The following is a 114954-nucleotide window of genomic DNA, read 5'->3' on the forward strand; positions in this document are numbered from 1 at the left end:
GGAACTGCAACTGCCGGGCAACGATCGCCCCGCGCCGATCGCGCCGCGTGAGTGGCATCTGCAGGACTCGCTGGACTACCAGTGGACCATGAACATGGCGGTGCTGGACTACGCCGCCCGCAACCGCGAGCGCCTGCTCTTCAATATCTGGAAGATGGGCGACAACAGCATCAAGCGCGGCAACACCGACAGCTGGACGATCACCCCGACCCGCGTCGAGGAACTGGCCGCCGCCGGCAAGGACAAGCCGGGCCCGGGTCGCGACGCGGTCGACCCCACCCTGTTCAAGACCGTGCTGCAGACGCCCGAGGAACGCGATCCGCGCGGCTATATCATTCCGGCCGACCAGGCCGACATGCCGACCGTGACGGCGTTCCTCAACGCCCTGATCAAGACCGGTGTCGACGTGGACAAGGCGACCAAGTCCTTCACCGTCGGCGGCAAGACCTATCCGGCCGGCTCCTATGTGGTGAAGGCCGCCCAGGCCTATCGCCCGCACATCATGGACATGTTCGAGCCGCAGGATCACCCGCACGATCTCGAATATCCGGGTGGTCCGCCCAAGGCGCCCTATGACGTCACCGGCTACACCCTGGCCTATCAGATGGGCATCAAGTTCGACCGCGTGCTCGAAGGCTTCGACGCCCCGACAACCCGCGTCCCGGACCTGATCACCACCGCGCCGGGCGCGATCAAGGGCTCAGGCAAGGCCGGCTGGCTGATCAGCCACGAGACCAACGCCAGCTTCACCCTGACCAACCGCCTGCTGAAGGCCGGCGCCCAGGTGCAGTGGCTGAAGGACGGCGCCAAGGCCGGCAAGACCAGCTTCGGCGCCGGCGCGATCTGGGTCCCAGCCTCGCCCGCCGCCGCGACGGTGATCGCCCAGGGCGTCAATGACCTGGGGATCGACGCCTATGCCGTCGGCGCTAAACCCTCTGGCTCCGCCCTGCCGCTGAAGCCGATCCGCGTCGGCCTGGTCGACGTCTATGGCGGCTCGATGCCGTCGGGCTGGAACCGCTGGATGTTCGAGAAGTTCGAGGCGCCCTTCACAGTCGTCTATCCGCAACGTCTCGACGCCGGCGACCTGAACAAGGACTTCGACGTCCTGGTGTTCGCCGACGGCGTGGTGCCGGCGCCGGCCGACGGTCCGTTCAAGGCCGGCCGCGGCTTCCCGCAGCCCAAGCCCGACGAGATCCCGGCCGAATACCGCGCCTGGCTGGGCCGCGTGACCGACGATAAGACGATCCCTCAGATCGCCGCCTTCGCCAAGGCCGGCGGCACGGTGGTCGCGATCGGCGCCTCCACCCGCCTGGCCACCGCCTTGGGCGCGCCGGTCGAGGTGGCCACCGCCAAGGTCGAGAACGGCCAGCTGAAGGCCCTGTCGAACCGCGAGCTCTACATCCCCGGCTCGGTGCTGCGGGCCAAGGTCGATCCGCGCCAGCCCCTGGCCTATGGCGCGGCGAGCGATGTCGACGTCTTCTTCGACCGCAGCCCGACCTTCACCCTGAAGTCGGACGCAACGGGCATCTCGCGCGTCGCCTGGTTCGACGCCGACAAGCCGCTGCGCAGCGGTTGGGCCGTGGGTCAGGAGCGACTGAAGGGCTCGACGGCGATCCTCGACGTCGACGTGGGCAAGGGCAAGGTGTTCGCCTTCGGCCCCGAGATCACCCAGCGCGCCCAGTCGTACGGGACCTTCAAGTTCCTGTTCAACGGCCTGCTCTACGGCCCGGCCATCGCGGCGACGCGGTAGTCTTCTTCTCCAGGGGTGGCGGGCTAGATGCCCGCCCCCAGATCCAGGAACGCTGCTCCCGTCAGGCCCCGAGCCGGACGCGGGGCGGCGGTCTCGACCTCGGCGAAGCGCGCGACCAGCCGGTCGATCTGCACGACGATCTCGGGCGTGGCGGTGATCTCCCACCACGCCGGCCGGGTCACCGGCCCCAAGCCAAACAGCCACGACGACGTCTGGCCATCCGCCTGGATCAGGGCGCAGTCCTGGGTTTCGAGACCCAGCCCCAGGGCGTCCGGCTGGGCCAGGCCCTTGGCCTTCAGCTCCTCGATCAACGGCAGCGCCAGGCGCTTCAGGTCGCTGGCCGGTCCGGTGCAGTTGATCACCCGCGCGGCCTTGAACATCCGACGACCGCCGCCGCGCAGGGCCAGGGTCGCGGTGACCCCCTCGCCGTCCAGCGCGTAGCCTGCGAGGCGCGCGCCCTGGATCTCCAGCTGTCCGGAGCCGGTCAGCCTGCCCAGAGCCTGAGCGATGCGTGGCGCCGTGCGGTGGCGATGGATGTCCCAGCGGGCCCGCAGGTGGCGCAGGAATTGACCGCGCTGGCGTTGAGTCCAATGGCTCCAGATCACGGCGACCGCCGGCCGCGCGGCGTCGAACACCCGCTGCCACGGCACGCCCTGAGCCCTGGCGGCGGCGACCTCGGCGCGAACCCTCCGGCTCAGCGCCACGGGCGAGGCGCCCAGCATGTCGCTCAGGAACGGCGACCACGCGCCGCCGGCCTGATGGCTCAGCGGAACCAGGCCACGGCGCGAAACCGCCAGCATCGGCCCCACATGGCCCTCATCGGCCAGGCGCAGAGCGACGTCGACCATGGTCAGCCCTGTGCCGACCAGCAGCACCGGCGCCTCCGGGTCCAGCTCGGCGAAGGCGTCCGGCGCCCATGGGTCGGGCGTGAACAGGGCTGTGTCGTAGAACCAGCCGTCCGGGCCGCCCGGCGGCTGAGGCGGCAGGTTGCCGATCGCCACCACCACGGCGGCGGCCAAAATCGTGCGGCCGTCCTCCAGCCGCACCCCGCGCTTGACGCCGGTCATCACCGAGGACGCCCGCCCGCGCACCGCGACGAAGCCGGGCCCGTCGGACACCGTCCGCGCCTCGTCCAGCCGCTCCTGCAGATAGGCCCCGAACACCGCGCGCGGCAGGAACGCGGCCGACAGGTCGCCGCCGCTCTCGACCAGCGCCTCGGCGGTCAGCTCGGGCCGCGCCGCCAGCCAGTCGATGAACGACGGCGTCAGCCCCAGCTCCATGCGGCTGGCCGGCACGTTGAGCAAATGACGCGGCGTGCAGGCGCCATAGGCCAGGCCCCGTCCCAGACGTCGCCCCGACTCGACCACCACCACCCGCAGGTCCGGCCTGGCGCGACTCAGCTTGAGCCCGAAGAGCGAGCCGCTGAGTCCTCCGCCGATGACGACGATCGTCGAGTCTGGGTCGTTCACTGGGCCTCGCAGGGACAAGAACCGGTCAGAACTCGCCAACCGCGACCACAAGTCGCGGGTTGGAAATTCGCCAGCAATATTAGCGCCATCTTCGGAACACCGTCGTCGCCGAAATCCATTCTTACGTCTCGACTTCGTGACGTGACCATGGCGGCCATGTCATAACTTCCAGGCGATGAGACACGACGTTCAGAGTTCCCAAACCGCCGTCGTCCTTCTGGTCGAGGACGACAAGGATCTTCGACGCGAAATGGCTGGCTACCTTGAGTCTCAAGGCTATGTCGTGCGCCAGGCGGCTAATGCTGTCGAGGCGCGAGAGCACATGGAGGCTCAGCCCGTCGACGTCGCCGTCTTGGACGTCAATCTGCCCGGCGAGGATGGTCTTTCCCTGTGCCGCCGCCTGGCCGGCGACGGCGGCCCCGCCATCCTGATGCTCAGCGCTCTGGGCGATCCCGTCGACCGCATCCTGGGCCTGGAACTCGGCGCCGACGACTATGTGGTCAAGCCGATCCCGCCGCGTGAATTGCTGGCCCGGGTTAAGGCTCTGCTGCGCCGCCGCGATTCCGCCGCGCGGGGGGCCAAGCGCTCGGCCTACGCCTTCGCCGGCTTCCGCCTGGATCTCGCCGCCCGCCAGCTGACCGCGCCCAACGGGATGCTGCTGTTGCTGACCCGGGGCGAGCTGTCGATCCTGTCGGCCCTGCTTGAGAACGCCCAGTCGGTGGTGCCGCGCGAGGACCTGTTGCGCATCATCAAGGGCGAGGAGCCCGAGGTGGTCGGGCGTGGCGTCGACCTGCACATCAGCCGGCTGCGCCGCAAGATCGAGGCCCAGACCGACCAGGAAATCATCAAGACCTACCGGGGCGTCGGCTACGTCCTGGACGCCAAGGTGGTGGTGCAATGAGGCTGTCCCTTCCCCGCCTGCGCTGGAGCCCGCCGATCGCGGTGCAGATCGTCGCTTTGCTGCTGGGCGGGATCGTGGTGGCGCAGGTCGTGACCCTGGTCCTGACCCTGCTGATGCCGCCCGCGCCGCCCCCGCAGCACAGCCTGGCCGACATCGCCGCCGGTCTGCGCGGCGCGCCCGTGCAGACCGAGGGCGCCAAGCCGCTGCTGCGCGCCGCCGACGACCAGCCGCCCAGCCTGCAGAGTCCCGGCTGGTTCGTGCCCGAGAGCGCCCACGCCGACCTGGCGCGGATGATGAACGTCGACCCGGACGAGGTGCGGCTGCTGTTCTACGCCCCCCTGCCCTTCGCCGGACCGCCGACCCGGCAGCTGACCACCTCGGCCGACCGGCCCGATCCGCCGGCCTTCGAGATCGGCGTACTGAACGCCCTACGCTCGACCATCGCCTCCAAGGCTTCGGCCCAGGCTCCGCCGATGGCGCCGACCGCGCCGATGCCCGGCGGCGGCTTTCCGGCGCGGCCCGCTGGCGTCGGCGGCTACAGCGCCTCGTCGTCCTCCAGCTCCAGCGCTGGGTTCCCCAATAGCGCAGGCGGGGTGATCGTTTCGCCGTCGGGCGCGCGCCAGGGCGGCATGGTCATCACCCGTCCGGCCGGCGGCGCGAGCGACCGCCCGCCCGTCTGGGCCTCACGCTTCCCGTCTGCGTCCGGCCAGACGCAAGGCAGCAGCCAGCGGCCGGCCTTGATCTCTGGCGTGGGCGACACGGGCCTGGTCTCGCGCCCATCGATCACCATGCCCCTGCCCGGCCTCAACCGACCCGCCGGCTCCATGTCGGCCGCGCCCGGCGGCGACGCCATGACCGGTGGCGGCCGGATGCTGGGTCCGATCGGCCCCATGCGCTCGCCCAATGGCGGCCTGATCGGCGGGAGCGACGCCCTGAACCACCGCTACACCTTCCGGGTCAGCGAGGTGATCAGCCCCACCTCGACCGGCGCCCAGCCGCCGCAGATCGAGCGCCCCGTGACCCGCGAGGTCCGCACCGACACCATCGCCGCCCCCGCGCCGATCAGCGCCAAGACGACGGTTCCGCACGAGCCGATCTCGCGCGCGTCGGTCGTCGCCGCCGCGTCCGCCGCCAAGGCCGCCATCCCCAAGGCCGATCCTGGCCGTCCGATCGCCAAGCCCACCTCGCGCGGCCTCTTCGGTCTGGCGCCCGCCCCCTATATCGAGGGCGACTTCATCGCCGCCTATCGCGTCGCGCCCGATCGCTGGGTGACCTTGCGCACCCAGCCGGAGGCCTTCCCCAACAGCTGGCAGAAGCGGCTGATCCTGTGGTTCGCCATCTCGTTCGCCATCGTCGCACCGCTGGGCTGGATCTTCGCCCGCCGCCTGGCCGCGCCGCTGGGCGACTTCGCTCGCGCCGCCGAGCGCCTGGGTCGCGAACCCACCGCCGAGGTGGTGGCCCTGGAAGGTCCGGCCGAGGTGGGCCAGGCCGCCCGCGCCTTCAACCAGATGCAGGCCCGCCTTCGCCGCTATGTCGAGGACCGCACCGGCATGATCGGCGCGATCAGCCACGACCTGCGCACGCCCCTGGCTCGCCTGCGTTTCCGCATCGAGCGCGCCTCGCCGACCCTGCGCAAGGAGATGGCCCGCGACCTCGACCAGATGGAGGCGATGATCACCTCGGTGCTGACCTTCATGCGCGACAACGCCGAGCCGGGCGAACGCCGCCGCGTCGACCTGCGTTCGATCGTCGAATGCGCCGTGGACGACGCCGAGGTGGTGGGCGCGGCCGTCAGCCTGGAGCCCGGCGGTCCGGCCGAGGTCGAGGTCGACGTGCTCAGCGTCCAGCGCGTGTTCGCCAACCTGATCGACAACGCCATCAAGTACGGTGACCAGGCCCAGGTGCGCCTGTTCCCCGAGCGCAACGAGATCGTCGCCGAGATCACCGACAGGGGTCCAGGCCTGGCCGACACCGACCTGGATCGCGTGTTCCTGCCCTTCTACCGCAGCGCCGAGGCCCGCAACTCCACCCGCCAGGGCGTGGGCCTGGGCCTGTCCACCTCGCGCTCAACGATCCGGGCGCATGGCGGCGACATCCGCCTGCGCCGAGCCGAGCACGGCCTGGTGGCCGAGGTGCGGTTGCCGATGGCGCGGGTGGCGTCGTAGGAACCCTCACCTAACGCACATCAACTTGTCATCCCGGCCGCAGCGAAGCGGAGAGCCGGGACCTAGGGCCACCGCAGTGCGCCGCCCCCTGGGTCCCGGACAGCCTCTGCGAGGCTTCCGGGATGACAAGAATTATGTCGCTAACACCACTGGGAAGTCCCGCAGGTCCAACGGGCTTGCCTTCTAAACCAGCGCTTCCTTCGTCGTCCGCTTGAACTGGGCCGGACGCTCGAAGGGGCCGGCCGGGCAGTGCTGGGCCAGGAAGTCGCCGTGGCTGGGCAGGCTCGCCACCTGGGCTTTCAGAATCGGCGCGGACTGGTCCAAAGTCTGCGAGATCACCGGATAGGGCACGGTGTCGACGAGTTGCTGGTAGCGCTTGGGACGCACGCCCATGCCCTCGGCGACGGACTGCCAGCTGGGCGCGCGGAACATATCGTCGACGCCATCGCGTAAGGTCCCGTGAGCCTCGAACAGCTCGACCCGTTCGCGGAGGCTCTCGGGCGGAATGACCTTCTGGTAGTCGCGCCAGAACGCCGTGTCGTCACGCTGGGTCTTGTAATAGTGCAGCACGATGAAGTCGCGGATCTCCTCGTAGTCCGCGGCCATGCGACGATTGTATTCGGCCGCCAGGGCGGTGTCGAAATCCTTGTCCGGGAAGAACCGCAACAGGAAGTCCATGCCGCGATAGATCAGGTGCAGGGCGGTGGATTCCAGCGGCTCGATGAAACCGCCGGCCAGGCCGATGGCCACGCAGTTCTTATTGAACAGCTGCTTGCGCATGCCGGTGCGGAACGGGATCACCCACGGATCGACCAGCACCTCGCCCTCGACCTGGCTCAGCAGGGTGGCGGTGGCCTCGTCGTCGCTGACGTACTTGCTGCAGAACACGTAGCCGTTGCCGGCCCGGTGCTGCAGCGGGATGCGCCAGCGCCAACCGTAGTCCTGGGCCTGGGCCAGGGTGTAGGGATGAGGGTCCTTGACGTTCAGGGTCTGGGTGGCGACGGCGCGGTCGTTCAGCAGCACGTCGGACCAGTCCAGGAACTCGGTGCCCAGGGTCTTGCCGTTCAGGATCGAGCGGAAGCCCGAGCAGTCGATGAAGAGCTCGCCCTCGACCTGTCGGCCGTCCTTCAGGATCACCTTCTCGATGAAGCCGTCCGGGCGCGTGGCCACGTCGGTGACGATGCCCTCGATGCGTTTGACGCCGCGCTCCTCGGCGAAGTTTCGGAGATAGGCCGCCACCATCTTGGCGTCGATGTGCAGCGCGTAGCTGGCCCCGGCCATCAGGGTCTTCTGGGCCTTGAACGGCGGAATGAACTTCCACTGGTCCGCCATCACGCTGGCCGGGGCGAAGTCCTGCAAGCCGGATGGATGGCCATTGGCCTTGGCGCGCAGCCAGCACTGGTAGAACTCGTGCCGGCCGATCGGTCCGCCGATCTGGCCGAAGGGGTGGTAATAGACCTCGTCCTTCTTGCGCCAGTTCTCGAAGCGGATGGCCAGCTTGAAGCTGGCTTGGGTCTTCTGGATGAACTCCTGCTCGTCGATGCCCAGGCTGTGGATCAGCTGCAGGAACGGCGGGATAGTCGACTCGCCCACGCCGATGGTGCCGATCTCCTCGGACTCGATCAGCTCCACCTCGACGCCGGTCTTGTGGAAGTAGTGGCTGGCCATGGCCGCGCAGATCCAGCCCGCGCTGCCGCCGCCGACGATCACGACCTTGCGGATGCCGTTCTGATTGGTGCCCGTCGTCATTCTAATCCCGGCCTCCCCGGCCTTCTTCTCGTTACTGTTATTGCGCCGCCATCGGGGCGGGCTTGGCGTATTCGTCGAGGAAGGCGCCGTGGGTGGGAGCCGCGTCGACCGCCGCCTTCACCGCCTTGCGCATCTCGGCCAAACCCCGTTGCAGCGAGGCGACGTCCAGGCCGTCGAGGCTGGGATCCCAGGTCTTGGGCAGGATGTCGAAGCCCGTATAGATCGCCAGCCAGCTGGCCGGCTGGAACATCTCCCAGCGATAGCGGATGAAGTGCCCGCGCTCGCGAAAAAGCTCGATCTTGTGCCGCAGCGTGTCGGGGACGACCACGTCCTGGCAGGCCTTCCAGAACGGCGTGTCGCCCCTCTGGTTGGCGTTATAGTGCAGGATGATGAAGTCGCGCACTCGCTCCATCTCCAGCCGCGACATGTCGTTGAACTCGTCCCGCACCGCCGGATTGAACGAGCGGTCCGGGAACAGCTGCTTCAGCTTCTCGATGCCGGTCTCGATCAGGGCGATGCTGGTGCTCTCCAGCGGTTCCAGGAAGCCCGAGGCCAGGCCCAGGGCGACGCAGTTCTTGTTCCAGGCCTTCAAGCGGCGGCCCGGCATGAAGCGGATTTGGCGGGGCTCGTGCAGCAACGGATCGGGCACGGCGGCCTTCAACTCGGCCAGAGCGTCCTCGTCGCTGATGTAGTGCGAGGAATAGACATAGCCGTTGCCGTAGCGGTGCTGCAGCGGGATCCGCCAGCGCCACCCAGAGGTCTGGGCGGTGACGTCGGTATAGGGCGGCGGCTCGCCCTCCCCTTCGCTCTGCACCGCATAGGCGCGGTCGCATAGCAGCCACTGGCCCCAGTCCTCGTAGCCGGTCTGCAGCGCTTCCTCGATCAGCAGCCCCCGGAAGCCCGAGCAGTCGATGAAGAGCTCGCCCTCGACCGTGGAGCCGTTGTCGAGATCGACCGACGCGATGAAGCCGTCCTCGGGACGCAGATTGACCCTGGTGATGCGGGCGTCGATGCGGGTGACGCCGGCAGCCTCGGCCACTTGGCGCATCAGCTTGGCGAACAGACTAGCGTCGAAGTGCAGGGCCCAGTCGAACACCGACATGCTGGACGGCGGATTGCGCGACGGCAGCATGAACTTGCCGCCCTTGGCCAGGGACGCGCCCAGCGAGTATTCGCCGATCTCGGCGGTCTCGCCGAGGGCCTTAAGCCGCAGCCAGTAGTTATGGAAGGGCACGCCCTTCAGGTCCTGGCCGAACAGGCCGAAGGGGTGGATGAACGACGAGCCGGGCTTCATCCAGTCGTTGAAGCGGATGCCCAGCTTGCAGGTGGCCTGGGTGGCGCGCATCACGTCCAGGTCGGTCAGGCCGAGGTTCTGGTAGAAGCCGCGAATGGTGGGGATGGTCGCCTCGCCCACGCCGATCGTGCCGATCTCGGAGCTTTCGATCAGGGTGATCTTCAGGGGCGAGCCCTGGAAATGGCGCTGGAGACTGGCCGCGGCCATCCAGCCGGCCGTGCCGCCGCCCACGATGACGACGTTGCGAATACGCCCGTCCAATGCGGTGTCCTGCGCAGCTTGCTCCAACGTCGCCCTCCCAAAGCGCGTTCAGATCGTCCGGCCGATCTTGAGGCTAGCGCCTGGACGTCGGCTCGGACAGCGTTCGCCTCCCAAAAAGAAGCCGCCGTGACGGGGGGATGTCACGGCGGCCGCAGGAGGTGAGCCTAGATGCCTACCAGCGGGCGCGAACGCCGATGGTGTAGCGAGGTTCGAATTCGTTCTGGCGGATGTACTGGGTCTTACCCGCCGCGAACTTGGCGTAGTAATCCTCGATTTCGCCGGTCACGTTCGAACCGTTGGCATAGAGGGTGATGTTGTCGCGAACGTTGTAGCTGACGTTCACGTCCACATAGCCCGTGCTGTCTTGGTAGATCGGGATGTTGCTGCTCATCACTTCGGCCAGGCGGTCGGTGCGATAGTTGTAGGCGACGCGCGCCTGCAGCTTGTCGTCCTGGTACCAGCCGATCAGGTTGAACTGGTGCTTGGAGTTGTCCTGGAAGGTCAGCTTCTTGCCATCCAGACCCGTCCGCGACTCCTTGGAGGGCGAGTAGGTGTAGTTGGTGTCGACGCCGAAGTTCGAGAAGAAGCCCGCGTCCGTGAAGATGTCGCTGACCGCCAGCTTGGCGCCCAGTTCCAGACCCTTGACCTCGCCGCCGTCGCCCTGGACGGGCTGGGTGACGTTGACCGTGCGACGGATCACCCCGTCCTGGTCGGGGAAGCGGCCCGTGGTGGTGCCGCCGGTCACGAAGCTGTCGATCTTCAGCTTGAAGGCCGAGATGTTCAGCATCGAGGCGCGACCGAAATAGTACTCGATGGCGCCGTCGAAGTTCTGCGAGCGCCACGGATCCAGGTTGGGGTTGCCGTCGGCGTTGGCGCTGGTGACGCAACGCACGTTCGGCAGGGCCGCGCCGCAGTCGGCGGTGTTGATCTTCAGACCACCGCCATAGCTGCCCAGGTCGAGGGGCTGCATCGTCTTGGAGTAGGCGAAGCGGAACTTCAGGTGGTCGTCGAAGTCGTAGGAGACGTTCAGCGACGGCAGCCAGTCGGTGTACTTGCGCTTGGTGACATTGTCGCCGGCGTCGGCGTTGGTGTCGCCGTAGTTGCGGGTGTCGCCGGTCAGGTTCTGCTTCACCGTCAGCGTGGTCTCGATCACGCGTAGGCCGGCGTTACCCGACAGACCGCCGATCTCGAAGTTGGCGGCGCCGAACGCGCTCTGCTCGCGCAGGCTGACGTCGTAGGTCTGGCCGGGAACCTGGACGCGGATAGCGCCGCCGAACACCTTCTTGTGGAAGGCTTCGGCGTCGTCGAAGTCGCGCGGGTCGATGGCCCAGAAGCCCGGGATGCCGCTGGTGACGCCGCCCAGGTCGTCGACCCAGACCACGTGGTTGTAGGTGTCCAGGCGCGTCGGGGCGTTGACCGTGTAGCCCTGGAACACCTGCAGGCCGGTGACGGGATCGGGCACGAACTCGCCCGCCTGACACTGGTTCTGGTTCATGACGACGTCGATGGCCTTCCACTGGGCCTCGCAGCCGCCGGCCGGAACGGGCGTGCCGTTGGCCTGAACCGCGCCGGGGGTGCCGCCGTAGAAGCCCGAGAACAGGTGGAACTGCTCGACCTCGACCGAACGCTCGCTCTGGCGAACGCCGGCGTCGACCTTGGTGATGAAGCCCAGGAACTTGTCGTCGAACTTGTAGTGACCGTCGGCCCGGAACACGTTCATGTCCGAATTGACTTCGTTGTTGCCCTCCGACGAGAAGGCGCCGATGGCGTAGCTGCCGATGTTGGCCATGTAGTCCTTGAGGGACTTGCCGGCGCCCAGACCACCCGCCAGGGGGGTGTCGAAGCCCGACCACACCGGGTGATCGCCGCTGATGTTGTAGTGCAGTTGCGGGTTGGCGCCGTAGCCTTGCGGGTTCGGATCCAGGTAGCAGCCGCCGGCGCTGCCCACGACGGCGTTCGTGCGGCGCGAGGCCGGGAACTTGTCGCAGATGGCCTTGGGATAGAAGGTGCCGCGGGTGCGGTCGGCGGCGTCGCGGAACAGGTTGAAGCGGCCGTCGGCGTAACGCCAGTTGCTCAGATCGCCCTGGGCCTGGCCGTTCATGCTCAGACGATCGCCGTCCGCGCGGATGGCGCGGGCTTCGAAGGTGAACGGACCGTCGTTGTCGTAGTTCAGTTCGAGATTGTAGTTCTTGGTCTTGGACTTGGTCGTGCGGTTGACGGTGAAGGAGTTCACCCACCACGCGTTGATGTCGTACTCGTCGACCGCCAGCCAGTTGCCGATGCCCACAGGCGTCGACACGGTCGGTTTGTTCCAGGTGCCGAAGGCGCCGCCGTCCCAGCGGTTGGAGATGTTGATGCCGACGGCGCGGTTGTGCTCTTCCAGCTCCGCGTAGAAGCCTTCGGCGATCAGGGTGAAGCCTTCGCCCAGGTCGGCCTCGAAGGCGACGTTGACGCCCAGGCGGTCACGCTCGACCACGCGGTTGAAGCTCTCGTAGCCGTGCGGCGAGATATAGCTGGTGGCGAAACCGCCGCCCCAGTCGTTATTGCCCGAGAGGCCGACGGTGCCGGAGTAGTTGTTGCCGAGGTTGGACTTGCTCTTGGCGGCAGACACCATCAGGCCGACGCGGTCATTGCGCCAGTTGAGGACGCCGTTGACCAGGTAGTCGTCCTTCTTGGTCCGCTCGCCCCGCTGGGCTTCCGCGCCGCCGGCGAAGGTCAGGCCTTCGGGCAGCTGGAACGGCCGGCGGGTGCGCAGGTCGATGGTGCCCGAGATGCCCGACAGGGCGTTCTTGGGATCGGTCGACTTGTAGACCAGCACTTGGTTCATCAGCTGCGAGGGCACGTCCAGCAGGTCCGGCTGGGCGCTGCCCATGTTGCCGGCGCTGAGATACTGCTCGCCGTTCAGCAGGGTGATCACCTGCTTGAGGCCGCGAATGTTGACGGTCTTGCCTTCGCCCGCGTCGCGCTGGATCTGGATGCCTGAGATGCGCTGCAGGGAGTCGGCGATGGTGACGTCCGGCAGCTTGCCGATGTCTTCCGCCGAGATGGCGTCGACGATCGACGCTTCGCGGCGTTTGACGTCCACCGATTTGATCTGAGATCCGCGAACCCCGGTGACGACGACTTCTTCTACGGTGTCGGCCGCGGCGTCCTGCGCGAAGGCGCTGGTGGTCAGAGCCACCTGTGAGGCGCCGGCCAGCAAGGCCACCGCCAGGCCGCGCGTAAGCACGGTCTTCCTACGTTGATTGGTCAAATTCCTCGCTCCCCAACTAGACGTTTTTATTGATCTTTCGCCCCGTCCCTGGGCGCGCCATCTACGCGACGCGTTCCAAAACCGATTGGGCGCCGTAAAGCCCGGAAGACCGCTGTGTCCGCGATGTCCGTTTAGACGACGACCCCCAACGCCCGGGCTGACGATTCCGGCCCAACGCCGTTATCGGTTGGCGCCAACATCATCAAATGTCCCACTCAAGTCAACAAGAATGTCAACGTTGTCATTCTTGCCCCACAAGGCCTCACGTGCCTTGAGGTTGCGGGCCGAAAGATCCCTCACCCGCCCACAAGGCCGGCTCAAAAGCCGGAAAAACCGCTTCTATCGTGCATTTTTCCGAGTTTTCAGCACCAAGGCCCCGAAATCGCGCGCAGCGACATGGATTTCCGTAGATTTCAAAGGCCCGCAGAGCCCGCGTGTTCACCCCCGCAAATCTGACCCCAAACTCCTGGAAAAGGGTCGAATGTTACCGGTAAATGTCCACGAAATGTCTTGATAAATGACTTTATTTGACCCGTTTTTGTCCATGCACATGACAAGCCAGACATCGTGAGCTATGGCTTGCGTCACGCGTCGCCTTGCCCCCGCCACCTTCACCGTGGTGAATCCCAAGGGACGAACGCGGACGGGGTATGGGAACGGATGGCGACGATCCACGATGTGGCCGAGCGGGCGGATGTCTCGCCCAAGACGGTCTCTCGCGTGCTCAACGATCATGAGAGCGTCAGCGCCAAGACGCGCGACCGCGTGCGCGCGGCCATGCAGGATCTCGGCTACCAGCCCAGCGCCGTGGCCCGCAGCCTGCGGTCCCAGGCGTCGTCTTCGGTCGGCGTGCTGATGGGCGATCCCAGCGGCGGCTATCACACCAAGATCCACCACGCCCTGCTGCTGGCCTGCGTCGAGACCGGCCGCCACCTGACGGTCGACCTGTTCGACGGCCCCGTGGCCGGCTGGCAGGACCGCATCCGCGCCTTCGTCACCGACGGCGGCATCCGCGAGATGGTGCTGCTGCCCCCCGAATGCGACTTCGGCCCGCTGAAGGCCCTGATGCGCGAGCTGGAAGTGCGCTGCGTGCTGATGTCGCCGACCAGCCCGGACCCCTTCTTCCCGGCCATCGCCATGGACGATCGCGCCGCCGCCCGCGAGGTGGTCGAGCACCTGTTTTCCCTGGGCCACACCCGCATCGGCCACATCTCGGGCCACCCGGATCACGCCGCCAGCACCCATCGCCGCAACGGCTTCTTCGAGGCCTATGCCGCACGGGGTCTTCCGCGTCCGGCCCCGGAGCTGATCGCCGACGGCGAGTTCACCTTCAAGACCGGGGTCGAGGCCGCCAAGGCGCTGCTCGACATTGACGATCCGCCCACCGCGATCTTCGCCGCCAATGACGACATGGCCGCCGCCACCTGCATGGAGGCCCAGCGCCGAGGCCTGCGCATTCCGGACGACATCTCGGTGGTGGGCTTCGACGACGCCCCGATCGCCGCGGTGATCTGGCCGACCATGACCACCATCCGCCAGCCCTTCGAACAGATGGCTCTGCGGGCCCTGCAGACCTTCAGCGCCTGGAACGCCAACGACGCCGCCGGCAAGGCCGCCGCGCCGTTCCTGGCCCAGCACAGCCTGGTGGCGCGCGAGTCGACCGGTCCCGCCCGCGCGGGACCGCCGCCCAGACGAAAGACCTGATCCGCTTCGCCCCGAGCCGATAACGGCCGGTGGCTCACACAACGATACGGAGGAAACATGAACCGGCAGACATTGCAGGGCCTGGCCCTGGCGCTGATGATCGGCGCGTCCGCGACCGCGCTGAACGCCCAGGCGGCCCCCAAGGCCCCCGCCTCTAAAGCCAAGGCGGCCCAGCCCTGGCTGAACCCCAAGCTCGATCCCGACACCCGCGCCGACCTGGTGGTCAAGGCCATGACCCAGGACGAGAAGCTGACCCTGGTGTTCGGCTACTTCGGCGCCGACATGAAGCCCAAGTACGAGCGCATCGAAGGCTCCCTCCCCGGCTCGGCCGGTTACGTGAAGGGCATCCCGCGCCTGGGCATCCCGGCCCAGTGGGAGACCGACGCCGGCGTCGGCGTGGCCACCCAAGGCAGCGCCAAGCAGATGCGTGAGCGCACCGCCCTGCCCTCGGGCTTGGCCACCACCGCCACCTGGAACCCCGAGCTGGCCTTCAAGGGCGGCGCGATGATCGGTTCGGAGGCCCGCAACTCGGGCTTCAACGTCATGCTGGCCGGCGGCGTCAACCTGACCCGCGAGCCGCGCAACGGCCGTAACTTCGAGTATGGCGGCGAGGATCCGCTGCTGGCCGGCGCCATGGTCGGGGCCCAGATCAAGGGCATCCAGTCCAACCACATCGTCTCGACCATCAAGCACTATGCTCTGAACAACCAGGAGACCGGCCGCTTCGTCGTCAGCTCCAACATCGGCGACGCCGAGGCCCGCACCTCCGACCTGCTGGCCTTCCAGATCGCCATCGAGAAGTCCGACCCCCACTCGGTGATGTGCTCGTACAACCGGGTTAACAGCGTCTATGCCTGCGAGAACGACTGGCTCCTCAACACCGTCCTGAAGAAGGACTGGGGCTACAAGGGCTATGTGATGAGCGACTGGGGCGCGGTGCACTCCGGCTCCAAGGCGGTCAATGCGGGCCTGGACCAGCAGTCGGCCGGCCACGCCTTCGACAAGCAGGACTTCCTGGGCGACGTGCTGAAGGCCGATCTGGCCAGCGGCGCCGTCAGCGGCGCGCGTCTCGACGACATGGCCAAGCGCATCACCCGCGCCCTGTTCGCCAGCGGCGTGGTCGAGCGCCCGGTTAAGATCGCCCCGATCGACCTGGCCGCCAACGGCAAGGTCAGCCAGGCCGACGCCGAGGAGGCGATGGTGCTGCTGAAGAACGAGGGCGGTCTCCTGCCCTTGGCCAAGTCCGCCAAGACCATAGCGGTGATCGGCGCCCACGCCGACGTCGGCGTGCTGTCGGGCGGCGGCTCCTCGCAGGTCTACCCGGCCGGCGGCCGCGCGGTGCAGGGCCTGCTGCCCGCCACCTGGCCCGGCCCAGTGATCTACTATCCGTCCTCGCCGCTGAAGGCGCTGCAGAAGCGCTTCCCCGGCGCCAAGATCAGCTTTGTCGACGGGACCGACCCGGCCGCCGCCGCCAAGCTGGCCGCCGCCAGCGACATGGCCATCGTCTTCGCCGACCAGTGGACCACCGAGTCCGAGGACGTCTGGACCCTGAACCTGCCCAAGGACCAGGACGCCACCATCGCCGCCGTCGCCAAGGCCAACGCCAAGACGATCGTGGTCCTCGAGACCGGCGGCCCGGTGGCGATGCCGTGGCTGAGCGACGTCCGCGCCGTCTTGGCCGCCTGGTACCCCGGCACCAGCGGCGGCGAGGCCATCGCCCGCGTGCTGACCGGCGAGGTCGACGCCAGCGGCCGTCTGCCCGTCACCTTCCCGCAGAACGAGGGCCAGCTGCCGCGTCCCAAACTGGACGGCGACCCCAAGAAGCCCGACGAGAAGTTCGACGTCGACTACACGATCGAAGGCGCCGCCGTCGGCTACAAGTGGTACGACGCCAAGAAGCTGGAGCCGCTGTTCCCGTTCGGCCACGGCCTGTCCTACACCCGGTTCGAATATTCGGGCCTGAAGGCCGCCGAGACCAACGGCGTCCTGACCGTGAGCTTCTCGGTCAAGAACACCGGCGCCCGCGCCGGCAAGGACGTGCCGCAGGTCTATATCGCGCCCAAGTCCGGCGGCTGGGAGGCGCCCCAGCGGCTGGGCGGCTTCAAGAAGGTCTCGCTCGCCCCCGGCGCCAGCACGACCGTCTCGGTCACCGTCGATCCGCGCCTGCTGTCGACCTGGGACGGCAAGGCCCACGGCTGGTCGATCGCGGCCGGCGACTACGCCGTGTCAGTGGGCGCCTCGTCGCGCTCGCAATCCCTGACCCAGACGGTGTCGCTGCGAGCCAAGGCCCTGCCGGTCTCGCCGATCGCCAGGTAATCCGTTTACCGCGCACTGCGGCGTGGCTGGGGAAAACCCAGCCACGCCGTCTTTTTGCGTGCTCCGCCCCAGACACGAGGCCTCGGCTTCACGCGATGGATCGCTGAAGGGATGGGAAGGGTCGCGGAGCGCCCGGGCCTCGCCCGGATGTGAGTTTGCAGAAATACCGTTTCGACGAAGACGAACGCTCCGCGCGGCCTGCTTCCGGAAGCCCTCGAGACGCGGGGTCTTAACCCGCTCCCGACGGAGGCCTCCGGCGGGCGGAGGAGCGGCTAGCCCCGTCCGGACCGCACGGGCGATTTCAGCCCGTGCCTGCCGCGCCCGTCGAACCCTCGCCGCCTGGCTTTCGTCCCGATGTTTCAGGGAGCCCGTCCAGATCCGTCGCGAAGGCGGTCCGTGAAGACCCCCGACGAGCGCTTCCCGCTCGACCACCCATGACAGCCGCAACGGTCGCCGGCCGAGCGCCCTTCCCGTGCTGTCAGGTGGGATTGAGTATGGGGGCGGTTTGAACGCGGAGGATCGGTGCACGGCGTTTAATTTTAGAGCGTTGATTTGGTTTGAGTTTCAAATGGAAAGAACGGGGATTGGCGGAGCGCTTTCCCCGTGCGGCGTCGATGGGCGAGTGGCCGCTGGCGTCAAAGCCCACCGCGTCGGGGGCTGCTCTGACCGGCTGCTCTGACCGGTTGCTCGCAGCCACTGAAGCGGACACGCCGAATGTCTGCGTAGGGTCGGTTTGGGAAGTTCTCCGCACTTTGAAATAAACCTCCGTCATTCCGGGCCTTGTGCCCGGAACCCCTCGTTCAGCTTGCACGTGAAGCGCCAGCGGTGTGCTGCTGAGTACGCCGCCCCTCGCGCACCTGCGGTGGACAGAGGGGTCCCGGGCACATGGCCCGGGATGACGTGTGTTTTTAGCGAAGGCTTCAACGCGAAACATCCGCTCAGGGTCGGGAGGAGAAATTAGGTCGTCTCCCGAGACCCGACCAAAGAAGGATTGGGAGCCGACCGGGATCCTTCTGAAGGGACCCCGTTCCCTCAGGCGCCCCGGCGGGCCCGAAGGGGGCTAGCTTTAAAGCGGCGGCGATGGTCCCTTCGCGACACCGCCCTCAGAGGGGGTTCAGGGTTCACGGCATGGGGAGAGCTGCGGTGAGGATAATGGCCAGGGCCTTCACGATCTGCGCGGCGTCAGGACTGCTGGCCGTCTCGCCCGGCGTCGCCGCCGAGCCGTCCGGTTTCGCGAGCGGCGCGGAGGTGCAGGCTCAGCTGCGCGAGATGCTCGTCGCGATGAAGCCCGACCAGGGGTTCATGTGGCGGCCCCTGGTTCGCGACGGCGCGACCGTGGCGGCGATCGAAATCTGGAAGAAGCCGGGCCGCCCCGCCGTGCACCCCGCCGAGGCGGAATACGCCATCGTGCTGGAAGGCTCCGGCACGCTGATCTCGGGCGGGACCATGGCCGATCCCACGGTCAGAAACCCCAACCTGACCGAGGGCAGCAAGATCGAGGGCGGCGCCACGCGGACGCTCGGCCCAGGCGACGTCATCCTGATCCCCGCCGGCGCACCGCACTGGTTCGGGATCACCGGCGACCGACTGGTTCTGCTGGGCCTCAAATTGCCCGGCGCGAAATAGCCGTCAGGGCCTGACGTTGGCGTGCAGCTCGGCCTCGATGATCCCCAGCGCGCCGCCGACCTTGACCTTCTCGGCGCCGGTGTCGAAGCCGGCGCGGGCGCCGGTGATCTCGACGATCTTGCCGAAGGCGTCGCGGTCGACCGTGGGGCCGGTCAGGGCGATGCGCAGGCGCGAGCCCTTCACCGGCTTCAGCGGCAGGGTGACATAGCCCAGCGTCTTGGCGGGCTCGCCCTCGTAGACGACCTGGCCGTCCATGGTGATCCGCAGCGGATAGCTGCGCAGGCGCCAGCCGATCAGCTTCAGGGTGACGTCGTCGACGATCGCCGGCCTGGCCAGGTCGTACTCGATCCAGGCGTTGGCGAGATCGCCGTTGCTGGCCCAGTGGGTGGTCTCGTCGTCATCGGAGGCCAGAGCGGCGGTGTCGGCGTTCGAGCCGGCCTTGACCGAGGCGACCTTCACGCTGGTGCGCCAGACCTTGTAGGCCGGCGTCGTCGGGGTGGGTCCGCGCGCCAGGCTGACGGCGGGCAAGGCGTCGTCGGCGACGGGCGCGGAGATCGGGAGCTCGATCGTCGCCGGCTCCAAGCCCTGCGCCCGCGCGGTGATCTTCACGACGCCCGGCGTCAGGGTCGAGCGCAGCGACACGCGGTTGATCCCCGCCTCGACCGGCAGGGTCCTGGAGAGGATGTAGTTGTCTTCGTGACGACCGCCGCCGGAATAGGTGGTGACGGCGTCCGCGCCCGTGGCGGGCTTGGTGATCACCGGCGGATACGAGGTCTCGTCGCGGGTCTTGCCGGAGCTGTCGCCCTGGGCGATGCCGCCGCGCCATTCGGCCGGACCGTCGACGTCGAAGGTCACGCGGTCCAGCGCCGTCGGCACGCGCTTCCCCTTGGCGTCGACGACCTCGACATCGACCAGCGCCAGGTCCGAGGCGTCGGCGCGCCAGCCGGCGGGGCCGGTTCTGGGCGTCAGCTTCAGGGCGACGCCGGGGCCGGTGGTCGCCACCTCGGATGACGAAACGACCTTGCCCTTGGCGTCGCGGCCCACGGCCTCCAGCGTTCCGGGGGCCCAGGCGACGGCCTTGAAGGTGAACAGGAAGCCGTCCGATTTGACGCCCTGCCCCAGCGACTGGCCGTTCAGGATCAGCTCGACGCTGTCGGCGCTGGAGACGACATAGACGTCCTTCACCGTGCCCGGCGCATAGTTCCAGTGGCCGATGATGTGCGAGCGCGGGTGCTCGACGTCGACCCAGCCGTCCCACATCACCTGGTGGGCGTAGAAGCCTTCCTTGGGCAGGCGCATGGCGTCGACCTCGCCGCTGCGGCGATAGTTGTTGTCGCCGCGGAAGTGGGTGTTGCTGTCGGCCCAGACGATGTTGACGCCGCCCGAGCTGACCCGGTCACCGCCGCCCGGCCGCTCGCGCCAGTAGTCGGACCAGCGGCGGACGTTCTCGACCGCGTGGCTGTCCTGGTTGCGGTTGTAGTCGGGGCTGTCCTTGTGGAACGGGGCGGTGAAGTCGTCCTGGTACTTCCGCGCGCCCTCGTCGCGGGAATACTCCATCGACCAGACGGGCTTGGTGGCGCTCTTGTTGATGTAGAGCATCTCGCCGCCATATTCGGCGACCTTGCTGGCCAGCATCTCGCGCGAGCCGGCGGCGCGGCCGCCGTGCGGGTCGAACTGATCGCGCACGGCCTTCAGATCGGCCATGTGCTCGTCGCTGATGTTCTCGTTGCCGCCCTCGTAGAACAGGATCGAGGGGTTGTTGCGGTTATAGACGATGGCGTCGCGCATCAGCTCGACGCGCTGCTCCCACCGGCGGCCCGTGACGTCGCCCTCGGCGTCGCCGGCCGGCATGGCCTGCAGCAGGCCCACGCGGTCGGCGGACTCGACGTCCTGCTTGGACGGCGTCACGTGCATCCAGCGCACCAGATTGCCGCCGCTCTGCACCATCAGGCCGTTGGAGAAGTCGCTGACCCAGGCGGGGATGTCGGTTCCGAGCGCCGGCCACTCGTTGGTGGTGCGCTGGGCGTAGCCGTGGACCTGGATCGCCCGGTCGTTCAGGCGGATCTCGCCGTGGCCGAATTGGGTCTTGCGAAAGCCCGTGCGGGTGACGACGGCGTCGGCCACCTTGCCGTCCTCGAGCAGGCTGGTGGTCACCGCATAGAGGTAGCCATAGCCCCAGCTCCAGAACTTCAGGTTCTCCAGCCTCCTGGACGCCGTCACCACCCGCGTCTCGCCGGCCTTCAGCGTGAACGTCCCGCCATCGATGGAGCCGGCCGGCTTGCCGTCGACGTCCTTCAGCTCGGCGCGGAAGACGAAGGTTCGCGGCCGGTCGCTGTCGTTGCGGACCTGGCTCTCGACATGGACCGTCGCGGCGCCGCCCTTGATGTCGAACTGGTCGGCCCAGACATAGACGCCGGTCCCGCCCAGGCTGGAATAGAGCGGCAGGGTCTGGAAGAGGTCGCCGGTCAGGTGCAGCCGGACGCCTTTGTTGAGCCCGCCATAGTTGGCGTAGAAGTTGGCGTTGTTCCACTGGAAGGCGCTGCCGGTGGCCTGCTCCTTGTACTTCCAGTCGCTGTCGACGCGGACGGCGATGACGTTCTCCTGGCCGGCGGGCTTGAGGTGTTTCGTGGCGTCGACCCCGAAGGCCATGACGCCGTTCTCGGAGCGTCCGGCCAGCATGCCGTTCAGATAGACGTCGCCCGCCTGGCGCAGGCCTTGGAACTCCAGGAACGCCTTGCCGGTGGGTCCCGTCGGCAGGACGAAGCGCTTGCGGTACCAGGCCACGCCCACCGGCAGGTCGTGGATGTCGACCTTGAAGGCGCTGTCCTCGTTGAAGGCCCGCGGCAGGGTGACGGATTTCCAGGCGGCGTCGTCGAAGTCGGGCCGCTCGGCGCCGGCGGGGTCGCCGACGATCATCTTCCAGCCGGCGTCGAAGCTGTAGTTCGCGCGCGGCGGCGCGGGGGCCGCGACGGCGGCGGTCGCCACGATCGAGATCGCCAGCGCGCCGGCCGGCGCCATGAACCCGATGCTCGACACGGCTCGTCTCCAAAAAAAGAGGGGCGGCGTCCGGTCTCCCGGTCGCCGCCCCTTGCACGCGAGGTTAGTTAGAACTTCATCGCCGCGCCGACGAAGAACCGGCGACCGAAGTAGCCCAGCTCGGTCAGGCGGATGTCGCCGGCCGTGGAGCGCTCTTCTTCCTTGGTCAGGTTCTTGCCTTCGACGAACAGCGACAGACCCTTGATGCCGGGCTTCCAGGTGATCTTGCCGTCCAGGTAGCCGGTCGAGTCGCGATAGACCGGCTGCAGCGAGGTGTCGGCGGCCGAGACCAGGTACTTGGAGCGGTAGTTGTAGGCCAAGCGGGCATTGATCGGGCCCTTGTCATACCAGACCGTCAGGTTGGCGCTGCTCTTGGACAGGCCCGGGAACGGCAGGGCCGTGCCGTCCAGCTGCGAGTAGAGCTCGACGTTCTTGGCCTGCTGGTAGGTGTAGTTGGCGTCGACGCCGAAGCCCGAAAGCAGGCCCGGCAGGAAGGTGAAGGCGGTCTTGCTCGTCACTTCCACGCCCTGGATCAGGGCGCCTTCGCCGTTGATATAGGTGTTGTAGTTGTAGAGCACGCCGTCGCCATAGACGTCCTGCTTGCCGATCAGGGTGCGCGACGACAGGTAGAACGACTTGATGTCCTTGCGGAACAGGCCGACCGACACCTGGGTGTCCTGGTTGGGATAGTATTCGAAGCTCAGGTCATACTGATTGGCGCGATAGGGCTTCAGGTTCGGGTTGCCGGCCGAGCAGCTGGGCTCGTCGAATTCGCCATTGGCGTCCGGCGAGTTGTCGGTGGTGCAGGTCACCGTCGGCATCAGGAAGTCCATCCGCGGACGCGCCATCAGCTGGGCGAAGCCGCCGCGCACCGACAGCTGGTTCGGGATGATCCACAGGCCGGCGTTGAAGCTGGGCAGATAGACCGTGTAGTCCTTGCTCATGCTGACGACCGAGTTGCTCAGCGCATAGGTCGTGGCCGTGCCGCCATTGGTGGCGGCGTAGGACTGGTTGCGGGTCGAGACGCCCGTGGCCTCGGTCTTGGTGTGGACCCGGCGCACGCCGAAGTTGCCGTTGACCTCGAACGAACCGAGCGGGAACTCGAAGTCCGCCTTCAGGTACTGGGCGTCCGTCGTTTCCTGGATGTTGTACGGGAGCTGCTTGGCCGCCTTGCCGTCACTGCCGACGGTGTCGACCAGGTTGTTCAGGTTGAAGTGCGAGGTGTCCAGCTGGGCCGCGACCGTGCTGTAGTTGGGATACTTCCAGTTCGTCGGCAGCAGGCCGCCGCCATAATAGAAGTTGCTGGGCAGGTCGGTCATCGCATTGGCGAACAGGGCGTTGGAGAACGCCCGCGACCAGGTCTCGGTCGTCGACCAGTAACCCGTCGTGGTGGCCGAGGCGAAGACCGGGTCGGTCTGGTCGGCGGTCTGGGTTCCATTGATGGTCGCGGTCGAGTTGACGGCGTTGGTGTAAAGCACCGTGTCGTCGGTCGTCGAATTGGGGTTGGCGCCGCCGCTCAGGACGAAGCCGCCGTAGCCGTAGCCCTTGGTCGAGAAGTCGGTCGCGCGGGCGCCGAACTCCACCTTCGGGAAGAACGACAGGTGCGTGTCGTAGTCGAAGTCGAGCTTGTACTGCTTCTCCTTCGAGGCGGCCGAAGACGGACGGTACTGGATCTGCCATTGGCGGATCGCCGAAGCGTCGGTCGGGCTGTAGCCGGCGGCGAAGGCGAACGACGGCGCGCCGGTCGACGGATCCAGCGTGACCGTCATGCCGGGCGTGTCGAAGGTGACGCTGACATTGTTGGTCTGCGAGACCGTGCTGGTGTCGGCGTTCGAGCCCTGGAACTCGATCTGCAGACGGTCGCCGCGATAGTTGGCGCCGAAGTTGTAGTAGTTGCTGGTGCTGTCGTAGGCGAAGTCGCGGGCGCTGATGCCGAAGCCGCCGTAGCCGCCCGCGCCCGACGTGGTCAGGCAATTGCCCAGCGTATAGGCGATGACGTTGTGGTTGGCGTCGACCTTGACGCTCGAGTTCGTCGTGTTGGTCGACGAGCAGGCCGTGGCCGAGGCCGCGTTGCGCAGGCGGGTCGTCGACGTGAAGTCGGTGCCGTAGTTGATGTCGTTCAGCGTCTGCGAGCGCTCATTGCGGTTGTAGCTGACCCAGGCGTCGATCTTGTCGGTGAACTTGTACTGGGCCGTGAACTCCGCCGAGATGCGCTCGTCGTTGCGCGTCCAGACGCCATAGCGGGCGACACGCGGATTGTAGTCGTACCACTGCGACAGACAGGCGTTGCGCAGGTTGGTGGTCGAGATCTGGGTGGCGTCCGGCGTCGTCAGGGTGGCGCACCCGGCCTGGGTGGTGACGTTGCGGGCCAGGTCGTTGATCGTCGAATTGTAGGCGGTGCTGTAGTACGGCGCGGTCTTGTCGGCCGAGTTGTCGAAGTCGGCCAGGCGGGCCCACGAGCTGTTGCGGACGTAGTCGCCGCGCGTGTCGACATTGTCGTAGGTCACATTGGCCATCAGGCCCAGCTTGCCGTCGAACAGCTGTGTGGCGGCGAACAGGTTGCCGCGCGGCTTCCAGTCCTTGACCGTGTCGAGGTTCTGGGCCGAGGCGGTCAGCGACAGGGTGGGCTTCTTGAAGTCCAGCGGCTTGCGGGTCTTGACCGAGACCGTGCCGCCGACGCCGCCTTCGGTCATGTCGGCGGTGAAGCCCTTGAACACGTCGATCGACTGGACCAGTTCGGAGGCCAGCTCACGGAAGTCGTTGGCGCGGCCGCCGCCGCCATAGACCTGCAGGTTGCCCGCCGTCGACAGCGTGCTCATGCCGTTGATCTCGACGCGGTTCAGGTCGGGCTCGACGCCGCGGATCGACACGGCGTTGCCTTCGCCGAAGTCGCGGGCCAGCTGGACGCCGGTCACGCGGCCCAGGGCCTCGCCGACGTTCTTGTCGGGGAACTGGCTGATGTCTTCGGCGACGATGGAGTCGGAGATCGTGCCCGCCCGCTTCTTGCGGCTCATGGCCGACTGCAGGCTGGCGCGGGTGCCGACCACGACCTCTTCGACCATGGTCGGCTCATCCTTGGCGGCGGCCGGAGCGGCGGTCTGGGCATGAGCGGCGTGGCCGGCGAAGATCGCCAGGCCCAGCGCGAGGGTCGAGGTGGTGGTGATGGCGCGCAGGCGCGCGGAAGTCTTGGCTAGCATGGTGTCCCTCCCAATTTGGTCGTCGCGGCCGGACTCGCCTCTCTCGAGGACCCCCGGCCGTCTTTCGTTCAGGCTGACGCCAATGGCGCCATTAGTCTTATAATTCCGCCACACATCGAGCGACCGCAGCGTAGGCAAAAGCTACGTTCCACATATTGAGATGTCAATGCAGTTTGTGGGAAGACAGGGCGTCGGTTTCATGATTTAGACTCGTCGCCGGCTCCAAGCGTCTGTGGCGCGATGGGCCAGCGTCGGCCAATGCCTTGTCCCAAAAGGAATTTTCCGAGACGGCAAGGTCGGCGTAGGCAAGCGCGGCTGCAGGCCGCGTCAGAAAAACTGTGACGGGATGGACGACGGGATGGACGGCAAGGCGCGCAAGACAGCGTGGCGGACGGGCGCCGCGATGACGGTTCTGACGGTTCTGGGCCTGGCCGCGCCGGCCCTGGCGGAATCGCCTCCGCCCCGACGCATGGAGCATCTGGATCGTGGCGTGGTCGCCGCCCCGGCGCTGAACGGCGGTGTTCTGGTCAGCTGGCGGCTGCTGGGCGACGACCCTGATGGCGTGACCTTCAACCTCTACAAGGGCGGCAAGAAGCTGAACGCCAAGCCCCTGAAGGGCGCGACCAACCTTGTCGATCCGAAGGGCAAGGCGGGCGACCTCTACAGCGTCCGTCCCGTGGTCGGCGGCAAGGACCTGGCCGGCGACAAGCCCGTCGCGGCCTGGGCGCAGGGCTATCTGTCGATCCCCCTGCAACAGCCGCCCGGCGGGACCACGCCTTCGGGCGAGGCCTTCACCTACACCGCCAACGACGCCAGCGTCGGAGACCTGGACGGCGATGGCCGCTACGAGATCGTCCTCAAGTGGGATCCCACCAACAGCAAGGACAACGCGTTTTCCGGCTATACCGGCCCGGTGATCCTCGACGCCTACACGCTGGAGGGCAAACGGCTGTGGCGCATCGACCTGGGCCGCAACATCCGGGCCGGCGCCCACTACACCCAGTTCCTGGTCTATGACTTCGACGGCGACGGCCGGGCCGAGGTGGCGCTGCGCACCAGCGACGGCACGATCGACGGCCAGGGCAAGGTGATCGGCGATCCCAACGCCGACTGGCGCGGCAAGGAGGGCGAGGTCGTGCAGACCGACCGCACCGGCGCGGTCGTGAAGGCCGACGGGACCAAGGTGGCCCAACTGGTCGGTCGGATGCTGAAGGGCCCCGAGTTCCTCACCGTGTTCGACGGCCTGACCGGCGCGGCCCTCGCCTCGACGCCGTTCTCCGCGCCACGCAATCCCGACACCGACAGCCCCTCCTTCGAGCAGCAGACGGCCCTGTGGGGCGACGGCTACGCCAACCGGTCGGACCGCTTCCTGGGCGGCGTGGCCTATCTGGACGGCCAGCAGCCCAGCATCGTCATGGGCCGCGGCTACTACGCCCGCACCACCGTCTCGGCCTGGGACTGGCGCGGCGGCAAGCTGACCCAGCGCTGGCTGTTCGACAGCAACAAGGAGCCCGACGGCTTCGGAGGCCAGGGCAACCACCAGCTCAGCGTCGCCGACGTCGACGGCGACGGCCGCGACGAGGTGATCTACGGCTCGATGGCGGTGGACGACACCGGCAAGGGCCTGTGGACCGCTAAGCTCTATCACGGCGACGCCATGCACCTGTCGGACCTGGATCCCACCCGGCCCGGCCTCGAGAAGTTCGGCGTCCACGAGAGCCCCGGCAAGAACGGCGGGATCGGCGCGGCCATGCTGGACGCCCGCACCGGCGAGGTGCTGTGGACCACGCCGACCGACAAGGACACCGGCCGGGGCCTGGCCGCCGACATCGATCCCCGCTTCCCTGGGGCCGAGGCGTGGGGGACCAATTCGGACGCCCTCTACACCGTCAAGGGCAAGGCCATCGACGGGGTCAAGCACCCGCGCCAGACCAACTTCGCGATCTGGTGGGATGGCGATCCGCTGCGCGAGCTGCTCGACAAGAACCAGATCAGCAAGTGGGACTGGACGGCCGGCGAGGCCAAGCCCCTGCTGACCGCGACGGGCATGACCTCCAACAACGGCACCAAGTCGACGCCGGCCCTGTCGGCCGACATTCTGGGCGACTGGCGCGAGGAGGTCATCTGGCGCGCGGAGGACAACCAGTCCCTGCGGATCTACGTCACGCCATATCCCACCGACCTGCGCATCACCACGCTGATGCACGACCCCGAATATCGGCTCAGCGTGGCCTGGCAGAACGTGGCCTATAACCAGCCCCCGCATCCCAGCTTCTTCCTCGGCGACGGCATGAAGCCCGCGCCCCGCCCCAATATCCGGACCAAGTGAGGCGCATGATGAAAGCTCCCCTGCTCTCCCTGCTGGCGTTCGCGGTGCTGGCGATCGCGCCGGGCGTCCACGCCCAGGACGTCATGACCCAGCCCAAGCCCGGCGCGGCCGAGCCGCCGCTGGAATGGATCGACAAGGACACCGGCCACCGCGTGGTCCGGCTGTCGCGCGAGGCCGGCAGCTCCAGCCTCTATTTCAACTACAACGCCTATACGCCCAAGGGCGATCGGCTGGTGTTCTCAAGCCCCAACGGGATCACCGCCATGGACCTGAAGACCCGGGCCCTGACCAAGATCGTCGAGGGCAAGGTCCGGCTGCTGTTCGTCGGCCGCAAGACCGGCGCGGTCTATTACGAGAAGGCCCTGACCGACGCCCCGATGGGGCCCAAGGCGGTGATGGCCACCGATCCCTACACCAAGGCCACGCGCCAGGTGGCCAAGCTGGACGGCGGCTCGCTGCAGACCCTCAACGCCGACGAGACCCTGCTGGCCGGCGTGGCGGTGCGCACCGACGTGGCGATCCCGGCCAACCTGGCGGACTCGCTGCCCAAGAATCCCGACGACGTCAAAAGCGCCGACGGCCGCGAGCTCTCCTACGCCGAGGGCCGCGAGGTGCAGCTGAACGCGCGTCTCGACAGCCGCATCCCGATGGAGATCTTCACGGTCAACACCGTGACCGGCGAGCGCAAGGTCGTGCACCAGGCCACCGACTGGCTGAACCACCTGCAGTTCTCGCCCACGGATCCCGGCCTGCTGATGTTCTGCCACGAGGGCCCCTGGCACAAGGTCGACCGCCTGTGGCTGGTCCGCGTCGACAAGGCCGGCGATACGCCGGTCCGCATCCACGCCAGGACCATGAACATGGAGATCGCCGGCCACGAGTGGTTCGCCGCCGACGGCAAGACCGTCTGGTACGACCTGCAGACCCCGCGCGGCGAGGACTTCTGGGTGGCCGGCTACGAGATCGCCACCGGCAAGCGCACCTGGCTGCACCTCGACCGCAACGCCTGGTCGGTGCACTTCAACAGCGCGCCGGACGGCAAGCTGTTCGCGGGCGACGGCGGCGACAGCGAGATGGTCGCCCACGCCCCGGACGGCAAGTGGCTGTACCTGATGCACCCCCGCACCATCCCCGACGTCGCCGGCATCCACGCGCCGGGTTCGGAAACCCTGATCCAGCCGGGCGTCATCGACACCGAAAAGCTGGTGAACATGCAGGCGCACGACTATCGGCTCGAGCCGAACGTCAACTTCACGCCGGACCAGACATGGATCGTGTTCCGCTCGAATATGCACGGCGCCAGCCATGTGTATGCGGTCGAGGTGGCGAAGGCCGTCCAATAGTCGAAGGCCGTTGAGGACCCCCTCAGTCGCTCCGCGACAGCTCCCCCACGGGGGGAGCATCTAACGCGGCGTAGATCCTCCCCCCTTGGGGGAGGTGGCCCGGAGGGCCGGAGGGGGTCCTCTCCGGCCTCGTCTACTTCCCAAACACCGCCCGGTCCGCCGCCTCGGCCATCAGCCGATAGCCCTCGTCCCCCGGATGCAGGCGATCGCCCTGATGCAGCCCGGCCAGGATCTGGCCTGGGTGCGCGGGGTCCTTCACAGCCGCCTCGAAGTCGATGACCCCGTCGAACGCCCCGCCGTTACGGATCCAGGCGTTGACGGCTTGGCGCGTGGCCTCACCGGCGGCGTGGTAGTACATCGCGCCCTCGAACGGCAGGATCGTGCCGCCATAAACCTTCACGCCACGTGCGTGAGCCCGCTCGATCAGCTGGCGATAACCGGCGATAACCTGGTCGGCGCTGACCACTTCCGTGGCGTAGCCCGGTTGGGCGGGCCGGCCGATGTCGTTGATGCCCTCCAGCACCACCACGGCGGCGACGCCGGGCACGCTGAGCACGTCGCGGTCGAAGCGCGACAGGGCGCTGGGGCCCGAGCCCTCGCGCAGCAGCCGTCCGCCGCTGACGCCGACATTGACCACGCTCCAGCCGCCGCCCCGGGCCGCGACGCGGGCGGCCAGCTGCTCGGGCCAGCCCATGTCGGCGTTGGGGGTCGAGCCCGCGCCCTCGGTAATCGAGTCGCCGATCGCCACCAGCACCGGCCGGGGCCCCGCCCCGCGCACCTCGACGCCGGAGACCACGCCCGGCCCCTTGCTGACCACCTCGCCCGGGACCTCGGTCTTGGCCGTGTGGTTGCCCTGGGGCGACAGAAACAGGCGCACCCGGTGGGCGGCCGGGGCCACCGGCTCGACGAAGAACAGCGACACCGACACGCGATCCATGGCCTTGACCGGCAGGGCCACCGGATCGCTGAGCAGCGGCGCGCCCTGGGCGATCTCGACCTCGGGCCGGCCGCCGAAGGTGAGGGGGATCGGCGGACCCAGCGCCTTGCCGTCCGGACCGGCCAGGGCGAGGCTGGCGGCGCCGATCTTCAGCGGCCGATCGCCCATCTCGTTGGTCAGGCGCACCCGCACCGCGTCGCCGCCCAGATTGAGCCGGATCACCTGGCGGGCGGTCATATCGGTGAAGCCCCGCACCTCGCCGACGCGCGGCACGGCCACGGCGGCCAGCGGCGCAGCGCCCCAGGCGGCCGACCAGCTCTCGGCGACCGGCGCCGCGGCGGCGGGCTTGGCGCGCGGAGCGGCGCTCGAGGCGACCGGCGAGGTCAGGGCCAGGGCAGCGGCCAAGGCCAGCAGGCTGGCGCGTGGAGCTTTCATCAAAAATCCTCCCGATCGTCCGCTTCGGCGCGGATCGTTATTGACAGATGCGACGCCGTCAAACACTCTCATATTATCGATATGTATTCCATATTTTGATACTATCGATAAGTCTCTGGTGGGTCTGGCGACCGGAAACGGATGGCCCGCCGGCGAACTCGGCCAATCTTCCCCCCATGGCCTCAAGGAGCGCCGTCCCGGACGACGCTCCTTTTTCTTTGGCTAGGGACAGGCCGGCCCGCCCAGTCGGGCCTGGGCTGCCACAGAGGCCGGACGCACCGATTTCGAGACCGGCAGGGCCAGGCTCTTCAGGCGCGTGGCCACCAGGGCCGCGGCCAGGCGCGCGCCGCCCTCGTTGATGTGGGTGTCGTCACTGATGCCGTCGGGATAGCGGGCGACGTGGTCGTTGGGCGTGTAGAAGAGATAGAGGCCGCGCGAGGCCAGCTGCCCCCTCGCCTGCTGGGCGGCCATCATGTCGGCGTCCAGATCGACCAGCGGGACCTTCATGTCGGTCGCCACCCTGTGGATGGTCGCCGCATAGGGGCCGTGGGCGTCGACGACCTTGCCGTCCTTCCACATCCAGCGAGCGATGGGCGTGACCAGCACCGGCGTCGCGCCGGCGGTCCGCACGTCACCCACGAAGCGGCGCAGGTTGGCGTCATAGGCGCCGTTCGGATCGGTGAAGCGCTCGATCTTCTTGGTGTCGGCGTCGTTGTGCCCGAACTGGATCAGCACGGTGTCGCCGCGCTTCAGCTGGGCCAGCAGCACCGACCACAGACCCTCTTCCAGAAAGGTCCTCGTCGAGCGGCCGCCGCGCGCCAGGTTCACCACCTCGACATTCGGGGTCAGCGAGCACTTCAGCACCATGCCCCAGCCCATCTGCGGATAGCGCTCGGGGCCATAGGGGGCGGCGGTGGAATCGCTGGCGATGACGATGCGCTGCGGCGCGGGGGCCTTGGCCGGCGTCGCCGCGACGGCCAGGGCGGCCAGCAATGCGGCGATCACGCCTTCAGCTCCGCGAGGATCGAGCGGTCGATCTGGTCGACGCGATTGACGCCGGTCAGGGCCATGGCCACGCGCATCTCCTTTTCCATCAGGTCCAGCAGCTGGGTCACGCCCGGTCCGCCGCGCGCGGCCAGGGCGTAGACGAAGGCCCGGCCCAGCAGGACGCCCTTGGCGCCCAGGGCCAGCATCCGCACCACGTCCAGGCCCGAGCGCACGCCGCCGTCGGCCAGCACGGTCAGCTTGTCGCCCACGGCCTCGGCGATCGCCGGCAAGGCGCGGGTCGAGGACAGCACGCCGTCCAGCTGGCGGCCGCCGTGGTTGGAGACCACGATCCCGTCCGCGCCGATGTCGGCGGCGGCCTTGGCGTCTTCCGGGTCGAGCACGCCCTTGATGATCAGCGGACCCTTCCAGAGCTCGCGGATCCATTCGAGGTCCCTCCACTGGATGGAGGGATCGAAGTTGGCGCCCAGCCAGCCCATGAAGTCTTCCAGGCCGGAATTCTTGCCCAGCACCGGCGCGACATTGCCCAGGGTGTGGGGACGGCCCATCAGGCCGACATCCCAGGCCCAGGCCGGCTTGCCGACCGCCTGCAGCATCCGGCGCATCGCGGCGTTGGGACCGCTCATGCCCGAATGGGCGTCGCGATAGCGCGCGCCCGGCACCGGCATGTCGACCGTGAAGACCAGGGCCGTGGCCCCCGCCGCGCTGGCGCGGGCCAGCAGGTCGCGCATGAACGCCCGGTCGCGCAGCACATAGAGCTGGAACCAGATCGGCGCGCTGGAAGCCTTGGAGACCTCGTCGACGTCGCAGACCGACACCGTCGACAGGCAGAACGGCACGCCCTTGGCGGCGGCGGCCCTGGCGGCCTGCACCTCGCCCCGGCGCGCGTACATGCCCGTCAGCCCGACCGGGGCCAGGGCCACCGGCAGGGCCTGTTTGACGCCGAACAGGGTGGTCGAGGGATCGACGCCCGAGACGTCCTTCAGCACCCGCTGGCGCAGGGACAGGTCGGCGAGATCGGAGACATTGCGGCCCAGCGTCCGCTCGGCATAGGCGCCGCCGTCGATATAGTCGAACAGGAAGCGGGGCAGCTTGCGCCGCGCCGCTTCCCGGAAGTCCGTGGTCGAGGAAACGATCACGGGACTACTGGAGGTTCACGAACGCGCCGCCGTCGACCAGCAGCGCCGCGCCGGTGACGTACTTGGCCAGGTCCGAGGCCAGGAACACGATCGGGCCGGCCAGGTCGTCGGGTTCGCCCAGGCGGCCCAGCGGGATGCGGCTGGCCATGTATTCGCGCTTGGCGACGTCGGCCAGGTCTTCCTTGTTGATCGCCGTCTCGATGGTGCCCGGCAGCACCGAGTTGCAGCGGATGCCGTACTTGCCCAGCGCGATGGCGGTCGACTGCATCAGGCTGTGCACGCCGGCCTTGGTGGGCGTGTAGTGGGTCTGCATGCCGCCGCCGACCAGGGCGCTGATCGAGCTGACGGCGATGATCGCGCCGCCATTGCCCTGCTTGACTATCTGGTTGGCCGCCGCCTGCACCATGTAGTAGGCGCCGAACAGATTGACTTTCATCGTCCGCTCCATGACCTCGGGCGGCATGTCGAGGAAGGCGTGGAAGGGACAGATGCCGGCGTTGTTGACGAACACGTCGACCTTGCCGAACGCGGCCACGGCGGCCTCGACGAAGGAACCGGCGGTGGCGACGTCGGCGACATCACCCTTCACGGCGATCGCGCGGCGGCCCAGGGCCTCGATCTGCGCGACCGCGTCGGCGGCGCCGGCCTCGTCGGAGTGGTAGTTGATCGCCACGTCCGCGCCGTGCTGAGCGCAGCCGATCGCGGCGGCCTTGCCAATCCCCTGCGAGGCGCCGGTCACCAGCACCACCTTGTCCTTCAGAAGCATCGTTCCCTCACTGTATTGGCCGCCTAGCTCTTGCTGGCGGCCGTTCTCTTCCCATTCCAGCCGAGGTCCCGGCCGATGGCGTTGGCGGCCTCGATCACGTCCTCGACCAGGGTGTTCATGCGCTCGTCGTCCATGTACTGGGCGGCGCCCGAGACGCTGATGGCGGCGACGATCTGGCCCGTGGCTCCGCGGATCGGCGCGGCGACACAGCGGATGCGGTCCTCGTTCTCCTCGAGGTCGAAGGCCACCCCGCGCTTGGAATAGTCCTTCATCCAGGCGATCCATTGCTCCTCGTTGGGGGCGCCGGGAGCCGGCGGGCCTTCCATCTTGTAGAGCTCGCGCCAGCGGGACTCGGTCTCGTCCAGCACCAGGGCCTTGCCCAGGCCCGTCGAGCGCACCGGCTGGCGGTCGCCCACGCGGGAGCTGATGTTGATGCGGCGACGGCCGGTCAGCTTGTCGAGATAGAGGGCGCGGTCGGCGTCGAGCACGCCCAGGTGGACGGTGTCCTCCAGCTCTTCCCACAGCTTTTCCAGGTGCGGGCGAGCCAGGCGCGGCAGGTCCATCTGCTGGCTGGCCAGATAACCCAGCTCCAGCAGCTTGGAGCCCAGGCTGTAGCCTTCGCGCGGGGCTTGCGATAGCAGCCGGCGCTCGACGAGGGCCGTGGCCAGGCGATGGGTGGTGCTGCGCGTCAGGCCCAGCTGCTTGGCAAGCGCCGGCAGGCCGATGGTGCCCGACTCGGCCACCACGTCCAGCAGGTCGAGACCCCGGAACAGGGTCTGGCTGCCGCTCGGGCTCTTGGTCGCCGTATTGTCGTCCGCCGCCACCGGTTCCGCTCCCCTTGACGCCTGTCGTTTCATTTTGTAGCACTCTCTCTCATATTGTGGAACGCGAGGCAAGCGATACGGACGGCGACTCTTCCGAGCCGCGCACCCCGCGAACCACTAGCGTGTCATACGTTGTCTTAGGGAGGTAGGCGCGGCCAACTTGGCTGTCGCCGCGGCAAACCGGAGCCCATGCGGAGCCGGCGGGCGCCTTCCTGTCCATGGGGTCGCCGGGCGCGTCCCCTTCAGGTTGGAGCTTCGGTCTTCCATGGCGTTTCCGGTCATCAAGCATGTTCGCGCCTTCGTGGTTCGAGGCGGCGGCGCCGACTATCATGACCAGGGCGAAGGCCACTGGATCGACGACCACATCGCCACCCCGATGTCGCGCTATCCCGAATACCGCCAGAGCCGCCAGAGCTTCGGCATCAATGTGCTGGGCACGCTGGTGGTCGAGATCGAGGCCGCCGACGGCACCATCGGCTTCGCGGTGACCACCGGCGGCGAGCCGGCCGCCTATATCGTCGAAAAGCATCTGGCGCGGTTCCTGGAAGGCCGCGACCCCACCGAGATCGAGAAGATCTGGGACCAGATGTACTTCTCCACCCAGTACTACGGCCGCAAGGGCCTGGTGGTGAACGCCCTGTCGGGCGTCGACCTGGCGCTGTGGGACCTGCTGGGCAAGCTGCGCCAGGAGCCGGTCTATCACCTGCTGGGCGGGGCGGTTCGCGACGAGCTGACCTTCTACGCCACCGGCGCGCGGCCCGATCTCGCCAAGCAGATGGGCTTCATCGGCGGCAAGATGCCCCTGCACCACGGCCCGGCCGAGGGCGAGGAAGGCCTGCGCAAGAACCTCGAAGAGCTGGCCACCATGCGCGAGCGCTGCGGCGAGGACTTCTGGCTGATGTTCGACTGCTGGATGGCGCTGGACCTGAACTACGCCACCAAGCTGGCCCACAAGGCCCACGAATATGGCCTCAAGTGGATCGAGGAGGCCCTCAGCCCCGACGACTACTGGGGCTATCGCGACCTGAAGAAGAACGCCCCCAAGGGCATGCTGGTCACCACCGGCGAGCACGAAGCCACCCGCTGGGGCTTCCGCATGCTGCTGGAGATGGAGTGCTGCGACATTATCCAGCCGGACGTGGGCTGGTGCGGCGGCATGACCGAGATCATCAAGATCTCGAACCTGGCCGACAGCCGCGGCGTGCTGTGCATTCCACACGGCTCCAGCGTCTACAGCTACCACTTCGTGGTCACCCGCCATAACAGCCCGTTCGCCGAGTTCCTGATGATGGCCCCGAAGGCCGACGAGGTGGTGCCGATGTTCCACCCGCAGCTGATCGGCGAACCCGTGCCCGTGAAAGGCAAGCTCAAGCTCTCCGACGCCCCCGGTTTCGGCGTCGAACTCAATCGCGAGGTCGGTCTGCACCGGCCTTACGCCCGCTGATCTTCTCGAAAGCCCAGACCCATGAAACTGCTCCGCTACGGCCCCAAGGGCTCTGAAAAACCCGGCCTGCTCGACGCCGACGGCCAGATCCGCGACCTGTCGGGCCACGTCGCCGACATCACCGGCGCCCAGCTGTCGCCGGCCAGCCTGAAGGCCCTGGCCGCGATCGACCCGACGTCGCTGCCGCTGGTCGAGGGCTCGCCCCGCTACGGCGTGCCGGTCAACGGCGTTTCGAAGTTCATCGCCGTGGGCCTGAACTTCGCCGACCACGCCGCCGAGTCGAACCTGCCGATCCCCGCCGAGCCGGTGCTGTTCACCAAGGCCGTCAGCTGCCTGACCGGCCCGAACGATCCGGTGATGATCCCGCGCGGTTCGGAAAAGACCGACTGGGAAGTCGAGCTGGGCGTCGTGATCGGCTCGCGCGCCAGCTACGTCACCGAGGACGAAGCCCTCGACCATGTCGCCGGCTACGTGCTGATCAACGACGTCTCGGAACGCGCCTTCCAGATCGAGCGCGGCGGCACCTGGGACAAGGGCAAGGGCTGCGACACCTTCGGTCCGGTCGGTCCGTGGATGGTCACCTCCGACGAGGTGGGCGATCCGCAGGACCTGGGCATGTGGCTGGACGTCAACGGCCAGCGCAAGCAGGACGGCTCGTCCAAGACCATGATCTTCCCGATCAGCAAGCTGGTCTCGTACATCAGCGAGTTCATGACGCTGGAGCCGGGCGACCTGATCACCACCGGCACGCCCCCCGGCGTCGGCATGGGCCAGAAGCCCGAGCCCGTCTATCTGAAGGCCGGCGACAAGATCCATCTGGGCATCGAGAAGCTGGGCGAACAGCGCCAGATCGTCGTGGCCTGGTCCAAGGACGGCATCTCGTGAGCGCCACCTCCGTCTCCCCTTATCTTGGGCGTTTCGCCGGCCGGACGGCCGTCATCACCGGCGGCGCCTCGGGCCTGGGCAAGGCCGTGGCCGCGCGCATCGTCGCCGAGGGCGGCACGGTCTCGCTGTGGGACCTGGACGCCGACAGCCTGAAGACCGCCGCCGCCGAAGTTGGCGCGGCCCACACCGTGGCCCTGGACGTCTCCGACCAGGCCGCCGTCGCCGCCGCGGCCAAGGCCGCCAACGACGCCCTGGGCCGCATCGACATCCTGGTGGCCTCGGCCGGCATCACTGGCGCGACCGTGCCGGTGCACGAGTTCCCGCTCGACAGCTGGAAGCGCGTGATCGACATCAACCTGAACGGCGTCTTCTACTGCAGCCGCGAGGTCGTGCCGTACATGCTGGCCAACGGCTACGGCCGCATCGTCAACGTCGCCTCGGTGGCCGGCAAGGAAGGCAATCCCAACGCCTCGGCCTATTCGGCCAGCAAGGCCGGCGTGATCGGGCTGACCAAGTCGCTGGGCAAGGAACTGGCCACCAAGGGCGTAATCGCCAACGCCATCACCCCGGCCACCTTCGAGAGCCCGATCCTGGAGCAGCTGCCCCAGAGCCAGGTCGACTACATGCGCGGCAAGATCCCGATGGGTCGCCTGGGCGAGATCCACGAGAGCGCGGCCATGGTCTGCTTCATGGCGTCCGAAGAGTGCAGCTTCACCACCGCCGCGACCTTCGACACCTCCGGCGGCCGGACCACCTTCTAGGGAGCCGGAGCCATGGCGTACGCGGGCGAGATCGTCGATCCCCACATGCACCTGTGGGACCTGGAGCGGCATTACTACGCCTGGCTTCAGGATCGCCCGCTGCCGAACAACCCGGCGGGCGACATGTCGCCCATCGCCTATCGCTCGTATGGACTGGACGACTATCTGGCCGACACCCAGGGCTGGAACGTCGTCCAGGTCGTGCATGTCGAATGCGGTCTGCCGCCCAAGGACCAGCTGAGCGAGACCGACTGGCTGCAGGGCGTCGCCGACCAGCGCGGCGTCATCGGCGGCATCGTCGCCGGCGCCTGCCTGGACGACACCGGTGTCGAGGCCCTGCTGGAGGCCCACGCCGCGCGGGCCAACGTCCGGGGCATACGCCAGATCGTCAACTGGCACGCCGACCCGGCCAGGACCTATGGCGATCGCGACCTGCTGCTGGATCCCCAGTGGCGCGCCGGCTACGCCCTGCTGGCCAAGTACGGCCTGTCGTTCGACCTGCAGCTCTATCCCTCGCAGATGGAGACGGCCGCCGCCCTGGCCGGCGCCCATCCGGACATCCCGGTGATCGTCAACCACGCCGGCATGCCGACCGATCGCGACGAAGCGGGGCTCAAGGCTTGGCGCGACGGCCTGGCGCTGCTGGCCCAGCGCCCGAACGTCAGCTGCAAGATCTCGGGCCTGGCGATGATCGACCGGGTCTGGACCGTCGACAGCCTCAAGCCCTTCATCCTGCAGGTCATCGACGCCTTCGGGCCCGAGCGCTGCATGTTCGCCAGCAACTTCCCGGTCGAGAAGGTGCACGGGTCGTTCGGCGGCTTCTACGCGGCCTATGACGCGATCAGCGCGTCGTTCAGCGACGCCGAGCGATCCCAGCTGTTCGCCGGGACGGCTCGACAGATCTACCGCCTGCCCCACTGACAACGACAAGAACACGACCGGGAGGAAGACGATGAGCACGACCACGGAAAGCCGCCCCCTCGCCTTCCGCATGCAGCTGAAGCCCGGCGTCGCCGCCGAGTACGAGCGCCGTCACGACGAACTGTGGCCCGACCTAGCCGCCGCGCTGCGTGACGCCGGCGTCCACGACTATTCGATCTTCCTGGACGAGGAGACCATGAGCCTCTTCGCCGTGCTGCGCCTGCGCCCCGACAACAAGAAGGACGCCCTGCCGCTGCAGCCGGTGATGAAGCGCTGGTGGGACTTCATGGCCGACCTGATGGAGGTCCACCCCGACAACAAGCCCGTCGAGTGGCCGCTGAAGCCCGTCTTCTACTTCGAGGGATAGGCATGACCAGCCTGCCCCTCCGCGCCGCGAAAACCTCGTCCTTCGACAAGCTCAGGATGAGGTTGTCGAATGCAAGGCCTGTCCATGGTCCTCATCCTGAGCCTGTCGAAGGACGAGGGCCACGCACGGCGCTCGCCGGTCAATGCGCCCTAAGTCTGGCCGCCGCGCTGCTCTCCACCACCGCCATGGCCGAGCCCCTGCGCTACACGATGACGGCGTTCACCAACGCCAGCCAGTCGAACATGAGCGTCTACGACTCGGCCGATGGCACGCGCTTCACGCTGAAGAAGCCCCTGGCCTATACGCCGCCCAAGGGGCTGATCCGCGATCCCAGCGTGATGAAGCACACCGACGGCTGGTACTATGTCGCCTACACCACGGGCTGGAGCGGCGACACCATAGGCTTGGCGCGGTCCAAGGACCTGGCCGACTGGACCTTCCTGCGCGACGTCACCATCGACGTTCCCGGCGCGACCAACAGCTGGGCGCCGGAGTGGTTCGTCGACCAAGACGGGTCGGTCAGCTTGATCCTGTCGGTCTCGACTACGGGCCAGCAAGGCGCCTTCCAGCCGGTGCGGATCATCGCGACCGACGCCTCCCTGGCAACCTGGAGCGCGCCCAAGCCGCTGGCGGGCCTGGGGCCCAACTTCATCGACACCTTCGTGGTCAAGGACGGCGGGCTCTACAACGCCTTCGCCAAGAACGAGACGACCAAGTTCATCGAGCTGTGGACCGCTCCGTCGCTGGACGGCCCCTGGCAGGCCAAGGGGACCGGCGACTGGGCCGGCTGGGGCCGGTTCCTGGAAGGCCCCGCCCTGACCCGCACGCCCGACGGCGCGTGGCGGATCTATTTCGACGAATACATGGCCAAGCGTTACTGGTCGTCAGACAGCAAGGACGGCTTCCGGACCTGGACCAAGAAGGTCGAACTGCCCGAGCTTTCCGGCACGGTGCGCCACTTCACGGTGCTGAAGGAAGGCGGCGAACCAGCCGCCATCGCCAAGCCTGCTGAAGTCCACAAGATCACCTGGGACAAGTACTCCCTGAAGGTCGACGGTGAGCGCGTGTTCTCCTGGGGCGGCGAGTTCCACCCCTTCCGCGTGCCTAGCCCCGACCTGTGGCGCGACATCCTGCAGAAGATGAAGGCCAGCGGCTACAACACCGTCGCCATCTATTTCGACTGGGGCTACCACTCGCCCAAGCAGGGGGTCTACGACTTCAGCGGCGTGCGCGACATGGACCGCGTGCTGACCATGGCGAAGGAGGAAGGCCTCTACGTCATCACCCGCGCCGGGCCCTACGTGAACGCCGAGCTGACCCGGGGCGGCTTCCCTGGCTGGCTGGTCAACCAGCAGGCCCGCGCCCGCACCGACGCACCGGAATACATCACCGCCGCCGACGAGTGGCTGACCCAGATCAACGCGGTCGTCGCCCGCCACCAGCTGACCACCGGCCAGGGCACGGTGATCGCCCACCAGATCGAGAACGAGCTGGATGTCGTCGGCGCTCCGCAGCAGCGCTACATGCAGTGGCTGTACGACAAGGCGAAAGCGGACGGGATCACCGTCCCCATCTTCCACAACGACAAGGGCCGCAACGGCTACTGGGTCCCCAAGGGCTCGAACGTGCCGGGCGCGGTGGAAGGCCCCACCGACCTCTACGCCTTCGACGGCTATCCGGGCGGCAACTGCAAGGTCGACTCCACGCCCGCCAGCCCCGGCGTCGCCCCCGACTGGGGCATCCACGGCAATGGCGGCTCCAAGGGCGGCGCCTCGGCCAGCCCCAACACGCCGGGCTTCCTGGCCGAGTTCGGCGGCGGCTGGTTCGACTATTGGGGCAGCAACGGCGACTACGACTGCACCGCCATCCATCGCGGCGTCGGCTACCAGCGCGTGTTCTACGCCACCAACATCGCCAACGGCATCACGCTGCAAAGCTTCTACATGACCTATGGCGGGACCAGCTGGGGCTGGCTGCCGGCCCCGGTGGTGTTCACCTCCTACGACTACGGTTCGGCGATCGACGAGGCTCGCGGACTGCGCGACAAGGCCCGGGTCATCAAGCAGATGGGCGAGTTCATCGCCGCCGTTCCCGACCTCCGCCGCATGGACAAGGGCGAGGCCGTCACGCCGTCGAACGACAAGGTGAAGGTCTATCACAACGTCAATGCGGAGACGGGAAGCCACCTCTATGTGGTGCTGCACAATCCCAGCAGCGGCACGGGCGACGAGGCCTTCACCTTCAAGCTGAAGACCCGCGACGGCGAGTATGTGGTCGCCTCAAAGATCAAAGGTCAGGACAGCAAGATGCTGATGGCCAGCTATGACCTGGGCGGCCAGCGGCTGGTCTATTCAACGTCGGAGATCCAGACGCACCTGAAGCAGAACGACGGCGACCTGGCCCTGCTGTACGGCCGCGCCGGCGAGGCGGGCGAGACGGTGCTGCGCTATGCGAGCGCCCCAAAGGTCGAGGTGCTTGAGGGTGATATCGTCTCGAGCTTCGACGCCGCCAAGGGCGACCTGAAACTGGCCTACACGCACAAGGGCCTGGCCCGCGTGAAGATCACCGGCGGCGGTCGTCCGCCCCTGACCCTGCTGCTGGCCGACGCCGAGACCGGCCAGACCTTCTGGCGGCGCGACGCCCTGCTGGTGCGCGGCCCGGGCCTCGTCCGCAGCGACGCGATCAGAGGCGGCGTGCTGTCCCTGACCGGCGACACCGAGACCGACAGCCCGCTGGAAGTCTTCGCGCCCAAGACCGTGACGAGCCTCCGCTGGAACGGCGCCAAGGTCGCCGTGAAGACCACCGCCTCGGGCAGCCTGCTGGCCGACAAGGCGCTGGCGGGTCCCGCCGTCGTGGCCGTGCCCGACATCACCCAGCTGACCTGGAAGACCGCCCCCGGCTCGCCCGAGGCCGATCCCACGTTCGACGATTCCAACTGGCTAAAGACCGAGGGTCGCCGCAGCGGCTCGACCGTGCGCGGTCCCACCGGCCAGCCGGCGCTGGACATGAGCGCCTATGGCTTCCACCAGGGCGACGTCTGGTATCGCGGCCGCTACACCGCCAAGGCCGGGATCGACACCCTGACCCTGCACTACGGCGCCGGCGGCGCGGGCATGTTGCAGGTCTGGCTGGACGGCAAGTTCCTGGGTCAGCACGAGCTGGACGGCGGCCTGCCCCGGCCGATCACCACCGGCGTGGCGACCTTCAAGCTGCCGCCCGAGGCCCAGGACGGCGAGCACGTCCTGTCGGTGATGGTGCGCAACAACGGCCACAACTGGGACCTCGACGCCGACGACTTCCACAAGGAGGCGCGCGGCCTGGTCTCGGCCTCGCTGTCGGGTCCGGGGACCTATAGCTTCGCGGTCCCGATCGCCTGGAAGATCCAGGGCAATCTGGGCGGCGAGGACATCCAGGACCCGGTGCGCGGCGTCGCCAATAACGGCGGCCAGTATGGCGAGCGGATGGGCTGGCACCTGCCGGGCTTCCCCGATGCGTCCTGGGCCAAGGCCGACATGGCGGCGACCCAGCCCTATACCGGCACGACCTGGTATCGCACCAGCTTCGACCTCGCCCTGCCCCAGGACCACGACGTCACCCTGGGCTTGTCGATCGGCGATCCGGAAAAGCCGCGCTCGCCGGGTCGCTACCGGGTGCTGATCTTCGTCAATGGCTGGAACATGGGCCAGTTCATCGCCCATGTCGGCCCGCAGCGAACGTTTGTCCTGCCCAACGGGATCATCGACCCGCGCGGCAAGAACACCCTCGCCCTGGCGGTGACCAGCGACGGGGCCCCCGGCGACGCCCTGGAGACCGTCAAGCTCGTGAACCTGCGGACCGTGCGCGGCGGCGTCCCCGTCGCCCGCGTGCCCGCCCCCGACTTCAAGCCATGAGCGGGAAAGACCAACCTCAGCGACCCGACCTCGCCCTTCGACGGGCTCAGGGTGAGGTCGAACGCACCGCTTCAGCCGGAAGCCTCATCCTGAGCTTGTCGAAGGACGAGGTTTCCGCGCCCACGATCGAATGTCGGCCAGCCCCAGTTCGGCTGGACCGCGCCTAACACCAAGGAGACGACCCCGTGCCCAATCTCGCACACGGCCTCGAGGCCAAGGACATCAAGGCCAAGATCTCGCTGCTGATCAGCAATCTGGTCGACATCCAGGACGAGACCGGCGAGTTCCTGCTGCGCCTGGACGACGGCCGGGTGATCGACACCAAGGGCTGGAACGACTGGGAATGGACCCACGGCGTGGGCCTGTACGGCCTGTGGAAGCAGTACGAGATGTCGGGCGACGAGCGCGCCTTCGAGATCATGACGAAGTGGTTCGCCGACCGCTTCGAGGCCGGCACCCCGACCAAGAACATCAACACCGTCTCGCCGTTCCTGACCCTGGCCTATCTGTATGAGGCCACCGGCGACCACACCTATCTGCCCTATCTCGAAACCTGGGCCGACTACGTCATGTACGAGGGCCCGCGCACCGAGGAAGGCGGCTTCCAGCACATCGTCTTCAACAGCGAGAACCCGCAGCAGCTGTGGGACGACACCCTGATGATGAGCGTGCTGCCGCTGGCCAAGATCGGCCTGCTGCTCGACCGTCCCGACTTCGTGGAAGAGGCCAAGCGCCAGTTCATGGTGCACGTGAAGTACCTGGCCGACCGCAAAACCGGCATGTGGTTCCACGGCTGGACGTTTGAGGGCCGGCACAACTTCGCCGACGCCCTGTGGGCGCGCGGCAATTGCTGGGTCACCATCGCCATCCCCGAGTTCATCGAGCTCCTGGACCTTAAGCCCGGCGACGCCCTGCGCACCTTCCTGATCGACACCCTGGAAGCCCAGATCAAGGCCCTGGCCCGCTATCAGGATGACGCCACGGGCCTGTGGCACACCCTGGTCGACGACAAGACCTCGTACCTGGAAGCCTCGGCCACGGCGGGCTTCGCCTATGGCGTGCTGAAGGCCGTGCGCAAGCGCTATGTCGGCAAGGAATACCAGGACCTGGCGATCAAGGCGCTGAAGGGCGTGATCGCCAATATCGACGAGGCCGGCGAGCTGCAGCAGGTGTCGTTCGGCACCCCGGTGTTCGACACCCTGCAGGGTTACAAGGACATCCCCCTGACCTCGATGCCCTACGGCCAGTCCCTGGCCCTGCTGGCTCTGGGCGAGTTCCAGCGGGCGTTCATCTAGGCGTTCAACTCAATGCGCGGTCCTCGTCCTTCGACAAGCTCAGGATGAGGACCGTGGCCGGCGCCGGGACCTAGAGAAACCTCATCCTGAGCTTGTCGAAGGACGAGGTTTCCGCCCCAGCCGCTGAACGTAAGACCAAGACGGGGCTTCAGACCCCGTCTCAAAGGGAAGAGACGAAGATGGCGACGCCGGACATCCGCAAGCCGACCTGGATCAACTACTGGGGCTGGGGCTCGGGCGATATGCTGGGGGCCGGCGCGCAGGCCGTGATCACCGGCTGGCTGGCCTATTTCTTCATCACCTTCTGCGGGCTGTCGCCGGTCGAGACGGGCCTGATTTTGGGCCTGCCGCGCCTGTTGGAAGCCATCACCTGCCCGCTGATCGGCTACATCTCCGACAACCTGCGCCACACCTGGGTCGGTCGCCACATCGGCCGGCGGAAGATCTTCCTGATCATCACCATCCCGCTGCTGCCGGCCTTCGCCCTGATCTTCGTCAGCGGCCAGACCTTCACCTATTACCTGCTGACCTTCGTATTCTTCGAGTTCGTCTACACGATGTTCCTGATCCCGTGGGAAACCCTCGCGGCCGAGATGACCAAGAAGTACGACGAGAAGGCCAAGTTCGCCGGCGCGCGGATGATGATCGCCCAGACCTCGGCGATCCTGGCCTCGTACCTGCCAACGCTGATCATCAACCAGCTGGGCGGCAAGGACTCGCCCTCGACCTTCCTGATCATGGCGGCGATCTTCGGCGGGCTGTTCAGCCTGGTGGTGCTGCTGGTCGTGCTGCTGAGCTGGGAGCGGCCCTACACCGAGGCCGAAAAGCTGATCCAGCCCGAGCCGATGGACTGGGCCAAGGCGGCGCTGATCCCGGTCAACATGTTCCGCGACCTGTTCTCGACCCTGCGCATCAAGGCCTTCCGCCAGCACCTGAGCCTCTATCTGGGCGGCTATATCAGCCAGGACATCTTCAACACCGCCTTCCCGCTGTTCGTGGCGACGGTGATGCTGGGGGCGACCCTGGTGATCTCGCAGCTGATGACGACCATGTACGTCGCCCAGCTGATCTCGGTGATGATCGCGGTCAACGTGGTGATCCGCACCGGCCCGGTGATGGCCTATCGCATCGCCATCAGCTTCGTCGGCGCGGCGCTGGTGCTGTTCCTGGCCTTCTACCTGATCAAGCCGGCGGGCTTCGCCGAAGGGCTGACGGCGCTGGGCGGCAACCTGTTCGGCGGCGGCGCGTCGCCGGCCGTGCTGTTCTGGCTGTTCGTGCCGATCATCCTGGCCGGCCTGGGCCGGGGCACGCTGAACTTCGTGCCGTGGAGCGTCTACAACTACCTGCCCGACGTCGACGAGGCCGTCACCGGCCTGCGCCGCGAAGGCATCTTCGCCGGGGTCATGACCTTCGTGCGCAAGATCGCCCAGTCGGGCGCGATCCTGGTCACCACCAGCCTGATCGGCGCCGGCGGCTTCGTCTCGGCCGCCAAGGGCCAGCCGATGCCCCACCAGACGCCCGAGGCGGTCCGCGCCCTGGTGCTGGTGATGGTGGGCCTGCCGATCCTGGTCATGCTGGCCGGCATGGTCATCTCGTGGTCGTTCCGCCTGAACGCCAAGACCCACGAGGTGCTGATCCACGAGGTCGAGCGCCTGCGGGCCGGCGAGACGCAGCCCGAGAGCGCCGAGTCCAAGCGGATCGTTGAGGACCTGACCGGCTGGAAGTGGGAGCGGCTGTGGGGCCGCGCCTAGAGCCTATCGACATTCGGCCCGTGGAACCGAAAACCTCGTCCTTCGACAAGCTCAGGATGAGGTTTTCGAAGGCCGGCGGCGGAAATGGTCCTCAGCCTGAGCCTGTCGAAGGACGAGGACCACGCAAGGCCATTCAAGGTCGCGACTACGCCCGAGCCCTGTTGGGGCTGCTGGCCCTGGCGACGGCCCTCGGCGGGCCCACCCCGGCCCTCGCGGGCGGCCCGCTGTACCGCGACCCCGTCCACGACGGCGCGGCCGACGCCACCCTGGTCCGGGACAAGGCCGGCTGGCTGATGTTCTACACCAACCGCCGGGCCGACAGGCGCGAGCTGGGCGACATCGCCTGGGTGCACGGTACGCACATCGGAGTCGCCGCCTCCAGGGACGGCCAGACCTGGACCTACCAGGGCGAGGCCAAGATCCCCTATGGCGGACCCGACACCACCTTCTGGGCGCCGGAGATCGTCACCGACGGGCCGACGCACCACATGTTCCTGACCATCGTGCCGGGCGTGTTCGACACCTGGAACGCCCCGCGCGAGATCATCCACCTGACCAGCCCGGACCTGAAGGCCTGGACCTTCGTGTCCAAGCTCGATCTCGGCTCGGATCGGGTGATCGACGCCGATATCGTCAAACTTCCGAATGGCGTCTGGCGGATGTGGTTCAAGGACGAGCGCGACGGCAGCCGCATCCACTATGCCGACAGTCCGGACCTGAACCGCTGGACGCTCGGCGGCGTCGCCACGGCCACGCGCGGCGAGGGCCCGGTGGTGTTCCGCTGGAAGGACCGCTGGTGGATGATCCGCGACGTCTGGAAGGGGCTGGAGGTGCTCAGCTCGCCCGACGCCGCGACCTGGACGCCGCAGGCCGAGCGCATCCTGGAAGCGCCGGGGACGGCCGCGACAGATCGCGCCAAGGGCCAGCACCCCGACGTCGTCGTGCAGGGCGGCCGCGCCTTCATCGTCTATTTCACGCACCAGGACGGCGAGCCGGAAACGGCGAACGACCCCAAGTGGCGGCGGCGCACCGTGCTGCACGCGGCGGAGTTGCAGGAGGCCGGCGGCGTGGTGTCGGTGAATCGCGACCTGCCCTTCAAGCTCAAGCTGCGCTAGCCCGAACCCCTGCGACATATTCGCCAGCCCATTGTGCATGGGGCCGACGCAACGCATTTTCAGGTCATCGATAGGTCCCCACCAGTCGATACCCGCCGGCCGGGGATGCGTTACTTTCCCCGGCTGGCCACCCCTCTCCCCTACTTCAGATCCAGCACCACCACCGACTTCGCCGGCAGGGTCACGGTCAGTCCGCCCTGGGCCAGCTTGGCTCCGGTGAAGGCCGCCGGCTTGACCTGGTCGGGCTTGTCGAAGGTGTTGACGGTGTTCATGGCCGGAGCCGTCAGCACCGTGCCCGACACCGTCTTGGCCGACAGCCCCGCCAGTTCGGCCGTCAGGGTCACCGGCTTGTTGGGATCCAGATTGACCAGCGCCACGTGGGTGACGCCCGCCGCGTCGACCGCCGCCGAAGCCGTCACGCCCGGCAGGCTCTTGCCGCCGAACGTGTAGCTGGGCGCGCTCACCTGGATCGGCAGCGAGGTGGCGTCCTGGAACGGGCGGTACATCAGGTAGGCGTAGTAGGTCGGGGTGCGGACCATCTTCTCCTTGTCGGTCAGGATCATCGCCTGGAGCACGTTGATCATCTGGGCGATGTTGGTCATCCGCACCCGGTCGGCGTGCTGATGGAAGATGTTCAGGTTGATGGCCGCCACCAAGGCGTCGCGCAGGCTGTTCTGCTGGTAGAGGAAGCCGGTGTTGGTGCCCGGCTCGACGTCGTACCAGGTGCCCCATTCGTCGACGAGCAGGCCGACCCGCTTCTTGGGATCGTACTTGTCCATGATCGCCGCGTGCTTGGTGACCATCTCCTCCATCTTCAAGGTGTTGGCCAGGGTCGAGAACCACTGGTCCTCGCCGAACTGGGTGGCGTTGCCCTTCTTGTCCCACTTGCCCGTGGGCAGGGTGTAGTAGTGCAGGCTGATGCCATCCATATTCTTGGCCGCCGTCGACATCAGGACCTCGGTCCAGTTGTAGTCCTCGGCGTTGGCCCCGCTGGCGATCTTCTTGGCGCGGCGCTCCTTGGGCGTCTTGATGAAGCTGGCGTACTGCTTGAAGAGGTCGGAGTAGTACTCCGGCCGCATTCCGCCGCCGCACCCCCAGGTCTCGTTGCCGACCGCGAACCAGTCGACCTTCCAGGGCTTGTCGCGGCCGTTCTTGCGACGCTCCTGGGCCAGGGTCGAGCCGCTGTCGGAGGTCATGTACTCGATCCAGTCGGCGCTTTCCTGCGGCGTGCCTGTGCCGACATTGCCGTTCACATAGGTCTGCGCGCCGATCATCTCGGCGAAGTCCATGAATTCGTGGGTGCCGAAGGCGTTGTCCTCGTCGACCCCGCCCCAATTGGTGTTGACCCGCACGGGCCGCTTGTCGCGCGGGCCGATGCCCTCGCGCCAGTGGTACTCGTCGGCGAAGCAGCCGCCGGGCCAGCGGATCAACGGCACCTTCAGCTCCTTGAGCGCGGCGGTGACGTCGTTGCGATAGCCCTTGGTGTTGGGGATCTTGCTGTCCTCGCCCACCCAGACGCCCTCATAGACGCCGCGTCCCAGGTGCTCGGCGAACTGGCCGTAGATGTTGCGGTCGATCTTGGCGCCGGGCTGGTCGGCGTGGAGCACGAAGCTCTGGGCCAAGGCCGGGCCGCTCAGGGCGATGGCGGCGACCAGGCCGGAGGTCGCAACGAGCAGACGACGAAGGATCATGGAAAGTCTCCGGTCAGGGATTGCACATGCTCCAGCCGCGTGGCGGGCCGGGCGTCGGGGGTCAGGGTTGCGAAGGTCAGGCCGGCGACGCGCAGGCCGCTCACATGGCGCGCCCACAGCCCGAAGGCCGGGGTGACGCCGAACATGCTGGGCTCGGGATAGGCGTCGGCCAGGTCGGCCGGCCGCCGCGCGGCGTCCGCCGCCGTCCCGCCGCCGCGATAGGTCAGGCGGATGTTTTCCAAGGTCGCGTCCTGGATCGGATGGCCCGGCAGACCGGCGACGATGGCCGCGAAGTCGGAGCGGACGTCGGTGGCCTCGACGTCGCGGATCGTGATCCGGCGCATGGCGCCCACGCCGGTTCCCGGCGGTCCGCGCCGACGGTCGCCGATGCGCAGAAAGATCGGAGCCGTGGTCACCTCGTTCAACGTAAGGCGCTCGGCGACGACATCTTCCATCACCCCGCCGTCCACGACCTCCAGCGCCAGGCCGCGCGAGCGTTCGAAGCGGCAGTCGGCGATGCGGATGTTCCGGAAGCCGCCGCTGCTCTCGGTGCCCAGCTTGATGCGGCCGGTGACCCAGTCCTGGTCCGGCGCGAGCTGCTGGGTGCGGCCCAGGGTCCCGTCCAGCAGCGTGCCCAGATCGTAGCCGCTGACCTGGCAGGCGACGATCTCGACATCCTGCGTGAACACCGGCTCGCCAAGAGCCAGGGAGCTCTTCAGCACGATGGCGTCGTCATTGGGCGTGTTGACCCGGCAGCCGGCGATGCGCACGCCCTGGCAGCAGTCGATGTCGATCCCGTCGCGGTCGGTGTCGATCGTCAGGCCCTCGATCGTCAGGTCGCGACAACCGGTGGCCAGGATCGCGAAGTGGCCGCCCTTCAAGACGGTGATATCGCGCAGGGTCACGCGCCGGCCGTTTTTCAAACCGATAGCCTTGTTGCCCTGCCCGACCATGGCGGCGCGCTCGGGGACCAGCACGGCCATCTCTTCGGCCGACAGGTCCTTCATGCTCAGCGGAAACTCGCCGGACTGCGCGATCCAGCGCGAGCCGGGGCCTTCGCGCGTCAGGCCCGCGCCGTCGATCATGCCCGGGCCGTCGATGACCACATCCTCGATTCCGTCGCCCCAGATCAGGCTGTTGCGCCAGTGGCTGTGGCCGAAGTCCTGGTAGAGGTCGTGCGGGTTGGGCTCGGGCGGGTCATAGGCGCCGGCGTGGCGCGCGGGGTCGGCCGCCACGATGACCGCGCCGTCCGCCAGGCGCAGATGCACATGGCTGGCCAGCCGGATCGAAAAGCATAGATAGCGTCCCGCCGGGACCGTGACGCGCCCGCCTCCAGCCTGGGCCGCGGCTTGGATCGCCGCGTTGAGCGCATCGGAATCCAACGCCACGCCGTCGCCCGACGCGCCGAAGGTCCGGACGTCGAACGCGGCCTGGGTCACGCGTAGAGGCCGTGGCGCTTCAGGAAGGCGCTGAGCATCTCGGGCCAGGGCATCGGGCCGGCGTTGGGGCTGGTCAGGCCAAAGCCATGGCCGCCCTTTTCGAACAGATGCAGCTCGGTCGGCACGCCCTTGGCGCGCAGGGCCTGGAACATCAGCAACGCGTTATCCACAGGCACCACCTTGTCGTCGATGGCGGCGGCGATGAAGGTCGGCGGCGTGTCGGCGGGCAGGTTCAGCTCGGCCGAGATCGCCTGGCGCTGGGCGTCGGTGGGGTTGGGTCCCAGCAGCTCCTTCAGCGATACGCCGTGGGCGAAGGGTTTCGTACCGGTGATCACCGGATAGAAAAGGCCGGCCGCCATGGGGCGGGTCGGCAGGGCGTCGATGGCGTCGACCGGCGCGTAGGCCGAGGTCGCAAAGCGCGTGGCCAGACGCGCGGCGACGTGGCCGCCGGCCGAGAAGCCCACCGTGCCGACGCGCGCCGGGTCCAGACCCAGCTCGCCGGCCCGGCTGCGGATGATCTTCATGGCGCGCTGGGCGTCCTGCAGAGCCACGTCCGGTCCCGCCGCCCAGCCGTCGGCCGGCAGGCGGTAGGTCATGACGAAGGCGGTGATCCCCTGCTCGGCGATCCAGGCGTCGATCGCTCCGCCGGCCTTGCTGACCGCCACCCGCTTGTAGCCGCCCCCCGGAATCATCAGCAGGGCCGCGCCGTTGGGCTTGGCCGGTCGACGCATCATCAGCACCGGTTTGGTGATGTTGAGGAAGGCCGTGTCGTTGGGATCGCCGCCGGGCGTGCGCAGGATGGTCTGCTCGGTGACCGTGACCTTCTCACCGCCGGGCGCGGGGCCTGGCCACAGGTCTTGGATCTCCAGCCCCCGCGCCTGGGCCAGTTTGGGCGTCAGCGCCGCCATGCCGCCCAGGGCCAGCAACGCGCGCCTATCAAGCTTGAGGGGGTCGAAGTGGGGAAGATCAGTTGCCACGGGGCGCCACCGAGCTATGGGCCAGGCTTTCGGGCAGGAAAAAGGCGTCCGGCGGCGTGGGCCTGGCGGGATCGAAAGGGGTCACGTCGGCGGCCAGCAGGCCGGCCAGCGGCAGGGTCGAGGTCCGGATCGCCTCGACCACGCAACGGGCCAGCTGATAGCCGCCGTAGTTGTTGTGATGGGTGGCGTCCTTGCCGCCGTCGTTGAACGCCTTCCAAGCCTGGTCGGGACCCAGGGCCTCGTAGAGCGTCGCGCTCATCGCGTTCAGGTCGATCAGCGGCGTCCCGGTCTCGCGGGCCACCGCCCGCACCGCTTCGGGATAGTCGCCATGGGTGTTCACGACCTTGCCGGCCGCGTCGAACTTGCGCCGGTGCATCGAGGTGACCAGCACCGGAGTCGCCCCGCGCCGCCGGGCCTCGCCGATATAGACCTTGAGATAGTCGCGATAGGTGGTGGCGGCCTCGACATAGGTCTGGGGCCAGTTGGCCTTCTGGTCGTTGTGGCCGAACTGGATGAACAGGTAGTCGCCCGGCTTCATCGCCAGCAGCAGCTTGTCCAGCCGGCGCTCGACCAGGAAGGCCTTCAGGGTCTCGCCGGACTCGGCGTGGTTGGCGACCGCGACGCCGGGACCGAAGAAACGCGGCAGCATCTGGCCCCAGCCGGCGGCGGGTTCGTAAGCCTGGTCGGTGACGGTGGAGTCGCCCGCCAGGAACACCGTCGGCACGGTCACGGGCTCGATCCGCAGCCGCGCCAGGCGCGGAGCCGGGCCGCAGAACTCCAGGGTCAGCTTGTCGTCCCAGTCGTAGGTCCCGATCTCGCGCGGGTTCAGCTGCACACGGACCGCGCCCGGCGCATTGGCCGGCGGCGCCGTCATGGCGGGATGGCGGACATTGACCACGAAGGTGCGCGAGGCGAACTGGCCTTTCCTGGTGACCACGCGCTCGACCATCAGCCGACGGGACTCGGCCTTGATGGTCACGTCGCCGGCCGCCTTGGCGTCGCCCAGCTCGACGGTGACGCGGTAGTTTCCCTCGGGCGCCGCCACCGAGAACAGGAAGGCCGGTGAGGTCTCGCTACCGGCCGGCCTGGGCTCGAAGCCGAACCCGGTCTCGGCGGAATAGACCTGACCGGGCGCGACGGCGAGATGATCGGCGGCGGGCTTGCCGGGACCGAAGTCGAAAGCCCAGCGGACGGGCTCTGCGGCTTGGGCGACAGGGGCGACGGCGGGGATCATGGCCAGACCCATGACGAGGCTCCGCCGATCGATGTCCATTCGCGCTTCCCCACCATCGTCGCTCCGGTTCGGCCGGACAATTTCGGACGCGCTTGGCCGCGCCCCTATATACTCATACAATTACCAAGACCGCGCGCGCCTCGCAAGCGAGTTTCACAATTCGGAACAAACTCCCACTTTGTGGGCGATGCGAAAGCGCTTTACCGCGACCATTTGTAGTATAATACGGCCAGCATAACCGTTCGGGGACGAAACAGCGTGAGCATCATCAGGGTCGGCATCGTCGGCGTCGGCAAGATCGCCCGGGACCAGCACATCCCCGCCATCGCGGCCGATCCGGGCCTGGAGCTGGTCGCCGTGGCCAGCCGCAGCAAGCCCGACGTCGGTGTCCCGGCTTTCGAGTCGCTGGAAGAGATGCTGGCCGACGGTCCCGAACTGGACGCCTTGGCCCTGTGCACCCCGCCCCAGGCCCGCTGGTCGACCGCCGTCGCGGCCCTGAACGCCGGCAAGCACGTGTTCCTGGAAAAGCCGCCCGGCGCCACCGTCGGCGAGGTCGCGGACCTGTCGGCCCTGGCGGCGCGCAAGGGCGTGACCCTGTTCGCCAGCTGGCATTCACGCTTCGCCGCAGGCGTGCCGACCGCCAAGGCCTGGCTGGCCGAACGCAAGATCACCAGCGTCGACATCCAGTGGCGCGAGGACGTGCGCAGGTGGCACCCCGGCCAGACTTGGATCTGGGAAGCCGGCGGCCTGGGCGTCTTCGATCCCGGCATCAACGCCCTGTCGATCCTGACCGAGATCATGCCGCGCGAGGTGTTCGTCACCGGCGCGACGCTGCAGGTGCCCGAGAACGTCCAATCGCCGGTCGCCGCCCACATCGCCATGACCGACATCGCCGAGACGAAGATCACCGCCGACTTCGACTTCCTGCAGACCGGTCCGCAGACCTGGGACATCACGGTGACGGCGGCCGACGGCGTGCTGAAACTGTCCAGCGGCGGGGCGCAGATCGAGATCGACGGCGCGCCGGTGGTGCAGGCCCACGACGCGGAATATCCGGGTCTCTACAAGCGGTTCGGCGAGCTGGTGCGGGCCGGGAAGTCGGAGGCCGACGTGCGCCCGCTGGCGCTGGTGGCCGATGCGTTCCTGGTCGGGACGCGGGAGTTGGTCGAGGCGTTTATCGAGTAACGGTCCGGGAGGACCCCCTCAGTCGCTCCGCGACAGCTCCCCCAAAGGGGGAGCATCTGCTTTCTTAGATCCTCCCCCTTTGGGGGAGGTGGCCCGGAGGGCCCGAGGGGGGGCCTCCCCCGACCTCTCAGTTCACCTGCCGCTCCCGGCCCTCCCAGTACGGCGCCCTCAACTCCCGCCGCAGGATCTTGCCCGACGCGTTCCTCGGCAGGGCGTCGATGAAATCCACGCTCTTGGGCGCCTTGAACCCCGCGATCCGGGTCCGCGCGAAGGCGATGATGTCGTCGGGATCGGCGACCGCCCCCGGCTTCAGCGCCACCACGGCCTTGACCGCCTCGCCCCACTTCTCGTCCGGCACGCCGATCACCGCCACCTCGGCCACGGCGGGATGGCCGTAGACGGCGCTCTCGACCTCGGCGGGATAGATGTTCTCGCCGCCCGAGATGATCATGTCCTTCACCCGATCGTGGATGAACAGATAGCCGTCCTCGTCGAGATAGCCGGCGTCGCCGGTGCGCAGCCAGCCGTCGGTGTCGATGGTCTTGGCGGTGGCCTCGTCCAGCTTCCAGTAGCCGGCCATGTTCGAGGGCGAGCGGGTGGCGATCTCGCCGACCGTGTTGGGCGGCAGGCTGTTTCCCGCCTCGTCGATGACCTTCAGCTCGACGCCGGGCAGCGGCAGGCCAGCCGAGCGCATGCGGGCGTTGCCGGCCGGGTCGTGGTCCTCGGGCGGCAGATAGACGATGGTGCCGGTGGTCTCGGTCATGCCGTACTGCTGGCAGAAGCCGCAGCCGAAGATCTCGATGCACTCGCGCAGCAGGTCCAGCGGGATGGGCGCGGCGCCATAGAGGATGTGGCTCATCCGCGAATAGTCGACCTCGCGGGCGCGCGGCTGGCGCACCACGATCTGCAGGGCCGCCGGCACCATGAACATCTTCGAGACGCGGTCGTGCTCGATGAAGTCCAGCACCTTGAAGGGGTCGAACTCGCGCGCCACCACGCCCTTGGCGCCGTTCAACAGGCCCACCAGACCCCAGCCGCTGCCGCCGATGTGGGCGACGGGCATGGCCACCAGGCTGACGTCGTCGGGGCCCCACTGGTTCCAGGCCATGGGCTCCTCGGCCGAGCGGCGGCGCAGGCTCAGCAGGTTGTCGTGGGTCAGCATCGCGCCCTTGGGCCGACCCGTGGTGCCCGAGGTGTAGAGCTGGATGGCGATGCCCGAGGTGGCGATCGGCAGCTTGGGATCGGCGTCGGCTTGCGCGTCGCGCCAGGCCTCGAAGGTCTGGTGGTCCCCCGCCCCGTCCGGCTCCATGGCGATCACCTGCGGCCGCCAGCTGAGCTCGGCGGCCACCGTCTCGATGTGGGCGATCAGTTCGGGGCCGACGAAGACGATCTTGGCGTCGCTGTCGGTGACGATATAGGCCATCTCGGGCGGGGCTAGACGCCAGCCGATCGGCGCGGTGACCACCCCGGCCTTGGCCGCCCCGAACAGCAGCTCGAAATAGAGGTCGCTGTTCTTGCCGACATAAGCGACCCGGTCACCGGTCTTAAGGCCCGCCGCGATCAGGGCGTTGGCGACGCGATTAGTCTTGCGGTCGAAGTCGGCGAAGCTGGTGTCGCGCCCCTCGAAGCTCAGCGCTACGGCGTCGGGCCTGGCTCGTCCGTGATAGCGGGCGACGTCGCCCAGGGTCGGCATCTGGTCGAAGTCGATGGCGGCGGCGGTCGTCATGCTACTCCCTCTCTCGCGCGACCCCGGCGCGGGCCGTGTCTCCCGCTGCGCGTAGGTCAAACGGATGTTGGGGCGTCCTTCCGCAAACGTAAAGGCGTGCCGTCGGGGCAAGCGGGCCATTAAATTTGTCATCCCGGGCGAAGCGCGAAGCGCGCCGAGCCGGGACCGCCGGAAGCTCCGAGCCTGTTGCGGTCCCGGCTCTCCGCTACGCTGCGGCCGGGATGACAGGACTGGTGGTTAGAACCAGGCGCGGATCCCGAACACGGCGCGCGTCTCCCCCGTGCGCTCGCTGGCCGCGCGGAGACGGTCGGCCTCATCCCCGAACGTCCGATGGCGCAGCACGCCGAGATAGGGCGCGAACTCGCGGCGGATTTCGTAGCGGAGGCGCAGGCCGAACTCGGCCTCGCTCCCGGCGTCGGCGAGATGGGTCTCGACCTTGGTCTGCAGGATCAGCCGCGTGGTCAGGCGCAGGTCGTGGGCGGCCTCCACGCGAGCCGACAGGTCGCCGCGATCCGACAGGAAGGCCGTGGCCTTGGTCTCGATCCAGTAAGGCGCGACGCCCTCAACGCCCAGCGCGGCATAGGTTCTGCCCTTGGGTTCTAGATCAGCGCGGACACCGGCCTGGAGATCGAAATAAGGACCGATCGGCTTGGCGTAGAGGCCTTGCAGCTCGGCGCTCTCCCAGCTCTCACCGTCGACATGCTCGCCCCGCGCCTTGACCACCCACTTGGACGTGTCGTCGCCGAACCAGGCCTCGGCCTCGAAGGCGGCGGTGTCGGTGCCCTCGCCCGACCGCAGCTCGGCGTTGTCGACCAGGATCTGGCTGTAGGTTCCGCCGCCGTGCTCCGCTTGAAGGGTCGCGCGGGCTCCGGCCATCTGGGCGGGGCTGTAGAAGCGCTCGGCGGCGTGGTCGGTCGGGATCGGCGGTGGCCCACTGGCGCGCGCCATCTTCGACATGTCGTGACCGGCGTGCGGATCGGTCGCCTGCTGAGCCGGCGCGGCCGGCGGCTGAGCCATCTGGTGGTGCTCGTGCTGGACCAGGGCCAGCGCCATGAGCAGGGCCGCGCTCACGCCGGGACTCCGTCCAGCGGCCGCACGGTGACGACGTTGAACATGCCCGCGTGCATGTGCATCAGCAGGTGGCAGTGGAAGGCCCAGTCGCCGGGCTCGTCCGCCGTCAGGTCGAAGGCCACCCGGCCGCCGGGCGCGACATTGACCGTGTGCTTGCGCGGGTTGCGGCCGTCATGGCCGTTCACGACCTCGAAGAAGTGGCCGTGCAGATGGATCGGGTGGGCCATCATCGAGTCGTTGACCAGCACCACCCGCACCCGCTCGTCGCGCTGGAAGGCGATGGGCTTTTTCAATGGCCCGAAGGCCTCGCCGTCGAACGCCCACATGAAGCGCTCCATGTTGCCGGTCAGGTGGATCTCGACCGTGCGGCCGGGCGGACGCGGGTCGGGATTGGGCTCAAGCGAGACCAGGTCGGCATAGGTCAGCACCTTGTGGCCGACATCCTCCAGCCCCTGGGGCGGATCGTCCAGACGGTCGGCGGGCATCGGCGCGATGGTCTGGACGCCGGGGCCCATCTTCACGGTCGGCGGCGCATTGGCCGGATCACGCATGGCCATGCTCATGCCGCCCATGTCGTGGCCGGCATGGGCGCCCATGTCCATGCCCATGTCCTTCATGGTCGCGAGCGGCCGCGCGCGAAGGGCCGGGGCCGGGGCGCTCATGCCCGGACGCGGGGCCAGGGTGGCGCGGGCCAGGCCCGAGCGGTCGGCGGCCTCCGCCACCAGCGTGAACGCCCTATCCTCGGTCGGCTGGACGATGACGTCATAGATCTCGGCCGGGGCGATCTGGAATTCCTCGACGCTCACCGGCTGGAGGTTCTGGCCGTCGGTGGCCACCACGCTCATCGCCAGGCCCGGAATGCGGACGTTGAAGATCGTCATGCCGCCGGCGTTGACGAAGCGCAGCCGCACCCGCTCGCCCGGCTTGAACAGCCCGGTCCAGTTGTCGCCCGGCCCGTGGCCGTTGATCAGGAACGTGTAGGCCGAGCCCGTGACGTCGAGGATGTCGGTCGGGTCCATCCGCATCTTCGACCATTCCAGGCGGTCCTTCAGCGACTGGTCCTTGCCGGCCAGCAGGCCGGCCACCGTCTGCTTCTGGTCGTTGAAATAGCCGGCCTGGGCCTTCAGCTTCCGCATCATCACGTGCGGGTGCATGACGCTGTAGTCCGACAGCACCACCACATGCTCGCGGTCATAGGCGACCGGATCGGGCGTCGCGGGTTCGATGACGATGGGGCCGTACACCCCCTCCTGCTCCTGCATGCCCGAGTGGCTGTGGTACCAGTAGGTCCCCGACTGGCGGACCTTGAACTCGTAGACGAAGGTCTCGCCCGGCTTGATGCCCGGGAAGCTGACGCCCGGCACGCCGTCGAACTGGAACGGCACCAGCAGGCCATGCCAGTGGATCGACGTGTCCTCGGAGAGAGCGTTGGTCACCGACAGTCGGACGTGCTGGCCTTCCTTCAGACGGATCAGCGGGCCCGGCACCGTACCGTTCACCGCCACCGCGTGGCCGGGCTTGCCGTCGATGGTGACCGAGGCATGGCCGATGGTCAGGGCGATGTCCTCGCCGCTCAGGACGTCTTGCACCTTGCCGGTCGCCGCCTGCGCCCAGGCCGGCAGCAAGGCGCCCAGGCCCAGGGTCGCGGCCGCTGAAAGCATCTGTCGGCGGTCAACGGCCTGCATCGCGGTCAATCTCCGAAAGGACCACGAACAGTCACGCGCCCTGGCTCCACACCCTGCGACACTTGGGATATCACCTGCGTCATGTCCAGAAGCACCCCCGCGACAATCGCCCTGGCCAAGGCCGGGGTCGCCTTCGAGCTCCGCACTTACGACTACGATCCGGGCTCCGAGCGGGTCGGACTGCAGGCGGCCGAAGCCTTGGGTGAAGATCCGGCCTGCGTCCTGAAGACGCTGGTGGTGCTGCTGGACGGCAAGCCGGCCTGCGTGGTCCTGCCCTCGGACAAGGAGGTCAGCATGAAGAAGCTGGCCGCGGCCCTCGGCGGCAAGTCGGCGGCGATGATGCCCGTGCCCGACGCCGAGCGGATCACCGGCTACAAGGTCGGCGGGGTCAGCCCGTTCGGCCAGAAGAAGCGGATGCCGACGGCGGTCGAGGAAGCCGCCTTGGCCGAGGCGTATGTGTATGTGAACGGAGGACAGCGCGGCCTGCAGATGCGCTTGGCGCCGGCGGACCTCGTTGCGGCCCTGGGCGCGAAAACCGCGTCCATCATCGCTTGAAATTCCGCGCGGTTCTCGCCTATAAGCCCGCTCCCGTCCTGGTGAGGCTGGGTAGCTCAGATGGTTAGAGCGGTGGATTCATAACCCACAGGTCGGCGGTTCGATCCCGCCCCCCGCCACCAGGACGGATTTCCTAGAAAGCTTGGCTTTAGCGCCGCTCTGATCGAGTGGGACAACGCGCCGCAACCTGGGCGCTAATTTCGATTAACGATCCGCGCCTAGCGTGGGGTCATGATGTCGAACCTCGATTCCAGCGCCCAAGGCGCCGACCGTCGAAGCCATCCGCGCTACAGCGACGACAGCCCGGTCTATGTCGGCGACGGCGCCATCGCTAGAAAGTGCCGCCTGATCGACGTGTCGGAAGGCGGCGCCCGCATCGCCGTGGGCCGGGGCGTGACGCTGCCGCCCGAGGTGGTGCTGGTCGATCCGCGCACCGGGCTAAGCCATCGCGCCACCCTGGTCTGGCAGAGCGAGACACAGGCGGGCGTGCGCTTCATCAAGGAAGGCGTGCGCTATCGCGTGCTGACCGCCCAGGACCTCGCCCCGGACCGCCGGCAGCGCCCGCGTCACTGATTTCAGGTCCCCGGACCGAACCGCGCCACCAAATCATAGGCCTCGCCGGGGAAGACCTGGCGGACTCGCGTGACGTGCTCGCCGCCGCGCCAGGTGCGGCGGTCGACGACCAGGCAGGCCGCGCCTTCGTCCAGGTCCAGCAGGCCCGCCACGCCGGCGTCGGCGTTGACGGCGCTGATGCGGCTTTCGGCCTCGGTCCAGGCCACATGTTCCAGCAGCCAGGCGCCGGGCGGGGTGGCTGACAGATCGGCGGTCGCGGCGTCGGGCGCGGCTTTCAGGCTGATCAGGCGGCGCTCGAGCGCGAAAGGCCGGCCGGCCGCGTCGTGGACGCCTTCCAGCTCCAGCAGCTTGCCGCCGCTGGCCAGTTCGACCTCTTCAGCCACGGCACGGTCGGCGGCGCGGACGCGACTGGACAGCAGGCGAAAGGCGTAGGCGTCGCCGCGCGCCAGGATCGCCGACTGGATGTCGGGGATGTTCAGCACCGGCGCATGGACCTTGGGCCTCGCCACGAACGAGCCGGCCCGCTTGCGGCGCACGATCAGCCCGGCCTCGACCAGGGCGGCCATCGCCTTGCTGACCGTCATGCGGGCGCAGCCGTACTGGGCCATCAGCTCGGTCTCGAACGGCACGCGGTGGCCGGGGGGCCATTCGCCCGAGCGGATGCGGGCCTCGATGTCGCCGCGGATGCGCTGATGCAGGGGACCTGAGGTCACGCCAGCAGGCCCCGCAGGGTCTGGCGATAGCGCTCGGCCACCGTCTCGCGGGCGTGGTGGCGGCCGCCTTCGACCAGCTGCCGGCCGTGCCGCCAGACGGTGTCGATCGCGCCATGGCGGCCGGCGAAGACCAGGCTGTCGATCAACGTGTCGCCCGAGCGGCCGACCAGCGAGGGGTGGCTCATGTCCAGCGTCACGAAATCGGCCGCCGCGCCGCGACGCAGGCCGCCTCGACCCGCGCCCAAGGCCTGATGTCCGCCAGCCACGGCCCCGCGCCACAGCTCGCCGCCGGTCGAACGCCTGGGGCCGCCCGCCAGCACGTTGCGCGCCCGGCGGGTCAGGCGCTGGGCGTATTCCAGCATCCGGATCTCTTCGGCCGCGTCGATCAGGATGTTGGAGTCGGCGCCGATCCCGAACGCTCCGCCGGCGGCCAGATAGTCGGTGGCCGGAAAGACGCCGTCGCCCAGATTGGCCTCGGTCACCGGACACAGACCCGCCACGGCGCCGCTGCGGGCCAGGCGCTCGGTCTCCATGGCGTTGATGTGGGTGGCGTGGATCAGGCACCAGCGCTTGTCGACCTCGGCGTGGTTCATCAGCCAACGGACGGGGCGCTGGCCGGTGGCGGCCAGGCAGTCGTCGACCTCCTTGGTCTGTTCGGCCACGTGCATGTGGATCGGACCGCCGGCGGCCAGGGGCAGGATGGCGTCCAGCTCCTCGGGCGTGACCGCGCGCAGGCTGTGGGGCGCGACGCCAACCACCGCCTCGGGCAGGCCCGAGACGATCTGGCGGCAGGCCTCCACCAGCCGCGCATAGCCGTCGACATCGTGGATGAAGCGCTTCTGGCCGTCCGTGGGCGGCGCGCCGCCGAAATTGGAATGGGCGTAGAACACCGGCAGCAGGGTCAGGCCGACGCCGGTCTCCTCGGCGGCGGCGGCGATCCGCGCGGCCAGCTCGGCGGGATCGTCATAGGGTGCGCCGGAGGGGGTGTGATGCAGGTAGTGGAACTCGCCCACACGGGTGAAGCCGCTCTCGAGCATCTCGATCTGGCCCATGGCCGCGATGGCCTGCACGTCGTCAGGACCCAGGCGCTCGAGGAAGCGGTACATCACCTCGCGCCAAGTCCAGAAGTTGTCGCCCGTCTCGCCCCGCGCTTCGGCAAGACCGGCCATGGCCCGCTGAAAGGCGTGACTGTGGACATTGCCCAGGCCCGGCAGCGCCGGACCCAGACGGACGGCGTCGCCGGCCGCCACGTCGGTGTCGATCCGGGCGATCCGGCCGTCGGTGATCGTCAGCTTCACGCCGCGCGCCCAGCCGTCGGCCAGCAGCGCGCTCTCGCACCACACCACGGTCGACGCTTCGGGATTCTGCGTGTCGGTCACTGGACAAGCCTCATGGTTCGCAAATATGTCTATACATATTGAAGCGCCTCGCAAGGTCTCGGCGCGTGTCTCGGGAGGGTGCTCATGCGCTGTGATCGGGTGTGGATCAACGCCCGTCTCGCGACGATGGACCCGACTCGCGCGGGCCTGGGCGAGATCGATCGCGGCGTGGTCGCCGCCGTCGACGGGCGCATCGCCTATGCCGGTTCCGTCGAGGCCGCGCCAGCCTTCGCGGCCGCCGAAACCATCGACTGTGAGGGCCGCTGGATCACGCCCGGCCTGATCGATCCGCACACCCATCTGGTGTTCGCCGGCGACCGCGCCCACGAGTTCGAGCTGCGCCTGGCCGGCGCCGCCTACGAAGAGATCGCCCGGGCCGGCGGCGGCATCGTCTCGACGATGAACGACACCCGCAAGGCCTCGGAAGCGCAGCTGGTCGAGGCCGCCCTGCCCCGCCTGGACGCCCTGATCGCCGAAGGCGTCACCACGGTCGAGATCAAGTCGGGCTATGGCCTGTCGCTGGACGACGAGTTGAAGAGCCTGCGCGCCGCCCGCGCCCTGGCCGACCACCGCCCGGTCGACATCCGCGCCACCTTCCTGGGCGCCCACGCCCTGCCGCCGGAGTTCAAGGGCGATGCCGACGGCTATGTCGCCCTGGTCTGCGAGCGGATGATCCCCGCTGTCGCCGAGGCGCGGCTGGCCGAGGCGGTCGACGTGTTCTGCGAGGGCATCGGCTTTTCTCCCGCCCAGACCCGCCGCGTCTTCCAGGCCGCCCACGCCAAGGGCCTGAAGATCAAGGTCCACGCCGAGCAGTTGTCCAACCAGAACGGCGCGGCCCTGGCCGCCGAGTTCTGGGCCCTGTCGGCCGACCATCTGGAGCACCTGGACGCCGCCGGGGTCGAGGCCATGGCCGGCGCGGGCATGACCGCGACCCTGCTGCCGGGAGCCTTCTACTTCACCCGCGAGACCCAGCTGCCGCCGATCGAGGCCCTGCGCGCGGCCGGCGTGCCGATGGCCCTGGCCACCGACTGCAACCCCGGCACCTCGCCCCTGACCTCGCCGCTGCTGGTGATGAACATGGCCGCCACCCTGTTTCGGATGACCGTCGAGGAGTGTCTGGCCGGCGTCACGCGCGAGGCGGCGCGGGCCCTGGGCCTGCTGGCCGATCGCGGCACGCTGGAGGCCGGCAAGGTCTGCGACCTCGCCATCTGGGACATCGAGCGTCCCGCCGAACTTGTCTATCGCATGGGCTTGAACCCGCTCCATGCCCGCATCTGGAAGGGTCTCTAGACCATGGTCACGCTGCATCCGGGCGAGGTGTTCCTCGTCGAATGGAAGAAGGTCTATCGCGGCGACGCCGCCCAGCTGCCCGAGGCGGCCTGGCCCGTCGTGGCCGACAGCGCCGCCGCCGTCGAGCGCATCCTGGCCAAGGGCGAGCCGGTCTACGGCATCAACACCGGCTTTGGAAAACTGGCCAGCGTCCGCATCGGCGACGAGGACCTGGAGACCCTGCAGCGCAATATCGTGCTGTCGCACGCGGCCGGCACGGGCGAGCCTTCGCCGGTCCCCGTGATCCGCCTGATGATGGCCCTGAAACTGGCCAGCCTGGCCCAGGGCGCGTCCGGCGTGCGGGTCGAGACGGTGAAACTGCTGGAGGCGATGCTGGTCCAGGGCCTGACGCCGGTGGTGCCATGCCAGGGCTCGGTCGGCGCCTCCGGCGATCTGGCGCCGCTGGCCCACATGGCCGCGACGATGATCGGGGTCGGCGAGATCTTCGCTGACGGTCAGCGCGTTCCCGCATCCCAGGCCTTGGCCGAGGCGGGTCTGTCGCCGCTGGTCCTGGGTCCCAAGGAGGGCCTGGCCCTGCTGAACGGCACCCAGTTCTCGACCGCCAACGCCCTGGCGGGCCTGTTCGAGGCCGAGCTGCTGTTCCAGTCGGCCCTGGTCACCGGCGCCCTGTCGACCGAGGCCGCCAAGGGCTCGGACACGCCGTTCGATCCGCGCATCCACCTGCTGCGCCGCCATGTCGGCCAGATCGAGACCGCCACCGCGCTGCGCGCCCTGATGGCCGGATCGGACATCCGCGCTTCGCACCTGAAGGAGGACGAGCGGGTGCAGGACCCCTACTGCCTGCGCTGCCAGCCGCAGGTGATGGGCGCGGCCCTGGACATCCTGCGCCAGGCCGCGACCACCCTGGCCAACGAGGCCAACGGCGTGTCGGACAATCCGCTGATCTTCGTCGACACCGACGAGGCCCTGTCGGGCGGCAACTTCCACGCCGAGCCGGTGGCCTTCGCCGCCGACATCATCGCCCTGGCGATCTGCGAGATCGGCTCGATCGCCGAGCGCCGCATCGCCATGCTGGTCGACCCGGCGCTATCGGGCCTGCCCGCCTTCCTGACGCCCAAGCCGGGCCTGAACTCCGGCTTCATGATCCCGCAGGTCACCGCCGCGGCGCTGGTGTCGGAGAACAAGCAGAAGGCCTATCCGGCCAGCGTCGACTCGATCCCGACCTCGGCCAACCAGGAAGACCACGTCTCGATGGCCGCCCACGGCGCGCGGCGCCTGCTGGCCATGGTCGAGGCCGCCACGGCGGTGCTGGGCATCGAACTGCTGGCGGCGGCGCAAGGCTGCGACTTCCACGCGCCCCTGATGTCGAGCACCACCCTGGAAGCGGTGCGCCGGCTGGTCCGGGCGCAGGTGCCGCACCTCTCCGACGACCGCCACTTCCACCCCGACATGGAGGCCGCCAACCGCCTGATCCGCTCGGGCGCGGTGCTCGCGGCGGCCAGCGACCTGCCGGGCGTGGCGTGACGCGCCAACCTTCCTCGTCATCCCCGGAAGCGCGCAGCGCTGTCCGGGACCCAGGGGCCGGCGCACAGCGGGCGCCCCTGGGTCCCGGCTCTCCGCTGCGCTGCGGCCGGGATGACGACATGAACTGGCTCGAAATCCATCGCGGCGACGCCCCGCTGATCGTCAGCCTGCCCCACACCGGAACCGAGATTCCGACCGATATCGAAGCCCGGCTGGTCTCGCCCTGGCTGGCCCGCAAGGACGCCGACTGGTGGATCGACAAGCTCTACGGCTTCGCCGTCGACCTGGGCGCGACCGTGGTGCGGACGGCGATCTCGCGCAGCGTCATCGACGTCAATCGCGACCCGTCGGGCGCCTCGCTCTATCCGGGCCAGGCGACCACCGAGCTTTGCCCGACCACCACCTTCGACGGCGAGCCGCTGTATCGCGACGGCCTGGCCCCCGACGCGGCCGAGATCGCGGCTCGGCGAAACCGGTTCTTCACGCCCTATCACGACGCCCTGACGGGCGAGATCACCCGACTGCGCCAACGCCATGAGCGCGTGGTGCTGTACGAGGCCCATTCGATCCGCTCGGTCGTGCCGCGCCTTTTCGAGGGCCAGCTGCCGCAGTTCAATCTCGGCGACAACGACGGCGCTTCCTGCGATCGGGCCCTGACGGCGGCGGTCGAGGCGGCCTGCGACGCTTCAAGCCTGACCCGCGTGACCAACGGCCGCTTCAAGGGCGGCTGGACCACGCGTCGCTATGGCCGGCCGCTGGACGGCGTCCACGCCCTCCAGATGGAGCTGGCCTGCCGCGGCTACATGGACGACCCCGTCGAAGCGCCAACGCCCGAAACCTGGCCCGCCCCCTACCGTCCTGATCAGGCCGCGCCGATGCGCGCGATGCTGGGCGAGGTGCTGAAAGCCTGCCTCCAGTTCGCTTCTTCTCCTCCCCCGCCTGCGGGGGAGGGGGACCACGAAGTGGTGGAGGGGGCGTCCGCCGCCCCTGCCGCCCCCTCCGTCACGTCGCGTATCCGCGCCGCGCCACCTCCCCCGTTTCACGGGTGAGGAGAAAGGACTCCATGACCCGCCGCGACAACTCCCGCGTCATCCGCGCCGCCACCGGCCCCGAGCTCTCCGCCAAGTCCTGGCTGACCGAGGCGCCGCTGCGGATGCTGATGAACAACCTGCATCCCGACGTCGCCGAGCGGCCCGAGGAGCTGGTGGTCTATGGCGGCATCGGCCGGGCGGCGCGGGATTGGGAGAGCTTCGACAGGATCGTCGAGACCCTGCGGCGGCTGGGGGATGACGAGACCCTGCTGGTCCAGTCCGGCAAGCCGGTCGGCGTGTTCCGCACCCACGCCGACGCGCCCCGGGTGCTGATCGCCAACTCCAACCTGGTGCCGCGCTGGGCGACCTGGGAGCATTTCAACGAACTGGATCGCAAGGGCCTGGCCATGTACGGCCAGATGACCGCCGGCTCGTGGATCTATATCGGCGCCCAGGGCATCGTTCAGGGCACCTATGAGACCTTCGTCGAGATGGGCCGGCAGCATCATGGCGGCGACCTGTCGGGCAAGTGGTTGCTGACGGCGGGCCTGGGCGGCATGGGCGGGGCCCAGCCCCTGGCGGCGGTGATGGCCGGCGCCTCGTGCCTGGCCATCGAGTGCCAGCCGTCGCGGATCGAGATGCGCCTGCGCACGGGCTATCTGGACCGCTCGACCGACAGCCTCGACGAGGCCCTGGCCTGGATCACGCACGCCAAGACCCCGATCTCGGTCGGCCTGTTGGGCAACGCCGCCGAACTGCTGCCGGAGATGTTCGCGCGCGGCGTCCGCCCCGACCTCTTGACCGACCAGACCAGCGCCCACGACCCGATCAACGGCTACCTGCCGGCCGGCTGGACGCTGGACCAGTGGGCCGCCGCCAAGGCGCGTGATCCCGAGAGCGTCAACCGCGCCGCCCGAGCCTCGATGGCGGTGCACGTCCAGGCCATGCTCGACTTCCAGGCCGCCGGCGTGCCGACCGTCGACTATGGCAACAACATCCGCCAGATGGCGCTGGAGGAAGGCGTGGCCCACGCCTTCGACTTCCCCGGCTTCGTGCCGGCCTATATCCGCCCGCTGTTCTGCCGAGGGATCGGCCCGTTCCGCTGGGCGGCGCTGTCGGGGGATCCCGAGGACATCCGCAAGACCGACGCCAAGGTCAAGGAACTGATCCCGGACAATCCGCACCTGCACAACTGGCTCGACATGGCCGCCGAGAGGATCAAGTTCCAGGGTCTGCCCGCGCGCATCTGCTGGGTCGGCCTGGGCGATCGCCACCGTCTGGGCCTGGCCTTCAACGAAATGGTCGCCAGCGGCGAGCTGAAGGCCCCGGTCGTCATCGGTCGCGACCATCTGGACTCGGGCTCGGTCGCCTCGCCCAACCGCGAGACCGAGGCCATGCGCGACGGGTCGGACGCGGTGTCGGACTGGCCGCTGCTGAACGCCCTGCTCAACACCGCCTCGGGCGCCACCTGGGTGTCGCTGCATCATGGCGGCGGGGTGGGCATGGGCTTCTCGCAGCACGCGGGGATGGTGATCGTCGCCGACGGGACCGAGGCGGCGGCCAAGCGGTTGGCGCGCGTGCTGTGGAACGACCCGGCCAGCGGGGTCATGCGCCACGCCGACGCCGGCTACGACATCGCCGTCGACTGCGCCCGGGACAAGGGCCTGGACCTGCCGGGAATCCTCTAGGCGCAACGCACCCATCCTCAGGGATAGGTCGGCTAAACCTAAGCGGCGCCGCCACGTCCTCTTGGATGATGGGTTCGCCGCCGGGCGGTCCGTATCGTCAATCATCGAACAACGGTCTTGGACCGAACCGGTGGAGACGACGACATGACCTATCAGCCCGTCAGCCTTGCCTTTGCCTCGCCCGCCTATCGCGGCGCCACGCCGGTTCCGCCCGCCATGCTGGCCGACCTGCTCGACCAGGCTCAGCGCACGCTGGACCATGATCTGGACGCCGCCCGCGACGCCATCGCCCAGCTCTCGGCCCTGCTGGGCGGGATGGAGAGCGGCGAGCCGGCGCCCGCCGCCGATCGCCGTCGGCCCGCCCCGCGCGGCGCCGGTCTGGCCCCCTGGCGCGTCAAGCGGCTGGAGAGCTTCATCGAGGACAACCTCGACCAGACCATCACCATCGAGAGCCTGGCCCAGCTGGCCCGCCTCAGCTGCGGCCATCTGAGCCGCGCCTTCAAGGACACCTTCGGCGCCTCGCCCCACGCCCATGTGATGGGCCGCCGGGTCGAACGGGCCAAGGGGCTGATGCTGCGCACCAGCGATCCGCTGAGCCACATCGCCATCGCCTGCGGCTTCGCCGACCAGGCCCACTTCTCGCGCCTGTTCCGCCAGGTGGTCGGCGCCACGCCCAACAGCTGGCGTCGCGCCCACTGGGTCGAGGCGGCCTAGCGCTCCAGCATCCGGGCCGCCTGCGCGGGGCTCAGCTTGTCGGCGTCCCGGTCGATCGCATAGTTGGCCGCCTGCATCCGCTTGACGTCGATCGAGCCGGCCAGCGACGCCAGGGCTCCGGTCAGGCGCTTGTCGCCGGCCCGCCTGGGCGAGACCAGGATCACCGCGTCATAGGGCGGCAGCGCGCCCTTGGGATCGCCGAGCAGCACCAGGTCGTCGGCCGCGATCCGCCCGTCGCTGGAGAAGGCCGAGATCACGTCGGCCTCGCCCGAGCCCAGGGCGCGGTACATGAAGGTGGGCTGGAACTGGCGCTTGGCCTTGAAGCGCAGGCCATAGGCGCTCTCGACGCTCTTCCATTCGGGACGGGAGAAGAACTCCAGGTCGCCGCCCATGGTCAGGCCCGAGCCCTTGGCGGCCAGGTCGGCCAGGGTCTTGATCCCCAGGCGCTCGGCCGTGTCGCGGCGCATGGCCAGGGCGTAGGCGTTCTCGAAGCCCAGCGGCGCCAGCAGCACGACGCCGTCGCGCTGCTTGAGGCCCGTGCGCAGCTGGTCCAGCACCGCCTGGCGACCGGGATTGTCCTTGCGGCTCAGGACATTGGCCCAGAGGGTGCCGGAGTAGTCGACATAGGCGTCGATCTCGCCGGCCGCGAGGGCGCGATAGGCCACCGCCGAGCCCAGGTTGATCTTGCGCTCGACCCGCGCGCCCTTGGCTTCGAGCTTGCCGGCCATCAGCTCGGCCAGGACATACTGCTCGGAGAAGTTCTTGGCCCCGATGACGTAGCTGGGCTGGCCGCGGCTCACGGCATTACCAGCCAGGGGCGCGAGCGCCGCGACCAGGCCGATGGCCAAGCCCGCCAGACCGGCGATCCACGGCCCGCGCTTGCGCTGGCCGACGCCGGTCTCGATCAGGCCCAGCAGTTGGTCGACGACCAGGGCCAGCACGGCCGAGGCCGCGCAGCCGACCAGCACCGCCACCCAGTCCTCGGTCTGCAGGCCGGAAAAGATGTAGTCGCCCAGCGAGGTCTGGCCGACGGGCGTGGAGAGCGTCGCCGCGCCGATGGTCCAGACGGCCGCCGTCCGCACCCCGGCCATGATCACCGGCGCGGCCAGCGGCAGCTCGATGCGCCACAGCCGTTGGCCGTCGGTCATGCCCACGCCGCGCGCCGCCTCGACCACGGCGGGGTCGACCCCGGTCAGGCCGGCGGCCGTGTTCCGCAGGATCGGCAGCATCGAATAGAGGGTCAGGGCCAGCAGAGACGGCAGGAAGCCCAGGGCCGAAAAGCCATGGCCGAAGAGCTTCAGGCTCAGGCCCGAAAGCAGCAAGAGCAGCGGATAGAACAGCGCCAGCAGGGCCAGGCTCGGGATGGTCTGCACCAGCCCCGCCAGCGACAGCGACACCCAGCGCAGGCGCGGCCTCCGCGCCGCCAGGACGCCCAGCGGCAAGGCGATCAGCAAGCCCAGCGCCAGGGCTGAAGCCGAGAGAGCGACGTGCCAGCCCAGTCGCTCGGGCAGCAGGGCCAGGGCCTGGTTCAGGCGATCATCCATGAGCCAGCGCCGCCAGTTTCTCGGCCTGTCGGCGCGGGGCGGCGATCAGGTCGGCGACTCGGGCGTCGGCATGACCGGCCATCAGGGCGGCGGGGGCACCGTCGGCGATGATAGTGCCGCCGGCCATCACCACGACGCGGTCGGCCAGCAGCAGGGCCTCGCCGACATCGTGGGTGACCATCACCGTGGTCAGGCCCAGGGTCTCGTGCAGGCGACGCACGTCCTCGGCCAGGGCCACGCGGGTCACCGGGTCGAGGGCGCCGAAGGGCTCGTCCATCAGCAGGATCGAGGGCTCGGCCGCCAGGGCCCGGGCCACGCCGACCCGCTGGCGCTGGCCGCCGGACAGGGCCGCCGGCAGACGCGCGGCGACGTCGCGCGGCAAGTCGACGAGGTCCAGCAGGGTCTCGACCCGCGCGGCGATCTTCTGCGCGGGCCAATCCAGCAGGCTGGGCGTGACGCCGATGTTCTGGGCCACGGTCAGGTGCGGGAACAGGCCCACTTCCTGGAAGACATAGCCAATGCGTCGCCGCAGGGCCGGGCCCGGCTGGCCGGCGACGTCGGCGCCATCGATCAGCACCCGCCCCGTGGTCGAGACGATCAGGGCGTTGATGGTCTTCAGCAAGGTGGTCTTACCCGCGCCCGATCCGCCCACCAGGGCCACGAACTGGCCCTTGGCGATCGACAGGCTGGCGGCCTCCAGGACCGTCGCGCCCGCATAGGTCTTGCCGACCCCGTCGAGCAGAATGGCGGGCGGTGGGAGGCTGGTCATGCGGTCTCCGGCGAGCGTCCGCCACCCTCGCCCAGATCGGCGGCGACGGAAAGCTCGGGTGCGACAAGGCGGCGCGCGGCGAATGTCGCAGTGGTCCGGAACCGACTCAATCTCGATCCTGTTCACAGTTAACGGAGACTGCCTGATGACTACGCTCGAACGGTCCGCCCCATTTGACGCTCGCGGCAAGCGCGCCCCGCGCCAATGGCCCCTGGGTCTGGCGGTGTTCGCGATGACCGTGGCCAACGCCGCGCTGTGGGGCGGCATCTACGCCATCTGCCACGGCTTGGTGGTGCTGGATCAGCGGTTCTTCGCCGGGCTCTAGCCTAGCGCCGGCATCGATCCGTGCTGAACACGAACACAAGACCGGCGAGCCCTCCGCCCAGCAGGTAAAGCGCGGTCGGCAAAAGGTCGAAGCGACTTCCCGTCAGGGCGGCCGCGAAGCCTCGCGAAAAGGCCAGGGGCACGAAGGCGACCGTCAAGGCGATGGCGGCCGCGCCCCAGCCCGCTCCGGCCCCATAGCGCGCGATCGACCGCGCTGAGATCAGGCGCTCCAGACCCAGGAAGCCGACCAGCAACAGGCCGCCGATGGCGAGCTTGACCACGGGCCCGACGTCGTCGGCCACCTTCCAGGCGGTGGCGGGCAACCTGTCGAGCCCCGTCCCCATCACGGCGGCGGCCGGCGAGACGCCCAGATAGGCGAACGCCAGGCTGGGCAGGAAGATCGCCACGACCCAGGCGGCGATCCAGGCTGGAAAGAAACACTTGAACGTCGTCATCCGGCCTCTCCCGCACACGGCCAATGTCAGCCGGGATCAGCGCGGGACGCAAGCGGCCTAGGCGCGGGCCGCCTTGGCGCCGATCTTCCCCAGCCCCTCGACCGCCGCCCGGAAGGCCTCGCCCCGAGCTTCGAAGTCCGCGAACTGGTCGAACGAGGCGCAGGCCGGCGACAGCAGGACGATGGCGTCCTCGCCGCTGTCCATCGCGTCGGAGAAGGCGGCCGCCGTCGCCATCTCGATATTGCCGCACTGGCGCACCGGGGCCTTGCCCTCCAGCGTCTCGCCGAAGGCCTCGGCCGCCTCGCCGATCAGATAGGCCTTGGCCACGCGCGGGAAGAGGTCGGCCAGGTCGGTGATGCCGCCGGCCTTGGGCACGCCGCCGGCGATCCAGTAGAACTTGGGATAGCTGCTCATCGCCTGGCGCGCGGCGTCGGCGTTGGTGGCCTTGCTGTCGTTGACGAAGCGCACGCGGCCGATCTTGCCGACGGTCTCCATCCGGTGGGCCAGGCCCGGGAAGGTCATCAGGCCCTCGACCGCATCGTGATGCGGGATGCCGATGGCGATGGCGGCGGCATAGGCGGCGCAGGCGTTCTGCCAGTTGTGGCGGCCCGGCAGGCTGCGGGCCCGCAGCAGGTCAGCCATCTCGGTCACCCGGTCGCCGGTGGCGTCGTAGAGCACGCCCTGCAGCGCATAGACGCCCCGGCCCATGGCCTTGCCGGCGCTGATCGGCCAGATGGTGCGGCGGTTGGCGGCCGTGATCTCGGTGCAGATCTGCTGGCACCACGGATCGTCGACGCCGATGATGGCGGTGTCGCCCTTGCCCTGGTTGAGGAAGATCCGGCGCTTGGCGGCGATATAGCCTTCCATGCTCCCGTGACGGTCCAGATGGTCGGGCGAAATGTTCAGCAGCACCGTGGCGTCGGCCTTCAGGCTGCTGGTCAGGTCCAGCTGGTAGGACGACAGCTCCAGCACGTAAACCGCGCCGCCGTGCATGTCGTCCAGGCCCAGCACGCCGCTGCCGATATTGCCGCCGACGCGGGTGTCGCGACCGGCGGAGGCGCACAGGTGGCCAATCAGGGCCGTGGTCGTCGACTTGCCGTTGGTGCCGGTGATGGCGATGATCTTGGGGCGCTTATGCGGCGGCGCCTCGTTGACCGTGCGCGCGAAGAGCTCGATGTCGCCCAGGATCTCGACCCCGGCGTCCTTGGCCATCTTCACCGTCCAGTGCGGCTGGGGATGGGTCAGAGGCACGCCGGGCGACAGCATCAGGGCGGCGAACTGGCTCCAGTCGGCCGAGCGCAGATCGACCACCTTGAGGCCCTCGGCCTCGGCCGCGTCGCGACCGCCGGGCTTCTCGTCCCAGACCGCGACCTGAGCCCCGCCGGCGACGAGAGCGCGCGCGGCCGTCAGGCCGGTCCGGCCCAGGCCGAACACGGCGACCGTCTTACCCTCGAATCCGCGGACGGGGATCATGTTCCGGCGTCTCCCTAGCGCAGCTTCAGCGTGGCGAGGCCGACGAAGGACAGCATCATCGCCACGATCCAGAAGCGGATCACGACGGTGGATTCAGCCCAGCCCAGCTTCTCGAAATGGTGGTGGATCGGCGCCATCAGGAAGACCCGCTTGCCGGTCTTCTTGAAGTAGGCGACCTGGATCATGACGCTCAGCGCCTCGGCCACGAACAGGCCGCCGACGATGCCCAGCACCAGCTCGTGCTTGGCGCAGACGGCGATCGCGCCCAGCGCGCCGCCGAGGGCCAGCGAGCCGGTGTCGCCCATGAAGATCTTGGCCGGCGGGGCGTTGTACCAGAGGAAGCCCATGCCCCCGCCGATGATGGCGCCGCACAGCACCGCCAGCTCGCCGACACCCGGCGCGAAGTGCAGGTTCAGATAGTCGGCGAAGCGGTAGTTGCCGACGAGGTAGGCGATCAGGCCGAAGGTCGAGGCGGCGAACATCACCGGCACGATGGCCAGGCCGTCCAGCCCGTCGGTCAGGTTCACGGCGTTGGAGAAGCCCGCGATCGTGACAGCCGCGAACACCACGTAGAACCAGCCCAGATTGATCACCAGCGCCTTGAAGATCGGGAAGACCACGCTGGTCTCCATGCCCGGGGTCATCGGCGACTTGGGCGCGAACAGGATCAGGATGACGGTGGCGATGATGGCCACGGCGAACTGCGCGACCAGCTTCTGAACGCTGGAGAGGCCGGCCGTGGTCTGCTTTGTGACCTTGGCGTAGTCGTCCATGAAGCCGAGGATCCCGTAGCTGCCGGTGATCAGCAGCACGACCCAGACGTGGATGTTGCGCAGGTCGGCCCACAGCAGGGCCCCGACGAACAGGCCGGCCAGGATCATGAAGCCGCCCATGGTGGGCGTGCCGGCCTTTTCGGTGACGTGGCGGGCGATGCCGTCGGTGCGGATCGGCTGGCCCTTGCCCTGCTTGGCCTTCATCCAGCGGATGAAGCGCGAGCCCATGGCCACCGCGACGATATAGGCCGTCAGCATGGCCATGCCGGTGCGGAAGGTCAGGTACTTGAGCAGGTTGAGCAGCGGCACGTGATCGTGCGCGCGCGCCAGCCATTCGTAGACGAAGTACAGCATCAGCCCTGTTCCCCAAGGTCGAGCGCGGCCAGGGCCCGGGCGACGACCCCGGCCTTGGAGCCGTTCGACCCCTTCACCATCACCACGTCGCCCGGCGCGATTTCCGCCGCCAACAGTGGCGTTAACTTTTCAGAAACTTCGGCGTAGCCGCCCCGCCGAGTCGGCGGAAGCGCCTCCCACAGCGATTTCATGTGGATGCCCGCCAGAAAGACGCGATCGACCTTGGCCGCGTCGAGCGGCTCCGCAAGCTCGGCGTGAAACCGCGCGCTGCCCTCGCCCAATTCGAGCATGTCGGTCAGCACCGCGATGCGCTTTCCGGCGACCTTCCGCGCGCCCAGCGTCTTCAGCGCCGCCTGCATCGAGACCGGATTGGCGTTGTAGCTCTCGTCGACCAGGGTGAAGGCGCCGCCCTCGATCCTGACAGTTTTCTCGGCGCCGCGGCCCTCGATCGGCTCGAAGGTCGCCAGGGCCTGCAGGGCGATCTCGCGCGAGACGCCCAGGGCTTCCAGCATCAGCAGCACGCACAGGCTGTTGGGGCCCCAGTGGACGCCGGTCTGCAGGATCGGGAAGCTGATCGCCTCGCCGCGCAGCACCGCCGAGACGGTCGCGCCGTCGGCGTGGACGTCGAAGCCGGTCAGCTGGGCGGTGACGCCCTCGTGCGAGCCGAAGCTCCAGATGCGCGCGCCGGCCTTCTCGGCCTCCTCGCTCAGAAGCGCGAACCAGGGATTGTCGGCGTTCAGCACCGCCACGCCCTCGGGCTCCAGGCCGGCGAAGATTTCGGCCTTGGCGCGGGCGACGCCCTCCTCGCCGTCGGCGAAATTCTCCAGGTGGACCGGGCCGACCGTGGTGATGGCCACCGCATGCGGGCGGATCATCCGCGACAGGGGCACGATCTCCTCGGCGTGGTTCATGCCCACCTCGAACACGGCGCGCTCGGTGTCGCGCGGCATGCGGGCCAGGGTCAGGGGTACGCCGATGTGGTTGTTGTACGACTTCACCGAGGCGTGGGCCTTGCCGGCCAGGCGCAGGCCGGCCTCGACGGCGCGGGTGACGCTGGTCTTGCCGACCGAGCCGGTCACCGCGCCGCGACGGGCCTGAGGCGCGCGCAGGCGAGCCGCCTCGCCCAGGCGTTCCAGGCCCCGGAAGGTGTCCTCGACCAGCACCGCCGGCACGGCGACGGGCTTGGAGACCAGGGCCCCGGCCGCGCCCTTGTCATTGGTCTGGACCACGAACTCGTGCCCGTCGCGCGCGCCCGTGAGCGCCACGAACAGGTCGCCGGCCTCGATGCTGCGGCTGTCGATCGACACGCCGGTGGCGGCGAAATTCTGGATCACCTTGCCGTCGGTGGCCTTGGAGATCTCCTGGGCGGTCCAGAGGGGCGTGATCTGGGAAGCGTCAGACATGGGCCATCTCCAGCGCGGCCAGGGTCTCGGCCACATCGTCGAACGGGTGGTTCACGCCGGCCACCAGCTGGCCCTGCTCGTGACCCTTGCCGGCCACCACCAGAACATCGCCTTCGGACAGCTGGGCGGCGGCGGCGCGGATGGCCGCCCTGCGGTCGCCGATCTCGGTGGCGCCGGGGGCGGCTTCCAGGATGGCGGCGCGGATCGAGCCGGGTTCTTCCGAGCGCGGGTTGTCGTCGGTGACGATGGCGACGTCGGCTAGGCGCGCGGCGATGGCGCCCATCAGGGGCCGCTTGCCGCGATCGCGATCGCCGCCCGCGCCGAACACCACGATCAGCTTGCCGGCCGTGTGCGGGCGCAGGGCTTCCAGGACGGTCTCCAGGCCGTCCGGGGTGTGGGCGTAGTCGACATAGGCCTCGCCGCCCCTCGATCCGCGTCCGACGCGCTGCAGCCTTCCGGCCGCGCCTTCCAGGCTCTCCAGGGCCTTCAGCACGGCGGCCGTGTCCTCGCCGGCGGCGATGCACAGACCGGCGGCGACCAGCACGTTGCTGGCCTGGAAGGCCCCGGCCAGCGGCAGTTGCACGGTGTGGGTCTGGCCGGCGGCCTCGACCGTCAGGGTCTGGCCGTGCGGCGTCAGGACACGCGAGACGAGCTTCAGCCCCTGCCCTTCGTCGCCGACCGAGAACACGCTCTGGCCCGAGGTCACCGCGCTGGCGGCGAAGATCGGAAAGGCGTCGCTGTCGCTGTTGAGGACGGCGGTCGTCCCCATCGGCAGCAGGGTGTCGAACAGGCGCAGCTTGGCGGCGCGATAGGCCTCCATCGAGCCGTGATAGTCCAGGTGGTCCTGGGTGAAGTTGGTGAAGCCGGCGGCGGTCAGCTTGACCCCGTCCAGGCGGCGCTGGTCGACGCCGTGCGACGAGGCCTCGACCGCCAGGTGGGTCACGCCCATGCCGGCCAGCCTGGCCATCATCTCGGCGACATCGGCGGCGTCAGGGGTGGTCAGGCCCGGCGGGGTCAGTTGCTGGTCCGCAGCGCCGGGGCCGCTGACCACGACGCCCAGGGTCCCCATGCTGGCGGCCTTGTGGCCCAGCTTGGCGAAGATCTGACGACAGAAGCCGGCCACCGAGGTCTTGCCGTTGGTGCCGGTGATCGCCACGCAAACCGCCGGCTGCGCGCCCCAGAAGGCGGCCGAGGCCAGGGCGTAGGCGCGGCGGGGATCCTCGACCTTCACGGTCGGGACCGAGAAGTCGTCCATGCCCACAGGACCCAGCACGGCGGCCGCGCCGGCGGCGATGGCGCCTGGCGCGAAGCTGGCGCCGTCGACCTTCGTGCCCGGCAGGGCCGCGAACAGCGTGCCCGGGCCGACCTTGCGGCTGTCGGCCGTCACACCGTTGATCACCGGGTCGGCGTCAAGCTCGCGCTGCAGAAGGGCGGAAAGCGTCTTGGTCACAGGCCAGTCCCGGGGTTGGCGGTCGTCGAGGAAGCGGTCGTCACGATCTCGGGCCGGCGATGCACGCCGAGGAACGGCGCGATGCGGGCGATCACCCGGCCGGCCGCCGGCGCGGCGACCCAGCCGCCGGTCGACTGGCCGCCCGAGCCCGGGCTGCCATGCGGCTCGTCCAGCAGGATCAGCACGAAGTAGCGGTCGGCCTCCACCCCGCCCTCGGTCGGGAAGGTCGAGGCGAAGGACGAGACCTGCTTCTGGTGGTTGTAGCCCTTGATCGTCGGATCGTACTTTTCGCCGGTGCCGGTCTTGCCGCCCACCGACAGGCCGGGCACGTCGGCCTTGCCGCCGCTGCCGCCCAGACCCGGCACGACGTTGGCGCGCATGATCTTCAGCATCTCGGCCGAGGTTTCCTCGCTCAGCACGCGCTGCCCCTCGGGGCGGACCCCGGGGGCCATCTTCTTGATGGTCAGGGGCAGGATCGTGCCGCCGTTCAACAGCGCGCCCATCGCCCGGGTCAGGGCCAGGGGGCTGACGTTCATGCCGTGGCCGAACGAGGTGGAGGCCACCGCGTCGACGTTCCAGACCTTGGGGGTCAGCGGATAGGCCGACTCCGCCAGCTCGATCTTGGCCGGCTTGGTCAGGCCCAGGCTGGCGAAGTACTGGCTCAGGCGCTGGCCGCCGATGGCTTCGGCCAGCTTGGCGGTGCCGATGTTGGACGAGACCTGGAACACCTCGATCAGGGTCAGGATCTTATGCTTGGCGTGGAAGTCGTGGATCGTCCGGTAGCCCAGCTTGAAGGGCTCGCGGGCGTCGAAGGTCGAGTTGGGCGTGGCCACGCCGGTGTCCAGGCCGATGGCCACGGTGAAGGCCTTGAAGGTCGAGCCCATCTCGTAGACCGAGGCCGCCGCGCGGTTCAGCTTCTGGTCGTCGGTGGCGTCGCCAGCCTTGTTGGGGTCGAAGTCGGGATAGCTGGCCAGGCCCAGGATTTCGCCGGTGTGGACGTTGGTGACGATGCCGACCGCGCCCTTGGGCTGGAACTCCAGCGCCGCCTTGCGCAGCTCGTCCTCCAGAGCGGCCTGCACCCGCACATCGATCGACAGGGTCGTGGGACCGCCTCCGCCGGCGGCGCCGCGGATCGGCTTGTCCAGGGCGCGCTCGGCGCCGGCCAGGCCCTTGCCGCCGCTGTCGACGAAGCCGATCAGGTGCGCGGCCGTAGCGCCCAGCGGATACATCCGCCGGCCCTGGTCCTCGAACGAGATGCCCGGCAGGCCCAGATTGAAGATGGCGTCCTTCTCGTCGGGGGTCAGGCCGCCGACCAGGAAGGTGCGGCGGTCGCCGAACACCACCTTGTCCAGGCGCTTGGCCGGAACCTGCGGCAGGGCGTGGCCCAGCGAACGGCGGGCCTCCTGTTTGTCCCAGACCTCGCGCGGATCGACATAGAGGGCGTAGTGGGTCAGGTCGACGGCCAGCAGGCGGCCGTCGCGGTCGACCAGATCGCCGCGCGCGCCCTCGGTCGAGGCCAGGAAGCCATTGCCCTTGCCGACATCGGAGAACAGGGCCGAGTAGCTGGCGCCCAGGCCCAGGCCGACGAAGCACAGACCGAAGAAGGCGCCCACGAAGAAGATGCGGATGCGGGTGTCGTCTTCGGGCTTGGCCGCGGCGCGAGAGCGCTCGAAGGCGTGCTCCAGGCGCCAGACGCGCTCGATCAGCCAGCGCCAGGCGCCGGGCTGAAAACCTTGCGGACCCAGGTTGGCGAGGCTCAATGCAGAACCTCCGGCTGGGGCGGCGCATCCGGTGTCGGCTCGGGCGCGTCGGAGGCCAGGTCCGAGGCCGCGACCGGCGCGGTCGGCAGCTGGACCGGCTTGGCGGGCTCGTGATGGCGCGCAACGTCGATCAGCGCGTCCTCGGTGACCTCGTGGCTGGCGGCGATCGGCTGGAGGCCCATGGCCACGGCCAGCTGCTCGATGCGGCGCGGCTGCTCCAGGAAGGCGACCTCGGCCTGAAGCAGGCGCGTGCGGGTCTTCTCGTCCTCGATCTGCGCCTCGATGCGGGTGATCTCGTTGCGCTCGCGGCCGGCCACGGTCTTGGCCAGGTAGACGCTGGTGACCAGGGTGAGCAGGATGCCCAGGCCGACCACCTCGACGACCCGGAAGCCGCGGACGCGGCGATTGAACAACTGGGACACGCTCATGCGGCGGCCTCCCACACGGGGGCCGTCGTGCGCACGGCGGCGCGCAGCTTCGATGAGCGGGCGCGCGGATTGGCGGCCAGCTCGGCCTCGCCCGGCGCGATGGCCTTGTTGGCGATCAGCTGGAAGCTGGCCGGCGCGCCGGCCTGGACCGGCGGCAGGTGGCGCGACCCGCCCGGCGTGCGCCCCGCCCGCTCGGCCAGGTAGTTCTTCACGATGCGGTCTTCCAGCGAATGGAAGGTCACCACCGCAAGGCGGCCGCCCGGCTTGAGGATGCGCTCGGCGGCCGCGAGGCCGGCTTCCAGCTCGCCCAACTCGTCATTGACCGCGATGCGCAGCCCCTGGAACGAGCGGGTGGCAGGATGGACCTTGGCGCCCTTGCGGCCGCCCAGGGCGCGCTCGATCACGTGGGCCAGGTCCAGCGTGCGCTCGAACTTCCGCTCCTCGCGACGGCGGACGATGAAGCTGGCGATGCGGCGCGAGGCGTGCTCCTCGCCATAGACATAGAGGATGCGGGCCAGCTCAACCTGGTCCAGCTCATTGACGAGGTCGGCGGCGGTCGGACCGGTGTCGGCCATCCGCATGTCCAGCGGGCCGTCGCGCATGAACGAAAAGCCGCGCTCGGCCTCGTCCAGCTGCATGGACGACACGCCGATATCCAGCACCACGCCGTCGACCGACTGCGGCTCGAAATGCTCGGCCATCCGCGAGAAGCGGTCCTGCACCAGGCGGAAGCGGTCGCCCGGCAGGCCTTCGGTGAAGCGCTGGACGGTCGGGTCGCGGTCGAAGCCGACCACGCTGGCGCCGGTCGCCAGGATCGCGCGGGTGTAGCCGCCCGCCCCGAAGGTGCCGTCGATGATGACGTCGCCCGGCTTGGCGGCCAGGGCCTCGACGACCTCGTCCAGCAGGACGGAGATATGCGGAGCCGCTTCGGTCATGCGCCGGCCAATCGCGCCGTGCGCTGCTGAACGCGCATCGCCGCCAGGCCCTCGCGGGCCAGCTCGCGCTGCGCCGCGCGATGGGCCTGGAAGGCCTCGCGCGACCAAATCTGAAAACGCTCGCCCATGCCGACGACGGTCACCCAATCACTAAGACCGAACATCTCGCACAGGTGGTCGGGAAGCGTAATGCGACCAGCTGTATCAAAGGAAAGCTTGGCCATGCCGCCCAGCACGCTGGTCTCCAGCGCGGTGCGGACCGGATCGCCGAACTCCAGCTCCTCGATCACGCCCAGGTAACGGTCGAACAAGGCTTTTCCGCCACCTTCCAGGCAATCGGCCTCGATCGAGGGAAAGCAGAACACGCCGTCGAAGGGACCCGAGACAGCGGCGCGGAAGTCCTGCGGCACAACGATGCGCCGCTTGCTGTCCACCTGCTTCTCGAACGTCGAGAGGAACACGCCCTACCCCTGCCAAGCCCCGGCCGGATCGCAAATTCCCAGTGCGTCCGACCCAACTGGGTTAACATGGGATGAATTGGGAAACAATGACACCAACGGCCGTTTCGCCGTGAAAACAAAGATGTCGCACCGGTTAACGACAGGCGGTCGCAAGCTATCAACAGAACATACACAGAACTATTAAGTGTTGAGGGCGCGCAAAGGCTTGCTCCGTAAAGGAACCCGCGTTCGACAAGCTGGGATTGGGCTGGGATTGGGGACACCCGCCACCTCCCCGCCACATTCAAGACGGGGAGAGACGGACCAGACGGTCTATAAGCCGGGTTCTGTGCCACCCTCGACCCGAAGGGCGAGAGCGCGACGATCATTCCTCTGGACCGCCCATTGCTGGACGGTTCTCGCGACCTACCCGAACCCTCTCAGCCAGTGACGGCCTATCCGACGCGAGGCCGGCGCGGGGTCCCTATTCGGTCTTGCTCCAGGCGGGGCTTGCCATGCCGTCCCTGTCGCCAGGTCCGCGGTGGGCTCTTACCCCACCCTTTCACCCTTCCCGCCCTCGAAAGGGAGGAGGTTTGCTTTCTGTGGCGCTATCCCTGGGATCGCTCCCGGCGGGCGTTACCCGCCGCCTTGTCACCGTGGAGCCCGGACTTTCCTCGACCCTCTTGCGAGGACCGCGACCGCCCGACCATCTGGTCCGAGCGGTTCAATGACGGCCAAAGGCCGGTGGGTCAAGCCGGGCTCTTGCGCCCGACCGACAACAGCAGCGCCAGCGGACGCGCGATCCAGAACGGCGTACCGACCGGAAAGAACTCATAAGGATGGCCCGGCGGCAGCCGCAGGCCGCGCAAGTGCGCTTCGCTGGCCTCAAGACGCGCGCGTCGGGGGCTGGGCGAGCTGGAGCGGGTCTGGAAGATTCGCTTCGGTGTCGTCGTCATCATTACCACGCCTCGATCCGCCCCCACGGCCAGACTAGTTCTGGTTGACGTCGAGAACATGACTCAATGGCGGCAGCTTGGCTTCCGCAATCGTCATACCTGTTAACCACATTTCGTGACTGGTTGCGACAAGGGCACAAAGGACGCCCGGCTGCTCGCCTCTTACGCGAGAGCCGAGTCCTGGCGCATCAGCGCGGCCAGCGGGTGATCGCCCAGACCGGCGGCCGCGCCTAGGCGGTCGGCGTCCTTCTTGTTCTGCGACAGCTTGAAGGTTCCCTCCAGGCGATCGACGTAAAGCCGCCCGCCGACGATGCCGCGCAGCAGCGCCTCGAACCTGCCCGCCGCCATCTTGTGGCGGGTCCAGGCGGGCTTGGGCGCCAGACGCGCCTCTTCCTGTTCGGACAGGCTGTCGAGCTGCTCAATCAGCTCGGCCTCGTCCAGCACGGCGACAGAGCCCTCGGCCTCGACCGAGAGGTAGTTCCAGGTCGGCACCTGGTCGGCGCTCTCGTACCAGTCGGGGCTGACATAGGCGTCGGGCCCCGTGGCCAGCAGCACGGCGCGGAAGCCCTGCACCAGGTGCGGAGCCAGGGTGTTGCCACGCGACAGGTGGAAGTCGACGACCAGCTCGTCGTGCATCTCGCGGACCACCGCCGGAGCCTGGGCCACCATCGGCCGACCACCGACGCTGGCGGCCAGGGTCATGAACGGGTGCTCGCGCAGGAAGGCGATCAGCCGCGCGCGATCCTCGACATGGAACGACCGGGCCGGATGCATCAGTCGCCGGCCCGCAGCAGGCCCACCAGCCGGGCGCGGGTCTCGCCGTCGGCGATGCCGTCGAAGCGGCTCTGCAGCCAGTGGCGCTGGAAGGCCGAGACCACCGTCGTGGTCCAGGCGTCGTACTTGCCCGAGGGGGCGCAGTCGTAGCCCAGGCGAGTCAGACCGGCCTGAAGCGCGAAGACGCCCGTGCCCTCTTCGCCCTCGCCCAACGGCGCGCCTGGCGACGGGGGCGGCTCGATCCACAGGCCGTGACCGCTTTCGGCCAGGCGCTTCCAGGGGAACAGCTCGCCCGGATCGATCTTGCGGGCGGGCGCAATGTCGGAATGGCCCAGGATGCGGCTGTCGGAGATCATCCAGCGCGAGCGCACGTCGGCCAGCAGGTTGATCACCGAGGCGATCTGGGCGTCGGGAAAGGCGCGATAGCCGAACTCGTGGCCGGGATTGACGATCTCGATGCCGATCGAGGCCGAGTTGATGTCCTTGACGCCCTTCCAGAACGCGGCCCCGGCGTGCCAGGCGCGGCGCTCTTCGGCCACCAGGCGGAAGATGCGGCCGTCTTCCTCGACGACATAGTGGGCCGAGACCTTGGCCTCGGGGTCGCGCAGGCGCTCGATGGCGCCCTCGCCCGTCTCCATGCCGGTATAGTGCAGGATCACGCAGTCGGGCACGGCCTTGCGGGCGTCGAAATTGGGCGACGGGGTCTCGATGAGGGACAGGGTCATTGGGATCGGTTCCTCATCAGAAGCAGCAGCGGCATGACCTGGTTCTTGCGCAGGGCGATGATCAGCACGCCGATCAGGGCCAGGGCCGCGCCGACGCCCATCTTCAGGTCGACATGGTCGTGGGTGACCAGCACGCCCAGACCGATGGTCATCAGCGGGGTCATCAGGGTGAGCGGCGCGATCAGATTGGCCTCGTAGCGCTGGATCAGGCCGTAATAGGCGGTGTGGGCGACCACCGAAACCACCAGGGCCGAAAACAGCACCGCCGCCACGAACGGCCAGCCGGCGTGGACGGCCAGGCCGAAACCGCCCGGCTCGCTAACGGCGCTCAGGCCGGCCAACGGCCAGACCGAGCAGAACCCGACCCAGGCCTGGAACTGCAGGGGTCTGACGCCCTCGACCTGTTTCATCATCACCGCGCCCAGCGAGCCGGCCAGGGCCGCCGCCGCGATCAGCCACAGGCCGGCCGACAGCTGCAGGCCATGCGGGCTCCACATCACCGTCACCGCCCCGGCCAGGGTCAGGGCGATGCCTAGACCGCGCTTCCAGCGGATGCGCTCGCCCAGCATCAGCATCGACAGGATGGTGGTGAAGGGCACGCCCAGCTGGATGATCACCGAGGCCGCCGACGGCGAGGCGGTCTTGAAACCCATGAACAGCAGGGCGAAGTTCCCCGCGCCCATCAGCAGCGCCACCGCCACGATCCGCCAGGTCGGGCGCGGCGCCGGCAGCAGCCAGGGCAAGGTCGCCAGGGCGACCAGCGCGAACCGCACCGACGCATAGAACAGCGGCGGCACGCCCCAGTGGGCGACCACGATCTTGGAGATGATGTTGTTGCCGGCCCAGACCAGGCAGATCAGGACCAGCACGCCGAAATCGCGCAGGGACATGGCCCCCCGCATACGCGTCTCGCGCCGCGTCGCCAATGAAAACCGACGCGGTGAGTCTGGAGCAGGTTGACGCTAGGTCTAAACGGTCGTTTGTTGGTGAACATTGATCAGATACACGAGATCCGGGACAGCCGGATCCGATCCTCTGGGGCGGAAACGGCATGGCGACACCTGAGCATTTCGACGTTCTGATCGTGGGCGCGGGCCTCTCGGGCATCGGCGCGGGCTACCACCTGCAGGCAAACTGTCCGGGCAAGACCTACGCGATCCTCGAGGGCCGCGAGGCCATCGGCGGCACCTGGGACCTGTTCCGCTATCCGGGCATCCGGTCGGACAGCGACATGTACACTCTGGGCTATTCGTTCAAGCCGTGGCGCGAGGCCAAGGCCATCGCAGACGGCCCGTCGATCCTGAAATACGTCCGCGAGACCGCCGCCGAGCACGGGATCGACCGACACATCCGCTACCGCCACCAAGTCAAACGCGCCAGCTGGTCCAGCGAAACCGTCGCCTGGACGGTCGAGGTGGAACGCGGCGAAACCGGCGAGACCGCAGCCTACACCTGCAATTTCCTCTACATGTGCGCCGGCTACTACAATTACGCGGCCGGCTATACGCCCGACTTTCCGGGCGTCGAAAGCTTCGGCGGCAAGCTGGTCCACCCCCAGCACTGGCCCGAAAACCTCGACTACGCGGGCAAGCGCGTGGTGGTGATCGGCAGCGGCGCCACCGCCGTGACCCTGGTGCCGGAAATGGCCCGCACCGCCGCCCACGTCACCATGCTGCAGCGCTCGCCGACCTATGTGGTCTCGCGCCCGGCCGAGGATCCCGTCGCCAACTGGCTGCGCGCCAAGCTGCCGGCCATGACCGCCTATGGGATCACCCGCTGGAAGAACGTGCTGCTGACGATGCTGTTCTTCAACATCGCCCGCAAGAAGCCCGAGAAGACCAAGGAGCGCCTGATCGGCCTGGTGCGCGAGCAGCTGGGCCCCGACTACGACGTCGAGACCCACTTCACGCCCCGCTACAATCCCTGGGATCAGCGCCTGTGCCTGGTGCCCGACGCCGACCTCTTCGCCGCGCTGAAGGCCGGCTCGGCCTCGGTGGTCACCGACCATATCGAGACCTTCACGCCGACGGGCCTGACGCTGAAGTCCGGCAAGACCCTGGACGCCGACATCGTCGTCACCGCCACGGGCCTGAACATGCAGCTGCTCAGCGGCATGGAGGTTGTGGTCGACGGCGTCGTCGCCGACCTCTCCCAGTCGATGAGCTACAAGGGCATGATGTTCAGCGACGTGCCGAACCTGGCCTCGGCGTTCGGCTACACCAACGCCTCGTGGACGCTGAAGGCCGACCTGACCAGCGAGTACGTCTGCAAGCTGCTCAACCACATGGACCGCAACGGCCTGGCCTATTGCGTGCCCCGCGTCGACGCGGCCGGCATGGAGATCGAGCCCTGGCTGGACTTCACCTCCGGCTACGTCCAGCGGGCCATGGAGAAGTTCCCCAAGCAGGGCAAGAAGAAGCCCTGGAAGGCCTATCAGAACTACGCCCTGGACCTGATGGCCCTGAAGCTGGGCCGCGTGGACGATGGCGCGATGACGTTCAGCCGCAAGAAGGACAAGGCGGCGGCCTGAAGCAGACCTTCCCGAGGCTGGCCTTCGTCAGGGCCTCGGCGCGGAAACGCCGGCCTCGGTCTGCACGACCGGCTGCAGCGAACCGTCAGCGTTGTAGCGCAGGCGCTCGACCGTCACCGCCCGACGCCCGATCGCGCCGTTCTGATCGCCGACCGCCAGCGCCGCGTTGTGCAGGAAGATGTACCACTCGCCTTTGAACTCGGCGATGCCCGGGTGGATGGTGAAGCTGTACTTGCCAGCCCCGGTCAGCTCTCCGCGATAGGTCCATGGACCGGTGATGGCCGGCGCAGTCGCGTAGGAAACGTGCTCGTCGCGCTGGGTGGAGCGGTCGAGCGAGGCGTAGGTCAGATAGTAGAGGCCGCCGCGCTTGTGCAGCCAGGGCCCCTCCTCGAAATGCGGAGGCGTGATCTCCGTGATCGGACCGTCGATCTCGATCATATTCGGCTTGAGCTTGGCGATATAGGCTTGGCGATTGCCCCAGGCGATCCAGGTCGTCCCGTCGTCGTCGGTGAAGACGGTGGGATCGATGTCCTCCCAGCTATGCGTCCCCTTGGGCGTCATCTCGTTGGTGATCAGGGCCGACCCGCGCGCGTCGACAAACGGCCCGGTCGGTCGGTCCGACACCGCCACGCCGATGGCCTTGCCGGGGTGCGTGGCGTCGTGCTCGACGGCGGCGTAGAAGTAGAACTTGCCGTTCTTCTGGATGGCTTGCGACGCCCAGGCGTCCTTCTTGGCCCACTTGAAGTCCGTCGCCTTCATGATCGGCGGATAGGCCGTCCAGGTCTTCATGTCCGTCGTGGAATAGACCAGCCACTCGCGCATGTTGAACATCTCGTCGCGCTGAGCCTCGTCGTGGCCGACATAGAGGAACAGGCGATCGCCGACGACCAGCGGGGCGGGATCCGCTGTGAACCTGTCTCGAAACAGGGGGTTCGACCCCGGCGCGACGCCCACGCCGTCGCTCGGCTCGGACGGTGAAGCGACGGACAACGTCGCGGCCAGCGCAAGCGCCATCCAACCCAAACCCATCGTCGTGCTCCTCCCAGAACGGCTGGAGATTTACTCAGACAAAACCGGTCGTCAATCGTTCGATCCGTTCGCGACGCTGTCCCGGCCAATACGGCGCTCACGGCCCCAGCGCTGCCTGTCGCCCAGACAACACGGCGTGAAACACGAATATGCGCTCTCCGATCGCTATTGCGAGAACGGTTTCGTTAGCGCTACCATTCCTCAGACATGAGACCCTTGATCGCAGGCCCGGACGGGCTCGCCCAACGCCTCATCGTCACGACAAGAAGAGCAAAAAGGGAGAAACGCCTTGAGACACCATGATCTCGCGTGGTCCGCACGCCCAAACCGGCGCCTTCGCGCCGGCCTCGCCGGCTTGACCCTGGCGCTCGCCCTGGCCAGCGGGGTCCAGGCGCAGAACGACAAGATGACGCCCATGGCCGTCCCGGCCCAGCCGAACGCGATCACGCTGGACACCGGAGCCCTGCCGGGCGCGACCTCGCCGGAGGCCTGGCACAGTCAGTACGGCAGCACCTTCGCCCGCAATGTCACGGTGGCGACGCTGACGCCCTTCCTGCCGGACCCGGCCAAGGCGACGGGCGCGGCGGTCATCGTCGCGCCCGGCGGCGGCTTTCGCACCCTGTCGATGGAGAACGAAGGCTGGAACGTCGCCCGGGCGCTGGCCGACAAGGGCGTGGCCGCCTTCGTGCTCAAATACCGGCTGAACCCGACGCCGCCGGACATGCCGGGCTTCGAGCGCTCGATGAACGAGCTGTTCTCGACCACCGCACAGCGGCCTCGACCCGATCCGCAGGCCGCGATCGCGGGCCTGGCTCCGCAGATCGCCGATGCGCGCGCGGCGTTCGCCCTGGTCCGAAAACGGTCGGCCGAATGGAAGGTCGATCCCGACCGCGTCGGCATGGTCGGCTTTTCCGCCGGCGCGATGCTGACCCTGGCCACGACCCTGTCGGGGGACGACGCCAAGCCCGCCTTCATCGGCCTGATCTACGGCCCGATCACGCCCGTGACCGTCCCCGCCGACGCCCCGCCGCTGTTCGTGGCCCTGGCCGCCGACGATCCCTTCTTCGCCAACAGCGGTTCGGGACTGATCGACAGCTGGCGGGCGGCCAAGCGCCCGGTCGAGTTCCACCTCTACGAACAGGGCGGGCATGGGTTCGGGATGTACCAGAAGACCACCACCAGCACCGGCTGGTTCGACGCCTATGTCCGATGGATCGGCATGCACGGGATGCTGAAGCCCAAGCCCTGATCCCGGTCGCGGCGGGGGAGGCTCCCCCTCACCTCCCCCGCCCGTCGATGAAGTCGATGACCTCGCCGGCGAACGCCTTGGGCCGCTCCAGGTACATCAGGTGGCCGCTGTCGGGGACGACCACGCGGCGGGCGCCGGGGATGGCGGCCTCCAGCGCCTTGGCTTGCTCCCGCACGTCCTTGATGTCGACCGCGCCGACCAGGATCAGGGTCGGGACGCGGATCTCGCCCAGGCGCGGCTTTGCGGCTCCCAGGGATCGCTCCTGCATGCCGGCGGCGACATTGCCGGGATGGGCGCGCAGCAGGTCGGCGACGCGCCTGCGCTCGGGCGCGGCGTTGCGGGTCAGGATGTAGGGGTCCTTCACGGCGCTGTTGACCGCGCCCAGCTTGAACAGGATGAGCAGTTTCAGGCTCCGGGCGATGAAGCCGTACGAGGCGTCGAAGCCGCTGATCCAGGGGCCGACCAGCACCAGCCGATCCACGGCCTCGGGATGGGCCAAGGCGAAATCGACCGCCACGCCGCTGCCCGACGACGAGCCGATCAGCGTCGCGTGCGGGATGTCGAGCGCCTTCATCAGGGCGGCCAGGTCGTGGGCGGGCTTGTAGGGCGCGATCGCCGGCGGCGAGGCGCCATAGCCGCGCCGGTTGTAGCGCACCACCCGGTAGCGCTGGCACAGCAGCGGCCAGATGTCGTCATAGGCGGCCGAGTGCAGGATGCCGTCGTGCAGCAGCACCACGGTCTGGCCGCCCGAGCCGCAGGTCTCGTAAACGATCTTGCCGCCGTCGACGTCGAGAGTCTTCTGGGCGGCGCTCGCGACGCCGACGCAGAGCAGCAGGCAGCCGCGACGGGCGTTGAAAATCTCATCGGAGGTCTCCGGGGTTGGGCGCCGTCAGCCGGCGCGTTTCAGCTCGTCGTCTTGCGCGTCGGGCGGTTGCTCGGCCTGGTATTCCAGGATGTCGCCGGGCTGGCAGCGCAGGTACGCGCAGATCGCTTCCAGGGTCTCGAACTTGACCCCTTTCACCTTGCCCGATTTCAGCAGGGACAGGTTGGCGTCGGTGATGCCGATGGCGCGGGCCAGCACGTTGGAGCGGACCTTGCGGCGGGCCAGCATGACGTCGAGGCGAAGGACGATGGGCATCAGACGAACGCCTCGCGGTCTTCCTCGATCTCGCGGCCGACCTGCATGACCTGGCCGATCACCAGCACCAGAAGGCCCAGCACGAAGGCCTGCAGGCTGGCCATGTGGGCCCAGCTCCTGTCGATCTCGTAGCCGGTGGCGGCCAGGGCCAGGTGGCACAGGAACGGCGAGACGGCGTAGGCGCACAGCCACAGGCCGATCCGCTTGAACCGCACGGCGACCGCGCGGGAGAACACCTCGCCATCGGCGTAGTGCCGGAAGAGGTCGCGCAAGCTCCAGAACAGCATCAGGATCGGCGCAGCCCGCACGATCCCGACCAGCACATAGACCAGGCGGTGGACTGGCGGCAGTGAGCTGAAGGCCACGGCGTTGGCCGGCGCGTCGCCGATGTAGCAGTTGTCGGGCCCGATCTTCACCAGGTCCCCGCGATAGAACAACATCGTCGCGATGGCCGTGACCAGGATGGCCGCCGACAGCGCGAACAGGCGGGTGAACAGGCCGGCGATCCAGCCGCTGCCGATCCGCACCCGGCGATGGGCGGCGCTCTCGGGCGGACGGGACGTTTCAACTGCACGACCGTGGCCATGGCGCTCCTTCATGACGCCAAGCTCAATTATAAAAAACTTTCTGTCAAACGATATGAATCTTGAGCCCGCATTGCAGAGCATCGGCGCAGCCGTGGAACCGCCATGACGCTGGAGAGCTAAGGCTCGGCTTACAGGGAGTTGCTATGACCGGAGCCACGATCAAGCGCGATTTGCGGACCGGCCGGTCGCTGTGGGCGGACAGCCCCGGCCTGGGCGTGCCCGTCCGGCCGCTGACGGCGGCAATCAGCGTCGACGTCGCCATCGTCGGGGCCGGAATCAGCGGCGCCTTCATGGCCCACGAACTGTCGAAGGACCGCTCGGTCGCGGTGCTGGACCGCCGCCCGCCCCTGATGGGATCGACCATGGCCTCCACCGCCCTGCTGCAGTGGGAGATCGACCTGCCGCTGACCACCCTGGCCAAGGCGATCGGCCCGGACAAGGCCAGGCGGGCCTACCTGCGATCGCGCTCGGCCGTAGACGCGCTGAAGCAGATCGTGGCCGAGGAGCGCATCGTCTGCGGCCTGAAGGACAAGGGCTCGCTCTACTTGGCCGGCGACGAACACGGCCATCGCGCCCTGGAAGCCGAGGCCGAGGCGCGTGCGGCGATCGGGCTGGACAGCGTCTATGTCGGTCCAAGCCAACTGCGCGAGCGGTTCGGGATCGATCGCACCGGGGCCATCGTCTCCAGCGGCTCGGCCAGCGGCGATCCGGCCCGGCTGGCCGCCGGCCTGCTGCGGCGAGCCCAGGCGCGGGGCGCGAAGGTCTGGTCGAAGGTCGAGGTGCTGCAAGCGCTCAGCGATCCGGACGGCGTGACCCTGCTCACCGACGCCGGCCACGCGGTGCGGGCCAAATCGGTGGTCTTTTGCTGCGGCTACGAATTCCCCAAGGGCGTGCCGACACCTGGCGCGCAGGTGATCTCGACCTGGGCCATGGCGTCCAAGCCGCGCCAGCGCTGCCCGGCCTGGCTGCGCGACACCCTGGTCTGGGAGGCCTCGGATCCGTACCTCTATTTCCGCATGGGCGGCGACGGACGGCTGATCGTCGGCGGCGAGGACGAGGCCTCTCCGGTCGCCCACGAGGACAAGGCCAAGCTGGAGCGCAAATGCCGGACCATCGCCGGCAAGCTGAAGGCGTTGTTGCCCGAGGTGGACTTCGAGATCGACTACGGCTGGGCCGGGGCGTTCGGATCGAGCGCCACGGGCCTGCCCAGCATCGGCCCCGTCCCGGGCATGGACCACACCTGGGCGGTGATGGGCTTCGGCGGCAACGGCATCACCTATTCGGTGATCGCCTCGCAGATCGTGGCGGCCCAGATCCGCGGCGAGGACGACCCCGACACCGACCTCTACCGCGCCTGAGACCGCTGGCGGCCCTCCCCCGAACGAGGAAGAGCCGCCCTCGGATCAGAAGTTGTAGCGCACGCCCAGCAGCACTTCGCGGCCGGTGTGGTGATAGGTCGTGGTCATGTTTTCCACGCCGTTGAACTGGTACTGATACTCGTCGGTGAGGTTCACGCCCTCGAGCGTCAGCTTGAAGTTCCGGTTCACCGTGTACTGCAGCGACGCGTCGATATTGAGCGTCGAGTTGGTGCCGTCATAGGCCGTGCCCGAGGCTGTCTCCGCGCCCGGCACCTTGGTGTAGTAGCGGTCGCGATAGGCGGCCGAGACGCGGGCGCTCCACCGGGCGTCCTCATAGTAGAAAGTGGCGTTGTAGGCGTTGCGCGACAGGCCGGTCAGGTCGGTCGTGGCGACCACCGCCCCGGTGCTGTCCAGGTAGTTCATCTCGGATTTGACGTAGGTGTAGTTCAGCAGCGCGCCGGTGTTGGCCAGGAGGCCGGGCAGGAACTTGAAGGCCTGCTGGTAATTGATCTCCACGCCCGTCAGCTTGCCGCCCTCGGTGTTGACCGGCCGGCTGAAGGTCCACAGCGTCGAGGCTGAGCAGCTGGTTGTCGTGCCGCAGGCGGCGGTGGCGACGCTGTCGGGCAGGCCATAGCTGTTGCCCGTGAAGGCGCGGCTCTCGCTCAGGGTCTGGACGAAGCTGCCGACGTCCTTGCGGAACACCGCCACGCCCAGCAGCGAGCCCGGCTGGAAGTACCATTCCAGCGACACGTCATAGGCGTTGGCCCGGAACGGATCGAGGTTGGGGTTGCCGACGCTGACCGTGCGGGTCGAGCCCGAGACGCTGACCGTCGCGCCCGGCGTCAGGCTGCCCAGGTCCGGCCGCGACATCACCTTGGCCGCGCCGAAGCGGACCAGGAAGTTGTCGCGCGGCTCGACCACCAGGTTCAACGACGGCAGGGTGTCCTCGTACGATCGCGAGGTCGACAGGGCCACCGGCGAGCCGCTGACATAGGTGTAGCCTGACGAGGTCTGGTCGGTCTTGACGTAGCGCACACCGACATTGCCGCGCACGGGCAGATCGAACAGCGTGGTCGAGAAGTCCGCCTGGACGTAACCGCCGCTGTCCTTTTCCTCGACGCCGCGGTTGTTGCCGAGTGCCGGCTGAGCGCCCAGTTTGAACGCACCGCCATAGGCGGTCTGGTCGTACAGATGCAGCAGGCTGGTGGCCTTCTCCAGGTCCGGCACCAGCACCGACACGCTGCCGATATTGACCACCTTGCTGTAGCTGGCGATCGACATCGCGGCGATGGCCGAGGGGATCACGCCTTCCTGGTTGGTGCTGGTGCCGACGGTGCGGCGCAGCTCGGTCGAGGCGAATTCGTATTTCTTCAGATCGACGCCGCCGTGCAACTTGAAGCCGTCGGCGAACGTGTAATGGGCGTTGGCCTGGGCGGTGTCATAGGTGTTGGTCGCCGTCTGCGGCCGCTCGCGGATCTGCGACAGGGTCCAACCCGAGGCGCTGGTCAGGTTGGCCGTGCCCCAGTTGAAGGTCGGGTTGGTGCTGTCGGTGTAATCGTAGCTGTAGCCGTCGACGTCGTTCTGGTCGAAGGTCAAGGTGGTCTGGACCGGGTTGGAGTGCTCCGACTCCGAGCTGCCGACCAGGGCGTCGACCTTGAACCTGTCGGTGAAGCTGTGCTCGGCGGTCAGCGAGCCTTGGGTGAACTTGGTGCGCAGCTTGTCGAAGCGGTCTTCGACCCGCAGGTCGACATTGTTGAACGTGCCCTTGGTGATGACGCCGTTGTTGATCGTCGCCGAGGTCACTTCCGTGCCGCCGATGCCGGTGGCGCCGCTGACGCTGAAGCCGACGGCCTCAACATACAACTCCTCGCGGGTCGAGCGCAGGTCGGCATAGAGGCCGTCGAACGAGACCAGGGTCTTGTCGGACGGCGCCCATTGCAGGGCCAGGGTCGCGCCGAACCGCTCGTTCTCGGACTTGTAGAGGTCGTAGCGCGGAATGCGCGGGTGATAGGCCGCGTTGATCTGGGCCAGGGTCAGGGCGCTGTCGGATTCAGAGCCGAAGCCGCCCTTGGCCCAGCGCACCGTGCTGTTGCCCTCTTCCACCAGCTTGCGCTTGGAATAGGCGAAGGAGAACAGCGCCCCGAAGGTGTCGTCCTTCCAGGTGTTGGAGATCATAAAGGCCGCGCGCGGGCTCGTCGTGCTGGCCAGGTCGTTGTAGCTGGCCTGGGCCGAGGCGGCCATGGCGAAGCCCTTGTAGTCGAACGGCCGGGCGGCGCGCAGATCGACCGTCGCGCCCAGCGAGCCCTCTTCCGTCGAGGCTTCCGCGGTCTTGCGCACGGTGATGCTGTTGAACAGGTCCGAGGCGAAGATGTTGAAGTCGAAGCTGCGGCCGCGATTGGTGCCGCCCGACGAGTCCGACCCGCCGGCCGTGGTCAGGGCCTCCATGCCGTTGATGCGCACGCGGGTGAACTGCGGACCCAGGCCCCGCACCGAGATCTGACGACCCTCGCCGCCGTCGCGGGCGATCGAGACGCCGGGGATGCGCTGGATGGATTCCGACAGGTTCAGGTCGGGGAACTTGCCGATGTCCTCGGCGAGGATGGAGTCGACGGCGGCGGCCTCTTCGCGCTTGGCGTTCAGGGCCTTGGCCAGGCTGGAGCGGAAGCCGGTGACGATCACCTCTTCCACGGCGGTGTCCTCGGCGGGCGCTTGTTGCGCCTGCGCGACGCCGGCGAAGCCGACGGCGACCAGCAGGGCCCCGGCCGAAACATGGGCCTTCAGCGCACGACGGCGCGACGATGACGTGAGCATGTCGGTTTCCCCTCAACATCGCCGGCTTGTTGGTGGCCGGCTTCAATTCGAGGCGCGACAGCTCGCGCCCTCTGAGGTCACGTCGCTAAATGACACCGGTGTCGCGAATGTTTGCAGACGTTGAGGCGGGCTTGCGAAACGTGTCGGGATTGTCGCGCGAAGCCTTGCCCCGCCTGGCTTCCGCTGGGGCGCCCTATCAGAAACGATAGCTTGCGACGTCCGCTCCGCGACCCGACTTTTCTGCGAGACAGGAGACCCGCCATGACCCAACCGTCCTCGTACCTGGGCTGGAAGATCGACTACGCCAATCCGCCGGGCGAGCCGGCCTATCTGCATCCTGGCTCGGTGCACTGGCGCGTCTACAAGAACCCCATCGCCCTGGCGATCGGCGGGGTGGCCGCCGTGCTGCTGGAGTTCGCCGACGCCCGCATCCGCTCGGGGGTCTGGGACCACTCCACCTACAAGGTCGACCCGATCGGCCGCTCCAAGCGCACCGGCATCGCCGCCATGGTCGGGGTCTATGGCCCGCAGAGCGCCGCCCGGCGGGTGATCCAGGGGGTGACCAACATGCACACCCGCGTCGTGGGCCAGACGCCGTCCGGCGAGGGCTACAAGGCGCTGGACGTCGAACTTCTGGACTGGGTCAGCGCCACCGCCGGCTATGGCTTCCTGAACGCCTATGACCGCTTCGTCTCGCCGGTCTCGGAGGCCGACAAGACCCGCTTCTACGCCGAGGCCGGTCCGATCGCCTCGTTGTACGGCGTACGCTATTCGCCGGGCTCGACCGCCGACTTCCTGGCGATGATGGACAAGCTGGCCCCGCGCTTCGAGCCGCATCCGATCGTCGGCGAGTTCCTGGACATCATCCAGTCGGGCAAGGCCGCGCCCAATGCGCCGAAGTTCCTGCACCGAGCGCTGGCGCGCGGTTCGGTGTCGCTGCTGCCGCCGATCGTGCGCGAAAAGCTGGCGCTCGGTCGCGAATACGACCTCTCGGCCTTCGACCGGTTCGCCCTGAAGGCCGCCGGCAAGCTGGCCGACCGCATCCCCGTGCCGAACTCGCCGCCCAGCCAGGCCAGCGTCCGCCTGGGCCTGCCGGCGGACTTCCTCTACCGCAAGCCGGCGGAGCAGCAGCGCCTGCTGGCGACCCTGTCGCCGAGGCCCGATGACGGAGCCCTGCCGCAGGCGTCCTAAGGCTGGTGGATCGCAATGGCTCCGCTTGCGTTCTAACCGCGCAATCTTAGCCGTTTGGAGCCCCGACCATGAACCGATCCCCCGCCCTTCTCGCCCTGACGCTGGCCCTGACCGTGGCGGGCCTGAGCGCCTGCGACCGGGAAGCGGGCCGCAAGCAGGAGACCGTGGGCAAGGTCGAGTCCGGCGTCGGCAAGGTGATCGGCGACAAGGACCTCAAGAGCGAAGGCAAGAAGGACAAGGTGGCCGGCAACGTCAAACAGGGCGAGCTGGGCGACGCCATCAAGGACGCCAAGAAGTAGGCGGCCAGCGCCGGACGCCCCCTCCGTCACGATGCGTATGCGTATTCGCATCGCGCCACCTCCCGTTGCACGGGTGAGGAGAAGATCGCGCCATTCCTCCTTCCCCTGTGAAGCGGGGGAGGTGGCGCGGCGCCGATAGGCGACGTGACGGAGGGGGCGTCCCGCGTCCCCGCCCTCACACCTCGTCGTCGAACCCCTCGTCCTCGTCGACCGGCTTGGCCACGGCCTTGGGCGTCTTGCGTTTGACGAAGCGCAGGGCCGTGTGGGTCTTGGAGAACGAGCAGACCTTCGTATCGGACAGGCCAAAGCCCCGCGCCGCGCTTAGCACGTCGGTGTCCTTCAGCGGCGCACCCTTGCCCTTCTGGGAGACGATCCAGATCGCGCCCTTCTCGGCCAGGCCGCCCATCAGGTCTTCCAGGCGGTCCAGATCGGCCAGGTCGTCGGCGGCCAGGAACAGGATGTCGATGTCCTCGTCGGCCTCGACAGGTTCGACCCGGGTCGACAGTTCGGCCAGGAAATCCTCATCGTCGACGCCGTCGATCACGATCGTCTGGCCGGCCTTGACGCCCAGCTTGTCCAGGCGACCCGGCGGATTGAGGATGGCGTGCAGCCACTTGTCGGCCTGGCCCGGCGGCAGCGAGAAGCGCGTGCCGTCGCTCAGCACGAGGTCGTCGCCCTCGACGCGAATGTCGCGCAGGGCGTGGCCCTGGTAGATGCCGCGATAGGCCCCGCGGAAGATCAGCTTGGGCGGCTCCCACAGCAGCTTGCCGTCGCTCTCGCCGTCTGACAGCTGGCCCCAGACGCCGCTCAGTTCCTTGCCCATCCTCAGGCTCCCTTGAACACCGGGGCGCGCTTTTCGAGGATCGCGTCGACGCCTTCCATGTGATCCTCGGTGTGGTGGGCGATGGCCTGGGCGGCCGCGCTCATTTCCATCAGCGTGTCGTAGCTGGCGGTCGTGCCGTGCTTGAGCAGGCTCTTGGCCATGCGCAGGGCGTGCGGCGGCTGCTGGGCGATCCGCGTGGCCAGGGCCAGGGCCTCGTCCATCAGGGCGTCGGCCGGCACGGCCTTGCTGATCAGGCCCCAGTCGGCGGCCTTCTGCGCGTCGATGACGTCGCCGGTGAACAGCAGCTCCGCCGCGCGGCTCATGCCGACAGTGCGCGGCATCAGCCAGGCGCCGCCGTCGCCGGGGATCAGACCCAGCTTCAGGAAGGTGACGCCGAACTTGGCGGTGTCGGCGCCGATGCGGATGTCGGTCATGCAGGCCACGTCGCAGCCCAGGCCGATGGCCGCGCCATTCACCGCCGCGATCGACGGGACTTCCAGGCCGTAGATGGCCCGGACGATGCGGTGGATGTTCTTGCGATAGCCGTCGCGGACCTTGACGCCGTTGCCGCCGAACGCGCCCTCGCGGGCCTTCATTGCCTTGACGTCGCCGCCGGCCGAGAAGGCCCGGCCCGCGCCCGTCAGGATCACGCAGCGGATGTCCTGGTCGTCGTTGATCGCCTCGCAGGCCGCCGCCACCTGGTCGCCGTCGCCCGGCGCGCCCAGGGCGTTCATGGCGTCCGGACGGTTCAGGGTGAGGATGGCGATGTGACCGCGCTTCTCGGTCAGGATCAGGTCTTGCGACATCGGGCGGGCGCTCCTGCGGGCTTGTTTTCCGCCTGCATAGCGCGGTTCGCCCCGTCACGTCGCCTGCCGTGGGCCCTCATCGACCTTCGGACGCGAAGATCGGCAGCGCATGGGCTCCCGCCATCCAGCAACAGGAGCCCATGCGCCTATCGACCTAGTCGCGACGAACCGCGCCTGAGGCCGAACCGTTGGTCGACACGGCCGCGCCGTCACGACTGACGTTGGCCGACGCGCCGGCCGATCCGGAAGCGTTGGACTTGCCCTTGCGGGTGGTGATCAAGCCGCCGCCGCCCGCGCCCGCGCCGGTCGAGACGCCCTGGTCGGAGATCGAACCCGATCCATAAGAGTTCAGGCTGGCGCTGCCGGCGGTGTCGGTCGCGGCGTCGGCGGCGCTGCGCGCGGTCGACGTGGTGCGGGCCTTGGCCCTGGACGCCCGGTGATAGACGTCGTCGGTCGTGCCTTGGACCCGCGATGTCGTCCCGCCGAGGTCCGGCGAGAGGCGGCCCCCGCCGCTGACCGTTCCACCGGCCGAGCCGGTGACGCCGCCGACCTGGCCGCCCAGGCTGCCGGTCAGGCCGCCGCCGCCGCCCAGCACCTGGGCGCTGGCCATCGACGCGGTCGCCAACAGGGCCGCGGCCGAGGTCGCGGACAGAAAAACGGAAAAGCCACGCATGATATCCTCCAGCTCTGCTTGCGCCGGTCGCGGCGCCGTCCTGGGGATCAAACGTCTGAAATCGCAGTTTTTTCCATGACCGTCGATTTTTCGGCGGCTCGCGTTTTGCGTGCAGGCGCGCAGATCACGAAAACGCGATTAGCGCGTCAGCTCGCCCACGCGTTGAAGTCATCGTGGGACGATAAAGAAGGCAGCGGCGAATGACCGTGCACACCAAGGCCCGCCATGTGCTGATTATCGAAGACGAGATTCTGATCGCCTTCGAAGTAGAGGCTCTCCTGGCCGAGCAGGGCTTTACGAGTTTTGACATTGCGGACTCTCCGCAAGACGCCCTCGCCTTGGCCCTTGCCCACAAGCCCGACCTGATCACCGCCGATTATCGGATCGTGGGCGGCACCGGCGTTGAGGCCGTCGAGGCCATCCATGACCGCCTGGGCGAGATCCCCGTGGTCTATGTGACCGGCAATTCCGATCTGCTGCTGGGCCGCAAGCCGCCGGTGGTCGGCAAGCCGATCTCGCCGGGTCGTCTGGCGGAGGCCTGCGCCAGGGCCTGCGCCTAGCCGCCGTCGACGTCTGGAATCACGGTCAAGTTGCGCCTAACCTGCGCGGGGCACAGGGAGGGACGATGACCACCATCACCACGCTCGAAGCGCTGGAGGCGATCTACGCGCCCGCGCCCGTCCCGGCCTCCACGGTCAAGGTGACCGACCACATCACGCCGGACTATCGGCGGCTGATCGAAGCCTCGCCCTTCGCCGCTCTGGCCACCATCGGCCCCGAAGGCCTGGACTGCAGCCCGCGAGGCGACAAGCCGGGCTTCGTCCGCGTCGCCGATCCCCGCACGCTGATCCTGCCCGACCGGCGGGGCAACAACCGCATCGACAGCCTGCGCAACGTGGTCCGCGACCCGCGCGTGGCGCTGCTGTTCCTGATCCCCGGCTCGGGCGCCACCTTCCGGGTCAATGGCCGGGCCGTGATCAGCGTCGATCCCGAGCTGCTGGACAGCTTCGTCATGGACGGCAAGGCGCCGCGCACGGCCTTGGTCATCACCGTCGACGAGGCCTATTTCCAGTGCGCGCGAGCCATCGTCCGCTCGGGGCTGTGGTCGACGGAGGCCCAGGTCGATCCGAGGTCCCTGCCCACGCCCGGCGCGATCCTGGCGAGCCTGTCGGCCGGCCAGGTGGGCGGCGAGGTCTATGACCGCGAGTGGCCCGAGCGGGCCGCCAAGACGATGTGGTGACGGGCGGGCGACGCAGGCCCGCAAACGAAAGCGGCCCCGGGGTCTCCCCCAGGGCCGCTCGAAAACACATAGGCCTCAAAACGTCGCTTAGTCGTCGCGGTGGACGCGTTCGCGGCGCTCGTGGCGCTCCTGGGCTTCCAGGCTGAGCGTCGCCGTGGGGCGGGCTTCCAGCCGGGCCAGGCCGATGGGTTCGCCGGTTTCCTCGCAATAGCCGTAGGAGCCGTCCTCGACGCGGCGCAGGGCCTGGTCGATCTTGGAGATCAGCTTCCGTTGGCGATCGCGGGTGCGCAGTTCAAGCGCCCGATCGGTTTCCGAGGACGCGCGATCGGCCAGATCGGCGTGGTTCTCGGTTTCCTTCTGGAGATGAGCGACCGTCTCGCGAGATTCGCGGAGGATCTCTTCTTTCCATTCCAGCAGCTTCTGCTTGAAATACTCAAGCTGCCGTTCGTTCATGAACTCTTCGCCCTCGGAAGGACGATAAGTCTTCGTATCGACTAGAACAGTGGCCGTTTGCATTAACGCCTCACGCCCCGATGAACTCAGCCCTCGACGGGCCGGGTGCTTATACCAAAACAATAGCCGCGTTCAATGAACCTCGCGTGAGCGGCGCGTTCACGCTCGCTCCACCCGCGATATCCGCCTCGGGCGCGGCCCGCGACATAGGTAGAAACGCGCGAAGCCCGCGCGCGCAACATGTTGATTTCGCTGAGGGCGATCGCCAGGACATCGTCCGTGGTCGTCGCCGCGCGCATCAGGCGCCCCGCGCCTGCTCGAGCTTGGCCTTTTCGACCGCCGCCCGGGTTTCGATCTCGTTGAGCACCCCGTCCAGCCGGGGGTCGTCCGTCGATTCGCGCTGCTCGCGGATGGCGCGGGTCAGCTTGTCGAGCGTGCCGGTCGAGACGTCGCCGTCCAGAAGGGCGATCTTCACCTCGCCCAGGATGTCGAGGATGTTGTCGGCCCGCTTGACCTGCTTGCGCCGGCGCTCCAGCGGGTCGCCGTTGGCCTGCAGGGCCAGCAGGGCGTCCAGAGAGCCGATGCCCGCCAGGCCGCCGACCGAGGCCGTGCTGGCCGCGCCGCTGGCCGCGTTCACCGAAGGCAGGGAAAAGCTGGAGCCGCTGCTCGAGGCCTTGGCCCGCGATGCGCCGCTCGCGCCTACGCCCCCCGTGCTCGAAACCTTCATGACAACGTTGCTCCAACGCTTCCAACTTGAGCGCGGCGGGCGCCGAACCGCTTACGCCTTCGGCCGCCACGCTTACGCACGGGCGAGTCACTTCCCTCACCGCCTCATCATAATCCTCCCGGCCGCTTGCGGTATGGTTAATGCCGGGCAGAATCTGCCGAAGGGCGCCGGCTGGCCTGCGTCATTCCGCACAATCCCTTACGACTCAAGCCTTTGAGATTGGCCCGCTTTTGGCAAGAGGCGGCGTGGGGACGTCTCCCCGCAGCAGGATTGCCATGTCGCGTTCACTTCTACGCACCGTTCTCGCCGTCGCCGTGACGGCCTGCGCCCTGATCTCGGGCCCGGCCTTCGCCAAATCGCGCATCAAGGACATCGTCTCGTTCGAGGGCGTGCGCGAGAACCAGCTGATCGGCTACGGCGTCGTCGTGGGCCTGAACGGCTCGGGCGACAGCCTGCGCAACGCGCCGATGACCAAGCAGAGCCTCGAGGCGATGCTGGAGCGGCAGGGCGTCAATGTCCGCGACGCCAACCTCAACACCAAGAACACAGCCACGGTCATGGTCACCGCCAACCTGCCGCCGTTCTCGGCCGCCGGTTCGAAGATCGACATCACCGTCTCCAGCCTGGGCGACGCCAAGAGCCTGCTGGGCGGCACCCTGCTGGTCACCAGCCTGCAAGGCGCGGACGGCCAGACCTATGCCGTGGCGCAAGGCACCGTCCAGACCGGTTCGGTCTCGGCCGGCGGCGCCTCGGGCAGTTCGATCACCAAGGGCGTGCCGACGGCCGGCCGCATCGCCAGCGGCGGCGTCATCGAACGCGAGACAGGCTTCCAGATGGTCAACATGGACATCATGCGCCTGACCCTGCGCAATCCCGACTTCACCACCTCGCGCCGCATCTCCGACGCCATCAACGGCAAGTTCCCCGGCTGCGCCCAGGCCCAGAACCCCACCGTCATCGCCACGCGCCCGCCCGCCGGCATGGACATGATCAGCTTCATGACCGCCATCGAGAACCTGGAAGTCGAGCCCGACGGCCCGGCCAAGGTGGTGATCGACGAAGTGGCCGGCGTCATCGTCATGGGCGACGACGTCCGCATCAGCCAGGTGGCCATCGCCCAGGGCAACCTGACCATCTCGGTCCAGGAAACCCCGGCCGTCAGCCAGCCCGCCCCCTTCAGCCAGGGCCAGACCAAGGTCATCCCGCAATCGACCGTCAGCGTCGACGAGGAGAAGGGCAAGAAGCTGATCACCCTGGGCGGCGCCTCGTCGCTGAAGACCCTGATCGGCGGCCTCAACGCCCTGGGCGTCACGCCCCGCGACATGATCTCGATCCTGCAGGCCGTGAAGGCCGCCGGCGCCCTGCAAGCCGACATCGAGGTGATCGGATGAGCGCGCTTTCCGCCCTCGCGACGCAGGTCGACACCCTGGCCGGCGCCACGGCCTCTTCGGCCAAGGAACTGGCCAAGCGCGGCCAGATCAAGGAAACGGCCCAGAAGTTCGAGGCCTCGTTCCTGTCGGTGATGATGCAGTCGATGTTCGAGGGGGTGAAGACCTCCGAGCCGTTCGGCGGCGGCCAGGGCGAGGACATGTTCAAGTCCCTGCTGACCGAGGCCATGGCCAAGGAAGTCACCAAGTCCGGCGGCGTCGGCCTGGCCTCGACCGTCCAACATGAAATGCTCAAGCTTCAAGGGTTGAAGTAGCCATGGCCCTCGCCGCATCCGGTCCCGACGATCGCGTCGACCAGCTGGTCATCCTGACCGAGCGCCTGACCGACCTCATCGCCAAGGAGGCCACGGCCTTCGAGAACCGCCGTCCGCAGGACGCCGCCCAGTACGTCGAAGAGACGGCCCGGCTGGCCAATCTCTATCGCCACGAGTCCGCTCGCGTGCGCGCCAACATCGCCCTGATCTCCGGCGCCGATCCGGCCCTGCGCCAGCGCCTGATCCGCGCCACCGAGGCCTTCGACGCCGTGCTGGCCCGCCAGGCCCGCGCGCTGAACGCCGCCAAGACGGTCACCGAGGGCTTGGTGAAGGCTGTGGCCGAGGAAATCTCCAACCAGCGCGCGCCGGCGTCCGGCTATGGCAAGGGCGGCCAGATGAACAATCCGGTGTCCAGCGGCACCGCCATCACGCTGAACAAGAAGGCCTAGGCGGTCGCCGCGATCCAGCGGCCGACCAGCGCCTTGATCGCCGCCCCCCTGGCCTCGATCTCGGCCCCGTCCTTCAGGGCGATGACGCCCCGGTCGGGCGCCGGCCATTTGGCGAGCTTCGCCTCGTCGACGAATTTGAAGCCCTCGGCCTCCAGCGGCTTGGCGCCGCGATGGAGCACGATGCGATAGCCGCCCTTGGGGTTCAGCCCCAGGGTCACCCGGTCCCGGCCTTCATGGGCAAAGCTGGGCGCGTTCCACTTGATCTCTTCGACCAGCCTCGGATCGGCGTTCAGGACCAGCGTGCGCAGCGCGTCGACGTCGGCGCGAACGGCCGGGTCCAGCGCGGAGAGATAGACTTCGACGGAGATCATGGGGGAGCGTAACCCTTCTCCCACAAGGGGAGAAGGGCCAGCAATCTAGGCCGGAACGGCTTCGAGGAACGGGTAGTCGGTGTAGCCCTTCTCGTCCGGCCCATAGAAGGTCGCGGGATTCCAGGGGTTCAGCTCGGCGCCGATGCGCAGGCGCTTGGGCAGGTCGGGGTTGGAGATGAAGTCCTTGCCGAAGGCGACGGCGTCGAACGATCCGGCTTCCAAGGCCGCGTTGGCGGTCTCGGCCGTGAACTTCTCGTTGGCGATATAGACGCCGCCGAAGGCCTTTTTCAGATCCGCGCCCAGGCTGTCTTCGGCCTGGTATTCACGCGCGGCGATGAAGGCGATGCCGCGCTTGCCCAGCTCCGTGGCCACATAGCCGAAGGTGGCGGCCAGGTCGCTGTCGCCGATGTCGTGGCTATCGGCGCGCGGGGCCAGGTGGACGCCCACGCGGCCGGGACCGAACACCGAGATCGCCGCGTCCGTGGCTTCGAGCAAGAGGCGGGCGCGATTTTCGATCGGACCGCCGTACTCGTCGGTGCGCTGGTTCGTGCTGTCCTGCAGGAACTGGTCGAGCAGGTAGCCATTGGCGCCGTGCAACTCGACGCCGTCGAAGCCGGCGGCCTTGGCGTTTTCAGCGCCCTTGCGGAAGTCCTCGACCACGCCCTTGACCTCTTCGGTGGTCAGCGCGCGGGGAACGACATAGTCGCGCTCGGGACGCAGCAGGCTGACATGGCCCTTGGCGGCGATGGCGCTGGGGGCGACCGGAAGCTCGCCGTTCAGCAGACTGGGGTCGGAGATCCGGCCGACGTGCCAGATCTGCATAAAGATGCGGCCGCCTTCGGCGTGGACGGCGCGGGTGACCTGCTTCCAGCCCTCGACCTGCTCTTGCGACCAGATGCCCGGCACGCCGGCATAGCCGACGCCCTGCGGCGAGACGGGGGTGCCCTCGGTGATGATCAGGCCGGCGGTGGCGCGCTGGCGGTAGTACTCGGCCATCAACGCGTTGGGGATGGCGGTCGGACCGGCCCGCAGACGAGTCAGCGGCGCCATCACGACGCGGTTGGGCAGGTCCAGGTCGCCAAGGCGGATAGGGTCGAAAAGCGTGGGCATGAAGCAGCCGTCCTAGATGGGGTTCGCCGCCGAGCGGCGCGTGCACCCCATGTGGCGCCGCGCCGCAGCAAAACAACCGCCACAGCCTCGCAGTTCTCCTGATCGCCTGTCGGTCAAAATCTGCAACCGAGCCGGATACGGCGCTCGACTCCGACTGCGTCAAGGAAATCGGCGTCGTGGCTGACCGCCAGCAGCGCGCCGTCATAGCCGGACAGCGCCGCCTCGACGGCCTCGATCGAGGCGAGGTCCAGGTGGTTGGTCGGCTCGTCCAGGATCAGCAACTGCGGCGGCGCGGCCCCGCACAACACGCAGGCCAAGGCTGCGCGCAGTCGCTCGCCGCCGCTCAGCGTGCCGGCTGACTGATGGGCGGCGGCGTTGCGGAACAGGAACCGGGCCAGGGCGGCGTGGGCGTCATTGACGGTGGCCTCCGGGTTCAGCCGGCGAAAGTTCTCCAGGATCGTCTGGCCGTCGTCCAGCAAGGCCGCGCGCTGGTCGAGCAGGGCCGCCGGAACGCCGCGCCGGATCTCGCCCCGCGTCGGCGCCAGGTCGCCCGTCGCCAATCGGATCAACGTGGTCTTGCCCGCGCCGTTGGGGCCGATGGTGGCGACGCGTTCGGGCCCGATGATCTGGAACGAAAGGTCGGCGATCACCGGCGTCCCGTCCGGCCAGGCGAAGGACACGGCGTCGAAGTCCAGCACCGTCTTGCCGGCCGGCAGTTGCGAGGGCGGCAGGTCGAATGCCAGGGTCTTCAGCCGCTCGACCTTGGCTTCCGCCTGCGCCTTGGCGTCGGCCGCGTCGGCGGCCAGACGCTGGGCCAGCTTACCTTCGCGCGCGCCGCTGAGCTCGGCTCGCTCGGCCATCATGCCCAGCACGATCTTCGGCGTACCGCCCTTGGCCGCGAACTTGCGGCCGGCGGCGTCGCGGCGGTCCTTGCGCTCGCGGGCCTGCTGTGTTTCACGCGCCACGCGCCGGGTCTCGCGTTCGGCGTGGTCGAGGTCGCGTTCGGCGGCCTCGGCCTCCTGCGCCTTGCGCTCGACATAAAGGTCGTAGCCGCCGCCATAGGACCGCGCGCCCAGGTTCGACAGCTCGACGATGCGGTCCATGCCACGCAGCAGGCTCCGGTCGTGACTGACCACCACCGCGCCGCCCTTCCAGCGAGAGAGCACGCGGGCCACCAGCTCCCGCGCCTCGGCGTCGAGGTTGTTGGTCGGCTCGTCCAGCAGCAGCACGTCGGGCGCGGCGATCAGCAGGCGGGCCAGCGCCGCGCGGGTCGCCTGGCCGCCCGAGAGCGACCGTGATGGCCGCTCGGGATCCAGCTCCCCGAGCCCGACATCGGCCAAGGCCTGGGCGAGGCGGCCCGGCAGGTCCCAGTCGGCGTCGGAGAGGTCGGTCTCGTCGCCCTCCCCGCGCTCGATGCGGCTGAGGCGACCCCACGCGGCGGCGACGCCCAGCAGGGCGACAAGGCGGTCGTCGATCGACAGGTCAGGCGTTTGGTCGAGCACGGCGACCGTCCCCGCCCCCGCCACGCTTCCAGCGGCCGGCGCGCGTGTTCCGGCCAGGATGGCCAGCAGGCTGGACTTGCCCACGCCATTGCGCCCGACGAGGCCGATGCGTTCGGCCCCGATCGAGAGGGTCAGGTTTTCGAAGAGTCGGCGGCCGTCAGGCGTGGCGGCGGCGACGGAGTCCAGCGTGATGAAGGACATGGAAGCTCACGGTCAGGGGAACGGGAAGGACGAACAGGTCTTCCGTCGCGCTGATCATGGGAGCCTCCATCACGGGGTGAGGCGATGGATTTACGCCCGCGAGTTCAGGTTCGCAAGCTGGGCCGCGACCATCAGACTGTCGCGGCCGACGTCGGACGCCCCCTCCGTCACGATGCGTATTCGCATCGCGCCACCTCCCCCGTTTCACAGGGGAGGAGGAGTTCGGCGCGCTTCCTCCTCCCATGCGAAACGGGGGAGGTGGCGCGGCGCCGATAGGCGACGTGACGGAGGGGGCGTCTACGACCGGAGCCGAACCTAGTTCGGAACCATCGTCACCAGCACGTAGATGAGCGATCCGACCCCGCCGGCGAAGACCCAGAAGTCGCGTTCGGCCGAGCGAGGCTTGGGCCCCCTCGCGTCGCGAATGGCCTTGGCGCCCTTCTCTTCTTTTTCGGTCTTGGCGGGCTTGGCGGCCTTGCTCATCGGGCTCTCCGTTCGAGAGCATTGAAACAGCCAGATCTGAAAACCGCGCTTCCAAGCACGGTTAAGCCGCCTCAACCACGATCGCCGCAAGGTTTGCGCTGTCACGAAACCGTCCGACGATCGTAGCAAATCCGCCGAAGACCACCGTTATCCCCCGCCTCGACGCTGCGGTCGGTCGCGACGTCGAGGGGGATCTCATGACCATCATTTGGAAACTGCGCGTCGGCCTGCTGGCTACGACCGCGCTCTGCGCGTTCGGCGGCATCGCTCACGCCGCCGACCTGCCCGCGCCCGCCGCCGAAGCTGCGGTCGCCACCGCGCCGGCCGAGCCGGCCGACGCCGACAGCACCGCCGTCGACTCCGTCGTCGTCAGCCTGGCCAAGACCACCCGCTCGGCCGTCGCCCTGGGCGGCGACGAAATGCAGAAGCTGCTGCCCGGCGTGAACCCGCTGAAGGCCCTGCAGACCCTGCCCGGCGTCAACTACCAGACCGCCGATCCGTGGGGGAACAACGAGCAGAACATCACCCTGTACGTCCACGGCTTCTCCAGCCAGCAGCTGGGCTACACCTTGGACGGCGTGCCGCTGGGCGACCAGCAGTACGGCAACTACAACGGCCTCTCGCCGCAGCGCGCCGTGATCAGCGAGAACGTGTCGAAGGTCGTGTTCTCGGCCGGCACCGGCGATCTGGCCACCGCCTCGACCAGCAACCTGGGCGGCGCGATCGAGACCTTCACCAGCGACCCGCGCCCCGAGCACGGCTGGAACGTCCAGCAGACCCTGGGCAGCTATTCGGCCACCCGCACCTTCCTGCGTCTGGACACCGGCGAGTGGCGCGGCAACACGGCCTATATCAGCTACGTGCACCAGGACGCCCGCGCCTGGGACTTCCGCGGCCACCAGGGCGGCGACCAGGTCAACATCAAGTGGGTGCGCGAGAAGGAAGACGGCAAGCTGACGATCTTCGCCGACTATTCCGACAAGATCGAACCCAACGAGGACAGCATCGTCCACGTGGCCGGCGAGACCAGCGCGCCCTACACCCGCCCGTTCCTCTATCCCGACTATGACGCGGCGCTGTCGTACCTGAACGCCGCCGGCGCGCCGCCGGCCTCGGCGGGCAGCAACTTCCGCAACTATCACAGCGCCGCCCAGCGGATGGATGCGCTGGCCTACGTCAAGTACGACGCCAAGCTGAACGCCGACGTCACCTGGTCCAACCAGGTCTATTTCCACCATGACGAGGGCCGCGGCGTCGTGGCCGGTCCGATCAACCAGGCCGGCCTGCCCGCCCTGTTCGCGATCTACTATCCGGGCCAGGATCTGAGGACGATCTTCGGCGGCACCGGCTACGCCGTGCGCACCACCGAATACATGATCAATCGCGGCGGCCTGGTCTCGAACGTCGACTGGACCTTGGGCGACCACCACATCGGCTTCGGCGCCTGGTACGAGCACAACAATTCGGGGACCCAGCGCGCCTGGTACCCCTTCTCGGCCAGCTCGACCGACCTGACGCCCTACGATATCCCGACCAACAAGAACTTCACGCAGTACGCCAGCAACATCAACAATGACGTCGTCCAGCTGCACGTGCAGGACGAATGGCAGCTGCGTCCGAATCTGCGCCTGACGGGCGGCTTCAAGTCCAGCCTGCAGTTCGCCGAAGGCACGGTGCCGATCCAGCAGAAGAACCTGGCCACCAGCACCAACCCGACCCTGCTGCCCACCGGCAAGATCACCACCAAGGAATGGTTCCTGCCCCAGGTCGGCGGCGTCTGGGACGTGACCGACAGCGAGCAGGTGTTCGTCAACGTGCAGAAGAACCTGCGTCAGTTCGTGACCTATGGCGCCGGCGGCCTGTCGCCCTGGAGCCTGGGCAGCCAGGCGGCGTTCGACCTGTTCAAGAAGAACGTCAATCCCGAGACCGCCCTGACCTACGAACTGGGCCTGCGCAGCCATCGCGACCTCGCGCTGGGTCCGATCACGGGCGTCGAGGCCCAGGTGAGCCTCTATCACGTCGACTTCTCCGACCGCCTGCTGCAGATCAGCTCGACCCCGGTGATCTCGTCGCTGGTGGCCGGCGCGGCGATCCTGGCCAATGTCGGCAGCGTCAAGACCGACGGCGTCGACCTGGCCGCCACCGTCCACTTCGGCGACCATGTCTCGTTCTACGACGCGCTGTCGTACAACCGCTCGCAATATCAGGACAACTACACCACCGGCGCCGCCAACACCGTCGTGCGCACCGCCGGCAAGAACGTCCCGGGCAGCCCGGCCTGGCTGAACAAGTTCGTGGCCGCCGTGAACTTCGGCGACTTCGAAGGCCAGCTGGTCGGCGACTTCGTCGGCGAGCGCTACGCGACCTACACCAACGACCTGAAGGTCGACAGCTATTTCCAGCTGGGGCTGCAGGCCTCGTATCGCTTCCCGATCGTCGAACCGGTGCATGGGATCAAAGCGGCCAAGTTGAGCGTTAACGTCACGAACCTGAACGACGAGAAGGGTGTTTCCACGCTCGTCGTGGGGGCTGCGTCCGGGACCTACAACACGTTCCCGATCGCGCCGCGTCAGTACTTCGTGACTTTGTCTGCTTCGTTCTAATCCCCTTTTTCCACTCCCCTCCAACTTCAGGCCCCGGTGAAAACCGGGGCTTTTTCTTTGTCGTCAGAAGCAGGCGCCCTGGGACAACGGTACGCCGTCAGACACACCGGGGAAGTGCAGCGACGAGCCGCTGGTCGTATTGCCCGGCGTCCGCTTGGAGCGATAGGCGCGGCACCGCTCCTGGTGCGCGGCGTCGCGAGCGTAGCGGGAGGGCGGCGGCTTGGCCAAGGCGTCGCCGAAGCGCGCCCCCATCCGCTTTTCGGCTTCGCGCCAACCGCCGTAGCAGCGGTCCTTTTCCTCGTCGGTCATGTGCTCGTTGGAGAGGCCGGCGCAGGCGCGCCCGAACCGCCCCTTGTGGAACGGCCCGCCTTCGACCAGCTTCCAGCGCGCCAGGGCCTGGGCGCGGCGGGCGGGATCGACCCATGCCCCGCCATCGACGGCCCAGGCCGGATCGACGACTAGCGGCGGCGGCGTGGTCGGAAGGATCTCTGCAGGAACCCTCGTCGTGAAATCGGGTCTCGGCGGGCCACTTACCTTCGGCGGCGGGGCGGACTGTTGTGGTGCCCGGGGCGCGGCGGAAGTCCTGCGGCGAGCCTCCGGCCGCTCCAAGGACAGCGTCACGACCGGCGGATCCTCCGCCATCGGCGTTGGCCGCTCGAACAGGATCAGGCCGACCAGCAGCAGACCGTTGATCGCGATCCCGCCCGGCAAGGCGATCCACAGCCGCGTCCGCCTCGCCCGCCCCATCGCCTCGCCACCTCAGGTTAAGCACCACCCAAGGTCGCGTTTCGCTCGCGGTCTTTTCATGTCCGTGAAGTGTTCAAGCGGCGCCGTTCGGCAACGCGCCGGCCAGGTCTACTTGGCCTTGGGCTTGCCCTTGGCCATGACCCCGTCCGTCAGGACGTTGCAGAGCTTCATCTGGTCGACCAGGAAGGCCTTGTCCGCGTCGCTGGCCTTGTGGAATTTCGGGAGGATCGTCGAGGCGAACTTGTAGCGGGCGTCGACGACGCTCTTGCGCTCGACCTCGCCGCCGGCCTGCAGCACCTCGAATGCCTGCAGCAGCGACGGCGCGTAGAAGATGTTCGGCGGGATGAACAGCGGGCGATACAGGATGCGGCCGCTGCCGACGCCGGGGGCGATGATCGTGCCCGCCTCCAAGTCGGGATCCGACATCAGGAAGCTGGTCATGTCGCAGGCCGCCAAGGCGTCGGCCCAGTTGTCCAGGCGATTGATGTCGAGCGGATTCAGCACGTTCTCGGCCGCGTGGCCGGACGAGGCGAAGGCCAGCGCCGCGACGGCGGCCAGGCGGGCGAGGGATCGGCTAAGACGCATCATGGACGCAACCGTAGGGCTATCCGCGGCGATCACGCAACGGTGAAGCTTGAAGCCAGCGCCGCCGTCCTGCTGACACTTACTGTCAGTAGCTGGTCGTCCGGATCGACCGCGACATTTGTTCGCATCTTGTTCTTGTGTTAATTCCTGGTTCGAGCCCTACATATAGCCGTCGCGCTGCACCCTCCCGGCAGCGCCATGCGTTCCGGAAAACATGGCTGAACAACTGAATTTCATCCGCGTGCGCGGCGCCCGTGAGCATAATCTCAAGGACGTCAGCGTCGACATCCCGCGCGGCGAGCTGGTCGTGCTGACCGGCCTGTCGGGGTCGGGCAAGAGCTCCCTGGCGTTCGACACCATCTACGCCGAGGGCCAGCGTCGCTACGTCGAAAGCCTGTCGGCCTATGCCCGTCAGTTCCTGGAGCTGATGAGCAAGCCGGACGTCGACCTGATCGAGGGCCTGTCGCCCGCGATCTCGATCGAGCAGAAGACCACCAGCCGCAACCCGCGCTCGACCGTCGGCACGGTCACCGAGATTCACGACTACATGCGCCTGCTGTGGGCGCGGGTCGGGGTCCCCTATTCGCCGGCCACCGGCCTGCCGATCGAGAGCCAGACCATCAGCCAGATGGTCGACAAGATCACCGCCCTGCCCGAGGGCACGCGTCTCTACCTGCTGGCCCCCGTCGTTCGCGACCGCAAGGGCGAGTACAAGAAGGAGATCGCCGAGTGGCAGAAGGCCGGCTTCCAGCGGCTGAAGATCGACGGCGAGTTCTATCCGATCGAGGACGCCCCGGCCCTCGACAAGAAGTTCAAGCACGACATCGATGTGGTCGTGGACCGCGTGGTGACCAAGCCCGACATGGAGCAGCGCCTGGCCGACTCCATCGAGCAGGCCCTGCGCCTGGCCGACGGCCTGGCCGTGGCCGAATGGGCGACGATCGAGGAAGGCGAGAAAGAGCCCAAGCGGCTGTTGTTCTCGGAACGCTTCGCCTGTCCGGTCAGCGGCTTCACGATCGCCGAGATCGAGCCGCGCCTGTTCTCGTTCAACAATCCGGCGGGCGCCTGCCCGGCCTGTGACGGCCTGGGCGCCAAGCTGGCCTTCGACGCCGACCTGGTCATTCCCGACAAGGACAAGAGCCTGCACAAGGGCGCGGTCGCCCCGTGGGCCAAGGGTCCTTCGCCGCTCTACACCCAGACCCTGCAGGCCCTGGCCCGCCACTATGGCTTCTCGATGGACGATCCCTGGCACAAGCTGCCGGCCTCGGCCCGCGACATCGTCCTGCAAGGCTCCAAGGGCGAGAAGATCAAGTTCACCTACGACGACAACGCCCGCAAATACGAGGTCGCCAAGCCCTTCGAGGGCGTGCTGCCGAACCTGGAGCGCCGCTGGCGCGAGACTGACAGCTCATGGGTCCGCGAGGAACTGGGCCGCTACCAGTCCGACACCCCCTGCGAGGTCTGCCACGGCAAGCGCCTGAAGCCCGAGGCCCTGGCGGTGAAGATCGCCGGCATGGACATCTCGGCTGTCTCGATGCTGGCCATCCGTCCGGCCAAGGACTGGTTCGCCGGCCTGGAGGGCCAGCTCTCCGACAAGCAGATGGAGATCGCCCGGCGGATTCTGAAGGAGATCAACGACCGCCTGCGGTTCCTGGTCGATGTCGGTCTGGACTACCTCAATCTCTCGCGCGGCTCGGGCACCCTGTCGGGCGGCGAGAGCCAGCGCATCCGCCTGGCCAGTCAGATCGGCTCGGGCCTGACCGGCGTGCTCTATGTGCTGGACGAGCCGTCGATCGGCCTGCACCAGCGGGACAACACCCGCCTGCTGACCTCGCTGCAGGGCCTGCGCGACCTGGGCAACTCGGTGCTCGTCGTCGAGCACGACGAGGAGGCCATCCTGACCGCCGACTATGTCATCGACATGGGTCCGGCCGCCGGCGTGCATGGCGGCCAGATCATCGCCGAAGGCAAGCCGGCCGACATCATGGCCAACCCCAACAGCATCACGGGCCAGTACCTGACCGGCGTGCGCGAGATCGAGGTGCCCGAAGAGCGTCGCCCGATCAGCAAGAAAAAGATGCTGCGGGTGATCGGCGCCACCGGCAACAACCTCAAGAGCGTGACCGGCGAGATCCCGGTCGGCACCTTCACCTGCATCACCGGCGTCAGCGGCGGCGGCAAGTCGACCTTCACGATCGAGACCCTCTACAAGGCCGCCGCCCGTCGCCTGAACAACGCGTCGGACGCCCCCGCGAGCCACGAGCGGATCGAGGGTCTGGAGAACTTCGACAAGGTCATCGACATCGACCAGAGCCCGATCGGCCGCACCCCGCGCTCGAACCCGGCGACCTATACCGGCGCGTTCGGGCCGATCCGCGACTGGTTCGCCGGCCTGCCGGAGAGCAAGGCGCGCGGCTATGGCCCCGGCCGCTTCAGCTTCAACGTCAAGGGCGGCCGCTGCGAGGCCTGCCAGGGCGACGGCGTCATCAAGATCGAGATGCACTTCCTGCCCGACGTCTACGTCACCTGCGATATCTGCAAGGGCAAGCGCTACAACCGCGAGACCCTGGACGTGCTGTTCAAGGGCAAGACCATCGCCGACGTGCTCGATATGACTGTCGAGGAGGCGGCCGACTTCTTCAAGGCCGTGCCGCCGATCCGCGACAAGATGGAGACCCTCAAGCGGGTGGGCCTCAGCTACATCAAGGTGGGCCAGCAGGCGACGACGCTGTCGGGCGGCGAGGCCCAGCGGGTGAAGCTGTCCAAGGAGCTTTCCAAGCGCGCCACCGGCCGCACGCTCTACATCCTAGACGAGCCGACCACTGGCCTGCACTTCGAGGACACCAAGAAGCTGCTGGAAGTGCTCCACGAGCTGGTCGACCAGGGCAACACCGTGGTTGTCATCGAGCATAACCTGGACGTGGTGAAGACCGCCGACTGGCTGCTGGACTTCGGTCCTGAAGGCGGCGACGGCGGCGGCGAGATCGTCGCCGTGGGCTCGCCCCAGGACGTCGCCAAGGTCGAGGCGTCGTGGACGGGGCGGTATCTGAAAGACGTGCTCGACCGCCACGAGGAACGCCGCAAGGCGCGGGTGGCGGAGCTGAAGAAGAGCAAGAAGAGCGCCTAGGCGCGCTCTTCAAAGTCATCAAAACTTATCATCCCGGAAAGCGCGAAGCGCTTGTCCGGGACCCGGGGGCCGGCGCATCGCGTTTGCCCCTGGGTCCCGACTCTCCGCTTCGCTGCGGCCGGGATGACAAGCTTTTATTCGGTGGGAGAGAGAACCGGCTCGACCGCCCCGCCATCCCGAAGGATCTGGTAAACCGTCGGGGCCGGCGAGAAGATGATCAAGGTGGTCAGCACCGAGATCAGGCCGGCGAACACCGCCCGCACCATGCCGACCGGCGTGAAGAAGGCCTCCAGCGAAGTCATGTCCGGCTCGAACAGGCCGCCCAGGCCCGTGATGCCGCCGGCGACGATGGCGGCGACGGCCGCGACGATGGTCATGATCAGGAAGTAGACGATCACCCCCATCACCACCGCCAGCAGATAGGCGCCCAGCAGCGACCCGACATGGCCCTTGGTCATGGCCCAGGACTTGGTCACCGACACCTTGCCGGTGTCGAAGGTGATGGCCGAGGCGAACGACAGCCGCACGGCCACGAAGATCATCACGCAGCACACCGCCACGAAGGCGATCAGTCCGGTCACGGCCGCCAGCGGCCCGCCGACGGCGACGCCGATCCCGACCAGGATGGCCGAGACCAGGACCACGGCGAAATAGACGCCCAGCATCAGCAGGTTGACCAGGAACAGCATGCCGGCCTGGCGAAGCTCGTCCGCGCCCAGGCGCAGATAGGCCGAGCGGTTGTCGGAGGGCCGCAGCACCATCCGGTTCACCGCCGCCAGCATGACCGAATAGAGCGCCAGGCTGTAGACCAGCGACACTGCCATCAGCGGCGCCAGACCGCCCATCACGCCCAGCATCTCCTGGGGCGAGGCGTCGTCGGCGGCGCTGAGCGCCATGAACTCGGCCAGCTTGGGTCCGGCCAGCTGGATCGTCAGGGCCGTGGTGACCAGCGACAGCACGGTCATCAGCACGGCCCAGATCGCCACGGTCTTGGGATGCTCCCGGACCAGCCTGAAGCCGACGAAGGCGGCGTCTGAGGCGGAGAACTTGGACATGCGGCCCTCGAGTAGCGAAACGGAACGAGCCCTACGCCTAACAAGGTTCGGGGCGCTTCGACAGAGCGCCAGCGTGGAAATCGTTCCCTGAGCCCCCGGGCCGAAGAATGACGCTTGCGGTCCGCGCGACGCGACCTCTAACATCTGTTTGAAAAGCGGCCGTCAGCGTCGCGACCGGGAGAAAGATCGATGAAGCTCTATGGCGAAGCCAACCCCGCGCCCAATCCGCGCCGGGTGCGCATCTTCCTGGCCGAGAAGGGCGTCGACCTGCCGGAGATCAAGATCGGCATGCGCCAGGGCGGCCACAAGTCGCCGGAACACAAGGCCCGCAACAGCCTGGGCCAGGTCCCGACCCTGGAGCTCGACGACGGCACGATGATCAGCGAGAGCGTCTCGATCTGCCGCTATCTGGAAGGGCTGTATCCCGAGCCGCCGCTGTTCGGGACCACGCCGCTGGAGCAGGCGCAGATCGACATGTGGCTGCGCCGAGTGGAGTTCCAGCTGCTGATCCCCACCGGCATGTATTGGCGCCACGCCCATCCGCTGACCGCCGCCCTGCTGACCCAGTACAAGGACTTCGGCGAATCCAACCGCGAGACCGTGGCGCGGGCCCTGAAGTGGCTGGATCGCGAGCTGGCCGACGGCCGCGCCTTCATCGCCGGCGAGACCTATTCGATCGCCGACATCGTGGCCCAGACCACCATCGACTTCGCCGGTTTCATCGGCCTGGAGCCGCCCGAGGAGACGCCGCATCTGGCGGCGTGGCGCGAGCGGGTGGGGTCGCGGCCGAGCGCGGCCGCCTAGACCGTCTGGCTCGCCGACAGCTGGCGGAACGCCGCCGCCGGGCCGGCGGTGGCGATCACCGCCTGCAGGGTCAGGAAGATCGGGGCCAGCAGCAGGTTCGACAGCAGGGCCAGGATCACCCGCGGGTGGCTGCCCACCGCGCCGGTCTCCAGCCCTCCGGCGATCACCGCCCCGACGATGCTCGAGATCGTCGTGCCCAGGATCGACACGATCACGCATGAGATGATCAGCACCACGAACAGCGCCAGCAACCGCCAGAACTGGCCGTGGGTCAGCAGCCAGGCCGCGCGCGGGTCGATGTGGCCGGTCATGAAGGCGTAGGGCGCCAGCATCGACAGCCGCACCGCCACCCAGGTCGACAGGCCCAGCACGGTCAAGCCGCCCAGGAAGGCGAACCAGCCGCCGACCGGGGTCGCGCCGCCCAGCAAGGCCGTGCCCAGGGCGACCACGCCGCCTGGAATGATGGTGACCATCAGGGCGGCGGCCCAGGCGATCAACGACACCACGAACAGCCGGAACTCGTCGCGGCCCAGCCGCAGATAGGCCATGCGGCGCTCTTCGGGATGCAGCACCGCGCGCATGATCGCGCCCGCCAGGATCGCGCCCAGCACCAGGGCCAGCATGATCAGCAGCACCATCACCCCGCCCAGCTGGGACACCGTGTCGAGGATCTCGCGCGGGTCGGCCGAGGACGACTGGCGCTGGGTCAGGGCCAGACGGTCCTGCTCGTTCAGCACCATCTTGGCCAGCAGGCCCAGCAGCGGCAGCATGACCAGCGAGAACGCCGCCCAGCACAGCACCACCACGGGGTGACGGCGCATGATCCGGGGCCCTTCCAGGGCCGCGTCGAGAGGCGAAAGCAAGGTCATCAAAGCGGCGTCCCGTCCGGCGTCTGCCGGTGTCTGTAGACGTGAACCAGCGCGCCGGTCCAGACGGGCGCCAGATAGAGATAGAGAAAGGCCGCGCCGATCACGGCCAGCAGGCCATTGATCCCCGGTCCAGCCCAGCGTCCGACCAGGCCCGAGACCGCCAGCAGCGCCACGACCGGCGCGGCCAGGACCGCGGCGGAGGCCAGCACCTGCAAGGTCACGCCCTTGGTCAGCGGAAAGGCGCTCAACACCCGCACCTTGGCCTGGTCGACCGAGGCGGGCGCGGCCAGGGACAGGCGCGCGGCCAGCCAGACCAGCAGGCTGAAGCTCAGCAGCGGCGCGGCGCCGGCCACCGTCGCGCCAAGGCCCGTCCGGGACAGGGCGTCGCGCCAGGCGTCGGACGAGGTGGCGTCGAAGCCCGGCGCGGCGGCGCGGGCCACGCCCAGGGCCACGGCCCCGACCACCGTGGCCAGCACGGCCAGGACCACGAACAGCAGGAGCGCCGTGAGCGCCTGAGCGCTCAGCAGCCGCCACTCGTCCATGCCCCAGCGCAGGCCGGCCACGCCGCTCGCGCGACCGAAGGCGCGGCGGTAGAGCGCGCCCCAGGCGACGACGGCGGCGGCGATCTCGATCGGCAGGGCCAGGGCCGAGACGGGCGGCGGCAGGATGCGCGACAGGGCGCTGATCAGCACGGCGGCCAGCAGCGCCGCCCAGCAGGCGCGCACCGACGGGGCCAGGCCCGAAAGGCCCGCGCGGACGGTCGCGCCAATGGGCGTCAGGATCGCGACCGATCTGTCCGTCATCGCCAAGTCCCTCTCGCTCCCATCCGAGTCGCCTCGCCGGACATTACGACGCGAGACCCGCGCAAGCGACGCGTCGCACCCGGCGCGGGAGCGATTTCCGTCCGCCGTTGCGCGGGCGCCGCCCTGGCCTTTGGGTCAGGCCGGACGGGTGAGATCCTTGTAGGCCGCCGCCCACGGGGCGCAGAACACCGTGAACAGGCCCGAGGCCAGCAGGGTCCAGACCAGGCCGCCGGCGGCGAGCCACGGCCACAGCTTGCGCAGCAGGTCCAGCGGCGGCTGGGAGACGAACGCTTCGATGGATTGGGCGTCGTGCGCCCAGGACGGCGGACCGCCCGACGCGAAGAACGCCGCCAGCACCAGGCCGCAGACCAGCAGCTCCAGAACCAGGACGATCAGCACGGTCAGAACGCCGACGCCCAGCAAGCGGACACTTGCGCCGCGCGTCAGGCTCCAGGATTCGAACAGCCGGAACTGGCGATCAGCGAAGGTCATGGCCGCGGCCATCGACAGGCGCAGGGCGATCCAGATCAGGACGGCGGCCGCCGCGAAGCCCAGCGCGCACGCGGTAAGCACCGCGCCGGCCGCGCCCTGGCCGTCATGCCGACCCGCGACGCCGACGATGACCGCCGGAAACACCACCATCAGGGTGGCGATGACGACGAC

At 68.3% G+C, this 114954-nt stretch carries 93 protein-coding genes, 1 tRNA gene, 1 other RNA gene and 2 pseudogenes (2 of these 97 cut by a window edge); 40 read left to right on the top strand and 57 right to left on the bottom strand.

Translation table 11 applies throughout. The annotated features are described in order from the left end of the window. Nucleotides 1-1750, top strand: a pseudogene (locus AC1RUS_RS16785) (M14 family metallopeptidase) (its annotated part extends 1010 nt beyond the left edge of the window); the annotation flags it as partial. A 23-nt stretch (nucleotides 1751-1773) separates the two neighbouring features. On the opposite strand, the gene AC1RUS_RS16790 reads toward AC1RUS_RS16785, so the two are convergent. Next, nucleotides 1774-3219, bottom strand: a complete 1446-nt coding sequence (locus tag AC1RUS_RS16790; RefSeq protein WP_492917734.1) for an FAD/NAD(P)-binding protein — start codon at nucleotides 3217-3219, stop codon at nucleotides 1774-1776. A 175-nt stretch (nucleotides 3220-3394) separates the two neighbouring features. On the opposite strand from AC1RUS_RS16790, the gene AC1RUS_RS16795 reads away from it, so the two are divergent. Both AC1RUS_RS16795 and AC1RUS_RS16800 read left to right on the top strand, forming a co-directional pair. Further along, nucleotides 3395-4120, top strand: coding sequence for a response regulator (locus AC1RUS_RS16795; RefSeq protein ID WP_492917735.1), 726 nt, complete (start codon nucleotides 3395-3397; stop codon nucleotides 4118-4120). Further along, nucleotides 4117-6285, top strand: a complete 2169-nt coding sequence (locus tag AC1RUS_RS16800; RefSeq protein WP_492917736.1) for an ATP-binding protein — start codon at nucleotides 4117-4119, stop codon at nucleotides 6283-6285. Before AC1RUS_RS16795 ends, AC1RUS_RS16800 begins: the two co-directional genes overlap by 4 nt. Before the next feature lie 183 nt (nucleotides 6286-6468). Here the strand turns inward: AC1RUS_RS16800 and AC1RUS_RS16805 are convergent, their stop codons facing one another. The 3 genes from AC1RUS_RS16805 to AC1RUS_RS16815 form a co-directional block, all read right to left on the bottom strand. Then, nucleotides 6469-8034 carry a tryptophan halogenase family protein gene (locus tag AC1RUS_RS16805; protein ID WP_492917737.1) on the bottom strand — a complete coding sequence of 522 codons (1566 nt, stop codon included), beginning with the start codon at nucleotides 8032-8034 and terminating at the stop codon, nucleotides 6469-6471. 37 nt (nucleotides 8035-8071) lie between these two features. Then, a complete protein-coding gene (locus tag AC1RUS_RS16810) occupies nucleotides 8072-9589 on the bottom strand; it encodes a tryptophan halogenase family protein (protein WP_492917738.1) in 1518 nt (505 codons plus the stop codon). Nucleotides 9590-9761: 172 nt separating this feature from the next. Next, on the bottom strand, nucleotides 9762-12842 hold the full coding sequence (locus AC1RUS_RS16815; RefSeq protein ID WP_492917739.1) for a TonB-dependent receptor: 3081 nt from the start codon (nucleotides 12840-12842) through the stop codon (nucleotides 9762-9764). A 660-nt stretch (nucleotides 12843-13502) separates the two neighbouring features. On the opposite strand from AC1RUS_RS16815, the gene AC1RUS_RS16820 reads away from it, so the two are divergent. The 3 genes from AC1RUS_RS16820 (at nucleotide 13503) to AC1RUS_RS16830 (ending at nucleotide 18488) form a co-directional block, all read left to right on the top strand. Continuing rightward, nucleotides 13503-14546: a LacI family DNA-binding transcriptional regulator gene (locus tag AC1RUS_RS16820; protein WP_492917740.1), complete on the top strand. Its 1044-nt coding sequence runs from the start codon at nucleotides 13503-13505 to the stop codon at nucleotides 14544-14546. A 57-nt stretch (nucleotides 14547-14603) separates the two neighbouring features. Further along, the gene (locus AC1RUS_RS16825; RefSeq protein ID WP_492917741.1) at nucleotides 14604-16862 is read left to right on the top strand and encodes a beta-glucosidase family protein; all 2259 of its coding nucleotides are present in this window, start codon (nucleotides 14604-14606) and stop codon (nucleotides 16860-16862) included. 1152 nt (nucleotides 16863-18014) lie between these two features. Beyond that, nucleotides 18015-18488, top strand: coding sequence for a cupin domain-containing protein (locus AC1RUS_RS16830; protein WP_492917742.1), 474 nt, complete (start codon nucleotides 18015-18017; stop codon nucleotides 18486-18488). Between the two features lie 3 nt (nucleotides 18489-18491). Here AC1RUS_RS16830 and AC1RUS_RS16835 read toward each other — a convergent pair whose 3' ends face one another. Then, a complete protein-coding gene (locus AC1RUS_RS16835) occupies nucleotides 18492-21524 on the bottom strand; it encodes a DUF4982 domain-containing protein (protein WP_492917743.1) in 3033 nt (1010 codons plus the stop codon). 68 nt (nucleotides 21525-21592) lie between these two features. After that, entirely contained in the window at nucleotides 21593-24721 is a 3129-nt protein-coding gene (locus AC1RUS_RS16840; RefSeq protein WP_492917745.1) for a TonB-dependent receptor, read from the bottom strand. 346 nt (nucleotides 24722-25067) lie between these two features. Here AC1RUS_RS16840 and AC1RUS_RS16845 point away from each other — a divergent pair, with 346 nt between their 5' ends. Both AC1RUS_RS16845 and AC1RUS_RS16850 read left to right on the top strand, forming a co-directional pair. Continuing rightward, the gene (locus AC1RUS_RS16845) at nucleotides 25068-27050 is read left to right on the top strand and encodes a rhamnogalacturonan lyase (protein ID WP_492917746.1); all 1983 of its coding nucleotides are present in this window, start codon (nucleotides 25068-25070) and stop codon (nucleotides 27048-27050) included. Between the two features lie 8 nt (nucleotides 27051-27058). Next, complete coding sequence (locus tag AC1RUS_RS16850; RefSeq protein ID WP_492917865.1) at nucleotides 27059-28393, top strand: oligogalacturonate lyase family protein; 1335 nt, start codon at nucleotides 27059-27061, stop codon at nucleotides 28391-28393. A gap of 133 nt (nucleotides 28394-28526) precedes the next feature. Here the strand turns inward: AC1RUS_RS16850 and AC1RUS_RS16855 are convergent, their stop codons facing one another. From AC1RUS_RS16855 to AC1RUS_RS16875, 5 genes are all read right to left on the bottom strand, one after another. Further along, entirely contained in the window at nucleotides 28527-29765 is a 1239-nt protein-coding gene (locus AC1RUS_RS16855; protein WP_492917747.1) for an SGNH/GDSL hydrolase family protein, read from the bottom strand. Between the two features lie 222 nt (nucleotides 29766-29987). Then, the gene (locus AC1RUS_RS16860; protein WP_492917748.1) at nucleotides 29988-30770 is read right to left on the bottom strand and encodes a rhamnogalacturonan acetylesterase; all 783 of its coding nucleotides are present in this window, start codon (nucleotides 30768-30770) and stop codon (nucleotides 29988-29990) included. Continuing rightward, the gene (gene lldD, locus AC1RUS_RS16865; RefSeq protein ID WP_492917749.1) at nucleotides 30767-31909 is read right to left on the bottom strand and encodes an FMN-dependent L-lactate dehydrogenase LldD; all 1143 of its coding nucleotides are present in this window, start codon (nucleotides 31907-31909) and stop codon (nucleotides 30767-30769) included. The genes AC1RUS_RS16860 and lldD overlap by 4 nt, the downstream gene beginning before the upstream one ends. 4 nt (nucleotides 31910-31913) lie before the next feature. Next, nucleotides 31914-32675 carry an L-rhamnose 1-dehydrogenase Lra1 gene (gene lra1 / locus AC1RUS_RS16870; protein WP_492917751.1) on the bottom strand — a complete coding sequence of 254 codons (762 nt, stop codon included), beginning with the start codon at nucleotides 32673-32675 and terminating at the stop codon, nucleotides 31914-31916. 23 nt (nucleotides 32676-32698) lie between these two features. After that, a complete protein-coding gene (locus AC1RUS_RS16875) occupies nucleotides 32699-33499 on the bottom strand; it encodes an IclR family transcriptional regulator (RefSeq protein WP_492917752.1) in 801 nt (266 codons plus the stop codon). A 265-nt stretch (nucleotides 33500-33764) separates the two neighbouring features. Here AC1RUS_RS16875 and rhmD point away from each other — a divergent pair, with 265 nt between their 5' ends. The 9 genes from rhmD (at nucleotide 33765) to AC1RUS_RS16920 (ending at nucleotide 45928) form a co-directional block, all read left to right on the top strand. Continuing rightward, on the top strand, nucleotides 33765-34943 hold the full coding sequence (gene rhmD / locus AC1RUS_RS16880) for an L-rhamnonate dehydratase (RefSeq protein WP_492917753.1): 1179 nt from the start codon (nucleotides 33765-33767) through the stop codon (nucleotides 34941-34943). 21 nt (nucleotides 34944-34964) lie between these two features. Beyond that, on the top strand, nucleotides 34965-35828 hold the full coding sequence (locus AC1RUS_RS16885; protein ID WP_492917754.1) for a 2,4-didehydro-3-deoxy-L-rhamnonate hydrolase: 864 nt from the start codon (nucleotides 34965-34967) through the stop codon (nucleotides 35826-35828). Next, nucleotides 35825-36589, top strand: a complete 765-nt coding sequence (locus AC1RUS_RS16890) for an SDR family NAD(P)-dependent oxidoreductase (RefSeq protein ID WP_492917755.1) — start codon at nucleotides 35825-35827, stop codon at nucleotides 36587-36589. The genes AC1RUS_RS16885 and AC1RUS_RS16890 overlap by 4 nt, the downstream gene beginning before the upstream one ends. Before the next feature lie 12 nt (nucleotides 36590-36601). Continuing rightward, complete coding sequence (locus tag AC1RUS_RS16895) at nucleotides 36602-37510, top strand: amidohydrolase family protein (RefSeq protein ID WP_492917756.1); 909 nt, start codon at nucleotides 36602-36604, stop codon at nucleotides 37508-37510. A gap of 31 nt (nucleotides 37511-37541) precedes the next feature. After that, nucleotides 37542-37877, top strand: coding sequence for an L-rhamnose mutarotase (rhaM, locus tag AC1RUS_RS16900; protein ID WP_492917757.1), 336 nt, complete (start codon nucleotides 37542-37544; stop codon nucleotides 37875-37877). 185 nt (nucleotides 37878-38062) lie between these two features. Next, a complete protein-coding gene (locus tag AC1RUS_RS16905) occupies nucleotides 38063-41767 on the top strand; it encodes a beta-galactosidase (protein ID WP_492917758.1) in 3705 nt (1234 codons plus the stop codon). A 185-nt stretch (nucleotides 41768-41952) separates the two neighbouring features. Continuing rightward, nucleotides 41953-43062, top strand: a complete 1110-nt coding sequence (gene bglB, locus AC1RUS_RS16910; protein WP_492917760.1) for a beta-galactosidase BglB — start codon at nucleotides 41953-41955, stop codon at nucleotides 43060-43062. A 179-nt stretch (nucleotides 43063-43241) separates the two neighbouring features. Then, nucleotides 43242-44813 (top strand): MFS transporter, encoded by a 1572-nt coding sequence (locus AC1RUS_RS16915; RefSeq protein WP_492917761.1) that lies wholly within the window; start codon nucleotides 43242-43244, stop codon nucleotides 44811-44813. 56 nt (nucleotides 44814-44869) lie between these two features. Continuing rightward, a complete protein-coding gene (locus AC1RUS_RS16920; RefSeq protein WP_492917762.1) occupies nucleotides 44870-45928 on the top strand; it encodes a glycoside hydrolase family 43 in 1059 nt (352 codons plus the stop codon). A gap of 140 nt (nucleotides 45929-46068) precedes the next feature. Here AC1RUS_RS16920 and AC1RUS_RS16925 read toward each other — a convergent pair whose 3' ends face one another. From AC1RUS_RS16925 to AC1RUS_RS16940, 4 genes are read right to left on the bottom strand one after another with little or no spacing between them, the layout of a single operon-like run. Then, entirely contained in the window at nucleotides 46069-47619 is a 1551-nt protein-coding gene (locus tag AC1RUS_RS16925) for an alpha-N-arabinofuranosidase (RefSeq protein ID WP_492917764.1), read from the bottom strand. Then, on the bottom strand, nucleotides 47616-49058 hold the full coding sequence (locus AC1RUS_RS16930) for a rhamnogalacturonidase (protein WP_492917765.1): 1443 nt from the start codon (nucleotides 49056-49058) through the stop codon (nucleotides 47616-47618). Before AC1RUS_RS16930 ends, AC1RUS_RS16925 begins: the two co-directional genes overlap by 4 nt. Further along, the gene (locus AC1RUS_RS16935; RefSeq protein ID WP_492917766.1) at nucleotides 49055-49984 is read right to left on the bottom strand and encodes an alpha/beta hydrolase; all 930 of its coding nucleotides are present in this window, start codon (nucleotides 49982-49984) and stop codon (nucleotides 49055-49057) included. Before AC1RUS_RS16935 ends, AC1RUS_RS16930 begins: the two co-directional genes overlap by 4 nt. Before the next feature lie 40 nt (nucleotides 49985-50024). Further along, nucleotides 50025-51308, bottom strand: coding sequence for a rhamnogalacturonan acetylesterase (locus AC1RUS_RS16940; protein ID WP_492917767.1), 1284 nt, complete (start codon nucleotides 51306-51308; stop codon nucleotides 50025-50027). A gap of 225 nt (nucleotides 51309-51533) precedes the next feature. Between AC1RUS_RS16940 and AC1RUS_RS16945 the strand changes: the two genes are divergently transcribed. Next, a complete protein-coding gene (locus tag AC1RUS_RS16945) occupies nucleotides 51534-52454 on the top strand; it encodes a Gfo/Idh/MocA family protein (protein ID WP_492917866.1) in 921 nt (306 codons plus the stop codon). 127 nt (nucleotides 52455-52581) lie between these two features. On the opposite strand, the gene AC1RUS_RS16950 is transcribed toward AC1RUS_RS16945, so the two are convergent. The 3 genes from AC1RUS_RS16950 to AC1RUS_RS16960 form a co-directional block, all read right to left on the bottom strand. Continuing rightward, nucleotides 52582-54180 carry a fatty acid--CoA ligase gene (locus tag AC1RUS_RS16950; protein ID WP_492917768.1) on the bottom strand — a complete coding sequence of 533 codons (1599 nt, stop codon included), beginning with the start codon at nucleotides 54178-54180 and terminating at the stop codon, nucleotides 52582-52584. A gap of 237 nt (nucleotides 54181-54417) precedes the next feature. Then, on the bottom strand, nucleotides 54418-55251 hold the full coding sequence (locus AC1RUS_RS16955; protein WP_492917769.1) for a copper resistance protein B: 834 nt from the start codon (nucleotides 55249-55251) through the stop codon (nucleotides 54418-54420). Continuing rightward, nucleotides 55248-56936 carry a copper resistance system multicopper oxidase gene (locus tag AC1RUS_RS16960; RefSeq protein WP_492917771.1) on the bottom strand — a complete coding sequence of 563 codons (1689 nt, stop codon included), beginning with the start codon at nucleotides 56934-56936 and terminating at the stop codon, nucleotides 55248-55250. Before AC1RUS_RS16960 ends, AC1RUS_RS16955 begins: the two co-directional genes overlap by 4 nt. Before the next feature lie 81 nt (nucleotides 56937-57017). Between AC1RUS_RS16960 and ybaK the strand changes: the two genes are divergently transcribed. The 3 genes from ybaK to AC1RUS_RS16975 all read left to right on the top strand — a co-directional run bounded on the left by ybaK (nucleotide 57018) and on the right by AC1RUS_RS16975 (nucleotide 58064). Then, complete coding sequence (gene ybaK, locus AC1RUS_RS16965; RefSeq protein ID WP_492917772.1) at nucleotides 57018-57491, top strand: Cys-tRNA(Pro) deacylase; 474 nt, start codon at nucleotides 57018-57020, stop codon at nucleotides 57489-57491. Nucleotides 57492-57536: 45 nt separating this feature from the next. Further along, a tRNA-Met gene (locus AC1RUS_RS16970) sits at nucleotides 57537-57613 on the top strand. A 109-nt stretch (nucleotides 57614-57722) separates the two neighbouring features. Continuing rightward, entirely contained in the window at nucleotides 57723-58064 is a 342-nt protein-coding gene (locus AC1RUS_RS16975; RefSeq protein ID WP_492917774.1) for a PilZ domain-containing protein, read from the top strand. Between the two features lie 2 nt (nucleotides 58065-58066). On the opposite strand, the gene hutC is transcribed toward AC1RUS_RS16975, so the two are convergent. Together hutC and AC1RUS_RS16985 are read right to left on the bottom strand one after the other, a co-directional pair. Next, nucleotides 58067-58777, bottom strand: a complete 711-nt coding sequence (gene hutC, locus AC1RUS_RS16980; protein WP_492917775.1) for a histidine utilization transcriptional repressor HutC — start codon at nucleotides 58775-58777, stop codon at nucleotides 58067-58069. Continuing rightward, the gene (locus AC1RUS_RS16985; RefSeq protein ID WP_492917776.1) at nucleotides 58774-60156 is read right to left on the bottom strand and encodes a formimidoylglutamate deiminase; all 1383 of its coding nucleotides are present in this window, start codon (nucleotides 60154-60156) and stop codon (nucleotides 58774-58776) included. The genes hutC and AC1RUS_RS16985 overlap by 4 nt, the downstream gene beginning before the upstream one ends. Nucleotides 60157-60240: 84 nt before the next feature. Here AC1RUS_RS16985 and hutI point away from each other — a divergent pair, with 84 nt between their 5' ends. The 5 genes and pseudogenes from hutI (at nucleotide 60241) to AC1RUS_RS17010 (ending at nucleotide 66403) form a co-directional block, all read left to right on the top strand. After that, nucleotides 60241-61446, top strand: a complete 1206-nt coding sequence (hutI, locus tag AC1RUS_RS16990; RefSeq protein WP_492917777.1) for an imidazolonepropionase — start codon at nucleotides 60241-60243, stop codon at nucleotides 61444-61446. A gap of 3 nt (nucleotides 61447-61449) precedes the next feature. Then, complete coding sequence (gene hutH / locus AC1RUS_RS16995; protein WP_492917779.1) at nucleotides 61450-62970, top strand: histidine ammonia-lyase; 1521 nt, start codon at nucleotides 61450-61452, stop codon at nucleotides 62968-62970. Nucleotides 62971-63089: 119 nt separating this feature from the next. Beyond that, nucleotides 63090-63902, top strand: a pseudogene (gene hutG, locus AC1RUS_RS17000) (N-formylglutamate deformylase); the annotation flags it as partial. Nucleotides 63903-64033: 131 nt separating this feature from the next. Next, the gene (gene hutU / locus AC1RUS_RS17005) at nucleotides 64034-65689 is read left to right on the top strand and encodes a urocanate hydratase (RefSeq protein WP_492917780.1); all 1656 of its coding nucleotides are present in this window, start codon (nucleotides 64034-64036) and stop codon (nucleotides 65687-65689) included. Between the two features lie 144 nt (nucleotides 65690-65833). Beyond that, nucleotides 65834-66403, top strand: coding sequence for a helix-turn-helix domain-containing protein (locus tag AC1RUS_RS17010; RefSeq protein ID WP_492917781.1), 570 nt, complete (start codon nucleotides 65834-65836; stop codon nucleotides 66401-66403). Here AC1RUS_RS17010 and AC1RUS_RS17015 read toward each other — a convergent pair. Together AC1RUS_RS17015 and AC1RUS_RS17020 are read right to left on the bottom strand one after the other, a co-directional pair. After that, a complete protein-coding gene (locus AC1RUS_RS17015) occupies nucleotides 66400-67947 on the bottom strand; it encodes an ABC transporter permease/substrate-binding protein (RefSeq protein WP_492917782.1) in 1548 nt (515 codons plus the stop codon). The genes AC1RUS_RS17010 and AC1RUS_RS17015 overlap by 4 nt on opposite strands. Beyond that, a complete protein-coding gene (locus AC1RUS_RS17020) occupies nucleotides 67940-68716 on the bottom strand; it encodes an ATP-binding cassette domain-containing protein (protein ID WP_492917784.1) in 777 nt (258 codons plus the stop codon). The genes AC1RUS_RS17015 and AC1RUS_RS17020 overlap by 8 nt, the downstream gene beginning before the upstream one ends. A gap of 145 nt (nucleotides 68717-68861) precedes the next feature. Here AC1RUS_RS17020 and AC1RUS_RS17025 point away from each other — a divergent pair, with 145 nt between their 5' ends. Then, nucleotides 68862-69041 (top strand): hypothetical protein, encoded by a 180-nt coding sequence (locus AC1RUS_RS17025; protein ID WP_492917785.1) that lies wholly within the window; start codon nucleotides 68862-68864, stop codon nucleotides 69039-69041. Between the two features lies 1 nt (nucleotide 69042). Here AC1RUS_RS17025 and AC1RUS_RS17030 read toward each other — a convergent pair whose 3' ends face one another. The 14 genes from AC1RUS_RS17030 to AC1RUS_RS17095 all read right to left on the bottom strand — a co-directional run bounded on the left by AC1RUS_RS17030 (nucleotide 69043) and on the right by AC1RUS_RS17095 (nucleotide 81856). Continuing rightward, a complete protein-coding gene (locus AC1RUS_RS17030; RefSeq protein ID WP_492917787.1) occupies nucleotides 69043-69495 on the bottom strand; it encodes a hypothetical protein in 453 nt (150 codons plus the stop codon). Between the two features lie 57 nt (nucleotides 69496-69552). Continuing rightward, a complete protein-coding gene (murD, locus tag AC1RUS_RS17035) occupies nucleotides 69553-70968 on the bottom strand; it encodes a UDP-N-acetylmuramoyl-L-alanine--D-glutamate ligase (RefSeq protein ID WP_492917789.1) in 1416 nt (471 codons plus the stop codon). Between the two features lie 14 nt (nucleotides 70969-70982). Then, complete coding sequence (mraY, locus tag AC1RUS_RS17040; protein WP_492917790.1) at nucleotides 70983-72095, bottom strand: phospho-N-acetylmuramoyl-pentapeptide-transferase; 1113 nt, start codon at nucleotides 72093-72095, stop codon at nucleotides 70983-70985. After that, a complete protein-coding gene (locus AC1RUS_RS17045) occupies nucleotides 72095-73498 on the bottom strand; it encodes a UDP-N-acetylmuramoyl-tripeptide--D-alanyl-D-alanine ligase (protein WP_492917791.1) in 1404 nt (467 codons plus the stop codon). The genes mraY and AC1RUS_RS17045 overlap by 1 nt, the downstream gene beginning before the upstream one ends. Further along, entirely contained in the window at nucleotides 73491-74948 is a 1458-nt protein-coding gene (locus AC1RUS_RS17050; protein WP_492917793.1) for a UDP-N-acetylmuramoyl-L-alanyl-D-glutamate--2,6-diaminopimelate ligase, read from the bottom strand. Before AC1RUS_RS17050 ends, AC1RUS_RS17045 begins: the two co-directional genes overlap by 8 nt. After that, nucleotides 74945-76708 (bottom strand): peptidoglycan D,D-transpeptidase FtsI family protein, encoded by a 1764-nt coding sequence (locus AC1RUS_RS17055; protein WP_492917794.1) that lies wholly within the window; start codon nucleotides 76706-76708, stop codon nucleotides 74945-74947. The genes AC1RUS_RS17050 and AC1RUS_RS17055 overlap by 4 nt, the downstream gene beginning before the upstream one ends. Further along, nucleotides 76705-77136, bottom strand: coding sequence for a cell division protein FtsL (gene ftsL, locus AC1RUS_RS17060; protein ID WP_492917795.1), 432 nt, complete (start codon nucleotides 77134-77136; stop codon nucleotides 76705-76707). The genes AC1RUS_RS17055 and ftsL overlap by 4 nt, the downstream gene beginning before the upstream one ends. Beyond that, the gene (rsmH, locus tag AC1RUS_RS17065; protein ID WP_492917796.1) at nucleotides 77133-78071 is read right to left on the bottom strand and encodes a 16S rRNA (cytosine(1402)-N(4))-methyltransferase RsmH; all 939 of its coding nucleotides are present in this window, start codon (nucleotides 78069-78071) and stop codon (nucleotides 77133-77135) included. Before rsmH ends, ftsL begins: the two co-directional genes overlap by 4 nt. Continuing rightward, entirely contained in the window at nucleotides 78068-78532 is a 465-nt protein-coding gene (locus tag AC1RUS_RS17070) for a division/cell wall cluster transcriptional repressor MraZ (protein ID WP_492917797.1), read from the bottom strand. Before AC1RUS_RS17070 ends, rsmH begins: the two co-directional genes overlap by 4 nt. A gap of 299 nt (nucleotides 78533-78831) precedes the next feature. Beyond that, nucleotides 78832-79225, bottom strand: an RNA gene (gene rnpB, locus AC1RUS_RS17075) — RNase P RNA component class A. A gap of 35 nt (nucleotides 79226-79260) precedes the next feature. Further along, nucleotides 79261-79470, bottom strand: coding sequence for a hypothetical protein (locus tag AC1RUS_RS17080; RefSeq protein WP_492917798.1), 210 nt, complete (start codon nucleotides 79468-79470; stop codon nucleotides 79261-79263). 159 nt (nucleotides 79471-79629) lie between these two features. Next, complete coding sequence (locus AC1RUS_RS17085; RefSeq protein ID WP_492917799.1) at nucleotides 79630-80241, bottom strand: FMN-binding negative transcriptional regulator; 612 nt, start codon at nucleotides 80239-80241, stop codon at nucleotides 79630-79632. After that, entirely contained in the window at nucleotides 80241-80966 is a 726-nt protein-coding gene (locus tag AC1RUS_RS17090) for an N-acetylmuramoyl-L-alanine amidase (protein WP_492917800.1), read from the bottom strand. Before AC1RUS_RS17090 ends, AC1RUS_RS17085 begins: the two co-directional genes overlap by 1 nt. Further along, nucleotides 80963-81856: a DMT family transporter gene (locus tag AC1RUS_RS17095; protein ID WP_492917801.1), complete on the bottom strand. Its 894-nt coding sequence runs from the start codon at nucleotides 81854-81856 to the stop codon at nucleotides 80963-80965. The genes AC1RUS_RS17090 and AC1RUS_RS17095 overlap by 4 nt, the downstream gene beginning before the upstream one ends. A gap of 161 nt (nucleotides 81857-82017) precedes the next feature. Between AC1RUS_RS17095 and AC1RUS_RS17100 the strand changes: the two genes are divergently transcribed. Continuing rightward, nucleotides 82018-83496, top strand: a complete 1479-nt coding sequence (locus AC1RUS_RS17100) for a flavin-containing monooxygenase (RefSeq protein ID WP_492917802.1) — start codon at nucleotides 82018-82020, stop codon at nucleotides 83494-83496. Between the two features lie 27 nt (nucleotides 83497-83523). Here AC1RUS_RS17100 and AC1RUS_RS17105 read toward each other — a convergent pair whose 3' ends face one another. Continuing rightward, nucleotides 83524-84525 (bottom strand): glycoside hydrolase family 43 protein, encoded by a 1002-nt coding sequence (locus AC1RUS_RS17105; protein ID WP_492917803.1) that lies wholly within the window; start codon nucleotides 84523-84525, stop codon nucleotides 83524-83526. Between the two features lie 355 nt (nucleotides 84526-84880). Between AC1RUS_RS17105 and AC1RUS_RS17110 the strand changes: the two genes are divergently transcribed. Continuing rightward, nucleotides 84881-85774 carry an alpha/beta hydrolase gene (locus AC1RUS_RS17110; RefSeq protein ID WP_492917804.1) on the top strand — a complete coding sequence of 298 codons (894 nt, stop codon included), beginning with the start codon at nucleotides 84881-84883 and terminating at the stop codon, nucleotides 85772-85774. 28 nt (nucleotides 85775-85802) lie between these two features. Here the strand turns inward: AC1RUS_RS17110 and AC1RUS_RS17115 are convergent, their stop codons facing one another. From AC1RUS_RS17115 to AC1RUS_RS17125, 3 genes are all read right to left on the bottom strand, one after another. Then, nucleotides 85803-86510, bottom strand: coding sequence for an alpha/beta fold hydrolase (locus AC1RUS_RS17115; protein WP_492917805.1), 708 nt, complete (start codon nucleotides 86508-86510; stop codon nucleotides 85803-85805). Nucleotides 86511-86663: 153 nt separating this feature from the next. Then, nucleotides 86664-86912: a helix-turn-helix domain-containing protein gene (locus tag AC1RUS_RS17120; RefSeq protein WP_492917806.1), complete on the bottom strand. Its 249-nt coding sequence runs from the start codon at nucleotides 86910-86912 to the stop codon at nucleotides 86664-86666. Next, nucleotides 86912-87511 (bottom strand): DUF2975 domain-containing protein, encoded by a 600-nt coding sequence (locus AC1RUS_RS17125; protein WP_492917807.1) that lies wholly within the window; start codon nucleotides 87509-87511, stop codon nucleotides 86912-86914. The genes AC1RUS_RS17120 and AC1RUS_RS17125 overlap by 1 nt, the downstream gene beginning before the upstream one ends. A 131-nt stretch (nucleotides 87512-87642) precedes the next feature. Here AC1RUS_RS17125 and AC1RUS_RS17130 point away from each other — a divergent pair, with 131 nt between their 5' ends. Continuing rightward, on the top strand, nucleotides 87643-88857 hold the full coding sequence (locus AC1RUS_RS17130) for an NAD(P)/FAD-dependent oxidoreductase (protein ID WP_492917808.1): 1215 nt from the start codon (nucleotides 87643-87645) through the stop codon (nucleotides 88855-88857). A gap of 45 nt (nucleotides 88858-88902) precedes the next feature. Here the strand turns inward: AC1RUS_RS17130 and AC1RUS_RS17135 are convergent, their stop codons facing one another. Then, complete coding sequence (locus AC1RUS_RS17135) at nucleotides 88903-91668, bottom strand: TonB-dependent receptor (protein WP_492917809.1); 2766 nt, start codon at nucleotides 91666-91668, stop codon at nucleotides 88903-88905. 261 nt (nucleotides 91669-91929) lie between these two features. On the opposite strand from AC1RUS_RS17135, the gene AC1RUS_RS17140 reads away from it, so the two are divergent. Further along, entirely contained in the window at nucleotides 91930-92859 is a 930-nt protein-coding gene (locus tag AC1RUS_RS17140) for an oxygenase MpaB family protein (protein WP_492917810.1), read from the top strand. A 68-nt stretch (nucleotides 92860-92927) separates the two neighbouring features. After that, on the top strand, nucleotides 92928-93158 hold the full coding sequence (locus AC1RUS_RS17145) for a CsbD family protein (protein ID WP_492917811.1): 231 nt from the start codon (nucleotides 92928-92930) through the stop codon (nucleotides 93156-93158). 175 nt (nucleotides 93159-93333) lie between these two features. Here AC1RUS_RS17145 and AC1RUS_RS17150 read toward each other — a convergent pair whose 3' ends face one another. The 3 genes from AC1RUS_RS17150 to AC1RUS_RS17160 all read right to left on the bottom strand — a co-directional run bounded on the left by AC1RUS_RS17150 (nucleotide 93334) and on the right by AC1RUS_RS17160 (nucleotide 95460). Then, complete coding sequence (locus tag AC1RUS_RS17150; RefSeq protein WP_492917812.1) at nucleotides 93334-93981, bottom strand: DUF3052 family protein; 648 nt, start codon at nucleotides 93979-93981, stop codon at nucleotides 93334-93336. A 2-nt stretch (nucleotides 93982-93983) separates the two neighbouring features. Next, a complete protein-coding gene (locus tag AC1RUS_RS17155) occupies nucleotides 93984-94787 on the bottom strand; it encodes a crotonase/enoyl-CoA hydratase family protein (RefSeq protein ID WP_492917813.1) in 804 nt (267 codons plus the stop codon). A 154-nt stretch (nucleotides 94788-94941) separates the two neighbouring features. Then, nucleotides 94942-95460 carry a hypothetical protein gene (locus tag AC1RUS_RS17160; RefSeq protein WP_492917814.1) on the bottom strand — a complete coding sequence of 173 codons (519 nt, stop codon included), beginning with the start codon at nucleotides 95458-95460 and terminating at the stop codon, nucleotides 94942-94944. A 200-nt stretch (nucleotides 95461-95660) separates the two neighbouring features. Between AC1RUS_RS17160 and AC1RUS_RS17165 the strand changes: the two genes are divergently transcribed. Then, nucleotides 95661-96020, top strand: a complete 360-nt coding sequence (locus AC1RUS_RS17165; protein WP_492917815.1) for a response regulator — start codon at nucleotides 95661-95663, stop codon at nucleotides 96018-96020. A 65-nt stretch (nucleotides 96021-96085) separates the two neighbouring features. Then, entirely contained in the window at nucleotides 96086-96700 is a 615-nt protein-coding gene (locus tag AC1RUS_RS17170; protein ID WP_492917816.1) for a pyridoxamine 5'-phosphate oxidase family protein, read from the top strand. 87 nt (nucleotides 96701-96787) lie between these two features. On the opposite strand, the gene dksA is transcribed toward AC1RUS_RS17170, so the two are convergent. Together dksA and fliX are read right to left on the bottom strand one after the other, a co-directional pair. Continuing rightward, nucleotides 96788-97216: an RNA polymerase-binding protein DksA gene (gene dksA, locus AC1RUS_RS17175; RefSeq protein WP_492917817.1), complete on the bottom strand. Its 429-nt coding sequence runs from the start codon at nucleotides 97214-97216 to the stop codon at nucleotides 96788-96790. 235 nt (nucleotides 97217-97451) lie between these two features. Continuing rightward, on the bottom strand, nucleotides 97452-97880 hold the full coding sequence (gene fliX / locus AC1RUS_RS17180; protein ID WP_492917818.1) for a flagellar assembly regulator FliX: 429 nt from the start codon (nucleotides 97878-97880) through the stop codon (nucleotides 97452-97454). 275 nt (nucleotides 97881-98155) lie between these two features. Here fliX and AC1RUS_RS17185 point away from each other — a divergent pair, with 275 nt between their 5' ends. Genes AC1RUS_RS17185 through AC1RUS_RS17195 form a run of 3 tightly spaced genes read left to right on the top strand, consistent with a single transcriptional unit; the run spans nucleotide 98156 to nucleotide 100031 of the window. Further along, complete coding sequence (locus AC1RUS_RS17185) at nucleotides 98156-99271, top strand: flagellar basal body P-ring protein FlgI (RefSeq protein ID WP_492917819.1); 1116 nt, start codon at nucleotides 98156-98158, stop codon at nucleotides 99269-99271. Next, the gene (locus AC1RUS_RS17190; RefSeq protein WP_492917820.1) at nucleotides 99268-99582 is read left to right on the top strand and encodes a rod-binding protein; all 315 of its coding nucleotides are present in this window, start codon (nucleotides 99268-99270) and stop codon (nucleotides 99580-99582) included. The genes AC1RUS_RS17185 and AC1RUS_RS17190 overlap by 4 nt, the downstream gene beginning before the upstream one ends. Nucleotides 99583-99584: 2 nt before the next feature. Then, nucleotides 99585-100031, top strand: coding sequence for a flagellar basal body protein (locus AC1RUS_RS17195; RefSeq protein WP_492917821.1), 447 nt, complete (start codon nucleotides 99585-99587; stop codon nucleotides 100029-100031). Here the strand turns inward: AC1RUS_RS17195 and AC1RUS_RS17200 are convergent. From AC1RUS_RS17200 to AC1RUS_RS17215, 4 genes are all read right to left on the bottom strand, one after another. Beyond that, nucleotides 100028-100402, bottom strand: a complete 375-nt coding sequence (locus AC1RUS_RS17200) for a DUF1801 domain-containing protein (protein WP_492917822.1) — start codon at nucleotides 100400-100402, stop codon at nucleotides 100028-100030. The two genes, AC1RUS_RS17195 and AC1RUS_RS17200, sit on opposite strands and share 4 nt — an antisense overlap. Before the next feature lie 45 nt (nucleotides 100403-100447). After that, nucleotides 100448-101512, bottom strand: a complete 1065-nt coding sequence (locus AC1RUS_RS17205; protein WP_492917823.1) for an alkene reductase — start codon at nucleotides 101510-101512, stop codon at nucleotides 100448-100450. Nucleotides 101513-101625: 113 nt separating this feature from the next. After that, entirely contained in the window at nucleotides 101626-103215 is a 1590-nt protein-coding gene (locus AC1RUS_RS17210) for an ABC-F family ATP-binding cassette domain-containing protein (protein WP_492917824.1), read from the bottom strand. A 315-nt stretch (nucleotides 103216-103530) separates the two neighbouring features. After that, nucleotides 103531-103698: a hypothetical protein gene (locus tag AC1RUS_RS17215; protein WP_492917825.1), complete on the bottom strand. Its 168-nt coding sequence runs from the start codon at nucleotides 103696-103698 to the stop codon at nucleotides 103531-103533. A 197-nt stretch (nucleotides 103699-103895) separates the two neighbouring features. Between AC1RUS_RS17215 and AC1RUS_RS17220 the strand changes: the two genes are divergently transcribed. After that, nucleotides 103896-106301: a TonB-dependent receptor gene (locus AC1RUS_RS17220; protein WP_492917826.1), complete on the top strand. Its 2406-nt coding sequence runs from the start codon at nucleotides 103896-103898 to the stop codon at nucleotides 106299-106301. A 63-nt stretch (nucleotides 106302-106364) separates the two neighbouring features. Here the strand turns inward: AC1RUS_RS17220 and AC1RUS_RS17225 are convergent, their stop codons facing one another. Both AC1RUS_RS17225 and AC1RUS_RS17230 read right to left on the bottom strand, forming a co-directional pair. Further along, a complete protein-coding gene (locus AC1RUS_RS17225; protein ID WP_492917827.1) occupies nucleotides 106365-107012 on the bottom strand; it encodes a hypothetical protein in 648 nt (215 codons plus the stop codon). A 144-nt stretch (nucleotides 107013-107156) separates the two neighbouring features. Continuing rightward, nucleotides 107157-107636, bottom strand: a complete 480-nt coding sequence (locus tag AC1RUS_RS17230) for a hypothetical protein (protein ID WP_492917828.1) — start codon at nucleotides 107634-107636, stop codon at nucleotides 107157-107159. A 211-nt stretch (nucleotides 107637-107847) separates the two neighbouring features. Between AC1RUS_RS17230 and uvrA the strand changes: the two genes are divergently transcribed. After that, nucleotides 107848-110760, top strand: coding sequence for an excinuclease ABC subunit UvrA (gene uvrA / locus AC1RUS_RS17235; RefSeq protein ID WP_492917829.1), 2913 nt, complete (start codon nucleotides 107848-107850; stop codon nucleotides 110758-110760). Nucleotides 110761-110778: 18 nt separating this feature from the next. Here uvrA and AC1RUS_RS17240 read toward each other — a convergent pair whose 3' ends face one another. Together AC1RUS_RS17240 and AC1RUS_RS17245 are read right to left on the bottom strand one after the other, a co-directional pair. After that, on the bottom strand, nucleotides 110779-110898 hold the full coding sequence (locus AC1RUS_RS17240; protein ID WP_492917867.1) for a hypothetical protein: 120 nt from the start codon (nucleotides 110896-110898) through the stop codon (nucleotides 110779-110781). After that, nucleotides 110895-111815: a hypothetical protein gene (locus AC1RUS_RS17245; RefSeq protein WP_492917830.1), complete on the bottom strand. Its 921-nt coding sequence runs from the start codon at nucleotides 111813-111815 to the stop codon at nucleotides 110895-110897. Before AC1RUS_RS17245 ends, AC1RUS_RS17240 begins: the two co-directional genes overlap by 4 nt. Nucleotides 111816-112004: 189 nt before the next feature. On the opposite strand from AC1RUS_RS17245, the gene AC1RUS_RS17250 reads away from it, so the two are divergent. Continuing rightward, the gene (locus AC1RUS_RS17250) at nucleotides 112005-112619 is read left to right on the top strand and encodes a glutathione S-transferase family protein (RefSeq protein ID WP_492917831.1); all 615 of its coding nucleotides are present in this window, start codon (nucleotides 112005-112007) and stop codon (nucleotides 112617-112619) included. On the opposite strand, the gene AC1RUS_RS17255 is transcribed toward AC1RUS_RS17250, so the two are convergent. From AC1RUS_RS17255 to AC1RUS_RS17265, 3 genes are all read right to left on the bottom strand, one after another. Further along, nucleotides 112616-113488, bottom strand: a complete 873-nt coding sequence (locus AC1RUS_RS17255; protein ID WP_492917832.1) for a hypothetical protein — start codon at nucleotides 113486-113488, stop codon at nucleotides 112616-112618. The genes AC1RUS_RS17250 and AC1RUS_RS17255 overlap by 4 nt on opposite strands. Then, nucleotides 113488-114291 (bottom strand): hypothetical protein, encoded by an 804-nt coding sequence (locus AC1RUS_RS17260; protein WP_492917833.1) that lies wholly within the window; start codon nucleotides 114289-114291, stop codon nucleotides 113488-113490. The genes AC1RUS_RS17255 and AC1RUS_RS17260 overlap by 1 nt, the downstream gene beginning before the upstream one ends. Nucleotides 114292-114426: 135 nt before the next feature. Beyond that, nucleotides 114427-114954: the 3' portion of a hypothetical protein gene (locus AC1RUS_RS17265; RefSeq protein ID WP_492917834.1), read on the bottom strand. 417 nt of this gene lie beyond the right edge of the window; the window shows 528 of its 945 coding nt (coding positions 418-945); its start codon lies off the right edge, out of view; its stop codon occupies nucleotides 114427-114429.

This window comes from Caulobacter sp. GW821-FHT10F06, assembly GCF_058809215.1.

Excerpts from the sequence above, each read along its gene's own strand:
- AC1RUS_RS16795 (WP_492917735.1), top strand. The coding sequence starts at position 3,395 with ATGAGACACGACGTTCAGAGTTCCCAAACCGCCGTCGTCCTTCTGGTC.
- AC1RUS_RS16800 (WP_492917736.1), top strand. The coding sequence starts at position 4,117 with ATGAGGCTGTCCCTTCCCCGCCTGCGCTGGAGCCCGCCGATCGCGGTG.
- AC1RUS_RS16805 (WP_492917737.1), bottom strand. The coding sequence starts at position 8,034 with ATGACGACGGGCACCAATCAGAACGGCATCCGCAAGGTCGTGATCGTC.
- AC1RUS_RS16820 (WP_492917740.1), top strand. The coding sequence starts at position 13,503 with ATGGCGACGATCCACGATGTGGCCGAGCGGGCGGATGTCTCGCCCAAG.
- AC1RUS_RS16825 (WP_492917741.1), top strand. The coding sequence starts at position 14,604 with ATGAACCGGCAGACATTGCAGGGCCTGGCCCTGGCGCTGATGATCGGC.
- AC1RUS_RS16830 (WP_492917742.1), top strand. The coding sequence starts at position 18,015 with ATGGCCAGGGCCTTCACGATCTGCGCGGCGTCAGGACTGCTGGCCGTC.
- AC1RUS_RS16840 (WP_492917745.1), bottom strand. The coding sequence starts at position 24,721 with ATGCTAGCCAAGACTTCCGCGCGCCTGCGCGCCATCACCACCACCTCG.
- AC1RUS_RS16845 (WP_492917746.1), top strand. The coding sequence starts at position 25,068 with ATGGACGACGGGATGGACGGCAAGGCGCGCAAGACAGCGTGGCGGACG.
- AC1RUS_RS16850 (WP_492917865.1), top strand. The coding sequence starts at position 27,059 with ATGAAAGCTCCCCTGCTCTCCCTGCTGGCGTTCGCGGTGCTGGCGATC.
- AC1RUS_RS16855 (WP_492917747.1), bottom strand. The coding sequence starts at position 29,765 with ATGAAAGCTCCACGCGCCAGCCTGCTGGCCTTGGCCGCTGCCCTGGCC.
- lra1 (WP_492917751.1), bottom strand. The coding sequence starts at position 32,675 with ATGCTTCTGAAGGACAAGGTGGTGCTGGTGACCGGCGCCTCGCAGGGG.
- rhmD (WP_492917753.1), top strand. The coding sequence starts at position 33,765 with ATGGCGTTTCCGGTCATCAAGCATGTTCGCGCCTTCGTGGTTCGAGGC.
- AC1RUS_RS16885 (WP_492917754.1), top strand. The coding sequence starts at position 34,965 with ATGAAACTGCTCCGCTACGGCCCCAAGGGCTCTGAAAAACCCGGCCTG.
- AC1RUS_RS16895 (WP_492917756.1), top strand. The coding sequence starts at position 36,602 with ATGGCGTACGCGGGCGAGATCGTCGATCCCCACATGCACCTGTGGGAC.
- rhaM (WP_492917757.1), top strand. The coding sequence starts at position 37,542 with ATGAGCACGACCACGGAAAGCCGCCCCCTCGCCTTCCGCATGCAGCTG.
- AC1RUS_RS16905 (WP_492917758.1), top strand. The coding sequence starts at position 38,063 with ATGGCCGAGCCCCTGCGCTACACGATGACGGCGTTCACCAACGCCAGC.
- AC1RUS_RS16915 (WP_492917761.1), top strand. The coding sequence starts at position 43,242 with ATGGCGACGCCGGACATCCGCAAGCCGACCTGGATCAACTACTGGGGC.
- AC1RUS_RS16920 (WP_492917762.1), top strand. The coding sequence starts at position 44,870 with ATGAGGTTTTCGAAGGCCGGCGGCGGAAATGGTCCTCAGCCTGAGCCT.
- AC1RUS_RS16925 (WP_492917764.1), bottom strand. The coding sequence starts at position 47,619 with ATGATCCTTCGTCGTCTGCTCGTTGCGACCTCCGGCCTGGTCGCCGCC.
- AC1RUS_RS16940 (WP_492917767.1), bottom strand. The coding sequence starts at position 51,308 with ATGGACATCGATCGGCGGAGCCTCGTCATGGGTCTGGCCATGATCCCC.
- AC1RUS_RS16950 (WP_492917768.1), bottom strand. The coding sequence starts at position 54,180 with ATGACGACCGCCGCCGCCATCGACTTCGACCAGATGCCGACCCTGGGC.
- AC1RUS_RS16960 (WP_492917771.1), bottom strand. The coding sequence starts at position 56,936 with ATGCAGGCCGTTGACCGCCGACAGATGCTTTCAGCGGCCGCGACCCTG.
- ybaK (WP_492917772.1), top strand. The coding sequence starts at position 57,018 with ATGTCCAGAAGCACCCCCGCGACAATCGCCCTGGCCAAGGCCGGGGTC.
- AC1RUS_RS16975 (WP_492917774.1), top strand. The coding sequence starts at position 57,723 with ATGATGTCGAACCTCGATTCCAGCGCCCAAGGCGCCGACCGTCGAAGC.
- hutI (WP_492917777.1), top strand. The coding sequence starts at position 60,241 with ATGCGCTGTGATCGGGTGTGGATCAACGCCCGTCTCGCGACGATGGAC.
- hutH (WP_492917779.1), top strand. The coding sequence starts at position 61,450 with ATGGTCACGCTGCATCCGGGCGAGGTGTTCCTCGTCGAATGGAAGAAG.
- hutU (WP_492917780.1), top strand. The coding sequence starts at position 64,034 with ATGACCCGCCGCGACAACTCCCGCGTCATCCGCGCCGCCACCGGCCCC.
- AC1RUS_RS17010 (WP_492917781.1), top strand. The coding sequence starts at position 65,834 with ATGACCTATCAGCCCGTCAGCCTTGCCTTTGCCTCGCCCGCCTATCGC.
- AC1RUS_RS17015 (WP_492917782.1), bottom strand. The coding sequence starts at position 67,947 with ATGGATGATCGCCTGAACCAGGCCCTGGCCCTGCTGCCCGAGCGACTG.
- AC1RUS_RS17020 (WP_492917784.1), bottom strand. The coding sequence starts at position 68,716 with ATGACCAGCCTCCCACCGCCCGCCATTCTGCTCGACGGGGTCGGCAAG.
- AC1RUS_RS17025 (WP_492917785.1), top strand. The coding sequence starts at position 68,862 with ATGACTACGCTCGAACGGTCCGCCCCATTTGACGCTCGCGGCAAGCGC.
- AC1RUS_RS17030 (WP_492917787.1), bottom strand. The coding sequence starts at position 69,495 with ATGACGACGTTCAAGTGTTTCTTTCCAGCCTGGATCGCCGCCTGGGTC.
- murD (WP_492917789.1), bottom strand. The coding sequence starts at position 70,968 with ATGATCCCCGTCCGCGGATTCGAGGGTAAGACGGTCGCCGTGTTCGGC.
- mraY (WP_492917790.1), bottom strand. The coding sequence starts at position 72,095 with ATGCTGTACTTCGTCTACGAATGGCTGGCGCGCGCGCACGATCACGTG.
- AC1RUS_RS17045 (WP_492917791.1), bottom strand. The coding sequence starts at position 73,498 with ATGTCTGACGCTTCCCAGATCACGCCCCTCTGGACCGCCCAGGAGATC.
- ftsL (WP_492917795.1), bottom strand. The coding sequence starts at position 77,136 with ATGAGCGTGTCCCAGTTGTTCAATCGCCGCGTCCGCGGCTTCCGGGTC.
- rsmH (WP_492917796.1), bottom strand. The coding sequence starts at position 78,071 with ATGACCGAAGCGGCTCCGCATATCTCCGTCCTGCTGGACGAGGTCGTC.
- AC1RUS_RS17080 (WP_492917798.1), bottom strand. The coding sequence starts at position 79,470 with ATGATGACGACGACACCGAAGCGAATCTTCCAGACCCGCTCCAGCTCG.
- AC1RUS_RS17085 (WP_492917799.1), bottom strand. The coding sequence starts at position 80,241 with ATGCATCCGGCCCGGTCGTTCCATGTCGAGGATCGCGCGCGGCTGATC.
- AC1RUS_RS17090 (WP_492917800.1), bottom strand. The coding sequence starts at position 80,966 with ATGACCCTGTCCCTCATCGAGACCCCGTCGCCCAATTTCGACGCCCGC.
- AC1RUS_RS17095 (WP_492917801.1), bottom strand. The coding sequence starts at position 81,856 with ATGTCCCTGCGCGATTTCGGCGTGCTGGTCCTGATCTGCCTGGTCTGG.
- AC1RUS_RS17100 (WP_492917802.1), top strand. The coding sequence starts at position 82,018 with ATGGCGACACCTGAGCATTTCGACGTTCTGATCGTGGGCGCGGGCCTC.
- AC1RUS_RS17105 (WP_492917803.1), bottom strand. The coding sequence starts at position 84,525 with ATGGGTTTGGGTTGGATGGCGCTTGCGCTGGCCGCGACGTTGTCCGTC.
- AC1RUS_RS17120 (WP_492917806.1), bottom strand. The coding sequence starts at position 86,912 with ATGCCCATCGTCCTTCGCCTCGACGTCATGCTGGCCCGCCGCAAGGTC.
- AC1RUS_RS17125 (WP_492917807.1), bottom strand. The coding sequence starts at position 87,511 with ATGAAGGAGCGCCATGGCCACGGTCGTGCAGTTGAAACGTCCCGTCCG.
- AC1RUS_RS17130 (WP_492917808.1), top strand. The coding sequence starts at position 87,643 with ATGACCGGAGCCACGATCAAGCGCGATTTGCGGACCGGCCGGTCGCTG.
- AC1RUS_RS17135 (WP_492917809.1), bottom strand. The coding sequence starts at position 91,668 with ATGCTCACGTCATCGTCGCGCCGTCGTGCGCTGAAGGCCCATGTTTCG.
- AC1RUS_RS17140 (WP_492917810.1), top strand. The coding sequence starts at position 91,930 with ATGACCCAACCGTCCTCGTACCTGGGCTGGAAGATCGACTACGCCAAT.
- AC1RUS_RS17145 (WP_492917811.1), top strand. The coding sequence starts at position 92,928 with ATGAACCGATCCCCCGCCCTTCTCGCCCTGACGCTGGCCCTGACCGTG.
- AC1RUS_RS17150 (WP_492917812.1), bottom strand. The coding sequence starts at position 93,981 with ATGGGCAAGGAACTGAGCGGCGTCTGGGGCCAGCTGTCAGACGGCGAG.
- AC1RUS_RS17155 (WP_492917813.1), bottom strand. The coding sequence starts at position 94,787 with ATGTCGCAAGACCTGATCCTGACCGAGAAGCGCGGTCACATCGCCATC.
- AC1RUS_RS17160 (WP_492917814.1), bottom strand. The coding sequence starts at position 95,460 with ATGCGTGGCTTTTCCGTTTTTCTGTCCGCGACCTCGGCCGCGGCCCTG.
- AC1RUS_RS17165 (WP_492917815.1), top strand. The coding sequence starts at position 95,661 with ATGACCGTGCACACCAAGGCCCGCCATGTGCTGATTATCGAAGACGAG.
- AC1RUS_RS17170 (WP_492917816.1), top strand. The coding sequence starts at position 96,086 with ATGACCACCATCACCACGCTCGAAGCGCTGGAGGCGATCTACGCGCCC.
- dksA (WP_492917817.1), bottom strand. The coding sequence starts at position 97,216 with ATGCAAACGGCCACTGTTCTAGTCGATACGAAGACTTATCGTCCTTCC.
- fliX (WP_492917818.1), bottom strand. The coding sequence starts at position 97,880 with ATGAAGGTTTCGAGCACGGGGGGCGTAGGCGCGAGCGGCGCATCGCGG.
- AC1RUS_RS17185 (WP_492917819.1), top strand. The coding sequence starts at position 98,156 with ATGTCGCGTTCACTTCTACGCACCGTTCTCGCCGTCGCCGTGACGGCC.
- AC1RUS_RS17190 (WP_492917820.1), top strand. The coding sequence starts at position 99,268 with ATGAGCGCGCTTTCCGCCCTCGCGACGCAGGTCGACACCCTGGCCGGC.
- AC1RUS_RS17195 (WP_492917821.1), top strand. The coding sequence starts at position 99,585 with ATGGCCCTCGCCGCATCCGGTCCCGACGATCGCGTCGACCAGCTGGTC.
- AC1RUS_RS17200 (WP_492917822.1), bottom strand. The coding sequence starts at position 100,402 with ATGATCTCCGTCGAAGTCTATCTCTCCGCGCTGGACCCGGCCGTTCGC.
- AC1RUS_RS17205 (WP_492917823.1), bottom strand. The coding sequence starts at position 101,512 with ATGCCCACGCTTTTCGACCCTATCCGCCTTGGCGACCTGGACCTGCCC.
- AC1RUS_RS17210 (WP_492917824.1), bottom strand. The coding sequence starts at position 103,215 with ATGTCCTTCATCACGCTGGACTCCGTCGCCGCCGCCACGCCTGACGGC.
- AC1RUS_RS17215 (WP_492917825.1), bottom strand. The coding sequence starts at position 103,698 with ATGAGCAAGGCCGCCAAGCCCGCCAAGACCGAAAAAGAAGAGAAGGGC.
- AC1RUS_RS17220 (WP_492917826.1), top strand. The coding sequence starts at position 103,896 with ATGACCATCATTTGGAAACTGCGCGTCGGCCTGCTGGCTACGACCGCG.
- AC1RUS_RS17230 (WP_492917828.1), bottom strand. The coding sequence starts at position 107,636 with ATGATGCGTCTTAGCCGATCCCTCGCCCGCCTGGCCGCCGTCGCGGCG.
- uvrA (WP_492917829.1), top strand. The coding sequence starts at position 107,848 with ATGGCTGAACAACTGAATTTCATCCGCGTGCGCGGCGCCCGTGAGCAT.
- AC1RUS_RS17245 (WP_492917830.1), bottom strand. The coding sequence starts at position 111,815 with ATGTCCAAGTTCTCCGCCTCAGACGCCGCCTTCGTCGGCTTCAGGCTG.
- AC1RUS_RS17250 (WP_492917831.1), top strand. The coding sequence starts at position 112,005 with ATGAAGCTCTATGGCGAAGCCAACCCCGCGCCCAATCCGCGCCGGGTG.
- AC1RUS_RS17255 (WP_492917832.1), bottom strand. The coding sequence starts at position 113,488 with ATGACCTTGCTTTCGCCTCTCGACGCGGCCCTGGAAGGGCCCCGGATC.
- AC1RUS_RS17260 (WP_492917833.1), bottom strand. The coding sequence starts at position 114,291 with ATGACGGACAGATCGGTCGCGATCCTGACGCCCATTGGCGCGACCGTC.